Source organism: Nonomuraea sp. NPDC049758 (genome assembly GCF_040674635.1).
Classification (GTDB): Bacteria; Actinomycetota; Actinomycetes; order Streptosporangiales; family Streptosporangiaceae; genus Nonomuraea.
In genome coordinates this window covers 116,565-229,449 of the sequence record NZ_JBFAMZ010000012.1, presented here as the reverse complement: position 1 = coordinate 229,449, position 112,885 = coordinate 116,565, and the positions used below count along the sequence as shown (strand labels likewise).

At 73.8% G+C, this 112,885-nt stretch carries 101 protein-coding genes (1 of these 101 running past the window's edge); 41 read left to right on the top strand and 60 right to left on the bottom strand.

From position 1 onward, the window contains the following. Positions 1–166: the beginning of an acetate kinase gene (locus AB0J46_RS29930; protein WP_364337571.1), read on the bottom strand. Its footprint begins 1,013 nt before the window's first position; the window shows 166 of its 1,179 coding nt (coding positions 1–166); it begins with the start codon at positions 164–166; the stop codon falls past the left edge of the window. Then, a complete protein-coding gene (locus AB0J46_RS29925; RefSeq protein ID WP_364337570.1) occupies positions 142–2,445 on the bottom strand; it encodes a phosphoketolase family protein in 2,304 nt (767 codons plus the stop codon). The genes AB0J46_RS29930 and AB0J46_RS29925 overlap by 25 nt, the downstream gene beginning before the upstream one ends. A 62-nt stretch (positions 2,446–2,507) precedes the next feature. Between AB0J46_RS29925 and AB0J46_RS29920 the strand changes: the two genes are divergently transcribed. From AB0J46_RS29920 to AB0J46_RS29895, 6 genes are all read left to right on the top strand, one after another. Further along, positions 2,508–4,214: an IlvD/Edd family dehydratase gene (locus AB0J46_RS29920; RefSeq protein ID WP_364337569.1), complete on the top strand. Its 1,707-nt coding sequence runs from the start codon at positions 2,508–2,510 to the stop codon at positions 4,212–4,214. Positions 4,215–4,350: 136 nt separating this feature from the next. Next, entirely contained in the window at positions 4,351–5,982 is a 1,632-nt protein-coding gene (gene pgi / locus AB0J46_RS29915) for a glucose-6-phosphate isomerase (RefSeq protein WP_364337568.1), read from the top strand. A 2-nt stretch (positions 5,983–5,984) separates the two neighbouring features. Further along, positions 5,985–7,352, top strand: a complete 1,368-nt coding sequence (gene zwf / locus AB0J46_RS29910; RefSeq protein WP_364337567.1) for a glucose-6-phosphate dehydrogenase — start codon at positions 5,985–5,987, stop codon at positions 7,350–7,352. 27 nt (positions 7,353–7,379) lie between these two features. Next, positions 7,380–7,736, top strand: coding sequence for a spore germination protein GerW family protein (locus AB0J46_RS29905; protein ID WP_352351116.1), 357 nt, complete (start codon positions 7,380–7,382; stop codon positions 7,734–7,736). A gap of 19 nt (positions 7,737–7,755) precedes the next feature. After that, positions 7,756–8,292 carry a hypothetical protein gene (locus AB0J46_RS29900; protein WP_364337566.1) on the top strand — a complete coding sequence of 179 codons (537 nt, stop codon included), beginning with the start codon at positions 7,756–7,758 and terminating at the stop codon, positions 8,290–8,292. Next, positions 8,289–8,927, top strand: coding sequence for a LysE family translocator (locus AB0J46_RS29895; RefSeq protein ID WP_364337565.1), 639 nt, complete (start codon positions 8,289–8,291; stop codon positions 8,925–8,927). The genes AB0J46_RS29900 and AB0J46_RS29895 overlap by 4 nt, the downstream gene beginning before the upstream one ends. 80 nt (positions 8,928–9,007) lie before the next feature. Here the strand turns inward: AB0J46_RS29895 and AB0J46_RS29890 are convergent, their stop codons facing one another. The 4 genes from AB0J46_RS29890 to AB0J46_RS29875 all read right to left on the bottom strand — a co-directional run bounded on the left by AB0J46_RS29890 (position 9,008) and on the right by AB0J46_RS29875 (position 14,005). After that, a complete protein-coding gene (locus tag AB0J46_RS29890) occupies positions 9,008–9,730 on the bottom strand; it encodes a VIT1/CCC1 transporter family protein (RefSeq protein WP_358010508.1) in 723 nt (240 codons plus the stop codon). A 201-nt stretch (positions 9,731–9,931) separates the two neighbouring features. After that, on the bottom strand, positions 9,932–10,642 hold the full coding sequence (locus tag AB0J46_RS29885; protein WP_364337563.1) for a hypothetical protein: 711 nt from the start codon (positions 10,640–10,642) through the stop codon (positions 9,932–9,934). A 156-nt stretch (positions 10,643–10,798) separates the two neighbouring features. After that, on the bottom strand, positions 10,799–13,402 hold the full coding sequence (gene pulA / locus AB0J46_RS29880; RefSeq protein ID WP_364337561.1) for a pullulanase-type alpha-1,6-glucosidase: 2,604 nt from the start codon (positions 13,400–13,402) through the stop codon (positions 10,799–10,801). Between the two features lie 27 nt (positions 13,403–13,429). Beyond that, positions 13,430–14,005, bottom strand: coding sequence for a DUF2690 domain-containing protein (locus AB0J46_RS29875; RefSeq protein ID WP_364337559.1), 576 nt, complete (start codon positions 14,003–14,005; stop codon positions 13,430–13,432). A gap of 176 nt (positions 14,006–14,181) precedes the next feature. On the opposite strand from AB0J46_RS29875, the gene AB0J46_RS29870 reads away from it, so the two are divergent. Next, positions 14,182–16,431: a hypothetical protein gene (locus AB0J46_RS29870; RefSeq protein WP_364337557.1), complete on the top strand. Its 2,250-nt coding sequence runs from the start codon at positions 14,182–14,184 to the stop codon at positions 16,429–16,431. On the opposite strand, the gene AB0J46_RS29865 is transcribed toward AB0J46_RS29870, so the two are convergent. Then, on the bottom strand, positions 16,391–17,584 hold the full coding sequence (locus AB0J46_RS29865) for a cytochrome P450 (RefSeq protein ID WP_364337555.1): 1,194 nt from the start codon (positions 17,582–17,584) through the stop codon (positions 16,391–16,393). The two genes, AB0J46_RS29870 and AB0J46_RS29865, sit on opposite strands and share 41 nt — an antisense overlap. Before the next feature lie 105 nt (positions 17,585–17,689). On the opposite strand from AB0J46_RS29865, the gene AB0J46_RS29860 reads away from it, so the two are divergent. The 3 genes from AB0J46_RS29860 (at position 17,690) to AB0J46_RS29850 (ending at position 24,582) form a co-directional block, all read left to right on the top strand. Beyond that, the gene (locus AB0J46_RS29860; RefSeq protein ID WP_364337553.1) at positions 17,690–21,094 is read left to right on the top strand and encodes a phosphodiester glycosidase family protein; all 3,405 of its coding nucleotides are present in this window, start codon (positions 17,690–17,692) and stop codon (positions 21,092–21,094) included. Positions 21,095–21,280: 186 nt separating this feature from the next. Continuing rightward, positions 21,281–23,458 (top strand): glycogen debranching N-terminal domain-containing protein, encoded by a 2,178-nt coding sequence (locus AB0J46_RS29855; protein ID WP_364337551.1) that lies wholly within the window; start codon positions 21,281–21,283, stop codon positions 23,456–23,458. Between the two features lie 29 nt (positions 23,459–23,487). Then, the gene (locus AB0J46_RS29850; RefSeq protein WP_364337549.1) at positions 23,488–24,582 is read left to right on the top strand and encodes a glycosyltransferase family 4 protein; all 1,095 of its coding nucleotides are present in this window, start codon (positions 23,488–23,490) and stop codon (positions 24,580–24,582) included. A gap of 9 nt (positions 24,583–24,591) precedes the next feature. Here the strand turns inward: AB0J46_RS29850 and AB0J46_RS29845 are convergent, their stop codons facing one another. From AB0J46_RS29845 to AB0J46_RS29825, 5 genes are read right to left on the bottom strand one after another with little or no spacing between them, the layout of a single operon-like run. Next, a complete protein-coding gene (locus AB0J46_RS29845; RefSeq protein ID WP_364337547.1) occupies positions 24,592–25,866 on the bottom strand; it encodes an ABC transporter substrate-binding protein in 1,275 nt (424 codons plus the stop codon). After that, positions 25,856–26,959, bottom strand: a complete 1,104-nt coding sequence (locus AB0J46_RS29840; protein WP_364337545.1) for a branched-chain amino acid ABC transporter permease — start codon at positions 26,957–26,959, stop codon at positions 25,856–25,858. The genes AB0J46_RS29845 and AB0J46_RS29840 overlap by 11 nt, the downstream gene beginning before the upstream one ends. Continuing rightward, positions 26,952–27,842 carry a branched-chain amino acid ABC transporter permease gene (locus tag AB0J46_RS29835; RefSeq protein WP_364337543.1) on the bottom strand — a complete coding sequence of 297 codons (891 nt, stop codon included), beginning with the start codon at positions 27,840–27,842 and terminating at the stop codon, positions 26,952–26,954. Before AB0J46_RS29835 ends, AB0J46_RS29840 begins: the two co-directional genes overlap by 8 nt. Then, entirely contained in the window at positions 27,839–28,609 is a 771-nt protein-coding gene (locus AB0J46_RS29830; RefSeq protein ID WP_364337541.1) for an ABC transporter ATP-binding protein, read from the bottom strand. The genes AB0J46_RS29835 and AB0J46_RS29830 overlap by 4 nt, the downstream gene beginning before the upstream one ends. A gap of 23 nt (positions 28,610–28,632) precedes the next feature. Next, on the bottom strand, positions 28,633–29,409 hold the full coding sequence (locus AB0J46_RS29825) for an ABC transporter ATP-binding protein (protein ID WP_364337539.1): 777 nt from the start codon (positions 29,407–29,409) through the stop codon (positions 28,633–28,635). 188 nt (positions 29,410–29,597) lie between these two features. On the opposite strand from AB0J46_RS29825, the gene AB0J46_RS29820 reads away from it, so the two are divergent. Together AB0J46_RS29820 and AB0J46_RS29815 are read left to right on the top strand one after the other, a co-directional pair. Further along, positions 29,598–30,800: a helix-turn-helix domain-containing protein gene (locus AB0J46_RS29820; RefSeq protein ID WP_364337537.1), complete on the top strand. Its 1,203-nt coding sequence runs from the start codon at positions 29,598–29,600 to the stop codon at positions 30,798–30,800. A gap of 296 nt (positions 30,801–31,096) precedes the next feature. Further along, a complete protein-coding gene (locus AB0J46_RS29815) occupies positions 31,097–32,017 on the top strand; it encodes a TNT domain-containing protein (RefSeq protein ID WP_364337535.1) in 921 nt (306 codons plus the stop codon). Between the two features lie 46 nt (positions 32,018–32,063). On the opposite strand, the gene AB0J46_RS29810 is transcribed toward AB0J46_RS29815, so the two are convergent. The 5 genes from AB0J46_RS29810 to AB0J46_RS29790 form a co-directional block, all read right to left on the bottom strand. Then, positions 32,064–33,731 carry an aromatic amino acid ammonia-lyase gene (locus AB0J46_RS29810; protein WP_364337533.1) on the bottom strand — a complete coding sequence of 556 codons (1,668 nt, stop codon included), beginning with the start codon at positions 33,729–33,731 and terminating at the stop codon, positions 32,064–32,066. 131 nt (positions 33,732–33,862) lie between these two features. Continuing rightward, positions 33,863–34,648 (bottom strand): ABC transporter ATP-binding protein, encoded by a 786-nt coding sequence (locus AB0J46_RS29805; protein WP_364337531.1) that lies wholly within the window; start codon positions 34,646–34,648, stop codon positions 33,863–33,865. Beyond that, complete coding sequence (locus AB0J46_RS29800) at positions 34,638–35,750, bottom strand: iron ABC transporter permease (RefSeq protein WP_364337529.1); 1,113 nt, start codon at positions 35,748–35,750, stop codon at positions 34,638–34,640. Before AB0J46_RS29800 ends, AB0J46_RS29805 begins: the two co-directional genes overlap by 11 nt. Then, positions 35,743–36,852, bottom strand: a complete 1,110-nt coding sequence (locus tag AB0J46_RS29795; protein WP_364337527.1) for an ABC transporter substrate-binding protein — start codon at positions 36,850–36,852, stop codon at positions 35,743–35,745. Before AB0J46_RS29795 ends, AB0J46_RS29800 begins: the two co-directional genes overlap by 8 nt. A gap of 136 nt (positions 36,853–36,988) precedes the next feature. After that, entirely contained in the window at positions 36,989–37,588 is a 600-nt protein-coding gene (locus tag AB0J46_RS29790) for a hypothetical protein (protein WP_364337525.1), read from the bottom strand. 261 nt (positions 37,589–37,849) lie between these two features. Between AB0J46_RS29790 and AB0J46_RS29785 the strand changes: the two genes are divergently transcribed. Further along, on the top strand, positions 37,850–38,458 hold the full coding sequence (locus AB0J46_RS29785; RefSeq protein ID WP_364337523.1) for a hypothetical protein: 609 nt from the start codon (positions 37,850–37,852) through the stop codon (positions 38,456–38,458). 10 nt (positions 38,459–38,468) lie between these two features. On the opposite strand, the gene AB0J46_RS29780 is transcribed toward AB0J46_RS29785, so the two are convergent. Next, a complete protein-coding gene (locus tag AB0J46_RS29780; protein ID WP_364337521.1) occupies positions 38,469–40,193 on the bottom strand; it encodes a phosphatidylglycerol lysyltransferase domain-containing protein in 1,725 nt (574 codons plus the stop codon). A gap of 77 nt (positions 40,194–40,270) precedes the next feature. Between AB0J46_RS29780 and AB0J46_RS29775 the strand changes: the two genes are divergently transcribed. The 5 genes from AB0J46_RS29775 (at position 40,271) to AB0J46_RS29755 (ending at position 47,152) form a co-directional block, all read left to right on the top strand. Then, positions 40,271–41,359, top strand: a complete 1,089-nt coding sequence (locus AB0J46_RS29775) for an alpha/beta hydrolase-fold protein (protein WP_364337519.1) — start codon at positions 40,271–40,273, stop codon at positions 41,357–41,359. Between the two features lie 62 nt (positions 41,360–41,421). Further along, positions 41,422–42,606, top strand: coding sequence for an amidohydrolase family protein (locus AB0J46_RS29770; protein ID WP_364337517.1), 1,185 nt, complete (start codon positions 41,422–41,424; stop codon positions 42,604–42,606). Next, entirely contained in the window at positions 42,603–43,865 is a 1,263-nt protein-coding gene (locus tag AB0J46_RS29765; RefSeq protein ID WP_364337515.1) for a M20 family metallopeptidase, read from the top strand. Before AB0J46_RS29770 ends, AB0J46_RS29765 begins: the two co-directional genes overlap by 4 nt. A 109-nt stretch (positions 43,866–43,974) precedes the next feature. Next, a complete protein-coding gene (locus tag AB0J46_RS29760) occupies positions 43,975–46,764 on the top strand; it encodes a glycoside hydrolase family 2 TIM barrel-domain containing protein (RefSeq protein WP_364337513.1) in 2,790 nt (929 codons plus the stop codon). A 1-nt stretch (position 46,765) separates the two neighbouring features. Then, on the top strand, positions 46,766–47,152 hold the full coding sequence (locus AB0J46_RS29755) for a hypothetical protein (RefSeq protein WP_364337511.1): 387 nt from the start codon (positions 46,766–46,768) through the stop codon (positions 47,150–47,152). A gap of 201 nt (positions 47,153–47,353) precedes the next feature. Here the strand turns inward: AB0J46_RS29755 and menC are convergent, their stop codons facing one another. The 10 genes from menC to AB0J46_RS29705 form a co-directional block, all read right to left on the bottom strand. Further along, on the bottom strand, positions 47,354–48,454 hold the full coding sequence (gene menC / locus AB0J46_RS29750; protein ID WP_364337509.1) for an o-succinylbenzoate synthase: 1,101 nt from the start codon (positions 48,452–48,454) through the stop codon (positions 47,354–47,356). A gap of 130 nt (positions 48,455–48,584) precedes the next feature. Continuing rightward, on the bottom strand, positions 48,585–49,139 hold the full coding sequence (locus AB0J46_RS29745) for an acyclic terpene utilization AtuA family protein (RefSeq protein WP_364337507.1): 555 nt from the start codon (positions 49,137–49,139) through the stop codon (positions 48,585–48,587). A gap of 70 nt (positions 49,140–49,209) precedes the next feature. After that, a complete protein-coding gene (locus AB0J46_RS29740) occupies positions 49,210–50,787 on the bottom strand; it encodes a Na+/H+ antiporter (protein ID WP_364337505.1) in 1,578 nt (525 codons plus the stop codon). A gap of 46 nt (positions 50,788–50,833) precedes the next feature. After that, positions 50,834–51,874 carry a M24 family metallopeptidase gene (locus AB0J46_RS29735; RefSeq protein ID WP_364337504.1) on the bottom strand — a complete coding sequence of 347 codons (1,041 nt, stop codon included), beginning with the start codon at positions 51,872–51,874 and terminating at the stop codon, positions 50,834–50,836. Continuing rightward, positions 51,871–52,773 carry an ABC transporter ATP-binding protein gene (locus tag AB0J46_RS29730; protein WP_364337502.1) on the bottom strand — a complete coding sequence of 301 codons (903 nt, stop codon included), beginning with the start codon at positions 52,771–52,773 and terminating at the stop codon, positions 51,871–51,873. Before AB0J46_RS29730 ends, AB0J46_RS29735 begins: the two co-directional genes overlap by 4 nt. After that, positions 52,773–53,555, bottom strand: coding sequence for an ABC transporter ATP-binding protein (locus AB0J46_RS29725; protein WP_364337500.1), 783 nt, complete (start codon positions 53,553–53,555; stop codon positions 52,773–52,775). Before AB0J46_RS29725 ends, AB0J46_RS29730 begins: the two co-directional genes overlap by 1 nt. Beyond that, entirely contained in the window at positions 53,552–54,412 is an 861-nt protein-coding gene (locus tag AB0J46_RS29720) for an ABC transporter permease (RefSeq protein ID WP_364337498.1), read from the bottom strand. The genes AB0J46_RS29725 and AB0J46_RS29720 overlap by 4 nt, the downstream gene beginning before the upstream one ends. Continuing rightward, positions 54,409–55,527: an ABC transporter permease gene (locus AB0J46_RS29715; protein ID WP_364337496.1), complete on the bottom strand. Its 1,119-nt coding sequence runs from the start codon at positions 55,525–55,527 to the stop codon at positions 54,409–54,411. The genes AB0J46_RS29720 and AB0J46_RS29715 overlap by 4 nt, the downstream gene beginning before the upstream one ends. Before the next feature lie 12 nt (positions 55,528–55,539). Next, complete coding sequence (locus AB0J46_RS29710; RefSeq protein ID WP_364337494.1) at positions 55,540–57,120, bottom strand: ABC transporter substrate-binding protein; 1,581 nt, start codon at positions 57,118–57,120, stop codon at positions 55,540–55,542. Between the two features lie 63 nt (positions 57,121–57,183). Then, positions 57,184–57,312, bottom strand: coding sequence for a hypothetical protein (locus tag AB0J46_RS29705; protein WP_352351038.1), 129 nt, complete (start codon positions 57,310–57,312; stop codon positions 57,184–57,186). On the opposite strand from AB0J46_RS29705, the gene AB0J46_RS29700 reads away from it, so the two are divergent. After that, on the top strand, positions 57,313–57,864 hold the full coding sequence (locus AB0J46_RS29700; RefSeq protein ID WP_352351036.1) for an Lrp/AsnC family transcriptional regulator: 552 nt from the start codon (positions 57,313–57,315) through the stop codon (positions 57,862–57,864). It begins immediately after the preceding gene. 209 nt (positions 57,865–58,073) lie between these two features. Here AB0J46_RS29700 and AB0J46_RS29695 read toward each other — a convergent pair whose 3' ends face one another. Then, positions 58,074–58,424: a hypothetical protein gene (locus tag AB0J46_RS29695; RefSeq protein WP_358286353.1), complete on the bottom strand. Its 351-nt coding sequence runs from the start codon at positions 58,422–58,424 to the stop codon at positions 58,074–58,076. 269 nt (positions 58,425–58,693) lie between these two features. Between AB0J46_RS29695 and AB0J46_RS29690 the strand changes: the two genes are divergently transcribed. From AB0J46_RS29690 to AB0J46_RS29675, 4 genes are all read left to right on the top strand, one after another. Further along, on the top strand, positions 58,694–59,461 hold the full coding sequence (locus AB0J46_RS29690) for a hypothetical protein (RefSeq protein ID WP_364337492.1): 768 nt from the start codon (positions 58,694–58,696) through the stop codon (positions 59,459–59,461). A 2-nt stretch (positions 59,462–59,463) separates the two neighbouring features. Then, the gene (locus AB0J46_RS29685) at positions 59,464–60,234 is read left to right on the top strand and encodes a hypothetical protein (protein WP_364337490.1); all 771 of its coding nucleotides are present in this window, start codon (positions 59,464–59,466) and stop codon (positions 60,232–60,234) included. A gap of 70 nt (positions 60,235–60,304) precedes the next feature. Further along, positions 60,305–61,096, top strand: coding sequence for an aminoglycoside phosphotransferase family protein (locus tag AB0J46_RS29680; protein ID WP_364337488.1), 792 nt, complete (start codon positions 60,305–60,307; stop codon positions 61,094–61,096). A gap of 91 nt (positions 61,097–61,187) precedes the next feature. Beyond that, the gene (locus AB0J46_RS29675; protein WP_364337486.1) at positions 61,188–62,252 is read left to right on the top strand and encodes an NAD(P)-binding domain-containing protein; all 1,065 of its coding nucleotides are present in this window, start codon (positions 61,188–61,190) and stop codon (positions 62,250–62,252) included. 175 nt (positions 62,253–62,427) lie between these two features. Here AB0J46_RS29675 and AB0J46_RS29670 read toward each other — a convergent pair whose 3' ends face one another. Beyond that, positions 62,428–63,066 carry a GNAT family N-acetyltransferase gene (locus AB0J46_RS29670; RefSeq protein WP_364337484.1) on the bottom strand — a complete coding sequence of 213 codons (639 nt, stop codon included), beginning with the start codon at positions 63,064–63,066 and terminating at the stop codon, positions 62,428–62,430. Positions 63,067–63,202: 136 nt separating this feature from the next. Between AB0J46_RS29670 and AB0J46_RS29665 the strand changes: the two genes are divergently transcribed. Next, a complete protein-coding gene (locus tag AB0J46_RS29665) occupies positions 63,203–64,933 on the top strand; it encodes a protein kinase (protein ID WP_364337482.1) in 1,731 nt (576 codons plus the stop codon). Positions 64,934–65,044: 111 nt separating this feature from the next. Further along, entirely contained in the window at positions 65,045–66,040 is a 996-nt protein-coding gene (locus AB0J46_RS29660) for a hypothetical protein (RefSeq protein WP_364337480.1), read from the top strand. On the opposite strand, the gene AB0J46_RS29655 is transcribed toward AB0J46_RS29660, so the two are convergent. The 3 genes from AB0J46_RS29655 to AB0J46_RS29645 form a co-directional block, all read right to left on the bottom strand. Beyond that, positions 66,037–66,954 carry a pirin family protein gene (locus AB0J46_RS29655; protein WP_364337662.1) on the bottom strand — a complete coding sequence of 306 codons (918 nt, stop codon included), beginning with the start codon at positions 66,952–66,954 and terminating at the stop codon, positions 66,037–66,039. The genes AB0J46_RS29660 and AB0J46_RS29655 overlap by 4 nt on opposite strands. 272 nt (positions 66,955–67,226) lie before the next feature. Then, the gene (locus AB0J46_RS29650; protein WP_364337478.1) at positions 67,227–68,348 is read right to left on the bottom strand and encodes an MBL fold metallo-hydrolase; all 1,122 of its coding nucleotides are present in this window, start codon (positions 68,346–68,348) and stop codon (positions 67,227–67,229) included. An 87-nt stretch (positions 68,349–68,435) separates the two neighbouring features. Continuing rightward, positions 68,436–69,224 carry an SDR family NAD(P)-dependent oxidoreductase gene (locus tag AB0J46_RS29645; RefSeq protein WP_364337477.1) on the bottom strand — a complete coding sequence of 263 codons (789 nt, stop codon included), beginning with the start codon at positions 69,222–69,224 and terminating at the stop codon, positions 68,436–68,438. Between the two features lie 105 nt (positions 69,225–69,329). On the opposite strand from AB0J46_RS29645, the gene AB0J46_RS29640 reads away from it, so the two are divergent. Next, on the top strand, positions 69,330–69,986 hold the full coding sequence (locus AB0J46_RS29640) for a helix-turn-helix domain-containing protein (RefSeq protein WP_364337475.1): 657 nt from the start codon (positions 69,330–69,332) through the stop codon (positions 69,984–69,986). Positions 69,987–70,019: 33 nt separating this feature from the next. Here AB0J46_RS29640 and AB0J46_RS29635 read toward each other — a convergent pair whose 3' ends face one another. The 4 genes from AB0J46_RS29635 to AB0J46_RS29620 all read right to left on the bottom strand — a co-directional run bounded on the left by AB0J46_RS29635 (position 70,020) and on the right by AB0J46_RS29620 (position 74,060). Then, positions 70,020–70,748 (bottom strand): DUF3152 domain-containing protein, encoded by a 729-nt coding sequence (locus AB0J46_RS29635; RefSeq protein WP_364337473.1) that lies wholly within the window; start codon positions 70,746–70,748, stop codon positions 70,020–70,022. A gap of 425 nt (positions 70,749–71,173) precedes the next feature. Continuing rightward, entirely contained in the window at positions 71,174–72,586 is a 1,413-nt protein-coding gene (locus AB0J46_RS29630; protein ID WP_364337471.1) for an FAD-dependent oxidoreductase, read from the bottom strand. 150 nt (positions 72,587–72,736) lie between these two features. Further along, positions 72,737–73,165: a type II toxin-antitoxin system PemK/MazF family toxin gene (locus AB0J46_RS29625; protein ID WP_364337470.1), complete on the bottom strand. Its 429-nt coding sequence runs from the start codon at positions 73,163–73,165 to the stop codon at positions 72,737–72,739. After that, positions 73,158–74,060 carry a helix-turn-helix domain-containing protein gene (locus AB0J46_RS29620; RefSeq protein ID WP_364337468.1) on the bottom strand — a complete coding sequence of 301 codons (903 nt, stop codon included), beginning with the start codon at positions 74,058–74,060 and terminating at the stop codon, positions 73,158–73,160. The genes AB0J46_RS29625 and AB0J46_RS29620 overlap by 8 nt, the downstream gene beginning before the upstream one ends. Positions 74,061–74,725: 665 nt before the next feature. Between AB0J46_RS29620 and AB0J46_RS29615 the strand changes: the two genes are divergently transcribed. Next, on the top strand, positions 74,726–75,076 hold the full coding sequence (locus AB0J46_RS29615; protein WP_364337466.1) for a VOC family protein: 351 nt from the start codon (positions 74,726–74,728) through the stop codon (positions 75,074–75,076). A 26-nt stretch (positions 75,077–75,102) separates the two neighbouring features. Here the strand turns inward: AB0J46_RS29615 and AB0J46_RS29610 are convergent, their stop codons facing one another. Beyond that, complete coding sequence (locus AB0J46_RS29610; protein ID WP_364337464.1) at positions 75,103–76,179, bottom strand: epoxide hydrolase family protein; 1,077 nt, start codon at positions 76,177–76,179, stop codon at positions 75,103–75,105. Positions 76,180–76,229: 50 nt separating this feature from the next. Here AB0J46_RS29610 and AB0J46_RS29605 point away from each other — a divergent pair, with 50 nt between their 5' ends. Next, complete coding sequence (locus AB0J46_RS29605) at positions 76,230–77,174, top strand: YafY family protein (protein WP_364337462.1); 945 nt, start codon at positions 76,230–76,232, stop codon at positions 77,172–77,174. Between the two features lie 7 nt (positions 77,175–77,181). Then, on the top strand, positions 77,182–77,955 hold the full coding sequence (locus AB0J46_RS29600; RefSeq protein ID WP_364337460.1) for a thioesterase family protein: 774 nt from the start codon (positions 77,182–77,184) through the stop codon (positions 77,953–77,955). A gap of 24 nt (positions 77,956–77,979) precedes the next feature. Here AB0J46_RS29600 and gndA read toward each other — a convergent pair whose 3' ends face one another. Together gndA and AB0J46_RS29590 are read right to left on the bottom strand one after the other, a co-directional pair. Beyond that, complete coding sequence (gene gndA, locus AB0J46_RS29595; protein ID WP_364337458.1) at positions 77,980–79,404, bottom strand: NADP-dependent phosphogluconate dehydrogenase; 1,425 nt, start codon at positions 79,402–79,404, stop codon at positions 77,980–77,982. Positions 79,405–79,473: 69 nt separating this feature from the next. Beyond that, complete coding sequence (locus AB0J46_RS29590; RefSeq protein ID WP_364337661.1) at positions 79,474–80,166, bottom strand: HAD family hydrolase; 693 nt, start codon at positions 80,164–80,166, stop codon at positions 79,474–79,476. 24 nt (positions 80,167–80,190) lie between these two features. Here AB0J46_RS29590 and AB0J46_RS29585 point away from each other — a divergent pair, with 24 nt between their 5' ends. Both AB0J46_RS29585 and AB0J46_RS29580 read left to right on the top strand, forming a co-directional pair. Continuing rightward, positions 80,191–80,835 (top strand): SDR family oxidoreductase, encoded by a 645-nt coding sequence (locus AB0J46_RS29585; RefSeq protein WP_364337456.1) that lies wholly within the window; start codon positions 80,191–80,193, stop codon positions 80,833–80,835. Between the two features lie 81 nt (positions 80,836–80,916). Further along, a complete protein-coding gene (locus tag AB0J46_RS29580; protein WP_364337455.1) occupies positions 80,917–83,421 on the top strand; it encodes an ATP-dependent Clp protease ATP-binding subunit in 2,505 nt (834 codons plus the stop codon). Between the two features lie 4 nt (positions 83,422–83,425). Here the strand turns inward: AB0J46_RS29580 and ptsP are convergent, their stop codons facing one another. From ptsP to AB0J46_RS29540, 8 genes are read right to left on the bottom strand one after another with little or no spacing between them, the layout of a single operon-like run. Beyond that, positions 83,426–85,027, bottom strand: a complete 1,602-nt coding sequence (gene ptsP, locus AB0J46_RS29575; RefSeq protein WP_364337453.1) for a phosphoenolpyruvate--protein phosphotransferase — start codon at positions 85,025–85,027, stop codon at positions 83,426–83,428. After that, positions 85,020–85,364 carry an HPr family phosphocarrier protein gene (locus AB0J46_RS29570; protein ID WP_364337451.1) on the bottom strand — a complete coding sequence of 115 codons (345 nt, stop codon included), beginning with the start codon at positions 85,362–85,364 and terminating at the stop codon, positions 85,020–85,022. The genes ptsP and AB0J46_RS29570 overlap by 8 nt, the downstream gene beginning before the upstream one ends. A 12-nt stretch (positions 85,365–85,376) precedes the next feature. Further along, positions 85,377–86,381, bottom strand: coding sequence for a zinc-dependent dehydrogenase (locus AB0J46_RS29565; protein ID WP_364337449.1), 1,005 nt, complete (start codon positions 86,379–86,381; stop codon positions 85,377–85,379). Continuing rightward, the gene (locus AB0J46_RS29560; protein WP_358011434.1) at positions 86,378–86,803 is read right to left on the bottom strand and encodes a PTS sugar transporter subunit IIA; all 426 of its coding nucleotides are present in this window, start codon (positions 86,801–86,803) and stop codon (positions 86,378–86,380) included. The genes AB0J46_RS29565 and AB0J46_RS29560 overlap by 4 nt, the downstream gene beginning before the upstream one ends. After that, a complete protein-coding gene (locus AB0J46_RS29555; RefSeq protein WP_358286402.1) occupies positions 86,796–87,104 on the bottom strand; it encodes a PTS lactose transporter subunit IIB in 309 nt (102 codons plus the stop codon). Before AB0J46_RS29555 ends, AB0J46_RS29560 begins: the two co-directional genes overlap by 8 nt. Before the next feature lie 3 nt (positions 87,105–87,107). Continuing rightward, complete coding sequence (mtlA, locus tag AB0J46_RS29550) at positions 87,108–88,328, bottom strand: mannitol-specific PTS transporter subunit IIC (RefSeq protein ID WP_364337446.1); 1,221 nt, start codon at positions 88,326–88,328, stop codon at positions 87,108–87,110. Positions 88,329–88,360: 32 nt separating this feature from the next. Then, positions 88,361–89,344, bottom strand: coding sequence for a 1-phosphofructokinase (gene pfkB, locus AB0J46_RS29545; protein WP_364337444.1), 984 nt, complete (start codon positions 89,342–89,344; stop codon positions 88,361–88,363). After that, complete coding sequence (locus tag AB0J46_RS29540; RefSeq protein ID WP_352350975.1) at positions 89,341–90,102, bottom strand: DeoR/GlpR family DNA-binding transcription regulator; 762 nt, start codon at positions 90,100–90,102, stop codon at positions 89,341–89,343. The genes pfkB and AB0J46_RS29540 overlap by 4 nt, the downstream gene beginning before the upstream one ends. Before the next feature lie 108 nt (positions 90,103–90,210). Between AB0J46_RS29540 and AB0J46_RS29535 the strand changes: the two genes are divergently transcribed. Next, a complete protein-coding gene (locus tag AB0J46_RS29535; protein WP_364337660.1) occupies positions 90,211–91,065 on the top strand; it encodes a hypothetical protein in 855 nt (284 codons plus the stop codon). Between the two features lie 15 nt (positions 91,066–91,080). Here the strand turns inward: AB0J46_RS29535 and AB0J46_RS29530 are convergent, their stop codons facing one another. The 5 genes from AB0J46_RS29530 to def all read right to left on the bottom strand — a co-directional run bounded on the left by AB0J46_RS29530 (position 91,081) and on the right by def (position 94,588). Next, complete coding sequence (locus AB0J46_RS29530; protein WP_352350971.1) at positions 91,081–91,431, bottom strand: MmcQ/YjbR family DNA-binding protein; 351 nt, start codon at positions 91,429–91,431, stop codon at positions 91,081–91,083. A 9-nt stretch (positions 91,432–91,440) separates the two neighbouring features. Further along, the gene (locus AB0J46_RS29525; protein WP_364337441.1) at positions 91,441–91,857 is read right to left on the bottom strand and encodes a CBS domain-containing protein; all 417 of its coding nucleotides are present in this window, start codon (positions 91,855–91,857) and stop codon (positions 91,441–91,443) included. A gap of 131 nt (positions 91,858–91,988) precedes the next feature. Continuing rightward, the gene (locus AB0J46_RS29520) at positions 91,989–93,401 is read right to left on the bottom strand and encodes an aminotransferase class V-fold PLP-dependent enzyme (protein WP_364337439.1); all 1,413 of its coding nucleotides are present in this window, start codon (positions 93,399–93,401) and stop codon (positions 91,989–91,991) included. Beyond that, complete coding sequence (locus tag AB0J46_RS29515) at positions 93,394–94,014, bottom strand: XRE family transcriptional regulator (RefSeq protein ID WP_364337438.1); 621 nt, start codon at positions 94,012–94,014, stop codon at positions 93,394–93,396. The genes AB0J46_RS29520 and AB0J46_RS29515 overlap by 8 nt, the downstream gene beginning before the upstream one ends. 7 nt (positions 94,015–94,021) lie before the next feature. Further along, a complete protein-coding gene (gene def, locus AB0J46_RS29510; protein WP_364337436.1) occupies positions 94,022–94,588 on the bottom strand; it encodes a peptide deformylase in 567 nt (188 codons plus the stop codon). 124 nt (positions 94,589–94,712) lie between these two features. Between def and AB0J46_RS29505 the strand changes: the two genes are divergently transcribed. Next, entirely contained in the window at positions 94,713–95,507 is a 795-nt protein-coding gene (locus AB0J46_RS29505) for a methyltransferase domain-containing protein (RefSeq protein ID WP_364337434.1), read from the top strand. Between the two features lie 52 nt (positions 95,508–95,559). On the opposite strand, the gene AB0J46_RS29500 is transcribed toward AB0J46_RS29505, so the two are convergent. Both AB0J46_RS29500 and AB0J46_RS29495 read right to left on the bottom strand, forming a co-directional pair. Beyond that, positions 95,560–96,075, bottom strand: coding sequence for a hypothetical protein (locus AB0J46_RS29500; RefSeq protein WP_364337432.1), 516 nt, complete (start codon positions 96,073–96,075; stop codon positions 95,560–95,562). Between the two features lie 86 nt (positions 96,076–96,161). Further along, the gene (locus AB0J46_RS29495; RefSeq protein WP_364337430.1) at positions 96,162–97,187 is read right to left on the bottom strand and encodes a hypothetical protein; all 1,026 of its coding nucleotides are present in this window, start codon (positions 97,185–97,187) and stop codon (positions 96,162–96,164) included. 253 nt (positions 97,188–97,440) lie between these two features. Between AB0J46_RS29495 and AB0J46_RS29490 the strand changes: the two genes are divergently transcribed. After that, positions 97,441–98,376, top strand: coding sequence for a GNAT family N-acetyltransferase (locus tag AB0J46_RS29490; protein ID WP_364337428.1), 936 nt, complete (start codon positions 97,441–97,443; stop codon positions 98,374–98,376). 33 nt (positions 98,377–98,409) lie between these two features. Here the strand turns inward: AB0J46_RS29490 and AB0J46_RS29485 are convergent, their stop codons facing one another. Further along, positions 98,410–99,189: a nucleotidyltransferase domain-containing protein gene (locus AB0J46_RS29485; protein WP_364337426.1), complete on the bottom strand. Its 780-nt coding sequence runs from the start codon at positions 99,187–99,189 to the stop codon at positions 98,410–98,412. Continuing rightward, positions 99,186–99,824 carry a nucleotidyltransferase domain-containing protein gene (locus AB0J46_RS29480; protein ID WP_364337424.1) on the bottom strand — a complete coding sequence of 213 codons (639 nt, stop codon included), beginning with the start codon at positions 99,822–99,824 and terminating at the stop codon, positions 99,186–99,188. Before AB0J46_RS29480 ends, AB0J46_RS29485 begins: the two co-directional genes overlap by 4 nt. Positions 99,825–99,881: 57 nt before the next feature. Between AB0J46_RS29480 and AB0J46_RS29475 the strand changes: the two genes are divergently transcribed. Further along, complete coding sequence (locus AB0J46_RS29475; RefSeq protein ID WP_364337422.1) at positions 99,882–101,747, top strand: propionyl-CoA synthetase; 1,866 nt, start codon at positions 99,882–99,884, stop codon at positions 101,745–101,747. Between the two features lie 76 nt (positions 101,748–101,823). Beyond that, entirely contained in the window at positions 101,824–104,640 is a 2,817-nt protein-coding gene (locus AB0J46_RS29470) for a hypothetical protein (protein ID WP_364337420.1), read from the top strand. A 66-nt stretch (positions 104,641–104,706) separates the two neighbouring features. On the opposite strand, the gene AB0J46_RS29465 is transcribed toward AB0J46_RS29470, so the two are convergent. Continuing rightward, positions 104,707–105,846 (bottom strand): HAMP domain-containing sensor histidine kinase, encoded by a 1,140-nt coding sequence (locus AB0J46_RS29465; RefSeq protein ID WP_364337418.1) that lies wholly within the window; start codon positions 105,844–105,846, stop codon positions 104,707–104,709. Then, entirely contained in the window at positions 105,843–106,499 is a 657-nt protein-coding gene (locus tag AB0J46_RS29460) for a response regulator transcription factor (RefSeq protein WP_352325242.1), read from the bottom strand. Before AB0J46_RS29460 ends, AB0J46_RS29465 begins: the two co-directional genes overlap by 4 nt. Before the next feature lie 155 nt (positions 106,500–106,654). Here AB0J46_RS29460 and AB0J46_RS29455 point away from each other — a divergent pair, with 155 nt between their 5' ends. From AB0J46_RS29455 to AB0J46_RS29445, 3 genes are all read left to right on the top strand, one after another. Further along, a complete protein-coding gene (locus AB0J46_RS29455) occupies positions 106,655–108,145 on the top strand; it encodes a phospholipid carrier-dependent glycosyltransferase (protein ID WP_364337415.1) in 1,491 nt (496 codons plus the stop codon). A 49-nt stretch (positions 108,146–108,194) separates the two neighbouring features. After that, on the top strand, positions 108,195–109,082 hold the full coding sequence (locus AB0J46_RS29450; protein ID WP_364337412.1) for a hypothetical protein: 888 nt from the start codon (positions 108,195–108,197) through the stop codon (positions 109,080–109,082). A gap of 61 nt (positions 109,083–109,143) precedes the next feature. Then, a complete protein-coding gene (locus AB0J46_RS29445) occupies positions 109,144–110,043 on the top strand; it encodes a hypothetical protein (RefSeq protein WP_358286439.1) in 900 nt (299 codons plus the stop codon). Here AB0J46_RS29445 and AB0J46_RS29440 read toward each other — a convergent pair. Next, positions 110,013–111,266, bottom strand: coding sequence for a UDP-N-acetylglucosamine--N-acetylmuramyl-(pentapeptide) pyrophosphoryl-undecaprenol N-acetylglucosamine transferase (locus AB0J46_RS29440; protein ID WP_364337410.1), 1,254 nt, complete (start codon positions 111,264–111,266; stop codon positions 110,013–110,015). The genes AB0J46_RS29445 and AB0J46_RS29440 overlap by 31 nt on opposite strands. Before the next feature lie 99 nt (positions 111,267–111,365). Here AB0J46_RS29440 and AB0J46_RS29435 point away from each other — a divergent pair, with 99 nt between their 5' ends. Next, on the top strand, positions 111,366–112,325 hold the full coding sequence (locus AB0J46_RS29435; protein ID WP_364337408.1) for a Ppx/GppA phosphatase family protein: 960 nt from the start codon (positions 111,366–111,368) through the stop codon (positions 112,323–112,325). Positions 112,326–112,383: 58 nt separating this feature from the next. Next, the gene (locus AB0J46_RS29430; RefSeq protein ID WP_364337406.1) at positions 112,384–112,761 is read left to right on the top strand and encodes a hypothetical protein; all 378 of its coding nucleotides are present in this window, start codon (positions 112,384–112,386) and stop codon (positions 112,759–112,761) included. Positions 112,762–112,885 lie beyond the last annotated feature (124 nt).

Below are 112,885 nucleotides of genomic sequence, written 5' to 3'. Positions count from 1 at the left end.
CCCGCACGTACGGCGGCCCGCCGTCCGCGTGGTGCGTCAGCCGCCCGCGCTCCTCGCCGATGCGCTCCACCAGCCCGCGCGCCGGCCGCTCGCGGGTGCGCACGTCCACCAGCTCGTACTTGATGGAGGAGGAGCCGGTGTTCAGGACGAGTATTCGGCCGGCCATGTCCACGACCTGATCTCCGCCGGGTCCTCGCCGTGCTCCCTGGTGTACGCGCGCGCCCGCAGCCGCGCGTCGCTCATCCGCTGACGCAGGTGCGCGGCCTTGGAGCCGAGCCCCGGCACCCGGTCGATGACGTCGATGACCAGGTGGTAGCGGTCGATGTCGTTGAGCATGGCCATGTCGAACGGCGTGGTCGTGGTGCCCTCCTCCTTGTAACCCCGCACGTGCATGTTGGCGTGCCCGGTGCGGCGGTAGGCGAGCTGGTGGATGAGCGAGGGGTAGCCGTGGAAGTTGAAGATGATCGGCCGGTCCACGGTGAACAGCGTGTCGAACTCGGCGTCCGGCATGCCGTGCGGATGCTCCGAGCGTGGTTGTAGCCGCATCAGGTCCACCACGTTGACGACGCGCACCTTCAGCTCGGGCAGGTGCTCGCGCAGCAGCGCCGCGGCGGCCAGCGTCTCCTGGGTCGGCACGTCGCCCGCGCAGGCCAGCACCACGTCCGGCTCGCTGCCCTGGTCGGTGGAGGCCCACGGCAGGATGCCCAGGCCGCGCGTGTTGTGCGCGATCGCCTCCTCCATGGTGAACAGGTCCAGCACCGGCTGCTTGCCCGCCACGATCACGTTGACGTAGTCGCGCGAGCGCAGGCAGTGGTCGGCCACCGACAGCAGGGTGTTGGCGTCCGGCGGCAGGTAGACCCGCACCACCGACGCCTTCTTGTTGACCACCACGTCCAGGAAGCCGGGGTCCTGGTGGCTGAAGCCGTTGTGGTCCTGCCGCCACACGTGCGACGACAGCAGGTACGTCAGCGACGCCACCGGCCGCCGCCACGGGATCTTCTGCGACGACTCCAGCCATTTGGCGTGCTGGTTGAACATGGCGTCGATGATGTGGATGAACGCCTCGTAGCAGTTGAACAGGCCGTGCCGGCCGGTCAGCAGGTAACCCTCCAGCCAGCCCTGGCACAGGTGCTCGCTCAGCACCTCCATCACCCGGCCGCCCGGCGCCAGGTTCTCGTCCGTGGGCAGCAGCTCGGCCTCCCACGCCCGGTCGGTGACCTCGAACACGTCCTGCAGCCGGTTGGAGGCGGTCTCGTCGGGGCCCAGCAGCCGGAAGTTGCGCGGGTTGCCGGCGATCACGTCCCGCAGCAACCCGCCGAGCACCCGCGTCGGCTCGGTCAGCTGGGCGGCCGGGGACTTGACCTCGACCGCGTGCCGGCGGAAGTCCGGCAGCCGCAACGGCTGCAGCAGCTCGCCGCCGTTGGCGTGCGGGTTGGCGCTCATCCGCAGCGGCCCCCGCGGCACCGTCGCCAGCACCTCCTCGACCGGCCTGCCGTCGGAGCCGAACAGCTCCTGCGGCCGGTACGAGCGCATCCACTCCTCCAGCATCGCCAGGTGCGCCGGGTTCTCCCGGACCCCGGCCAGCGGCACCTGGTGGGCCCGCCAGGTGCCCTCGACCGGCTTGCCGTCCACCTCGCGCGGGCCGGTCCAGCCCTTCGGCGTGCGCAGCACGATCATCGGCAGCCGCCGGTCCTGGCCGTCCTTGTACTCGGCCAGCTCGTCGAAGACCGTGTCGAGGGTGGCGGCCATCTCCTCGTGCGAGGGGCCGACCAGGTGGGGGCGGTAGCCGTAGCCCTCCATGAGCTTGAACAGGTCCTGCTCGGGGATGCGGGCGAGCACGGTGGGGTTGGCGATCTTGTAGCCGTTCAGGTGCAGGATCGGCAGGACGACGCCGTCGCGCCGGGGGTTGAGGAACTTGTTGGAGTGCCAGCTCGCGGCCAGCGGGCCGGTCTCGGCCTCGCCGTCGCCGATGACGCAGGCGACCACCAGCCCAGGGTTGTCGAACGCGGCGCCGTAGGCGTGGGCGAGGGAGTAGCCCAGCTCGCCGCCCTCGTGGATGGAGCCGGGGGTCTCGGGCGCGACGTGGCTGGGGATGCCGCCGGGGAAGGAGAACTGCCGGAACAGCCGCCGCATGCCCTCGGCGTCCTGCGAGACGTCCGGATAGCGCTCGGTGTAGGAGCCCTCCAGCCAGGCGTGCGCGACGGCGGCGGGCCCGCCGTGGCCGGGACCGGCGATGTAGATCATGTCCTGGTCGCGCTCGGAGATCACCCGGTTGAGGTGGGCGAAGCAGAAGTTCAGCCCGGGGGTGGTGCCCCAATGGCCGAGCAGGCGCGGCTTGATGTGCTCGGGGCGCAGCGGCTCGGTCAGCAGCGGGTTGTCCAGCAGGTAGATCTGCCCGACGGACAGGTAGTTGGCCGCCCGCCAGTACGCGTCTATGTGGTCCATGCCCTTGCCCATTCCTCCGCAGGCGGTGCTGAATCCCCGGGCTGCCGATAATGTGCCGTCACATGGCGCTGCGCAGTTCCCTCTGGTACTCCGGTGACGACAGGAACTCCTACATCCACCGGGCCTGGATGCGCCGCGGCCTGCCGCGCGAGGCGTTCGAGGGCGAGCGGCCGCACATCGCGATCGCCAACAGCGCCTCCGACCTCGCGCCCTGCAACTCCCATCTCGACGACGTCGCCCGCAGCGTCATGAACGGCGTGTGGGCGGCCGGGGGCGTGCCGCTCGACCTGCCCGTCCTGTCGCTGGGCGAGACGAACGTGCGCCCGACCGCCATGCTCTGGCGCAACCTGGCCGCGATGGCCGCCGAGGAGCTGCTGCGGGCCAACCCGATCGACGGCGTGGTGCTGCTCGGCGGCTGCGACAAGACCGTTCCCGCGCTGCTCATGGCCGCCGCCTCGGTCGACCTGCCGGCGCTCGTCGTGCCCGGCGGGCCCATGCTGACCGGGCACTTCCGCGGCGTGCCGCTCGGCTGCGGCACCGACGTGTGGCGGCTCAGCGAGGAGGTGCGGGCCGGCACGCTCTCCCGCGAGGCGTTCCTCGCCTCCGAGTCGTCCATGATCCGCAGCCGCGGCCACTGCAACACGATGGGCACCGCCTCCACCATGGCCTGCATGGCCGAGGCGCTCGGCATGACGCTGCCCGGCACGGCCGGCACCCCGGCCCCCGACAGCCGCCTGCTGGAACGCGCGCACGACAGCGGCCGGCTGGCCGTCGAGCTGGTACGCGCGGGCCGCCGCCCCAGCCACGTCATGACCAGGGCCTCCTTCCTCAACGCCATCGTGACGCTGGCTGCGATCGGCGGCTCGACCAACGCGGTCGTGCACCTGCTGGCCATCGCCGGGCGGCTCGGCGTCGAGCTGAGCCTCGACGACTTCGACCGGGCCGGCTCGGGCGTGCCGCTGCTGGCCGACCTCCAGCCCGCCGGCCGCCACCTGATGGACGACCTGTTCCGGGCGGGCGGCCTGACCGCCCTGCTGCGGGAGGTCGAGGACCTGCTCGACCCCGCGGCGATCACCGTCACCGGCAGGCCGCTGGTCGAGCACCTGGCCGGCGCCGAGATCTGGGACGACACCGTGATCCGGCGGCGCTCCGACCCGCTGCTGCCCGACGCGGGCATCGCCGTGCTGCGCGGCAACCTCGCGCCCGACGGCGCCGTGATCAAGCCCGCGGCCGCCTCGCCGGAGCTGCTGCGCCACCGCGGCAGGGCGATCGTCTTCGACGGCGTCGAGGACGCCCGCGCCCGGCTCGACTCGCCCGGCCTCGACGTGGACGAGACCTCGGTGCTGGTGCTGCGCGGCTGCGGCCCCAGGGGCTACCCGGGCATGCCGGAGGTCGGCAACCTGCCGCTGCCGCGCAAGCTGCTGGCCAGGGGCGTGCGCGACATGGTGCGGGTCAGCGACGCCCGGATGAGCGGCACCGCGTACGGCACGGTCGTCCTGCACGCCTCGCCGGAGGCGGCGGCCGGCGGCCCGCTGTCGCGGGTGCGCACCGGCGACCCGATCGTGCTCGACGTGGCCGCCAGGAGGCTGGACGTGGACGTCCCGGAGGCCGAGCTGGCCGCCAGGGAGCCGGTCATGACCGGCCACGCCCGGCCGGCCCGCGGCTGGGAGCGCCTGTACGTCGACCACGTCACCCAGGCGCACTTGGGCGCCGACCTCGACTTCCTGACGGGCTCCTCCGGCGACGCCCCCGGCCGGGAGTCCCATTGAGAGCAAAGAGTGCCCGGCGCCGTGCGCGGAATCTTCCCCGTGGGGTACGGGGTTCCCTGACGGGAGCCCGGCTCAGCGGATCTCCCGGGAGTGCGGGACGATGTGATCAGGTTTGACGACGCAAGAGGAGGAAGCGGTGAACGGCGACATCAGCCAGAGCCAGGAGTGGGCGGCTCTGGGCAAGCATCACGAGGAGCTGGCGGGAAAGCAGCTTCGTGAGCTGTTCGCGGAGGACCCGGGCAGGGCCGGGCGGATGACGGTGAGCGCCGGGGACCTCTACCTCGACTACGCCAAGCACCGCGCCACCCAGGAGACGATCGACCTGCTGGTGGCCCTGGCCGAGCGGGCGGGCGTGCGCGAGCGCATCGCCGCGATGTTCGGCGGCGAGCACATCAACGTGAGCGAGGACCGCGCCGTCCTGCACGTCGCGCTGCGCATGCGGGAGAACGCCAAGCTGGTCGTCGACGGCCAGGACGTCGTGGCCGACGTGCACGCGGTGCTGGACAAGATGAGCGCCTTCGCCGACCGCGTCAGGTCCAAGGAGTGGAAGGGCGCCACCGGGCAGCCGATCAGGACCGTGGTCAACATCGGCATCGGCGGCTCCGACCTCGGCCCGGCCATGGCCTACGAGGCGCTGCGCGACTACGTGGACGCCGGCGTCGAGGCCAGGTTCGTCTCCAACATCGACCCCGCCGACATCCTGGGCAACCTGCGCGACCTCGACCCGGCCACCACGCTGTTCGTGGTCGCCTCCAAGACCTTCACCACGCTGGAGACGCTGACCAACGCCAGGGTGGCCCGGTCCTGGCTGGTCGGCGCGCTGGGCGAGGACGCGGTCGCCAAGCACTTCGTGGCCGTCTCCACCAACGCCGAGAAGGTCGCCGAGTTCGGCATCGACACCGACAACATGTTCGGCTTCTGGGACTGGGTGGGCGGCCGCTACTCCTACGACGGCGCCATCGGCCTGTCGCTGATGATCGCCGTCGGGCCGGACCGGTTCCGCGAGATGCTGTCCGGCTTCCACAGCATGGACCAGCACTTCCGCACCGCGCCGTTCAACGCCAACATGCCGGTCCTGATGGCCCTGCTCGGCATCTGGTACACCGACTTCTTCGGCGCCGAGACCCGCGCCGTGCTGCCCTACAGCCAGCGGCTGCACCGCTTCCCGGCCTACCTCCAGCAGCTCACCATGGAGTCCAACGGCAAGTCGGTGCGCGCCGACGGCAGCCCGGTGACCGTCCCGACCGGCGAGATCTTCTGGGGCGAGCCGGGCACCAACGGCCAGCACGCCTTCTACCAGCTCCTGCACCAGGGCACCCGGCTCGTCCCGGCCGACTTCATCGGCTTCGCCGAGCCGTTCGAGGACCGCGAGGGCATGCACGACCAGCTCACCGCCAACCTGCTCGCCCAGACCAGCGCGCTGGCCTTCGGCAAGACCGCCGAGGAGATCGCGGGCGAGGGCACGCCGCCGGAGATCGTGCCGCACAAGGTGATGCCGGGCAACCGGCCCACCTCGACGATCCTGGCGACCAAGCTCACGCCGTCCACGCTGGGCCAGCTCGTCGCGCTCTACGAGCACATCGTGTTCGTCGAGGGCACGATCTGGGGCGTCGACTCCTTCGACCAGTGGGGCGTCGAGCTGGGCAAGAAGATGGCGCTCGACGTGGCGCCCGCGCTCACCTCCGACGAGCCGCCGCAGACCTTCCCCGACTCCTCGACCGAACAACTCGTGCGCAGATACCGCGAGCTGCGCGGAAGGCGGGCCTAGAGATGGGGCGGGCGGGCGCGCTGGTCCTGTTCGGCGTCACGGGCGACCTCGCGCGCAAGATGCTGCTCCCCGCGCTCTACCACCTGACCGCCGACGGCAGGCTCGACCTGCCGATCATCGGCGTCGCCAAGACCGACATGGACCTCGACGCGCTGCGCGAGCACGCCCGCGAGGCGTGCGGCGGCGTCCAGGACGCGGCGTTCGAGAAGCTGGCCGGCAATCTGCGGCTGGTGGCGGGCGACTACCGCGACCCCGAGACGTTCGCGAAGCTGCGGCAGGAGGCCGAGGGCAAGGGGTTCCTCGTCCACTACCTGGCGGTGCCGCCCGCGCTGTTCTCCGTCGTCGCCGAGGGGCTGGCCGGCGCCGGACTCAACCACGAGGCCAGGCTCGTGGTGGAGAAGCCGTTCGGCCACGACCTCGACTCCGCGCGCAGGCTCAACGACGAGCTGCTGAAGTACTTCGACGAGGACCACCTGCGGCGGGTCGACCACTTCCTGGGCAAGGAGCCGGTCGAGGACCTCATGGTGTTCCGGTTCGCCAACATGCTGCTCGAACCGCTGTGGAACCGGAACTACGTGCGCAGCGTGCAGATCACCATGGCCGAGGACTTCGACGTCGCCGACCGCGGCGGCTTCTACGACGCCAACGGCACGGTCCGCGACGTGGTCCAGAACCACCTGCTGCAACTGCTGGCCATCCTGGCGATGGACCCGCCGCCGTCCATGGACGCCCGCGCCCAGCTCGACGAGAAGTGGCGGGTGCTGCGCGCCGTCCAGGCCGTCGACCCGGCCCACGTCGTGCGCGGCCGGTACGACGGCTACCTCGACACCCCCGGCGTCCGGCCCGGCTCCACCACCGAGACGTTCGTCGCCATGCGGCTCTACATCGACAGCTGGCGGTGGGCGGGCGTGCCCTGGTGCATCCGTTCGGGCAAGGCGCTGCCCACCACCGACCTGGAGATCGTGGCCGAGCTGCGCAAGCCGCCGGTGACGATGTTCCGCGGCGGTGACGTGCCGCCGGCGCCCAACCTCATCAGGTTCCGGCTGCAGCCCGACGCCGGGGTGACCTTCGACGTGCTGGCCAAGGAGCCGGGCCGGCAGCGGACGATCCCGGTGCCGGTGAGCGTCGACTTCACCAAGGTGCTCGGGCCGATGGAGGCCGCCTACGAGCGCATCCTGACCGACGCCGTCAGCGGCGACCCGCGGCGGTTCGCCCGGTTCGACCTGGTGGAGGAGTCGTGGCGGATCGTGGGCCGGCTGCTCGACCTGCCCGACCAGCCGTTGCCGTACGAGAAGGGCACCTGGGGGCCCGAACCGGCGGAGAAGATCCCGCCGGGCGGCTGGCACGAGATCTCCACCACGTTCGACTAGCGGCCGATCCGGGTGAACGATGGGCCCATGGACATCAAGGAGCTGTTGGAGCAGTCGAAGGACGCCGTCACCGTCAGGCGCGTGTTCGGTGAGCCGATCCACCACGGCGACGTCCTGGTCATCCCCGTCGCCCGGGTCGCCCAGGGCGGCGGGGCCGGTCAGGGGCAGGGCCGGGACGAGAAGGGGGAGGAGCTCGGCAGCGGCGGCGGTGGCGGCTTCGGCTACAGCGCCACCCCCGCCGGGGTGTTCGTCATCAAGGACGGCGACGTGCAGTGGCGTCCGGCCGTCGACGTCAACCGGATCGTGCTCGGCGGCCAGATCGTCGGCCTCGCCCTGGTGCTGACGATCCGGACCATCTTCAAGAAGTGGCGTCACAGGAAGTAACGGGGGCACATCATCTGACGTGCTCATCGATCTGCTCGACGCGGGGCTGCCCGGCCACGAGGCGCTGCTGCCCGGCTCCAACCTGCCGGTGCGGGTCGCCCCGCTGGGCGGCGGCACGTCGCTGGTCCGCTTCCCGCCCCGGTGGAGCCGTCCCGGCCGCGGCCACTACCTGGCGGGGGAGGAGTTCGTGCTGCTGGAGGGCGAGCTGCGGGTGTCGGGGGTGGCGTACCTGCCGGGGGAGCACGCCTGGCTGCCCGCCGGCGCCCTGCGTCACTCCGGCGCGGCGCCGGCGGGGGCGCTGGTCTGCACGTTCTTCGACGGCGAGCCCACCTGGGTGTCCAGCGACCTGGACGAGCCCGACGGGCCCAGCCTGCGCACCCCGCTGGTGAGCGTCGTCGTCCCCGAAGGCGGGCTGCCGCTCACGTCGCACTCCGTGCTGCTGGACACGCCCGTCCCGCTCGACCATCCGGCTGAGATGATCACGGTGCCGAGCTGGACGTGGGAGCTGTCCACCTTGATCCCCGAGGGCCGGGTCCTCGTAAGGTGGACGCCATGATGACCTCTTTGACACAGTTCGTGGGCTTCGGCGCTTTGGTGCTGCTCGGGGCGATGTCGCCCGGCCCCGATTTCGCGGTCGTGGTGCGCCGCTCGGCGCTGTCCGGCCGCGGGCACGGCATGGCGGCGGCGGCCGGGATCGCCGTGGGCGTGGCCGTCTGGGTGATGGCCGCCGGCACCGGCGTGGCCGCGCTGCTGGCGGCCTCGGCCACGGCCTTCACCGTGGTCAAGATCGTCGGCGCCCTCTACCTGCTCTACCTGGGGTTCAAGGCGCTGCGCGCGGCCCTGCGCAAGGGCGGCGCGCTCGACCTCGGCCTGCCCGCCCCCGCCGACCGCGGCCCGTGGGCGGCCTTCGCCGAAGGGCTGCTGACCAACGTGCTCAACCCCAAGGCCGCGCTGTTCTTCGTGGCCCTGGTGCCGCACTTCGTGAGCGAGGGGGCCGCGTTCGGCGACACGCTGCTGCTGTCGGCGGTCGCGCTGGCCGGCACGATGGTCTGGTTCCTCACGGTGGCGAACGTGGTGAGCACGCTGCGCCGGGTGTTCGCCCGGCCCGGCGTGCGCAAGGCCGTGGACGGGCTGACCGGCGCCGCGCTCATCGGCCTCGGCGTCAACCTGGCCGTCGCCGGCCGCCCTTGACCGGCCCCTCGACGGCCCGGCCATGAACAGTGCGCGGCCACGTCGGGAGACGGCGCGGCCATGAGCGGTGCGCGGCCGCGTCAGGAGACGGCGACGCCGAGCAGGTGTCCGAGGCCGAAGGTGACGGCGGCGGCGCCCGCGCCCAGCCCGAGCTGGCGCAGGCCGCCCAGCCACCACGGCCGCGCGGTCATCACCGCCACCGCCGCGCCGAACCCGAACAGCGCCACCATGCTCAGCGCCAGCGCCAGGAACAGCCCCGACGCCCCGAACAGGAACGGCGCCAGCGGCACCAGCGCCCCCGCGGCGAAGGCGAGGAACGACGAGCCGGCCGCCAGGTAGGGCGAGGGCAGGTCGTCGGGGTCGACGCCCAGCTCCTCGCGCACGTGCACGCGCAACGCCTGCTCCGGATCGGCCGACAGCCCCTCGGCGACCCGGCGGGCGAGGTCGGCGTCCAGGCCGCGCGACCGGTAGAGGGCGGCCAGCTCGGCCCGCTCGCCGTCGGGGTTGCGGGCCAGCTCGCGCCGCTCCACGGCGATCTCGGCCCGCATCAGCTCGGTCTGGGAGCGCACCGACGTGTATTCGCCCGCCGCCATCGAACAGGCCCCCGCGACCAGGCCGGCGAACCCGGCGAGCACCGCGCCGCGCCCGGCGCCCGCGGCGCCCACGACGCCGGCGATGAGCGCCACGTTGGAGACCAGGCCGTCCATCGCCCCGAACACCGCCGGGCGCAACCAGCCGCCGGTGACGTCACGGTGGCTGTGGTGCTTCTCAGGAGAGTAGGGCCGGGCAAGCTCAATCGTCATGACAATCCTCCCCTTATTGGCAGTTCGTCACGGAATCTAGGCCCTTCCGGCATGATCCGCAACGAAGGAGAGGCTAGCCTGATCTGCGGTTTTCCCCCTGCGTCACCGACCGTGCACGCGCGACCACGCGCCCGGGGACGGGAAACGCGAACGTCCCCCCGGAGCCCGCGGCGCGCGGGAGCCGGAGGGACGCGGACGGGGTCAGGCGTGCGCCGGGCTGGCGGGAGCCGGCTCAGCGGGACCGGGCTGAGCGGGATCGGGCTGAGCGGCACCGGACCGGGCGGCCCTCGGGCCGTTGACGATCGCGTCGCAGTCGGCGATCGCGTCCTCCAGCAGCCTGCGCAGCAGCGCGTCGGGGTCCTTGATGCACGCCTGGACGATGCCGACCACGGCGAGCTGCACCGCGTTGGGCGCCGCGTACCGGCGGAAGCCCTTCTCGGTGATCTTGGCGGCCCGGCTGAAGCGCCTGGCCTGCTCGGCCGCGTGCGGCACCTGCTCCATCGCCCTGCGGCTCAGCTCGCTCAGCCGGCCGGACGGCGCGCCGTCGAGCCTGGCCAGCATCTCCTCGGCCGCCAGCACCGACACCGCGAGCGCGAGCTGGCGCTCGGCGGCGGCGACGGGCAGGGCCGTGGTCGCGCAGCGCAGCGCGATGTGCGCGTCGATCCGCAGGTCGTCGCCGGCCAGCCCGATGATGGACGGCACGAGCCCGACCAGCTGAGCGCGGCTCTCGTCGCCGGTGTTGTCGTTGACCAGGCGGGCGAGCGCGGCCAGCAGCGGATGGGTGCAGGCCGGGTGGTCGCTCCACCGCTCGCCGGCCAGGTAGGACGCCAGTTCCATGAAACAGGCGCCGCGCTTCGGGTTGCGATGCCTGCCGCGGGACAGGACCGGCATGTGATCAAGGTGATTGTCCACGGGGTGCTCCATGCTCCACGCGATCGCCGTCCAGCCAGTTTGCGCTGTCGGGCGCGTCAAAGCCAGTGATCGGGCATCTTCCACAGGAATGGTTCCCTCAGGCGATGCGATCATTCCTCAACCGCTATTCATGGTTATGGCACCAAAGAATTTAATTTATGAGGAATTTTCGGCATTTATCGCGAAAACGGCGGCCGTACGGGCCGGAACTGTCAGCGTGCCGGCCGCCGGGTCGTAGGACGACCGCCTGACCACCTCGTCCGCCGACGCGGCCTGCACCGGGTGCAGCGCCACCCGGCGGCCCGGCGGCACCCCCGGCGCCCGCGTGCAGGGCGACGGGGTGGGGTTGAGCACCACGACCACCGCGTCCCAGCGCGGGTCCAGCCCCGCGGTGTCCACCCGCATCACGATCACGCCCTCGCCGCCGGCCGGGAACGACAGCCGCCGCCGCACCTCCTCCGCCGTGCCCAGCGCGAACGCCGGGGTCGAGGCCCTGATCCGCAGCAGCTCCCCGAACGCCGCCCGCGCCGCCCCGATCGCCGCGCAGCCCGGACGCAGGGCCGGGTCGGCCAGCAGCGGCCGGGCGTACGGCCAGGCCGCCTCGTTGTCCGCCCGCGGCGGCAGGCCCGCGCCGAACCCGTTGCCCGCCGAGCAGTCCCACAGCAGCCGGTTGAACCAGTCGCCGGAGTCGTAGGAGTTGCGGTCGAGCGACTTCGAGCGCAGCCGCTCGCTGCCCGCGTGCACGAACGCCGCCCCCTGCCCCAGCAGCACCGTGGCCAGCGACAGCACCTGCATGCGCACCCGGTCGGCCATCGGCGTGCCCGCGGGCAGCTTGTAGGCCAGCGCGTCGAACAGCGTCTCGTTGTCGTGCGCGTCCACGTACGACACGACGTCGTCCGGCCGGGCGGCGTAACCGGCGGCGGCGCCGTTGTGGCCGACCTGCGAGCCCGCGCGGCCCGAGGGCAGCACGTAGTCGCGCAGGCCGCCGGTCAGGCCCAGCATGACCAGCTCGGTGCAGTGGCGCAGGCGCTCGCGCTGCTGCTCCGCCGAGCCGTTGGCGGGCGCGCCGTTGGGCGCGCCGGCCAGGCCCGAGCCGTACCCCTGCACGCGCGGGTCGCCGTCGAACGGGCCGCCGCCGCGCACCGCGTCCCGCAGCCGGTCGTCGAACGTGCCGATGCCGGTGCCGGCCATGTTGGCCTGCGTGGCCTGCTCGAACCTGGCGTCGCCGGCCACCTCGCCGAAGCTCCAGCCCTCGCCGTACAGGATGATCGCGCGGCCGTCCACGCCGTCGCGCTCGGGGGTGAGCGCGTCGAGCGCGGCGCGCACGGCCAGGATGTTGGCCTTCGGGTGGTGGCCCATGAGGTCGAAGCGGAAGCCGTCCACCTTGTACTGCCTGGCCCAGGTGCGCACCGAGTCGACCACCAGCCGGCCCATCATGGCGTGCTCGGGCGCGGTGTTGGCGCAGCAGGTGGAGGTGGCCAGGGAGCCGTCCTCCAGCAGGCGGTGGTAGTAGCCGGGCACGATCGGGTCCAGCACGTCCGCCGAGTGGGTGTGGTTGTAGACCACGTCCATGACCACGCGCAGCCCGGCCTCGTTCAGCGCGGCGACCATGGCGCGGAACTCCCTGATCCGCTCGTCCGGGTCGGTCGCGTACGAGCCTTCCGGGACGGTGTAGTGCAGCGGGTCGTAGCCCCAGTTGAAGGAGTCGCGGTCCGCGGTGAGCGCCACGATCTCCTGCTGCCGTTCGGAGTCGGGCGGCAGGGCGGCGAGGTCGCAGCCGGGCTCGGTCCGGTCCGACCGGCGCTCGGGGATCGTGGCCACGTCGAACACCGGCAGCAGGTGCACGTGGGTGAGCCCGTCCGCGGCCAGCGCGCGCAGCTCGCGCATGCCGTCGCCGTCGTGGCCGAAGGCCGCGTACGTGCCGCGCAGCTCCTCGGGCACGGTGGCGTCGGAGGCGGAGAAGTCGCGTACGTGCAGCTCGTAGATGACCGCGCGGTCCAGCGGGACCGGGGCGGGCTTGGCCAGCCGGTCCCAGCCGGGCGGCTTGAACGCGGGGTCGTCCAGGCTCACCAGCCTGCTGCGCACCCCGTCGGGCGCGGTGGCCAGGCTGTAGGGGTCGGTGACCTCGTTCGTGACGACGCCTCCCGCGGCGGGGGAGTAGACGGTAACGCGGTAGGTGTAGTCCTTGCCGTACCAGGTGGGCAGGCCGCGGATCGACCACACGCCGGTCTCCTCGTCCAGCCGCATCGCGTGCCGGCGGCCGCCGAGCGCCAGCTCCACCCGCCGTGCGGTGGGGGCCCAGAGCGCCAGCCGGGGCAGCAGCCGTCCGGACGGCCCGAGGCCGGCGCGCACGGCCCCGGCGTAGACGTCGTCGAGCACGCCCGGGATCTGCACGCCGGTCGCCGCGGCCACCGCGCCCGAGCCGTCTCGGGCCACGGCCACCACCTGGCCGCGCAGGGCCTCCTTCACCAGCCCGGCGTCCTCGGGGCGCAGCTTGAGCGCGGTGCCGCCGGCCAGGTGCGGCCACGCCCGCCGCCGCACGTCGTCCAGCGCGCCCGGCGTGAGCGGGACGGTCACGGCATGGCCGGTCAGTCGGCCGTCGTGGCAGGCGATGCCGCCGGCCGGGGCACAGGCCAGCGCGTGCGTCAGCGACGGATCCACCGTCCAGACGACCGTCTCCCTGTCGATCCAGTGGGCCCGCGCCTCGCCGTCGCCGATCGCGGTCACGTAGATCATGGTGCCCGCACGGCGGCGGCCCATGCGAGGACGCCGCGCCGGGCGCAGGCCCTAGCTCTCGGTGACGTCGGTCCCGTCGGGCATCAGCATGGCCGTGCAGGCGTATTCGGCGTCCGCCCGGCCGTGGCCGCCGAAGGAGCACGCCTTGGCGGCGACGTTCCCTCCCGGGCTGAAGGCCATCGGCGACTCCAGCCATCCCCGGGTGCGCTCGCCTGCCGCGAAGAAGCGGGTCGCGTCCTTTCTGTCGGGCTCTGTCCAGGGCTGGAGATAGAAGACGTCGTTCTGCGGCTGCGCCCGTGCCCACAGGGTCCGGCAGGTGCGGCTCCAGCGCAGCTCCAGGATCATCCTCCCGGCGGCGACCGTCCGCACGGCGGTGCCGCCCGGCACGGTGACCGCGTCCTTGTCGCAGCCGGTGACGCTCGCGTCCTTCTTGTCGCAGTTCTCGCGGCTCGGGGTCGCGGCGCAGCCCTGGCGTTCCTTGGCGGCCTCCTGGTAGGCGACCGTGCCGACGAAGGTCACCACCGCCGCCAGCACCGCCGCGAGCACCGCGAACCAGCCGTTGATCCGCGCGGAGCGGATCTGGTCGTTCGGTCCCGGTGGATGCCGCTGCGGCAGCGCCGTCGTCATGATGCCTCGCTTCAGTGCGCTTGCTTCAGCTGTACGCCCGGCAAGCCCCCGATGTGCGGAAATGCGGCTTTCCCCACAGGGCTCTGGCCGCCAGGAGAGGGCCGGAGAACACGCCTCCATTTTCGTGACCGTGTCATTACTTTGCGTAATCGGTGACTTTGCGTGATCCTGGGCTCATGGACGGATTCCTGGACCCCACCTGCGGAGGCATGACCGAACTACGTGTGCACGGCGTCTCCGGCACCCCGCCGGCGAGCATCCTCAACCATCCCCACCCCCGCCAGATCGCCGGCGACGCCACCACCGGCTTCTACCGCCGCTGGTGGCCCGGCGGCCGGCCCGACGGCGAGCAGGACGACGTGCCCGGCGTCCGCCACCGCGAGGCCTACGCCTGGGGCGGCCTCACCTCGGGCGGCAGGACCATCGCCCTCTGGCTGCTCCTGCTGCCCTTCTCCCTGGCCAACCTGTCCTACTTCATGCTCCCCAGACCTCCGGCCGGCGCCCGCCTGCGGCACGTGGCCGAGGCGGCGCAGCGGCTGTTCGCGCTGCTGCTCACCGGCACTCTCGTGGGCGCGGTCACCCGGGCGAGCGTCGACCTCGTCGGCTGGCAGTGCACCGCGGCCGGCCGGGCCTGCGCCCGCGAGAGCGCGCCGGCCTCGGTCCACTGGATGAGCGAGTTGTGGGGCGCCGACCCTTCGCGGCGGCTGGCGGTCGCCGCGCTGGCGCCGTTCGCGGTGGTCGTGCTGCTGTGGTGGCTGGCGCGGCGCACCTGGGAGCGCGACGAGCAGACCGGCATCCCGCACGACGGCGGCTCGCGTCCCGGGCCGTTGCTGGCCCGGCCGCGGTTGTGGCACGGCGGCGCGCCCGTGTGGCGGTTGCGGGCCGTGCACGTCGCCTTCGCGCTGGGGTCGATCGGCCTGGCGGTGTCGGCGCCGTTCGTGGGCGACCCGCGGGGGCTGGCGCTGACGGCCGCCAACGCCGCCGTCCAGGTGGCCGCCGCGGTGCTGGCGGCGCTGCCCGGCATCGCCAGGCGGCTGGCCCCCGGCGAGGCGGTGCCGCCCTGGCTCACCGGCGCGTGCCGGGCGCTGCGGGTGGCCGGGCCGCTGGCCTTCGTGGCCACGATCGCCGCCGCCCTTACCGGGATGTCGCCCGCGCTGCCGGGGCGGCAGCTGCCCGGCATCGGCGTTGGAGCGTTCCAGTTCGCGCTGACTGTCGGGCTCGGGCTGTTCATCCTGGTGGCGACGTTCGTCCTGGCGCGCATGGACCGGCCGGCCGAGACCGGCGACCCGATCGAGCGGCGGGCGATGTGCGGCATGGCGGCCTGGTTCACGCTGATGGTGGCGGCCGGCAGCGCCAACGTGCTCGCCCTCGGCCTGCTGTTCTGGACCGCCACGTTCTTCGGCGTGCCCGCCTCGGTCGCCGAACCGGGGCCGATCGACCGCAGGCTCTACCTCGACGACCCGGTCTGGTGGACGGCCGCGCTCGTGCCGCTGCTGGTGCTCGGGTTCGTCGCCGTGGCGGCCGAGCTGTGGCTGGCCCGCGGGTCGGCCGCCGCCGCGCTCACCCCGAAGCTGACCCCCTACTACGGCGCCTACGACCGTGACGTGGCCGGCAAGTGGGCGCTGGCCGCCCTCACCGACCGCGCCGGGCTCGTGCTGGCCGTGCTCACCGGCATCGGCGTGACCGGTTCCGGCGCGGTGACCGTGATCTACCGGTTCCACCTGTTCGCCCCGGTGGGCGGGCTGGCCGGGCTGCTGGCCTCGATCGGGAGCTGGGCCATGACGGCGATCGTCGTGGGCCTGGTCCTGCTGGGCCGGCGCACGTACAGCGACACGCGGCTGCGCCGCACGGTCGGCATCCTGTGGGACGTCTCGACCTTCTGGCCCAGGGCCATCCACCCGCTGGCGCCGCCCTGCTACACCGAGCGGGTGATCCCCGAGCTGCTCGCCCGGGTCAAGACCCTGACCAGGACCGCCGACGACGAGGTGGTGCTGTCCGGCCACAGCCAGGGCAGCGTGCTCACCGCCGCGCTCGTCCTCCAGGTACGGCCCGAGCTGCGGCCCCGCGTCCGGCTGCTCACCCACGGCTCGCCGCTGCGCCGCCTGTACGCCGCCTTCTTCCCCGCCTACTTCGGCACCCCCGGCCTGTCGGCGATGCGCGACGCCGTCCGCTGGACGAACCTGTACCGGCTGAGCGACCCCATCGGGGGGCCGGTCTTCCGCCGGGTCGACCCGTTCGGGCCGCGTCCGGCGGGCGAGGGGGAGCAGACCGTCGACCGGTTCTGCTGGGACCCGCTCCAGCCCGGGCCGGGCGAGCCGCTGCCCGAGGCGCGCTGGCACTCCGACTACTGGCTCGACCCGGCCTACGAGGAGACCCTGGCCCGGCTCACCAGGTCAGATGGAGTTCCTCGGGCGCGCGGTGGATGAGCGTGGCGGTCATCACGACGTCCTCGCGGGCCAGCCGGAGGCCGGGCAGCTCGGCCACCAGCAGCTCCAGCGTCACCCGGAGCTGCTCGCGGGCCAGGAACGCGCCGGGGCAGCCGTGCACGCCGTGGCCGAACGCCAGATGGCGGGCGCGCGGCCGGGTGATGTCGAAGACGTCGGGCCGCTCGTGCACCGCCTCGTCGCGGCCGGCCGAGGCGAAGGAGACGAAGATTGCCGAGCCCTCGTCCAAGGGCGTGCCGGCCAGGGTGAGCGGCCTGGTGACGCGGCGGCGGAAGCCCTGGACGGGCGCCTCGTACCGGGCGGCCTCCTCGATCGCGGCCGGGATCAGCTCGGCCGGGCTCGCGCACAGCAGCTCCCACTGGCGGCGGTCGCGCAGCAGGCGGTGCACGACCGAGCCGAGCAGCGCGGTCGTGGTGAGATGTCCGGCGAGCATGACGTTCTCGACGTTGGAGGCGATCTCGTCGCGCTGGGCGGCCGTCGGCTCGCCGGGGCCGGGCGCCAGGCCGCGCACCACCTCGCCGGTCAGGTCGCCGGATTCGCCTGAACGGGCGGCGTGGGCGGCCAGCAGCCGCCGCAGCGCGGCCACGTCGCGGGCGGCGGCGATCTGCTCGTCCTCGGGCATCGGGGTGAACAGCAGGTCCTCGGCCCGGAAGCCGCCCCTGATCGCGGTGGGCACGTCGGCCGGGTCCAGGCCCAGCAGGTGGCCGATCACGGCGGCGGGCAGCGGCCTGGCGTAACGGGACATCCACTCGCCCCCGCCCGCCTCGGCGAACGCGGTGACCAGGTCGGCGGCCGTGGCGGTGACGAACGGCAGGGCGGCGGCCACCCGGGCGGGCGACAGGCCGCGGGCGAGCGGCCTGCGGTAGCGCCGGTGCGCCTCGCCGTCGGTGCTCAGCACCACGGGCGCGCCGCCGGGCACCCCGGCCAGCTCGGCGAAGGCCCGCGGGCTCGGCATCACGTCAGGCTGCAGAGCGCCCCGGGAGGAGAAGTCGTCCGGCCTGGACAGCACCTCGCGCACGTCGTCGTGCCGGGCCACCAGCCAGGCGTCCAGCTCCTCGACGAAGGTGAGCCCGGGGGCGGCGCGGGCGCGGGCGTAGAGCGGGTACGGGTCGCGGTAGAGCGCCTGTCGATCCACGCGTCCCATCGTCCGGCCTGGTCCGGGACGCCACAAGATCTGAAATTTTCTTTTAGTTCACTCCGAAGTCTTGAAACTTATATCCACGAACGATTGAGTTCGGTCGTGCAGACCCTCCGTTTCCTGGCCGCCGCCGCGCTCGTGTTAGGGCCGGTGGCCCTGAGCGCGCCCGCGCAGGCCGACCCCGCCCCGCCCGCCGAGGACGCGCTGAAGGCGTCCTCCTACCCGCCGCCCTCCACGCTGATCAGCCAGGCCACCGCCGGGCAGCCCCGGCTGGAGACGGCCAAGAGGACTCGGCCGGTCGCGCCGGGCCTCTCGCTGACCTCGTTCGACACCTATGACGCGCTGGGCTGGCTGCGCGCCGACGCGCTGACCGCCGACCTCGGCGGCAAGGGCGGGCCCAGGGCCGACTACGTCTTCTCCGGCGAGGTGACCAAGACCGAGCCGCTGTCCGGCCCCGCGGGGCGCTCCCGCGCGGTGGCGGCGGTCAACGGCGACTTCTTCGACATCAACAACTCCGGCGCCGCCCAGGGCATCGGCGTGCAGGACGGCACGCTGGTCCAGTCGCCGGCCGCCGGGCACGACAACGCGGTCGCCGTCACCGGCGACGGCGTCGGGCGGGTGCTCAAGATGTACTTCGAGGGCACCGCCACGCCCTCCGGCGGTGCGCCGATCGCGCTCACCCAGTTCAACCAGATGGTCCAGAACGGCGGCGTCGGCCTGTTCACGCCGCTGTGGGGCTCCTACAGCCGGGCCCGCGCCGTCGAGGGCGCCGCCACGGTCGCCGAGGTCGTGCTGGTGGACGGCGTGGTCACCGAGGTGCGCAACGCCGCCGGCACCGGGCCCATCCCGGCCGGCACCACGATCCTGCTCGGCCGGGACGTCGGCGCCGCCGCCCTGTCGGCCCTGAAGGCCGGCGACCGCGTGGACGTGAAGTACCAGCCGAAGGCGTCGGACGGCGCCGCCGTCAAGGCGGCCGTCGGCGGCAACTACGTCCTGGTCAAGGACGGCGTCGTGCAGAACAGCACCGACCCGGCCGCGCACCCGCGCACCGCCGTGGGCTTCTCCGCCGACGGCAGGAAGATGTACCTGCTGACCGTGGACGGCCGCCAGGCCGACAGCCGCGGCGTCACGCTCAACGAGCTGGCCGCCATGATGGTGGACCTGGGCGCGGCCAACGCGCTCAACCTCGACGGCGGCGGCTCCTCCACCCTGCTGGCGCGCGAGCCCGGCTCGGCCGAGGTGCAGGTGGAGAACAGCCCCTCCGACGGCGGCGAGCGCCACGTGCCCAACGGCCTGGCGCTGTACGCGCCCGAGGGCAGCGGCAAGCTCAAGGGCTTCTGGCTGGAGACCGCGAGCGACCCGGCCAAGGCGCCCGGCGTCGGCCCAGTCGCGGGCGGCCGCCCCGACCGCGTCTTCCCCGGCCTCACCAGGCGGCTGACCGCCGCCGGCTACGACGAGACGTACGGCCCCGCGGGCGGCACGCCGTCCTGGCGGGCCAACCCGGCCGTGCACGGCGTGATCAGGAACGGCAGGTTCCACGCCCTGGTGCCCGGCCAGACCACGGTCACCGCCGCGCGCGGCGGCGCCAAGGGCACGATCGGCCTGACCGTGCTCCAGCCGCTGCAGCGGCTCGGCGCCACGGCCGACCGGCTCGGCATCTCGGGCGCCGACGGCAGCGCCGCCTTCGGCGTCGTCGGCTACGACCACAACGGCAACTCCGCGCCCATCGAGCCGGACGACCTCACGCTCGACTACGACCGGAACCTGTTCGAGGTCACCCCGGCCGAGCACGGGTACTTCACCGTCAAGGCCCGGCAGGCCACCGGCTCCGGGCTGATCACCGCCAAGGTCGGCAAGATCACCACGGCCGTGCCGGTGACGGTCGGCTTCGAGTCCAAGCCGGTCGCCGACTTCGAGGACGCGGCCAAGTGGACCTTCGCCGCCGCCCGCGCCACCGGCTCGCTGTCGGCCGCGCCGGGCCAGAGCGGCGGCGGGCTCAAGCTGTCCTACGACTTCACCACCTCGACCGCCACCCGGGCCGCGTACGCCAGTCCGCCGCAGCAGATCGTGGTGGACGGGCAGCCGCAGGCGTTCGGGCTGTGGATCAACTCCACCGGCAAGGGGGAGTGGCCCAGCCTGGAGTTCTACGACGCGCTCGGCCAGTCGCAGATCCTGCGCGGGCCGTACATGACGTGGACCGGCTGGCAGTACGTCGAGTTCCCGGTGCCCGCCGGGGTCAACTACCCGCTCAAGCTCCGGCGCTTCTACGTGGCCGAGACCAGGGCCGACGCCAAGTACAGCAACGACATCCTGATCGACGGCCTGGTGGCCAAGGTGCCGCCGTCGATCACCGCGCCCGCCGTGCCCAAGATCGCCGACCCCGTGGTCAGGGCGGACGTGGCCAAGGCGCCCTGGCGGTTCGCGGTCATGTCGGACGCCCAGTTCGTGGCCAGGAATCCCGACAGCGACATCGTCAGGAACGCCCGCCGCACGCTCAAGGAGATCAAGGCCGCCAAGCCCGACTTCCTGCTGATCAACGGCGACCTGGTGGACGAGGCGTCGCCGGAGGACTTCGCGCTGGCGAAGAAGATCCTCGACGAGGAGCTGGGAGGAGAGCTGAAATATCACTACATCCCCGGCAACCATGAGGTCATGGGCGGCAAGATCGACAACTTCAAGGCCGTCTTCGGCGACACGTACGGCACCTTCGACCACAAGGGCACCCGCTTCGTCACCCTGGACACCTCCCGCCTGAACCTGCGCGGCGGCGGCTACGACCAGGTCGCGATGCTCCGCTCCGAGCTCGACAAGGCGGCCAAGGACGCCTCCGTCGGGTCGGTCGCCGTGCTGTTCCACGTGCCGCCGCGCGACCCCACGCCGGGCAAGGGCAGCCAGCTCGGCGACCGGAAGGAGGCCGCGCTGGTCGAGGGCTGGCTGGCCGGCTTCCAGCGCGACACCGGCAAGGGCGCGGCCTTCATCGGCGGCCACGTGGGCACGTTCAACGCCTCGCGCGTGGACGCGGTGCCGTACTTCATCAACGGCAACTCCGGCAAGAACCCGGCCACCGCCCCCGAGGACGGCGGCTTCACCGGCTGGTCGCTGTGGGGCGTGGACCCCGTGACGCCCGCCGAGGCCGAGCACGTACGGCGCAACTGGTTCACCGACGCGCCCACCTGGATCGGCGCGCAGGTGCGGCCGCACGTGGACGAGCTGACGCTGACCGCGCCCGCGACCGTCGCCGTCGGCGCGCCCGCGCCGGTCACGGCGGCGATCCGGCAGGACGACCGGGCCGTCCCGGCCGCCTACCCGGTCTCGGTCACCTGGTCCGGCTCGCCCAACCTGCACGTCGGCACCCGCCAGACGGCCAAGCCGTGGCACGTGGCGGTGCTCGACCCGGGCGCCGGCACGATCACGGCCCTGCGGGCGGGCCAGGTGACGGTCGCGGTCACCGTCAGCGGGGTCACCCGCCAGGCGACCGTGGCGCTCACCGCCAAGGCCGCCGCCTGAGGCCCCCGGCCGGGGAGGAACCACCCTCCCCGGCCGAAACCCTCCCATATACCGAAATATCGGGATGAAGGGTTAAGAATCTAGGCAGTCATGGGATTTCCCCTTCTTCCTCCGGATAGCACTCCTGACGTGCGGGGACCTGCCCCCGCAAGGCGCGGGACCGGGGGAAGGACTGGGGGTTCGTCGGTGAACGCATGGACCTTCGAGGGACAACCCGGCGCGCTGGGCGACACGGTCACGCTCGTGGAGGGCGGCTCGTTCTGCGTGTGCCAGCACGGCGGCGACATCGTCCCCGGCGGCGCGCAGGGCGTCTACCACGCCGACACCCGCCTGCTGTCCCGCTGGATGCTGCGCGTGGACGACCATCCCGTCGAGCCGCTGCAGGTCATCATGGGCGAGCCGTACCACGCCACCTTCCTCGGCAAGGCCCGGCCACGTCCCGGATGGGCGGAGAGCACGCTGCTCGTGGTGCGCGACCGGTACGTCGGCGGCGGGCTGCGCGAGGACCTCACGCTGCGCAACATGTCCGAGGAGGCCGCGGGCTGCGTCGTGTGCGTGCAGGCCGGCGCCGACCTGGCCGACCTGTTCGAGGTGAAGTCCGAACGCAGCTGGCCCGCCGAGGACGTCGAGATGAACCCCGGCGAACGCGGCATCGAGGTCTACTCGCCCAGCCGCGCCCGCGGCGCCAGGATCGCCGTCGAACCGCCCGGCACGCCGGTCGTCACCGCGCCGGGCCTGCTCACCTTCGACGTCGTGGTGCCCGCCCGCGGCGAATGGCACGTCACCGTGCTGGTGACGCCGGTCCACGAGGGCGAGGAGTCCTCGGCCCGGTTCCCGGTCGCCCATCCCCCCCACCACGCCGAGCCGGCCCGCCGCCTGGCCGAGTGGACCGCCAGCACCCCCGTCCTGGAGAGCACGAACGCCGCTCTCGTCGAGGCCCTGACCCGCTCCCGCGAGGACCTGGGCAGCCTGCGCCTGTTCGACCGCGACCATCCCGACGAGCCGCCCGCGATCGCCGCCGGCGCGCCCTGGTTCATGACGCTGTTCGGCCGCGACTCGCTGCTGACCTCCTGGATGGCGCTGCCGCTGGACCAGACGCTCGCCCTCGGCACCTTGCGCCGGCTGGCCCGGCTCCAGGGCACCAAGGTCGACGCCCTGTCGGAGGAGGAGCCCGGCAAGATCATGCACGAGCTGCGCTTCGGCGTCCAGGACGGCTCCTCGCCGTACGGCGGGCGGGCGTACTACGGCTCGGTGGACGCCACCCCGCTGTTCGTCATGCTGCTCGGCGAGGTGCGCCGCTGGGGCGTGCACCCCGAGGCGGTCGAGGAGCTGCTGCCGCACGCCGACGCCGCCCTGGCCTGGATCGAGGAGTACGCCAGCCGCGACGGCTTCGTCTGGTACCAGCGCAAGACCGACCGCGGCCTGGTCAACCAGGGCTGGAAGGACTCCTTCGACGGCGTCAACTTCGCCGACGGCACCATCGCCCGCCCGCCGATCGCCCTGGCCGAGGTGCAGGGCTACGTCTACGCCGCCTACCTCGCCCGCGCCCACTTCGCCTGCCAGCAGGGCGACGAGGCGGCCGAGCGGCGCTACGTGCAGCGGGCGCGGGCGATCAGGGAGGCGTTCAACGAGCGGTTCTGGCTGCCCGGCCCCGGCTACTACGCCATGGGCCTGGACGGGCGCGGCCGGCCCATCGACGGCCTCGGCTCCAACATGGGCCACTGCCTGTGGGCCGGCATCGCCGACGAGGACAAGGCCCAGCAGGTGGCCCGCCACCTGCTCTCGCCGGAGATGTTCACCGGGTTCGGGGTGCGCACGCTGGCCTCGTCCATGGGGGCCTACAACCCGATGAGCTACCACAACGGCTCGGTGTGGCCGCACGACAGCGCGATCATCGCCGCCGGGCTGATGCGCTACGGCCACGTCGAGGAGGCCCAGCGCATCGCCGTCGGGCTGCTGGAGGCCGCGCACGCCTTCGGGGGGCGGCTGCCGGAGCTGTTCTGCGGGTTCGGCAAGGAGGAGTACGGGCGGCCGGTGCCGTACCCGACGTCGTGCTCGCCGCAGGCGTGGGCCGCCGCCGCGCCCATCCAGCTCCTGCGCACGCTGCTGCGGCTGGACCCGTGGGTGCCGTACGGGAAGCTGTGGCTGGTCCCGGCGCTGCCCGAGGGGTTCGGGGAGGTGACGATCAAGGGCATGCCGGTGGGCGACTCCAGGGTCGGCATCCGCGTCAGGGGCGAGGACGGCACGCCGCTGGTGTCCGGCCTGCCCGACGGCGTCGAGCTGGTCACCGAACCGCGCTGCCCGATCAGCGGTGCCTGCCGCTCGGGCCCCGCCCGCAGGGCGCACGGCCTGCCGGCGTTGTGACGACCGGACCGACACGGGGAGGTGCTGGAATGACGACGGAAGCCGAGGACGACTGGGAAGGCGCGCTGCGCATCGTGATGGTCGCTCCGCCCTGGGAGGAGGTGCCGCCGCGGGCCTACGGCGGGATCGAGCAGATGCTCGCCGACCTGATCACGGGCCTGTCCGCCCGCGGCCACGAGGTGACGCTGATCGGCGCGGGCAGCACGGGTCTCCCGGCCAAGTTCCTGGTCACCTACCCCGAGGCGCCCTCGGAGCGGATCGGCGAGGGGCTGCCCGAGGTGCTGCACGCCGCCCAGGCCTGGCGGGCGCTGGAAGGGCTGCCCGCCGACATCGTGCACGACCATTCGCTGGCCGGGCCGCTCACCGCCCTCGGCCGGGCGACGCCGACCGTGGTCACCTGCCACGGCGATGCCGGCGGCGAGCTGGGCGAGGTGTACCGGGCGCTCGGCGAGCACGTCAACCTGATCGCCGTCTCCGACGCCCAGCGCGCCGATGCCCCGGACCTCAACTGGATCGCCACCGTGCACAACGCGCTCGACACGGCCTCCTTCCCCTTCCGGGAGGACAAGGAGGACTGGGTGCTGTGGCTGGGCCGCTTCAGCCACAGCAAGGGCACGCACCTGGCCATCGACGCCGCCCGCGCCGCGGGCCGCCGCATCGTGCTGGCCGGCAAGCTCACCGAGCCGTGCGAGCACGTCTACTTCGACGAGCACGTACGGCCGCGGCTCGGCCCCGGCGTCACCTACCTGGGCGAGGCCGACGCCGGGCGCAAGCGCGAGCTGCTGGCCGCCGCGCGCTGCATGGTCTTCCCCATCCAGTGGGAGGAGCCGTTCGGCATGGTGGTGATCGAGGCCATGGCCTGCGGCACGCCCGTCGTCGCCATCGGCCGGGGCGCGGTGCCGGAGATCGTGGTGGACGGCGTGACGGGGTTCGTCCTGCGGGAGCCGGCCGAGCTGCCCGCGGCGATCGAGGCGGCCGGGCGGCTCGACCCGCGGGCCTGCCGCGCCCACGTCGAGCGGCACTTCGGCGTGAGCGCGATGGCCGCGGCCTACGAGGCGGTCTACCGCCGCATGCTGGCCGCCCCCCGCCCGGCGGGGCTCACCGGCGAGCCCGCCGGGCGGTGAGCCCGCCGGTCAGCCGGCCGCCGGCACGGTGTACTTCCCGGCCAGCTCCGACACCGCCGCCTCCTTGAGGATGACGGCGCCGCCCACCGCCTGCTTGTCGGGCTTGACCACGTAGGAGGCGCGCGAGGCGGGCCGGTCGAAGAGGCTGAAGTCCATCGGCGTGCCGCCCAGCCCGGCCTCCCACGACTTCTGCGACCGATGGGCCGCGACGATGCCCGCCCGGCTGAGGTCCTTGGCCTGGCACGCCTTGCGCAGCGCGTCGCCGACGATGATCGCCGCGGTCCAGCCGGCCGCCACGCCGCTGTCCAGGGGCTGGCCGGCGTACTTGGCCTGGTAGTCGGCGATGAGCTTGGCGTAGGCGGGCAGCGGCGCGCTGATCGGGGCGCCCGCGGTCACGTAGAAGAAGTCCTTCAGCAGCGCCGGCGCGGCCGGGGTGGCCAGGAGCTGCGGGCTGTAGGCCGAGTTGCTGCCGACGAACGGCACGTCCATCCCGGCGGCCAGGGCCACGCCGACCAGCGAGGCCGCCTGGCGCGGGCCGACCGAGACCAGCACGGCCCGCACGCCCGCCTTCTTGAACGCCGCGACCTGCGCGGTCATGTCCTGGTCGGTCGCCTTGATCTTCTGCTCGACCAGCGTGAGCCCCAGCTCGCCGGCGGCGTACTTGGAGCCGGCGAGGGCGCTCTCGCCGTAGTCGCCCTCGAAGTACAGGTGGCCGATCCGGTCGCCGGCCTTGACGCCCTTCTCCTTCACCAGGAAGTCGACGGCGTTGATCATGTCCACGTCGTAGGTGGTGCCGGTGACCTGGATGGCCTCGCTGCCGAGCAGGCCGGTGGCCCACGCCATGGGCAGGGTGAGGATCTTGTCCGCGGTGATCCGGTCCTTGAGCGCGGTGACCATCGGCGAGCCGATGAACTGCGGGATCGCGGCCGTCTTCGGCGCGACCTCGGCGTAGGCGGCCATCGCCTTCTGCGCGTCGTAACCGTGGTCGCGGACGATGGTCTCGATCTTCCTGCCGCAGACGCCGCCGCTCTGGTTGACCTGCTCGAAGTAGAGCTGCTGCGCCTGGGTGAGGCTCTTGCCCAGCGAGGCGTACGGGCCGGTCAGGTCGGTGAGCAGGCTGAGCGTGATCGTGCCGGCGGTGACGCCGGGGCCGGTCCTGACGCCGTCGCCACCGGCGGGGGCGGTCGCCTGGCCGCCGCCGGTGGCCTTGCCGCTGGCGCAGGCGGTGGCCGCCAGCCCCAGCGCCAGCAGCGCGGCCAGGACGGCCGTGCGGTTACGGGACATGTGAGCTCCTGGTCTTCGGGGACGGATCCGGTGACGGTGAAGCGGACGGGCGGCGTCCCGGCGACCGGCGGCGCAGGGCGCGCGGCAGGCCGAGCAGGCCGCCCGGGAGGAAGAGGACGACGGCGACGACGGCGGCGCCGTACAGGATGCGGGCGGCCTCGGCGGGGGACAGGCCGCCGCCGGAGCCGGACGGCGACACCAGGGGGATGGCGTCGCCGTAACGGGTCAGCAGCTGCGGCAGCAGGGAGACGAAGACGGCGCCGAGCACCGCGCCGCCCACCGAGCCCAGGCCGCCGATGACGATCATCGCGAGGTAGTCGAGGGAGAGCAGCATGCCGAAGTAGTCGGGCACGGTCCGCCGGAAGACCAGGGCCAGCAGCACGCCGGCCAGGCCGCCGTACATGGACGACAACACGAAGACGCCGGCCCGGTAGCGGGTGACGGGCACGCCCATCACCCCGGCCGCGATCTCGTGGTCGCGGATCGTGTTCAGCGCCCTGCCGGGCCGCCCGCGCAGCACGCCGCGGGCGAACAGCGCCGCTGCCAGCAGCGCCAGGCCGCCCAGGAACCACAGCCGCTCCAGCGCGCCGAACGGCACGTCCATGACGACCAGCTCAGGCCCGTCGGCGAAGGCGAACCCGAAGACCTCCATCGCCGGCACGGCGCGCCCGTTGAACCCGCCGGTGACCGGCCCGGCGTTGAACAGCAGATGCTGCCCGCCGAAGATCAGCGCCAGCGTGGCGATGCCCAGGTAGGCGCCCTTGAGCCGGCCCGCGATCGGGCTGAACAGCCCGCCCGCGACCCCGGCCAGCGCCACCGCCAGCACGGCGGCCACCGGCGTCGGCAGGCCCAGGCCGCCCAGCGTCGCGGTGGGCTCGGCGGCCAGGTAGACGTAGGCGTAGGCGCCGACGGCCAGGAAGAACGCGTGGCCCATGGACAGCTGCCCGGTCGCCCCGGTCAGCAGGTTGACGCCGATCGCGCCGACCGCGGCCGCCATCGCGAACAGGCCCGCCTGCAGCCAGAACCCCTCCAGGTAGAACGGCACGGCGACGAAGACAGCCACGGCCACCACCGACCCGACGGTTCTAGACACGGGCCCGCTCCCGCGTCCCGAACAGCCCGGCGGGCCGCAGCAGCAGCACGACGACCATGACGAGGAACGGCGCCACGTCGCCGATCCCGCGGCCGAGGAAGGCCAGGTCGTTCTGGTAGCCGGTGGTCAGGGCCTCGGTGACGCCGACGATCAGGCCGCCGGCCAGCGCGCCCGTGGTGGAGTCCAGGCCGCCGAGTATCGCGGCGGGGAAGGCCTTCAGCGCGGCCAGCGAGGAGCCGCGGTCCAGGCCGGGCGTGGGGAAGACGCACAGGAACAGCGCGGCCACCGCGGCCAGCGCCCCGGCCACGGCCCACGCGCTGACCGAGACCCGGCCCAGCCGCACGCCCATGAGCGCGGCCGTCTCGGGGTCCTCGGCGGTGGCCCGCATCGCCACCCCCCATCCGGTGTACTTGAACGCCAGCAGGAACGCCGCGATCAGCGCCCCGGCCACGACCAGCGCGACGACCCGGGTCTCGGCGACCGTGACCGGCCCGAGGCGCAGCACCCGCGAGCCCCACGGGTCGCCCATGGCCAGCACCTCGGTGCCGATCCGCCGGGTGAGCTCGGTGGTCAGCACGATGTCCACGCCGATGGTGACGATGGCCAGCACGCTGTGCGACCCGGCCTTCGAGCGGCGGATGACCAGGAACTCCACCAGCGCCCCGACGACCGCCGCCGCCGCGACCCCGGCCAGCAGCGCGGGCCAGAAGCCGAGATACGGGTGCAGCCGCGCCACCACGTACCCGCCGGCCAGCAGCAGTGAGGCGTGCGCGAAGTTCACCACCTCGGTCGCCTTGAAGATGACGACGAAGCCCAGCGCGATCAGCGCGTAGACGGCCCCCAGCGAGACCCCGTTGACGAGCAGCTCCACAAAAATGATCACTCCGCCTCCTCCACGCCCAGGTACGCGCCGATGACCGCCGGGTCGTTCTGCACCTCGGCGGGCGGCCCGTCGGCGATGCGGCGGCCGAAGTCCAGCACGGTCACCCGGTCGGCCAGCCGCATGACCATGCCCATGTCGTGCTCGACCAGCAGGACGGAGACGCCCAGGCTCTCCCGTACCGACCTGATCAGCCCGGCCATCTCCAGCCGCTCGCCGCCGTTCATCCCGGCGACCGGCTCGTCCAGCAGCAGCAGGCGTGGCTCCATGGCCAGGGCCCTGGCCAGCTCGACCCGCTTCTGCACGCCGTACGGAAGCAGCCCGACCGGCGTGTCCAGCACCGCGGCGAGCCCGGCGAAGGCCGCGATCTCGGCGACCCTGGCGGCGTGGGCGCGCTGCTCGCGGCGCGCGCCGGGCAGGCCGAGCCCGGCGGCGACGAACCCGGCCCGGGTGAGCCGGTGGCGGCCCAGCAGCAGGTTGTCCCGCACCGGCTGGTGCGGGGAGAGCGCGATGTTCTGGAACGTGCGGGCGACGCCGAGCGCGGCGATCCGGTGCGGGCGCAGCGCGGTCAGCTCGCTCGCGCCGAACCGGACGCTGCCCGAGGCGGCCCGGCAGACGCCGGACAGCACGTTGAAGCAGGTGGACTTGCCCGCGCCGTTGGGGCCGATGAGCGCGTGCACGGTGCCGGGGGCGACCGTGAAGCCGACGCCGTCCAGCGCCGTCAGGCCGGCGAAGCGGACGGTCACGTCGCGCACCTCCAGAGCGGGCATACCATCCGGTTGGTATGTCGGGGTCACGCGGACCACCTCGACAATCCGGCCCTCGCCTGCGGGGCCGGGGTTCCGTCGTCCACGCCCAGGTAGCGGCGGCGCACCTCGTCACCGGCGGCCAGCTCGGCCGCGGGCCCGGCCAGCGCGACCGCGCCGACCTCCAGCACGTACGCGTGGGAGGCCAGCGACAGGGCCGTGGCGACGTTCTGCTCGACGAGCAGGATCGAGGTGCCGGCGGCGTTGATCGCCCTGATCGTGGCGGCGATCGTGGCGGCCGCCCGCGGGGCCAGGCCGAGCGTCGGCTCGTCCAGCAGCAGCACCGACGGCTCGGCCATCAGCGCCCGGCCGATGGCCAGCATCTGCTGCTCGCCGCCCGACAGCAGCCCGGCGCGCTGGTGCGCGCGCTCGGCCAGGACCGGGAACAGCTCGCGCACCCGCCGCCCGGCCCGGACGGCGGCCGCGCGCGGCGTGCCCAGGCCGCCGGCTCGCAGGTTCTCCTCCACCGTCATGCGGGCGAACACGCGGCGGCCCTCGGGCACGTGCGTGACGCCGCGCCGCACCACGGCCGCGGCCGGCTGCCCGTCCACCCGCGCCCCGGCCACGCTGACGCCGCCCGCGGCGATCCGGCCCCGGTGGAACCGGAGCGTTCCCGAGACCGCCCGCAGCAACGTCGTCTTCCCGGCGCCGTTCGCGCCCAGCACGGCCACCACCGCCCCGGACGGCACGCTCAGTGACACGCCGTCCAGCGCCCGGACGGGACCGTAGTCCACCACGAGACCGTCCACGCTCAGCTCGGCCATTCGTCTTCCTCACAGGACCCCATGGCGGCCCACCCAAACCGGCGGGCGGGGCCGCCGTCCAGATGCGGCGGCGAAGTCGGGCTCGCTGCCCACCGCGGCCGGGGGCCCGTTGTGCAGCCGCACAACGCGAGGTCACAAAACGCTACAGAGCCTTGTTCTGGAATGGCGGCCGGTGGCAGCCTCGGGGAATGCGTCCCCCTACGGTCGTGGACGAGGACGTCCGCCAGACGTTACGCACCGCAGCCAGGGCACTGCTCGAACGCCTGCCCGAACTGACCGGCGAGCTGGTCGCCAGGACGCGCGGCGGCGACGACGTCTACAGCGCCTGCGTCCCCTACGACGAGCACTGGAAGAGCACCCTCGAAGGGGTGCGCCTGGGCCTGACCGCGATCCTGCAGGAGCCGTCCGAACGGCGCGACCTGGTCTTCACCCGGTCGATGGCCCAGCGCAGGGCCGAGCAGGGCCTTCCGCTGGAGTCGCTGCTGCGCATGTACCGCCTGGCCGGCCAGGTGACCTGGTCGGCGATCGTGGACCACATGGAACGCGAGCGCCCCGACCGCCTCGACGTCCTGGTCCGCGCCGCCAGCCACGTCTGGCACGCGATCGACCGGCAGTCGCTGGTGGCCTGCGACGTCTACGGCCGGCGCGAGCAGGAGATCCTCGGCCGCAGCAAGGAACGCGTCAACGCGCTGCTGGACGCCCTGCTCGACGGCACCGCCGACGCGGGGGTGGTGCGCGCCGCCGCCGACTCGCTCGGCCTGCCCGAACGCGCCCGCTACGCCGTCGTCACCGTGCGCTTCCCCGGCGGACGCCACCACGACGACGTCCGGCTGCCCGCGTCTCTGGGCGCGCTGCGGCTGCTGTGGCGCATGCGCACCGGCCACGAGGTCGCCGTCGTCGCGCTCGGCCGGGCCACCCTGGACGACTTGTGCCAGGAGCTGAGCCTCATCGTCAGCGGCGTGGCCGGCGTCAGCCCCGTCGTCACCGGCCTGGACGAGCTGGGCACCGCGCACGAGCTGGCCTCCCTCGCCATGCGCACCTGCGCCGACGGCGGCCCCGAGATCGCCCGCCTGGACGAGCGCGTGCCGGCCGTGCTGATGATCAGCCGGCCCGGCGTCACCGGCCACCTCGTCGAAGGCGCGCTCGGCCGGCTGCTCGCCCTCGACCCGGCCGACCGCGACACGCTGCTGACCACCCTGGAGACCTGGCTCGCCTGCGACGGCTCGGCCGCCAGGGCCGCCGGCCGGCTGTTCTGCCACCGCAACACGATCATCAACCGGGTCCGCCGGATCGAGCAGCTCACCGGCCGCTCGCTCACCCGCCCGCGGGACATCGTGGACCTCGCGCTGGCCCTGGACGCGGTCCGCCTGCTGCCCCCGCCCGCCAGGTGAGCCCTCGCGGCGGTTGATCGGCCCGGCACAGCGAGACGCGCAAAGCGTCGCATTCTCGGATATTTCAACCCTTAGCGAGAATGGCCGTTTTCGTGGCTGCACTCTTTGCTGTTCTCTTGTCATGCCGGAGAGGCGATATGGGCGACCGGCGGGAATGTAGCTGTCGATCACCGCATTCGACACCCGGCTGCATACGAGCGGGCATTGCCGAGGAATATCCGGACGTCGCGTCCATGCCGCCGAATCGCTTGTGATCGCTCTTCATTCGCTTCTTCTGCACGATCCACGGGAATGTCATGCGAATTAACCGACGAAGCGTCGTCCTGGTCGCCGCGATGTGCCTGGCGGCCGACCCCATGGGGGGCGTGCCCGCGCACGCCGACAGCACATTCCGGCAGACCGCCCCGCTCGTCCGGCCGGCGCCGCCTGCCGGCACGGCCGAACCCGAGAAGGAGGCCGGCGGGCTGGTCTGCGGGCCGCCGTACGTGACCGGCGACCCGGACCTCGGGCCGACGATCCTGCCCCGCACCGGCTACCTCGGCGCCCTTCTGCGTGACTACGTGCCGCTGGGCGGTCTCACCCCGCAGCACTTCCTCTCGCGCTACTGGGACTACGCCGCCAACAATTACCGTTTCCCGCCCGACTCCGGTTTCGGCCGCTCCGGCAATTACCCCAACGGAAGGCTGCTGCTCAAGACGACGTTTCTGCAGATCGGCATGCGGCTCGACCGTTTCGGCGGTTACGGGGGAGCGTTCCTGTCGCCGCTGGGCGACCAGTTCACCCAGCGTGCGCTGCCGCCGCGCAACCTGAACACCAATCCGCAGGATCCGCAGCATCTGTGCAATTATCACGCGTTCCGGGTGCTCAAGTCGTTCCGCGTCGAGGTGGGCCCGGCGGCGCCCGCGTTCGAGCAGTCGGGCGGCGGCACGCAGTACCACGTGCTCAGCAGGTACATCCCGGAGGCTCCGCAGACCAGTGAAGAGGTTCCGGTGAGCTGGCTGCTGGCGAACGGATACCTGGAGGAGATCGAACCGGTCCTGGTGACCGTCAGGACCGACGGCGACACGGCGACCCGCGACACCGGGGCCTCCGACACCGGGGCCTCCGACACCGGGGCCCGCGACACCGCCGCCCGCGACGTGATCAACGGCGGCACGTACGTCACGGCCGGCAAGCCCGCCCCGATGCTGCGGCCATCCAGGTCCGGGCGGCCCTAGGCGCGCGACCGCGGCGGCCTGCGCACCCCCTACCCGTTCCGGGACGTCACCGGGCGGGGTACGGCGTCAGGCCGCCCGCGTGCACCAGCGAGATCGTCCGCTCCAGGTCGGGGGTCAGGTAACGGTCGTCGCCCAGCGGCGCGACGTGTCGCCTGAGCTCGTCGTGCAGGGCGCGGGTCGCCGTCCCGAGCGGCAGGCCGGCCATCTTCGCCGCGATCAGGTCGATGCCCTGCGCCGCCATCAGGTACTGCACCGCCAGCACGATCTCCAGACGGTCGAGGTTCGCGTGCAGGTCGCGGGCCGAGGCCATGGCCATCGTGTTGTGGTCCTCCTGGCCGTCCTTGACCGGACGCGACAACGTGCCCGCCGGATGGGCCCTGACCTGCATCTCGGGGACCACCGCCGCGGCCACCGACTGCGCCTGCACCATCCCGGAGTTCAGGCCGACGCTCCCGCCGGCCAGGTTCGCCGGCAGGCCGTAGCTCCAGCGGGGCGACAGCAGGCGTCCGGACAACTCCTGCGACAGGACGCCGAGGTCGGTGATCTCGGCGTTCAGGCTGTCGGCGAGGTGGCCCATGATCGAGCCGTCCCAGTTGCCGCCCATCACGAACTCGTAGCCGGGGCCGCGCTCGCGCCGGAAGACCAGCGGGTTGGAGGTCGAGGAGTTGGCCTCGCGCGCCAGCGTCCGCCGGGTGGCGGCGAGCACCTGCCGCAGCCCGGCCATGATGTGCGGGGCCGCGCGCACCGAGACCGCGTCCTGCACGCGCGGGGTGTAGTTGGTCGGGTCGAGCCGCCTGCGGCCCTCCTCGGTCATCCAGCCCGAACCCGCGACCATGGTCCGCAGCCGCGCCGCGACCGCGTCCTCCTCCGGGATGTGCCGCTCGCGGTGCGTCCGCGCGTCCAGCGAGCCGCGCTCGGCCCTGGTGGCCTCCATGAACAGGGCGAAGGCGCCCTCCGCCTGGTCGGCGAGCACCGTGGCCCGGTGCACGGCGTGCATCAGCGTGGCGGCCAGCACCGTGCTGCCGCTGACGATGGGCAGCGCCTCCCCGGCCTCGAAGGTGAAGCTCGCGGGCAGCCCGGCCCGCGGCAACATCCGCGAGGCCGGCCCGGTCTCGCCCCGGTAGTGCACCGGCGCGTCCTCGCCCAGCGCGGCCAGCCCGGCCGCCGCCTGCGGCTGCAGGTCGCCGGTGCCGAGCGAGCCGATCTGCGGCATCACCGGCACGACCCCGGCGTTCACCAGGGACAGCAGCCGCTGCGGCACCTCGGGCCGGACACCCATCTTCCCCCTGGCCATCTGGTTGGCCTTGAGGACCAGGGCCAGCCTGACCACGTCGTCGGGGAACGCCGGGCCGACGCCCGCCGCGTGCGAGCGCAGCACGTTGCGCTGGAACTGCTCGGCCTCCTCCGGCGAGAGCGGGCGGTCCTTCAGCGGGCCGAGCGCCTGGTTCCAGCCGTACACCCGCTGGCCGCTCAGGGCCGCCAGCGCCCCCGCCCGCGACTGCGCCATGCGGGCCCGCGCGGCCTCCGACACCCGCGCGAGCACGGGACGGCCGGCCAGGATCGCGAAGGCGTCCCGCAGCGCGAACCGGCCGCCGTCCAGCACCAGGTCCAGCACCGGCGCCGCGACCGGGGGCGCCACCGGGAGAGGGGCCGGGACGGCGACGGCCCGCTCCGGCACGCACACCGCCGCGAGCAGGCCGACACCGGCGGCCATTCGTCCTACTTTGCTGATCGACACGGTCCCCCGGCCCCTTCTCCACGAAGATCCACTCCGCTCCGTTTATAACCGGCCGGACGGACGGCGCCGGGCACGGCTCCGCACCGGGGGACGAGTGCTGACCCGCCCTAGGGCAGGCGCTTACCTCCCGCCCTGGAGGCCACCGCGACGTGCGGCCGCCCGGTGATCGGATGCGGCCCCACATGCGCCAGGACGCCGAAGACCTCCTCGATGAAGGCCGGGGTCAGCACCTCCAGGGGCGGCCCCTGCCCGGCGACCCGGCCCTCGCGCAGCACGACGATCCGGTCGGCGTAGGCGGCGGCCTGGTCCAGGTCGTGCAGGGCGGCCAGCAGCGTCAGGCCGAGGGAGCGGATCAGGTCCAGCAGCAGGAGCTGGGACCCGACGTCCAGGTGGTTGCCCGGCTCGTCCAGGATCAGCAGCGGCGCCTCCTGGGCCAGCGCGCGGGCCAGCAGCACGCGCTGCCGCTCGCCGCCGGACAGCGTGGTCATCAGCCGGTCGGCCGCCCAGTCCATGCCGACCCGGTCCAGGGCCGTGGCGACCGCCGCCCGGTCGCCCGCGCTCTCCCGGTCCAGCGCCCGCTTGTGGCTGTGCCGCCCGGCCGCGACGACCTCGGCCACGGAGAACCCCTCGCCGGCCGGGTTGTGCTGCGGCAGGACCGCCCGCCGCCGCGCGGCGTGCCGGGGCCGCATCCGCCACAGGTCGTCGCCGTCCAGCCGGACGACGCCGCCCGACGGGCGCAGCGACCGGTAGACCGTGCGCAGCAGCGTGGACTTGCCGCTGCCGTTCGGCCCGACCAGCGCCACGAACTCGCCGGGCCCGGCGCTCAGCGTGACGTCGGTGACGATGGGCCGCGCGTCGATGCTCGCGCTGACGCCCGCCAGGTCAAGCCGCATCGCCGCCGCCTCCCGCCCGCCGCCTGCGCAGCAGCCACAGGAAGAACGGCACGCCGAGCCCCGTGGTGAAGATGCCCACCGGCAGCTCGTTCGGCCGGTCGGCGATCCGCGCCGCCAGGTCGACCAGCACCAGGAACACCGCGCCGGCCAGCAGCGAGACCGGCAGCACCCGGCGGTGGTCGGCCCCGACCACGAACCGGACCATGTGCGGGACCATCAGCCCGATGAACCCGATGCCGCCGACCACGCTGACCACCGTCGCCGTCAGCAGCGACCCGGCCGCCAGCAGCCCGATCCGCAGCGCCGCGACCGGCACGCCGATCGTGACCGCGGACTCCTCGCCGGCCAGCAGCGCGTTGAGCGCCCGCGCCTGCGAGGACAGCCAGGCCACGCAGCACACGACGAGCAGCGCGGGCACGCCCAGATCGGCCCACGACGCCCCGGCGACGCTGCCCATCAGCCAGAACATCATGCCCTGCAGCTCGGTCGGGTTGAGCTGGAGCTGCACGAACGTGGTGGCCGCCGAGCACAGGTAGCCGACGGCCACGCCGGTCAGCACCAGCCACGAGTCCAGCAGCCTGCCGGAACGCTGGGACAGGACGTACACCACCAGCGCCGACAGCAGCGCGGCGGCGAAGGCGGCCCCCGTGACGCCGAGCGCGCCGGTCAGCCCGGCCAGCGCGCCGCCCCCGAGCGCGGGCACCAGCACGGCCCCCAGCGACGCCGCCGACGACACACCCAGCACGTACGGGTCGGCGAGCGGGTTGCGGACCAGCGCCTGCAACGCGACCCCCGCCACCGACAACGCGGCCCCGGCCAGCGCGGCCAGCAGCGCCCGGGGCGTGCGGATCTCCCACACGACCTGCGCGAGCAGCGGATCGGCCTGCTCGCCCCGCCCGGTCAGGTACGCCCACACCACCCCCCACACCTGGTCCGGCGGCAGGTTCACCGACCCGGCGGAGATGCCGATCACCAGGGCCACGACCAGCGCGGCCCCGAGCCCGGCCAGCAGGAACCCGGTCGCCCGCCCGGACACCGCGTGCGGCCGCCGCGGCGGGACGGGGACGGCGCTGCGCGGCGGCGCGGTCAGCGTGTCAGCCACCGGGATGCACCACCTTGGAGATCTTCTCCACGGCCCAGGCGTTCAGCGGCCCGAGATAGACGCCGTCGGAGACGACCGTGTAGCTCCTGGACCTGGCCGCGGCCCAGTGGGGGTAGGCGGCGAACAGCTTCGCCGCCGCCTCCTCGCCCTTCTCCTCCGGCGTGAACAGCCCGACGACCAGCACGTCCACCTGGGCGGTGGCGAGCTGCTCGCGGTTGAGGGTGCGCGTCATGTCGGCGGTCTGGCCGGCGAAGGCGTTGACCCCGCCGGCCGCCCTGATGACGTCGTCGTAGATGCCGCCGGTCATCACGGCGGGCAGGCCGTTGGCGTTCATCATGGCCATGCCGGGATAGGCGATCAGCACCTTCCTGGGCGGCAGCGCCGCGACGCGGGCCCGTACCGACTCCACCCGCGCCCGCAGCCGTCCGATCAGGTCGAACGCCTTGCGCTGCACGTCGAACACCCGCCCGAGCAGGCTGAGGAACTCCAGCGAGGAGTTGATCGACTGGTTGCGGTAGGCGCGCTTCTCCTGCTCGGTGGCCTCCGGCTTGCCCATCGCGCAGTTGACCGGGTTGACCAGCGAGGTGATGCCGGCCGCGGCGAGCTGCTCGCGGGTGGCGAAGCCGCGGGCGGGGTCGAACCCGCCCGACCAGGTGGAGACCACCAGGTCCGGCTTGAGCTTGAGCACCTGCTCGGCGGGCACGTCGAAGTTCTTGTTCATGGTCAGCCCGCCGGTCGGCAGCGCCTTGATGCGGGCCGTCATGGACGGGTCGTCGGACACGCCGTAGCTCTGGGCGTTGGCCAGGATGCTGCGCTCCAGGCCGAGCAGCAGGAAGCTCTCCACCTCGCCGACGCTGGTGCCGTTCAGGATCAGGACGCGCTGCGGCGGGCGGCGGAAGGTGACCCGCGTGCCGCAGTTGTCGATGGTGAGGGGGTAGACGGTCCGGCCGGCGGACGCGGGCGCGGCGGTGGCGGGCCCGGTGGCGGGCTCGGTGGCCGCCTCTGTGGCCGCCTCGCCGCCGGTCGCCGCGGGCGTGCCGCAGGCGGCGGCCAGCAGCACGAGCGCGACCGCCGAGGCCCGGCGGGTACGGGAAGGTCTCATGGGTGATGTCCTCTGAGTCGAGTCCGGAGGCGCGCACGCCGGACCGGCCCCACGGCGGGGGGCGGGCACGGCGGCGAGCCGGGATTGTCGTCGGAGGAACCGCGGCGGACGGGCGCGCGAAGGACCGCGGGCGCGCCTAGGCGGGCAGGCCCACGACCGTCGGACGGACCGGCCGTCGCGGCTCCGGTCCACCCGCGGGCGGCCCCCGCAGCACCAGCACGTGCCGCAGGAACAGCCGCACGCGCGCCGTGACGTCGTCGCGCCCGCCCACCGGTGTGCGCGCCGGCGCGGCCCAGCCGGCCACGACGAGGAACAGCACCAGCAGCGGGCGCAGCACCCACCCGGCCAGCTCGCGGACCAGGGCGCACAGCCCCGACTCCACCCAGCGCAGCCAGACCGACGTCAGCAGCACGCTCGCCGCGTGCACGAGCAGCATCCCGAACCCCGGGGCGCCCGTGTCGTGCGCGTGGACCACGCTGGCGGGGGCGGCCACGGGTGCGGGATGGTCGCAGCTCAGGGAGAGCAGCAGGTGCAGGACGATCTGCGAGGCGCCCGTCGCGGGCACGATGGCGGGCAGCGTGCGCTCACGCCCGGTCAGCGCCAGGGCCGGCGCGAGGACCAGCAGGAACCCCGCCAGCAGCGCCCCGGGGTCGAAGCAGCCGCCGCCCGCCAGGTGGGCGAGCGCGGCCAGCGCGGCACACGTGCCGGCGAAGCTCGCCGCACGCAGCCACCGCACCAACGACCATGGACCCATCGAGGCCAGATCCTCCCACACGCCCGGCTCGCCCGCTCCGCACGGGGTGCGCGGGGCGGGCGCCGGGCTGGGGGCGGGCTGGGGGGCGGGGGGAGGCGGGGTGGGCGCGGGCTGGGGGCGGGGTGCTCATCGGTGGGGTGTGCGGCGTGGCCGGGGCGGCGTACGCTCCGGTTGTGACCCTCCGGTTGACTGCTCCGCCGCCTGACGACCGCTCGACGACGAGGGCTCCGTGAGGAGCCGCACATGACCGGCCTCGGCCCGCGCGCGGTCCTCGTCCCCGACCTGGGCGAAGACCTGGCCCGCGCGGTGGGCGAGCTGGAGAGGCTGCTGCTGGTGCTGCGCGCCGCCGAGTCCGTGGGCTCGCCGCTGCCCGGCCCGCTGGCCGGCGGGATCGCGCTGACCGCGCTGCGCCGGCTCTGGCGCGCGATCGGCCCCACGCAGGGCAGGCGCGCCGCCGCCGCCCGCCTGGCCGGTCGCCTGTACGCCCCCGGCGGCCAGGTCGAGCACGTGCCGCTGCGCCTGGTCGACGTCGACCCGCTCGACGTGGCCACCCTGTCGGCCGCCGCGGTGGCGCTCGGCCTCGGCGCGGTCGGCAAGGGCGTGGTCCGCCAGGCCCTCGACGCCGTGTGCACCGGCCTGCCCGCCACCGAGCTGGTGTCGTCCGCCGCCCGTTTCACCGGGCTGCTCGACCTGGCCGACACCGCCGACTCCATCGTCCTGCGCGAACGGCTGGCCGCCGCCGGGCCGGGCGCCGACGTCGTCCTGACGCCGGAGGCCGAGCGCGCCTACCAGGCCACCGCCGGCCGCCTCAACACCATGTGGCCCGCCACCGGCACCGCCGCCTCCCCGTGACCCGCGTGGTTCACGGGGTCTGGGGAGCGGCGGCGGCGCGGTCGTGGGTGAAGGGCCGGGGGAGGCGCAGGCGGCCGCGCAGCGGCAGGCCCGACGGGATGAACGCCTCGGCCTGGAGCGCCGCGACGCCGATCCTGGGCAGGTCGCGGGCGTTCGGGTAGACGACGAAGCGCGGCTCCCAGATCGGCCGGAACTTGGCGTTGAACCGGTACAGCGACTCGATCTGGAACCAGTGCGACAGGAAGACCAGCACCGACCGCCAGGCCCGCAGCACGGGCCCCGCGCCGAGCCGGTCGCCGCGGGCCAGCGTCGAGCGGAACATCGCGAAGTTGAGCGACACCTGCGTGATCCCCAGCGACGGCGCGGCCTGCAGCGTCTCGGCGATCAGCAGCTCGTTCAGGCCCGGGTCGGCGTCGCGGTCGCGGCGCATCAGGTCCAGCGAGACGCCCCGGGTTCCCCACGGCACGAAGTGCAGCACGGCCTTGAGGTCGCCGTCCCGGCAGGCGGTGGCCACCAGGCACTCGGCGTCGGCGGGGTCGCCGAACCGGCCGAGCGCCATCGAGTAGCCGCGCTCGGTCTGGGTGCCGCGCCACAGCCCGGCGGCCCGGCGGATGCGTTCCTTCTCCTCCTCGGGCACGTCACGGGCGCGGCGCACCCGGCAGACGTACCCGGCGCGGCGGGTGCGGTTGACCATCTGCCGCACGTTGCGCATCGCGCGGCCCTCCAGCGTGAAGCCGTCGACCTCGACGATCGCCTCGTCGCCGATCTCCAGCGCGGACAGCCCCGCGACCTTCGTCCACACCTCGCCGCCCGTCTCGCCGCAGCCGATGACGGCGGGCACCCAGGCGTGCCGCCGCGCCTCGGCCATGAACGCGGCGATCGCGGCCGGCCACGCCTCGCGGTCGCCGATCGGGTCGCCGCTGGCCAGCATCACGCCGGAGACGACCCGGTAGGCCACGGCCGCCTTGCCCGACGGCGAGAAGATCACGCTCTTGTCCCGGCGCAGCGCGAAGTAGCCGAGCGAGTCGCGCTCGCCGTGGACGTCCAGCAGGGCGCGCAGACGGCGCTCGTCGTCGGCGGTCAGCTCGGCGGCCGGCCGTTCCGGGCGCAGCGCCAGGTAGAGCGTCGTCACGGCGGTCAGCGCGCCCAGCGCGACGAGGGAGAAGTAGACCAGGTCGGAGACGCGTTCCACGGTGAACGTGACCGGCCCCTCGATGCCCGCCAGCCCCAGCGCCACGTGCTCCAGCCGCTCGGCCACGCCCGGACGGCCCGCCAGCGCGCCCGGCCGGACGCTCACGATCAGGTAGCCGAGCGCCAGGTCGATCGCGCCGAGCACGAGCAGGTTCCACAACGCCCGCCAGCGCGAGCGCGGGTCGGGCAGCGCCGTGAACTCCCGCCTTCCGGCCACCAGCACGGCCAGCAGCACGACGCTGATCGCGGCGGTCACCGGCCGCAGGTGCAGCACGCCCATGACGGCGCTCACCGGCAGCAGCACCACCACCGCCCGCCAGGCCCGCACCTTCCCCCGGCGCAGCGCGTGCGCGATCATCACCAGCATGATGCCGACCACCAGCGACGTCGCCCGTGCCACGGTCGTCACCGTCCCGGGCAGCAGATCCGACCACTGGCCCATCCGCGTGTGCTCCAGCCGCGGCGCCACGGCCTTGGCGATGTCCAGCAGGCCGATGACCAGCGACGCGTAACCCGCCAGCGCGGGGATCCAAGGACGCTTCACAAATCCGATTGAAGCCCCTGCCGGTTAATCTCGCCGTTAACCACGCGCTTACGCCGGCCGGGATATTCCTGCTGTTCATGGGACTGACCTCGATCGCGCTGCTGGTGACCACCGCGGTGCTCGCGTTGGCCGGGCTCGCGGCCACCGTCTGGGTGTGGCCGCGGCTGGCCGGGCGGGGCCTGCCGCCGGTGCTGGGCCGGGCCGGCCTGCTGGCGGGCTGCCAGGCGCTCACGGTGGCGGCGCTCGCGCTGCTGGTGAACTACTACTTCGGCTTCTACGCCTCCTGGGCCGACCTGCTCGGCGCCGACACCGGCGCCGCCCAGATCACCGTCGCCGGGGCCGCGGCCGGGCTGCGGGTGCTGGACAGCCGGGCGGTGCCGGGCGGGCGGATCGAGGAGGTCGTCCTGCCGGGCGCGACCACGCGCCTGAGCGAGGAGGCGTACGTGTTCCTGCCCTCGGCCTACTTCAAGGACCCTCGGCGCAGGTTCCCCGCGATCCTCGCCCTGACCGGCTACCCCGGCGACCCGCGCAACCTCATGACCCGCCTCGACCTGCCCGGACGGCTGGCCCACGCCATCGCCCTGCACCAGGTCGAGCCGGCCGTCCTGGTCATGATGCGGCCGAGCGTGGTGCTGCCGCGCGACACCGAGTGCGTGGACGTGCCGGGCGGCCCGCAGGCGCTGACGTACTTCGCCACCGACGTCCGGCAGGCCGTGACCGCGCACTACCGGACGGTGGCCGGCCGCGACTCCTGGGGCGTGCTCGGCGGCTCGACCGGCGGCTACTGCGCCCTGAAGCTGGCGATGAGCCGCCCTGACGCGTTCTCCGCAGCCGTCTCCCTGTCGGGCTACTACAAGACGATCGTGGACGGCACCACCGGCGACCTGTTCCACGGCGACAAGGCGCTCGCCGACCGCAACGACCTGATGTGGCGCCTGGCCCGGCTGCCCGCGCCGCCCGTGGCCGTGCTCGTCACCAGCAGCAGGAAGGGCGAGGCCGACTACCTGCCGACCGAGCGCTTCCTGAGCGCCGTCAAACCGCCCATGCGGGCCTCGTCGCTGATCCTGCCCAGCGGCGGCCACAACTTCAACACCTGGAACCGGGAGCTGCCGCAGGCGCTGCCGTGGCTGGTCCAGCAGCTCGCCGTGCCCGCCGCGGCCCCCTGATCGGGGCACCGGATCGGGGCGGGGGGGTTCGTCCGCGCGCCCACGGGGGAGTAGATCTCTCCGTGACCGACGTGTACGCCACCGCCGCAGACCTCGACCTCGCCCCGGCCGGGTTCGTCCGAGCCATCGAGGAGCTGCCGCTGGTCGACCACCACGTCCACGGCGTGGTGCCGCGCGACCTGTCGCGCACCGCGTTCGAGGAGCTGATCACCGAGTCCGACCGGCCGGTGCCGGAGTGGATGACGCAGTTCGACTCCCAGACGGGGTACGCCATCCTGCGCCACTGCGCGCCCGTCCTCGGCCTGGAACCGCACTGCACCCCGGAGGAGTACCTGGCCAGGAGGGCCCGGCTGGGCGCCGAAGAGGTGAACCGGCTGCTGCTGGGCGCCGCGAACGTGGCCCACTACCTGGTCGAGACCGGCTACCGGGGCGAGGAACTGGTGGGCCCGTCCGGCATGGCCGAGCTCACCGGCGCGCCCGCCGACGAGGTGGTGCGGCTGGAGACGGTGGCCGAGCAGGTCGCGGCCGGCGGCTGCGACGCGTCCTCGTTCGCCGACGCGTTCGCGCGGGAGCTGTGGGAGCGCACCGGCGGCGCGCGCGGGCTCAAGAGCGTCGCCGCCTACCGCCACGGCCTCGACCTCGACCCCGAGCCGCCGAGCCGGGCCGAGGTCACCGAGGCGGCCGGGCGCTGGCTCGGGTCCGGCGGCGGTAAGCTGACGGAGCCGGTGCTGCTGCGGCACGTGATCTGGGCCGGGATCGAGCGAGGGTTGCCGATCCAGTTCCACACCGGCCTCGGCGATCCCGACCTCGACCTGCGCCGGGCCGATCCGCTGCTGCTGCGCGGCCTCGTCGAGCGCGCGGAGCCGACCGGGGTGCCGCTGGTGCTGCTGCACTGCTACCCCTTCCAGCGGCACGCGGGATTTCTCGCGCAGGCCTATCCCAACGTCTACTTCGACGTGGGGCTCGGCGTGACCTACACCGGGGCCCGCAGCGTGGCGCTGGTGGCCGAGAGCCTGGAGCTGGCGCCGTTCGCCAAGATCATGTTCTCGTCCGACGGGTGGGGACCGGCCGAGCTGCACCACCTCGGCGCGGTGTTGTGGCGGCGGGCGATGGCGCGGGTGCTCGGCCGGCTCGTGCTGGACGGCGAGTGGTCGGCCGGGCAGGCGATGCGGGTGGCGGCGATGGTCGGGGCGGACAACGCGCGACGCGTCTACGGACTGGGAACACGGGAGGAGAGCACGGGGTGAACGACTTCGGGGGCCGTACGATCAACAGGCCCGTCGACGGAGCCGTCATCGGGACCGGCGGCGTGGAGCACGCCGCCTACGCGGCGCTGCGCGAGGGCCTGCTGCGGGAGCTGCCCGCGGCGCAGGCGCTGCGCCGCCAGGTGCACGCGGAGCCCTGCCTGTCAGGGCAGGAGGGCCCGACGCGGGACCGGCTGCTCGACGCGCTGCCCGCCGGGGAGGTCGAGCACGTCGCCGGCACGGGCGCGGTCCTGCGCATCGGCGGTCCTGGCCCGGCGGTCGGCGTACGCGGCGAGCTCGACGCCCTGCCGCTGACCGAGCGCACCGGCGTCGAGTGGGCCGCCCCCGAGGGCGCGATGCACGCCTGCGGCCACGACGTGCACATGGCGGCCGTGGTCGCCCTGGCCAGGACCCTCGACCGGCTCGGCGCCGACCCGCCCCTGCTGGTCGTGCTGCAACCGCGCGAGGAGGGCTTCCCCTCCGGCGCCTCCGACGTCGTGGGGTCGGGCGCGCTGCACCGCCACAAGGTCGGCGCCATGATCGGCGCGCACGTGCAGCCCCTGCTGGCGGAGGGCACGGTCGCCTCCGTGCCGGGCGCGGTCAACGCCTCCTCCGACGAGTTCAGGGTGGTCGTCAGGGGAGCGGAGGGCCACGCCGCCTACCCCCACCTCACCAGGGACCCGGTGGTGGCCATGGCGCAGGTCATCGTCACCGCCCAGCAGGTCGTCAGCCGGGTCGCCGACCCGATGACGCCCACCGTGGTCACCTTCGGCACGGTCAACGCCGGCACCGCGCCCAACGCCGTCCCGGGCGAGGCCGTGGCCAGGGGGACGCTCCGGGCGATGTCCGAGAACTGGCGCCAGGAGCTGCACGAACGTTTCACCCAGGTGGTCGAGGACGTCGCCAGGGCGTGCGGCTGCGTGGCCGAGGTGACGATCCTGCCGGGCGAGCCGGTGCTGGTCAACGACACCGGGCTGGCCGTGCGCGCCGGCGGGCTGCTGCGCGGCCACGGCTGGACCGTGGACGGCGGGCTGCGCTCGTGCGGGGCCGACGACTTCTCCCACTACGCCTCGGTGGCGCCGTCGCTCATGATGTTCGTCGGCGTGGACACCGCCGCCGGCCTGCACACCCCCGAGTTCCTGCCCGGCGACGCGGCCGTGGGCGCGGTGGCCGAGAGCCTGCTGGCCGGCTACCTCGCGGCTGCCTCCGCGCTGCCCGGCCCGGCCGGCGCGAACGGGATCCTGTTCTCCAGGAACGCCTGAGCCTCGGCCCTGCCGGCGCCATTCCTCCAACAACCACGGCAGGGAAGTCCAAGCACCCCAGACGGGGCATCGCTGACGGAACCACCATCAACCCCTACTGTCGGAAGGGATGGATCTCGAAACCTTCGCCCCCGGTTCGGGCCGTCTCGAACCCCGCGCGGCACTCCGCTCCGACGCCCCCGCCCTCGACCTCGGCGGCCTGTGGCGCTTCCGCCTCTCACCCGTGGCCGACGTGCCCGACGACTTCGCCCGGCCCGGCTTCGACGACTCCGCCTGGGACGAGCTGCCGGTGCCGGCCCACTGGCCCCTGCACGGCCACGGCGCCCCCGCCTACACCAACGTCTCCTACCCCTTCCCCGTGGACCCGCCGCACGTCCCGGACGAGAACCCGACCGGCGACTACCGGCGCGCCTTCGACCTGCCGGACGGCTGGCGCGGCGGCAGGCTGCGCTTCGAAGGCGTCGACTCCTTCGCCAGGGTCTGGCTGAACGGCCACGAGCTGGGCTTCTCCACCGGCAGCAGGCTGCCCGTCGAGTTCGACGCCGGGCCGTGGCTGCGTCCGGGACGCAACGTGCTGGCCGTGCGCGTGCACCAGTGGTCGGCCGCCAGCTACCTGGAGGACCAGGACATGTGGTGGCTGCCCGGCATCTTCCGGGACGTCACCCTCACCCGGTCGGCCGCCGACGTGTTCGTGCACGCCGCCCACGACGGCCGGCTGTCCTTCGAGGCCGCCGAGGGCCTGCTGAGCATCCCCGAGCTCGGCGTGCGCGACCTGGCGCCCGGCGTCGAGATCACCGTCGAGGCCGAGCCGTGGACGGCCGAGACGCCCCGCCTGTACGAGGCCGTCCTCACCACCCCGCACGAGACCGTACGGCTGCGCGTCGGCTTCCGCACCGTCTCCGTCGAGGACGGCGTGCTCCTGGCCAACGGCCGCCCGCTGCTGCTCAAGGGCGTCAACCGGCACGAGTTCCATCCGGACCACGGCCGCGCGGTCCCGTACGAGACCATGCGCGAGGACGTGCTGCTCATGAAGCGGCACAACGTCAACGCCGTCAGGACCAGCCACTACCCGCCGCACCCCCGCTTCCTGGACCTGTGCGACGAGCTGGGCCTGTGGGTCGTCGACGAATGCGACCTGGAGACGCACGGCTTCGGCCAGGTCGGCTGGCGGCGCAACCCCACCGACGACCCGCGCTGGGCCGAGGCCCTGCTCGATCGCATGCGCCGCATGGTCGAACGGGACAAGAACCACCCCAGCGTCATCATGTGGTCGCTCGGCAACGAGGCGGGCGTCGGCCGCAACCTCGCCGTCATGGCCGGCTGGACGCGCGAGCGCGACCCGTCCAGGCCGCTGCACTACGAGGGCGACTGGTCGTGCGCCCACACCGACGTCTACTCGCGCATGTACGCCACCCACGCCGAGGTCGAGGCCATCGGCCGCGGCGCGGAGGACCCGCTCGACGACCCCGCCCTGGACGCGCGGCGGCGCGCGATGCCGTTCCTGCAGTGCGAGTACGCCCACGCCATGGGCAACGGGCCCGGCGGCCTGGCCGAGTACCAGGAGCTGTTCGAACGGTTCCCGAGGCTGGCCGGCGGGTTCGTGTGGGAGTGGATCGACCACGGCCTGACCGATCCCCGCCACGAGTACGCCTACGGCGGCGACTACGGCGAATCCGTCCATGACGGGAACTTCGTCATCGACGGCCTGGTGTTCCCCGACCGCACGCCCTCGCCCGGCCTGCTGGACCTGAAGAAGGTCTTCGAGCCGGTGCGGTTCGAGTTCGGCGACGGCGTCGTGCGGGTGGTCAACCGGCACGACTTCCGCGATCTGGCCCACCTCGCCTTCGAGGCCGTCGTCGAGGACGACGGGCTCCCCGTCGCGCGGTTCCCGCTGGCGGTGCCGCCGTCCGGCGGCGAGGTGAAGCTGCCCGCCCTGCCGCCGCCGGACGGCGCCGGGGAGCGCTGGCTCACCGTCCGCGCCACCCTGACCGGCGACCAGCCGTGGGCCCCCGCGGGCCACGAGCTCGCCTGGTCCCAGACCCGCCTGCCGAGCCCCGCCCTTCCGGCCGCCGCCGGTACGGACGTCCGGCCGGAGACGTCCGGCGGGCGGCTGAGGCTGGGCGGCGGCGAGTTCGACCCGCGCACCGGCCGCCTGCTGCGCCTGTTCGGCCTCGACGTCGAAGGGCCACGCCTCGACCTGTACCGCGCCCCCACCGACAACGACCGCTACGGCGGGCTGGACCGGAAGTGGCGGCAGCTCGGGCTGCATCGCCTCACCCACCGCGTCGCCGGGATCGAGACGGGCGACGGCATCACCGTGCGCACCAGGGTCGCCCCCGCCGCCACCGACCTCGGCATGCGCGTCACCTGGACGTGGACCGCCACGTCCGGCTCGCTCAACCTGTCCGTGGACGTCGAGCCGGAGGGCGAGTGGCCCGCGCCGATCCCGCGGCTGGGCGTGCACCTGCTGCTGCCCGGCGAGCTCGGCCACGTCACGTGGTTCGGCCGGGGGCCGGGGGAGGCGTACCCGGACACCGGGATGGCCGCCCGCGTCGGCCGCTGGCACGCCACGATCGACGACCTCCAGACGCCGTACGTCCACCCCCAGGAGAACGGGCACCGGGCCGACGTGCGGTGGGCCGGGCTCGGCGGGACCGGGCCGGGCGGGTTCAGGGTCCACGGCGACCCGGTGTTCGGCCTGACCGCCCGCCGGTGGAGCACCGCCGAGCTGGCGGCCGCCCGGCACCGCCCCGACCTGGTGCCCGGCGACCACGTCCACCTCCACCTGGACCTCGCCCACCAGGGCATCGGCACCGCCACCTGCGGCCCCGGCGCCCTGCCCCGCCACGACCTGCACCCGGCCGCCGCGACGCTCCGCCTCCGGTTCACCCCGGCCTGACGTGCGCGAAAGGAGGCCGGGATCCACCCGTACGGCGGTTCCCGGCCTCCGCCCGTCAGGCGGGTGTCGTCAGGACGGTTCCCGCGCCGACCGTGAGGCCGCCCTCGCGGACGGCGAAGCCGAGACCGGCCTCGGCGGCGAACGTTTCCCAGGACTGAGCATCAAACGGCTCCTCCCCTGCCCGTGCGGGACCGGGCTGGAGGCCGACTTCCGCGCGCTCGAAGCGCTGCTGGTCAAGTACGACCCGAAGCGGGCCTGGGGAGGTCTCTCGCGTACGACGACCCCCGAGGGGCTGACGCTCTGTCTCTGCGCCGAGCACAGCCGCGCCTACCGCGGCTCGGTGAAGGTGGACCTCGACGAACAGCAGATCATGGGCGACAACCCGTAGGAGACTCGTGAACGGCGGGCATGGACGTCGTCATCGCCTGGCTCCCGGTGCTCCTGGCGGCGTCACCGCAGGCACGACCCTCGCCCTCGCGCTCCACGGCGTGAGCCACCTCGCCGGCCCCGGCCTGGCGGCCGAGCTCGGCCGCAGGGCACCGGCCGGGGTCCCGCGACCCCGGCCGGGCCGCCCTCCAGGACGGGCGCCCTACAGCGGGATCCACTCCGTGGCCGTCGTGACCTCCTCCAGCACGGACGGGATCGGCTCGACGCCGAGCCCCGGGCCCGCCGGGACCTCAAGATGGCCGTCCACCAGCTCGAACGGCTCGGTCACGTCGGTCGCGAAGTAGCGGCGCGACCCCGAGGTGTCGCCCGGCAGCGTGAACCCGGGCAGCGCCGCGAGCGCCACGTTGGCGGCCCGGCCGAGACCGGTCTCCAGCATGCCGCCGCACCACACAGCGATGCCGTTGGCCCGGCACAGGTCGTGGATGCGCCGCGCCTCCAGGTAGCCGCCGATGCGGCCCGGCTTGATGTTGATGATCGAGCAGGAGCCGAGCGCGATGGCGGCCGCCGCGTGCTCGGCCGACTCGATGGACTCGTCCAGGCAGATCGGGGTGCGCAACTGGCGGGCCAGCCGGGCGTGCTGGACGAGGTCGTCGTTGGCCAGCGGCTGCTCGATCAGCAGCAGGTCGAACGCGTCGAGCCGGGCCAGCCGGCGGGCGTCGGCCAGCGAGTACGCCGCGTTCGCGTCCACCTGGAGCAGCAGGTCGTCGCCGAAGCGCTCGCGCACCGCGCGCACCGGCTCGACGTCCCAGCCGGGCTCGATCTTCAGCTTGATGCGGACGTACCCCTCCTCGACGTAGCCCGCCACGGCGTCGAGGAGCTGCGGGATCGAGTCCATGATGCCCACCGACACCCCGCACGGCACCCGGTCGCGGGCCGCGCCCAGGAAATGGCCGAACGACTCGCCGGAGGCCCGCAGCTGCGCGTCCAGCACGGCGGTCTCCAGCGCGGCCTTGGCCATGCGGTGGCCCTTGATCGGTTCGAGCGCGCGGCCGACGCCGTACGCGTCCAGGGTCGTCGGCAGGGAGGGCAGCAGGAACCGGCGGATCACCTCGGCGGCGCCGTCGACGTACTCGCTGGAGTAGAGGGGCTCGGACATGGCCACGCACTCGCCCCACCCCTCGGCGTCGGGGGTCACCACCCGGACCAGCAGGACGTCCCGGGCCGTCTCAGTGCCGAACGACGTGCGGAACGGCGCCACCAACGGCATCGCGATCCGGCGCAGCTCTACTCCTGTGATCTTCACACTCTCTCCAACTCGGTCGGCGCGCAGGTGCTCCCTGGCGACCGTACGACATGCGGTGACGTCAGGGGTTCGTGCCAGGCGACCAAAGGCCGGCGGTTCTTCGTCGCCGAGGCCCATAGCCAGGACGGCCTCAGACGACGAGGCCGGGGGTACGGGCGATCCGGATCCGGCACGGCGTGTCCTGGCTGAGCCGCACCGCCTCCAGCGGCACCGTCACCTCCGGCGTGCGGTACCGGCCGCCGGAGAACGCCGCCGCCAGGCGGGCCCGTACCGACTCGGCCGGCATCTGCCCGTCGATGGAGCTGGTGCCGTCGCGCCCGATCTCCGCCACGCACGCGCCCGGCTGCGTGGCCAGCGCCAGACCGGCGACCGTCGCCCCGGCCAGGGCGGACACGTCGCGCCTGGTCCAGCCGTAGTGCCACATGCCGGCCGCCACCACGGGCGCGGCCGGGCAGGCGGGCTCGGTGATCACCACGTCGAGCCCCTGGAGCAGCGCGGCGGCGATCTGTTCGGCGCCCCTGAGCGCCCCGGACCCGATCCGCAGGCCGGGCAGCTCGGGCAGCGGGCCGCCGAGGGTGTAGATCAGCTTGATGCCGGTGGTGAAGGGGCCCGGACCGCTGTCGTGCCAGCCACAGGCCACGACGCCGACCGACGGGGCGGCGCCCAGCGTGCCGATCCGCAGCATAAGGAAATGACTACCCTCTGCGGCCCCCGATCACACACCGTCAACCCTCTGGGCGGCGGATCCGGGCTGGTCAGCGCATGCTCCGGGCGTCGAGGGCGCGCAGCACCCGGGAGACCACCTGGGGGTCGGCCCGCGGGTCGCGGCGGGCGTCCAGCACCGCCTGCCGGGCGGCCGACATCATCTCCTCCTGCACCCGCCGCACCAGCCGGGCCCGCCGCGCCCGCTGCTCGAACGCCTCCCGCCGCTCGTCGTCGGCGGCCTCGGGGCTGATCCGCAGCCCGAGGTCCATCATGCGCCGGCCGAGCAGCTCGACCACCTCCTCGGGCAGGTCCTCGGCCTCGTCGATCTCCCGCAGCCGCCGCTTGGCCGCGTGGGCGGCCCGGATCGCCAGGCGCTTCTCCAGGTCGCGCTCGGCCGCCGTGTCGGCCTTGACGCCGAGCCGCGCCACCAGCCACGGCAGCGTCAGCCCCTGCACCACCAGCGTCACCAGGATGACCGCGAACGCGATGAACACGATCACCGGCCGCTGCGGGAACGGCCGCCCGTCGTGGATCCGCAGCGGGATGGCCAGCGCCAGCGCCACGGACGCCACGCCGCGCATGCCCGCCCACCACATGACGACGGTCTCGCGCCAGCTCATCGGCACCTCGGTGTCCTCGCGCCGTCCCTTCTTGGCCAGCCACGCGGCCGGCAGCAGCCACAGCAGCCGCACGACCACGACGACGCCCACCACGGCGGCGCTCCACCACAGCACCTCGCCGAACCGCCCGTGGACCGTGCCGAACACCGTGTGCAGCTCCAGCCCGATCAGCCCGAACGCGATCCCGGTCACCAGCGTGTCCACGACCTGCCAGAACGTGGACGAGGCGAACCTGCCGAACACGTCGTCGGCGTCCCACATGCGGTCGCTGAGGTAGAAGGCGGTGGTCAGCACGGCCAGCACGCCGGACCCGCGCAGCTCGTCGGCCACCGCGTAGCTCACGAACGGCACCACCAGCGACAGGCCCACCTGCAGCGTCGCGTCGCCCAGCAGCGCCATCAGCTTCCCGGCCGCCCAGCCCAGCGCGAACCCCGCCGCCACGGCCACCACGGCCGACAACACGAACTCGCCCAGCGCCCCCGGCCAGGAGAACACGCCGGTGACCACCGCCGCGACCGCCACGTGGTAGAGCACGATCGCGGTCACGTCGTTGAACAGGCCCTCGCCCTCCAGCAGCGACACCATGCGGCGCGGCAGGCCCAGCCGCCCGGCCACCGCCGTGGCCGCCACCGGGTCGGGCGGCGCGACCAGCGCGCCCAGCGCCACCGCCGCCGCCAGCGGCAGGCCGGGGACGAGCGCGTGCGCCGTGGCCGCCACGGCCGCCGTCGTCACGAACACCAGCGCCACCGCGAGCAGGAAGATCGGCTGCCAGTTCGCCGCGAACTGCCGCCAGGACGTACGCCGCGCCGCCGCGTACAACAACGGCGGCAGCAGCAGCGGCAGCACGATGGCCGGCGGGATGTCCACGTTCGGCACGAACGGCAGCACCGCCAGCAGGATGCCCAGCAGCGTCATCAGCACCGGCGCGGGCAGCCCCAGCCGCTCACCCAGCGGAACCGTGACCAGCGCGCCCAGCAGCACCAGCATGAGCAGCACGAACTGGTCCACGACGCCCCCCGGTGATCGTCGTCACCCAGCGTAAGCGCAGGCCGCCTCAGCGGTCGAGGACGTGCAGCGTGTGCGGCCGCGTGCCCAGCGGCACCGGCTCGGCGGCCGTGCAGGCCACCACGTCGGCCACCCGGGCGCCGAACAGGTCGGGCACGTAGATGGCCGGTTCCAGGCAGACCGTCATTCCCGGGGCGAACACCGCGTCCTCGCCGGCCCGCGGCCCCTCGTCGTGGCCGAGGCCCACGCCGCGGCCCACGTGCGGGGCGGCGAAGCGGCCGTACCCGCTGGCGTCGATGACCTCGTGCACCGTCCTGGCCAGCTCCGCGAACGGGACCGACGGCCGCAGCGCCGCCAGCGCCGCGCGGTGGGCGGCCAGCACCACCGAGTACATCGCCTCGTAGTCCTCCGGCGGCTCGGCGACGGCGAACACCCGGCCCGCCTCGGCGCAGTAGCCGTCCCAGCGGCCGCACACCGACACCAGCAGCGCGTCGCCCGGGTTGATCACGCGCCCGCCGGGCACGTGCTCGGGCCGCGCGGTGTGCTCGCCCGCCGACACGCGCAGCGAGATCACCTCCTCGCAGCCCGACTCCAGGGCCAGCAGCCGCAGCCGGCGCGCCATCGCCCGCTCGGTCGCGCCGAACCAGGCCAGCTCGGCCGCCTGCGCCAGCACCGCCTCCGCCGCCCCGACCGCCCGGCCGAGCGCGGCCAGCTCGGCCGGGTCCTTGCGCAGCCGCAACGGCGCCAGCACCGCGGAGGCGGGCACCAGCTCGGCGGCGATCGCCAGCCGGAACAGCTCGCTCGCCCGCATCTCCGGGTCGACCCCGACCCGGCGCGCGGTGGCGGGCACCAGTCCCGCCGGGTCGCGGGTCTCGACGATCGCGTCGGCCGTCACCACGAGGAACACGCCCGGCCCGGCGCCGCCGTCCGGCGAGCCGTCCTCCGGCTCGGCGCCCTCAGGGAAGGTGGTTTCGGGGGAGGCGCTCAGGAACCGGAAGTCGGGCGAAGGCCGCAACACCAGCACGTCGATGCCCTCCTGGGCCATCGCCCGCCGCACGGCCGCCACCCGCGCGGCGTGCCGCCGGCTCACGCCGGCTCGTGCAGCCAGCAGGCGACCGGCCCGAAGTCCGGCTCCTTCTCGCGGCACACCTCCATCACCAGCGGGCAACGCGGGTTGAACCGGCACCCGCCCGGCGGGTTCGCCGGATCGGGCACGTCCCCGGCCAGCTCGGCGGGCAGCACGCCCATGCCGTCCGGCTTGGGGATGGCCCCCAGCAACGCCCTGGTGTACGGATGTTTCGGGTCGTCCCACACCTCGGCCGTCTCGCCCACCTCGACGATCTTGCCGAGGTACATGACGGCGATCCGGTCGGCGATCAGCCGCACCACCGACAGGTCGTGGCTGATGAACAGCAGCCCGGCCCCGGAGTCCACCGCGAGGTCGCGCATCAGCCGGGCCACCTGGGCCTGGGCGGAGGCGTCCAGCGCGGAGATCGGCTCGTCGCCGATGAGCAGCCGCGGCCGGGCCGCCAGCGCCCTGGCGATCGCGATGCGCTGCCGCTGGCCGCCGGAGAACTCGTGGGGGTGCCGTCCGGCGAACTCGCGCGGCAGGCCCACCCGCTCCAGCAGGTCGGCCGGGTCGGTACGGGTGTCGCCCGCGGTGCGCAGGCCGTCGGCGATCTGGTCGCCCACCCGGCGCCGCGGGTTCAGCGACGCGTACGGGTCCTGGAACACCATCTGGATGCCCGTGAGCTTCCTGCGCCGCAGGCCGAGCGGCGTGACCTGCTGCCCCTCGAACGCGATCGACCCGTGGGTGACCGGGTTCAGCCCGCAGACCGCCCGCGCCAGGGTGGACTTGCCGCACCCCGACTCGCCGACCAGGCCCACGACCTCGCCCGCCCGCACGGTCAGGCTGGCCCCCGCCACCGCCCGCACCACCGGACGCCCGGGGGAGCGGTGCTCGACGACCAGGTCCTCGATGTCCAGCATCAGCCCTCCACGTCCGAAGCAGAATCAGGCAGCGAGTCCAGCAGCGCGCGGGTGTAGGGGTGCTCGGGGTCGCGCAGCACCCGCCCGCGCGGCCCGGTCTCCACGACCAGGCCGTCCTTCATCACGCTCACCTCGTCCGCGACCGCCGACATGACGCCCAGGTCGTGCGTGACCAGCAGCACGGCCAGGCCCAGCTCGTCGCAGAGCCCGCGCAGCAGCCGCAGCACGCCCGCCTGCACGGTCACGTCCAGCGCCGTGGTCGGCTCGTCGGCGATCAGCACCTTGGGCGAGCAGGCCAGCGCGACGGCGATCGCGATGCGCTGGCGCATGCCGCCGGAGAACTGGTGCGGGAAGCGCCCGTACGCCTCCTCGGCGCCCGGGATGCGTACCTTGCCCAGCAGCTCGACCGCCCGCGCCTTCGCCTCGGCCTTGCCCAGGCCCAGGTGGTGGCGCATGTGCTCGGTGAGCTGCCGGCCGATCGTGAGCATCGGGTGCAGGCTGGTCGCCGGGTCCTGGAAGACCATGGCGACCTCGCCGCCGCGCACCCGGTTGAGCTCCTTGGGCGGCAGCGTGAGCAGGTCCCGCTCGCCGAGCCCGATCCGGCCCGAGACGCGCGCGCCGTGCGGCAGCAGCCCCAGCACGGCCAGGCCCGTCATCGTCTTGCCCGAGCCGCTCTCGCCGGCCAGGCCGTGCACGCGCCCGGCGGCCAGCTTCAGGTCGACGCCGCGCAGGATCTCCTTGCCGTGGATCGACACCTTCAGGCCGGTGATGTCCAGCGTCACAACGCACGCTCCTTGATCGCGCGGGCCGTCCGCGGGTCGAGCGCGTCCCGCAGCGTATCGCCGAGGAAGTTGAACGCCAGCACCACGGTCAGGATCGCCAGGCCGGGGAACGTCGCCACCCACCAGCTGTCGAAGACCTCCACGCCGGAGGCCACCATCGCGCCCCACTCGGGGGACGGCGGCTTGGCGCCCAGGCCCAGGAACGACAGGCCGGACAGCAGCAGCAGCGCCGTGCCGATGTCGAGCGTGGCCAGCACCAGGATCGGGCCGGTCACGTTCGGCAGCACGTCCACCCGCAGCGAGCGCCACACCGAGAAGCCCAGCAGCCGCCCGCTCAGCACGAACTCCCGCTCGCGCACGCCCAGCACCAGCCCGCGGGTGACGCGGGCGTAGGCGGGCCAGGCCACCACCAGCACGGCCAGCACGGCGTTGCCCAGGCTCGCGCCCAGCGCCGCGGCCACCACCATGGCCAGGATCACGGTCGGGAACGCGAACACCAGGTCCGCGATCCGCATGATCGTCTCGCCGACCCACTTGCCGAAGTACCCGGCGCACGCCCCCAGCAGGCCGCCGACCAGCACCGACAGCACGACCAGCAGCAACGTCAGCGGGATCGACACCCGCGCGCCGTACATGACGCGGCTCAGGATGTCGCGTCCGAGCTGGTCGGTGCCGAACCAGTGGCCGGGCCCCGGGGGCGCCAGCCGCGGCAGCTCCTGGGCCAGCGGGTCGTGCGGCGCCAGCCACGGCGCGGCCAGCGCGATCACCAGCCAGGCCACGGCCAGGACGGCGCCCGCGACGGCCAGCGGCTGCCGCCACGCCTCGGGCAGCCTGCCCAGCAGACCCTTGCCTCTCATTGCAGCCTCACTCGGGGATCGATGACGCCGTACAGCACGTCCACGATCAGGTTGATGACCAGGTAGACCACGCCCACGACCAGGCCGACGCCCATCACGGCGGGCAGGTCGAGGCTGGTGGCGCTCTTGTAGGCGTACTGGCCGACGCCGGGCCAGGCGAAGATCGCCTCGACCAGGACGGTGCCGGACAGCAGGCTGCCGAAGGCCAGACCGGCCACGGTGATGATCGGGACCAGCGCCGAACGCAGCACGTACCTGAACAGGATCACCCGCCCCGGCAGCCCCTTCGCGCGGGCCGCCCGGACGTAGTCCTGGCCCAGCACCTCCAGCACCGCCGAACGGGTGAAGCGGGTCAGCAGGCCGATCGTGTACAGCGCCAGCACCAGCGCGGGCGTGATCAGGTGGCCGACGGCGGAGGTGAAGATGTCCCACCGGCCCGCCAGCAGCGCGTCGATCGTCTGCAGCCCGGTCACCGCCGGCGCCGAGCCGAGCGCGGCGTCCACGCGACCGCTGCCCGGCGTGATCTGCAACCGGAAGAAGAACACGTAGAACGCCACCAGCGCCAGCCAGAACGTCGGCACCGAGATGCCGATCAGGCTGACCAGCCGCAGCACGTGGTCGGACAGCCGGTCCCTGCGCAGCGCGGCGACCACGCCGAAGGCCACGCCCAGCACCAGCGAGATCAGGATCGCCGCGCCCGCCAGCTCCAGCGTCGCCGGGACGAACTCGGCCAGGTCCTGGCTGACCGGGCGGTGGCTCTGCTGGCTCATGCCCAGGTCCCCCTGGACCAGACCCTGCAGATAGATCCCGTACTGCTGCCACAGCGGCTTGTCCAGGCCGTGCTCGGACCGCCACTGCGCCACGATGGCCGGGTCGCCCAGCGCCCGCTGGCCCAGGTTGGCGGCCACGGGGTCGCCGGGCACCAGGTTCGTCAGCAGGAACGTGACGAGCGTGATGCCCCAGGCCAGCAGCACGGCGATGAGGATGCGCCGGATGAGGAAGCGCGCCAGCGGGTGCACGCCCCGCCGCCGCCGCGTGCCCGCGGCGGCCGCCTCGACCGGGGAGCCGGCGCCGGGGCGCGGCGGCGAGCCCGCCGCGCCCGGGTTGTCGGACACCTGACGGTCTCCTTACTTCGCGCCGAGGTCGGCGACGTCCACGGTCCAGACCGGGTGGTACTCCAGGCCCGTCACGGACGCGGCCGACACGATGTTCTGGCTCGGCTGGATCAGCGGCACGAACGGGCCGGAGGCGTTGAGCTTGGTCTGCAGGTCGGCGTAGGCCGTCTTGCGGGCCTCGTCGCCGATCGCGGTCGCGGCCTTGTCAGCGGACGCCTCGATCTCCTTGGCCGCGCCTTCCTTCCAGCCGGCCCGCAGGCCCACGGTCTTGCCGGGGGCGAAGGCCAGGTAGTCGCTCGGGTCCGGGTAGTCGGGGCCCCAGTACCACAGGCCCATCTCCTCCTTGCCGTTGCGGTAGTTGTCCAGCGCGGTCGTCACCGGCGCGGGCTGGAGGTCCACCGTGATGCCGACCTCCTTGAGGTTGGCCTGGATGCGCTCGGCCAGCGGCTGGAACGACAGGCCGTTGACGGTCAGCTCGCTCGGGAACTCCAGCTTGACGGTCGGGTTCGACACGCCGCTGGCCGCCAGGGCCGCCTTGGCGCCCTCGACGTCCCGCTTGGGGGCCTGCTCCGGCGGCAGCGCGCCGAGCAGCTGCGACGGGATCACGCCCGGCGCCTGCGTCGAGCCCTCGCCGGCCAGCTCCAGCAGGCCCGCGTAGTCGACGCCCTTGCGCACGGCCTCGACGAACTTGGCGTTCGGCGTGGTCTTGCTGACGCCCGAGTCCTGGTTGGCCAGCAGGAAGATGACGTTCGCCGAGGCGGTCTTCTTCACCTGCAGGGTGGAGGGCATGTTGGTGACCTGGTCACCGGACAGGTTCAGCGCCACCTGGCTGTCGCCGCGCTGCACGTTGAGCTTCTGCGTGGCGGCCTCGACGTTGCGGATGACGACCTTGTCGTAGGCCGGCTTGGTGCCGTAGTACTTCGGGTTCGCCTTGAGCGTGACCTGGCTGCTCACGTTGAACGACTCGATCGTGTACGGCCCTGACCCCGCCGAGGAGGCGTTCAGGTACTGCTCGGCCTTGTCCTGGGCGTCGGCCGTCGCGCCGTGCTCCTTGGCGACCTTGCTGTTGAGGATGCCCAGCGCCGGGTTCGGCAGGATGTAGGGCAGCGCCGGGTTCGGCGCCTTCGACGTCAGCGTGATCGTCGAGTCGTCGGTCTTGGCCACCTCGACGCCGTCCAGCAGGAACGACGGGGTGCCCTTCATGTCACGCACGCGGTTGAGCGAGAACACCACGTCGTCGGCGGTGATCGGCGAGCCGTCGGCGAAGGTGGGGCCCTTCTTGAGCTTGAGCGTCAGCGTCTTGCCGTCCTCGCTCAGCTCGTAAGACTCGGCCAGCGCCGGGACCGGCTTGGTCACGTCGGAACCGTCGAAGGTCAGCAGCGTCTCGTAGACGGCCTTGCCGACGATGAGCCCGGTCGGCTCGTAGGTGCGGCCGGGGTCGGCCGTCTTGAGGTCGAACGACGTGTCGATGACGAGCGTCTTCCCACCGCCACCGGAGGCCGCCGGGGTCTGCGAGGTGCCGCCGCTTCCGCAGGCGGCGAGGGCGAGCGCACCGGCGAGCAGCACTGCCGCCGTCTGCGAGCGGGTCGCCATGGGGTCCTCCAAATTGGACGTTCGGGAGAAGGATGTCGAGGATTGTCCGGCAGAACGTCCAGGTCATGTGCGGTCCGCGAGACGGATATAAATGGTCGAGGTGTAATGATGAGTGATATTTCCAGAAATGGTGCCAGCGGCAGCGGTCAGCCTGGACGGATCGGCATCGGTCTCGAACTGGACGACGTCCACATGAAGATCCTTGAGGTCCTGCGCGAGAACGGCAGGATCTCGGTCGCCGCGCTGGCCGAACGGGTGGGCATCTCCCGCGCGAACGCCTACACGCGCTTCGAGGCGCTGCGCGCCGACGGCGCGATCAAGCGCTTCACCGCGGAGATCGACCACGTGCGCGCCGGGCTCGGCATCACCGCGCTGATCTTCGTGACCGTGCGCCAGCAGATGTGGAAGCAGTTCAGGGCCGAACTGGCCCGGATGCCCGAGGTCGAGTACTGCGCGATCACCACCGGCCAGCACGACGCCATGATCCAGGTACGGGTCTCCGACGTGGCCGCCGTGCACGCCATGGTGACCGACCGCCTGGCCAACATCCCGGCGGTCAAGGCCACCGAAACCGTGTTCATCCTGGACGAAGTGCTCAGGCGGCCGTACGTGCTGCCGTCCGACCGGGACGCCTCCCGTCCCGCGCGGCGGACACCCCAGGAGACGCAAGGGGACGTGCCGCTCGGCATGATGCGCTTCGTCGGCGCGGCCGAGGGGCGCGCCGCCCTCCGCAAGGACGGCTAGCCACCGCTCTGCGCAAGGACGGTTAGCCACTTCCCTCCGCCAGGACGGTCGGGCGTCGCCCTCCGCGAGGAGGGCTGGGCGTCGCCCCCTGGACCGAGAGCGGCCGGGCCCGCCGGGCAGCCGGGCAGCCGGGTGGCCGGGTTGCCGGTGCGTTGCCCGCTCCCGGCCGATCGGTCCCCCGGCCTTCCGGCTTGCCGTCGGAGGGCCGGTCAGGAGGCCGGGACCTCGGCGCACACGCTGACGTGCAGCGTGTCGTCGCCGTCGAACCGGAACTCCTCGACCAGGCGCAGCAGCCCGTCCTCGCCCTGCTCGACGCGGCTGCTGCTCTGACCGCCCGCCTTGCCGCCCGCCTTGAGCGCATGGGCGTAGGAGATGGAGACGTCGGCGCCGTCGCGCGTCCCGACGAAGCGGCCGTGGGTCACGGTGTCGCCCGTGTAGCTGCCCCACACCACGCCGTCGGCCTCCCAGTACAGGAACTCCGTCGGGCTGTCGGGGTCCACCGCGCTCGCCGTCGAGCTCACCATCACGAATTTACGGCCGTTGAGATTCACGCCGTCCATAGTCACCATTTTTCTGGATCATCACCGACCGGCTGGACGTTTGGTCAGAACACCCGGTCATGATCAACGATCCGTCCAGCGGTGGCGCCGCCCCGGACCCCTGCGCGAGCAGGTTCTCGACCTCCCCGGTGCCACTCGGTGCCGCCCGGCGCCGCTCCCTCGGCGGCCGACACGCTTGCCGCGACTTTACTTGCCGGTAGCTGACACCAGCGTTGCATAGTGTGATAGTCATGTAACACTGTGTATTCGAGAAGGTTTGGGAGATCTTCATGCTGGCGTACACGCTCTCGATCGTGGCGGCCGTGGGCGTGGTGGCGCTCACCGCGCTGGTGTTCCGGCTCACGAAGAAGGGCAGCGAGGACGCCGAGCCCGACGGGGTCTCGGCCGGTCACGCCGGGTCGATGTTGTCGGCCCTGTTCCTGCTGGTGTTCGCGATCGCGATCATCGTGCCGTGGACCACAGCCGACGCCGCCCGCCAGAACGCCCAGGCCGAGAGCCAGGCCGCGATCGACGCCTACTGGGCCGCGGCCGACCTCCCGGGCACCGCTCAGCAGACGGTCCGCACCGCGCTGCGCGACTACGTCACCTTCGTGGTCAGAGACGAGTGGCCGCTGATGGCCGAGGGCCGGATGGACCCGGTCGGCGCCGCCAGGCTCGACGCCATGCGCAGCCGCGTGAGCGCCGTCGACGCCAAGACCGACGACGACAAGGACGCCCGCGACGCCGTGCTCGAACGCGTCGCCGCGATCGCCGCCGCCCGTTCCCAGCGTTCGATGGACGCCGCCGCCACCCCGCCCCAGGGGCTGCTGTTCCTGACCGTGCTCACCGGCCTGCTGGTCGTCGTCTTCCCCTACCTGGCCGGCGCGCGGCCACGCGGCCTGGCGTTCCTGCCGCTGCTCGCGATGGCCGCGATGCTCGGCTTCGGCACCTATCTGACCTGGGACATCGCCCACGCCTTCGCCGGGCCGCTGGCGGTCGGGCCGCAGGCGTTCCAGGGCGCGTTGCAGGAGTTCTCCCGCATCGCCGGGGGAATGTGACCGTGGGCGTCAGGCGTGCGCCGCTGCTGCTGGCCGCCGCTCTGCTCGCCGCGAGCGCGGCCGGCCCGGCGGCGGCCGACCTGCAATCCCCGGCGCCCGGCACCGTGCGCGTGCGTCCGTCGCAGCTCCCGAGCCCGGGGATCACGATCCACGGCGGGCGGGGGCGCGACGGCCGCACCGGGCCGGTGGTGTCGGTGCCGGGCGCCCAGATCTGGGACGACCCGGGGCCGGTGGTGTCGGTGCCAGGCGCCCAGATCTGGGACGATCCGGAGCCGCGGGTGTCGGTCCCGGGTGCGCAGATCTGGGACGCCCCGAAGCCCCGGGCGTCGGTGTCGACGCGGCCCGGCGGGCGGGCGCCGCGGACCGGCGTCCCCGTGCCGCGCGTGTCGATCGGCCCCGGCTCGGTGTGCGTGTACGGGCCGAGCGGCAGCGTCGAGGTGGGCGACTGCCACGTCCGCCCGTCCCCGCCTCCGCCGCCTCGCTCGTCGCCGCGGCCGACACCGCGTCCCACGCCGCCATCCACTCCGCCGCGCACGCCGAGGCCGGTGCATCACCCCACGCCCCGGCCGGTGCGCGTGGCGCCTCCGGTGCGGGTGCCCGTCCAGGAGGTCACGCCGACGCCCAAGCCCACCCCGGCGGTCGCGGTGCACAAGCGGGTCAAGCAGTTCCAGGCGCCGCCGCGGCGCAAGAACCCGCTCGGCACGGTCCTGGTCATGGTGGTCCTGGTGACGGCGATCGCCTCCACGACCGCGGTCGCGTTCAGGGCCCGCTGACGCCTCCCGGCGGGGGCTGGGCGGCTCGACGGCGGCGGCCGGTGCGCGCCGGGATGCGAGGATGGCGGACGTGTCCGAGCATGACGAGGAACTGCTGAGCGGGGGCGGTGTCAACCAGGTGGTGCGGGTCGGCGCCACCGTGCGCCGCCCGACCGGCCCGTGGACGCCGGCCGTGCACGCGCTGCTCGCCCACCTTGCCGCTCGCGGCTTCACGGGCGCGCCGGCCGGGCACGGGATCGACATCCAGGGCCGGGAGGTGATCGACTTCGTCCCCGGCGAGGTGCCTGGTCATCCGTTGCCCGACTACGCCCGTTCTGACCAGGCCCTCGGCGACGTCGCCCGGCTGCTGCGCCGCTACCACGACGCCACCGAAGGTTTCTCGGCCGCCGGGGCTGCCTGGTACTTCCCGCCACGGGAACCCGCCGAGGTCATCTGCCATGGGGACGTCGCGCCGTACAACTGCGTGTTCCGCGACGGGCGGCCGGTGGCCCTGATCGACTTCGACACCGCCCATCCGGGGCCGCGGGTGTGGGACGTCGCCTACGCCGCCTACCGGTTCGTCCCGCTGGGCGATCCCCGCCACGACGGGGCCGATCCGGTGGGGGAGCAGGCACGCAGGCTGCGGCTGTTCGCCGACGCCTATGGGCTGGCCGAAGGTGACCGTCCGGTGCTGCCCGTCACCGCCGCCGATCGGCTGGCGCACCTCGTACGGCACATGCGCGACCGCGCGGCGGCGGGGGACCGGGCCTTCGCCGCGCACATCGCCCGCGGCGACGACGTGTTGTACGGCGCCGACCGCGAGCACGTCCTGCGCCACCGCGCCCTGTTCGCCACGGCGCTGACAGAGCCGCCCCCCGCCTGATCCGGTCGGGCGCCGCCGCCGTACCGACCGGGCGTCGCCACAGGAACAGCCGATGGGAAGAGCGGGCGGGTGTGCGGGGTTGCAGTCGACCGTGGAGACGACCGAGGTTGTGGTGATCGGGGCCGGGCAGGCGGGGCTGTCCAGCGCGTACTTCCTGCGGCGGTTCGGGATCGGGACGATCGTGCTCGACGCGGCCGCGGGGCCCGGGGGCGCGTGGCGGCACCGGTCGCCGTCGCTGACCATGGACAAGGTGCACGGCATCTTCGACCTGCCCGGCGTGCCGGACGGGGTGGCGGCGGCCGGTGACCGGCCCGCGGCGGAGGTCGTCCCGGAGTACTACGGCGACTACGAGCGGCGGGTGGGGCTTGAGGTCCTGCGGCCGGTCAAGGTGACGGCCGTCCGGGAGGGGGAGGACGGGCGGCTGGTCGTGGCGGCGGACGCGGGGGAGTGGGCGGTCAAGGCCGTGGTCAACGCGACCGGCACCTGGACCCGTCCGTACTGGCCGTACTACCCGGGGGCCGGCGACTTCCTGGGCGAGCAGCTGCACTACGCGGGTTATCGCGGGCCGGCGGCGTTCGCCGGTCGGCGGGTGGTCGTGGTCGGGGGCGGGGCCTCGGCGATGCACGTGTTGTCGGAGGTGGCCGGGGTCGCCGCCGGCACCGTCTGGGTCACCCGGCGTCCGCCCGTCTTCAGGGGCGACGACTTCGGCGAGGACGCCCGGCGCGAGGCCGTCGCCCTGGTGGAGGCGCGGGTGCGGGACGGGTTGCCGCCGCAGAGCGTGGTCAGCGTCACCGGGCTCGGCTACAGCGTCGTCGTGCGGGAGGCGATGGCGAAGGGGGCGCTGGAGCGGCTGCCGATGTTCCGCCGCCTCACCCCGTACGGCGTGGAGTGGGCGGACGGGCGGCAGACCGCGGCGGACGTCGTCGTGTGGGCCACCGGCTTCCGGTCGGCGCTCGACCACCTCGCGCCGCTGCGTCTGCGGGAGCCGGGCGGTGGCATCAAGGTGGACGGGACGCGGGTCGTCCGGGAGCCGCGGCTGCAACTCGTCGGCTACGGGCCCTCGGCCAGCACGGTCGGCGCCAACCGCGCGGGCCGCACCGCCGCCCGCAACATCCGCGCCCTCCTGACCCCACGCCCAGCCGTCCCAGCCGCCTGATCCGCGCCAAGCCCTTCCCGCGGCCTGACCTCGCGCCCGGCGCTTCGGGCCGCCTGACCTCCGCCCGGCGATCCCGGCCGCCTGGCCGCGCGCCAGGGCCTGATCTCGTGTCCGGTGCTTCGGGCCGCCTGGCCTTGCATGCTGTCCTTGCTTCGCGCGCGGCTTGGCGCAGGGGTCAGTTCTCGGCGACGCCGAAGGCGGTCCAGCCGAGGTCGGGGAAGCCTGCCGCCTTGGCGACGGCGGCCGAGGCGGTGTTGCTGACCGCGTGCATGTACGTCGGCGCCGCCCCCTCGTCCAGCACCCGCCGCGCCGCCTGCGCCACCAGCCGTCTGGCCAGGCCGCGCCCGCGGGCCTCGGGCGCGGTCACCACCGACAGTTCCCGGCCGAACCGGTCGTGCCGCTTGATGCCCACCCCGGCCAGGTGCTCGCCGGTCTCGGGGTCCACGGCCACCAGCACCTCGCCGCCGAACACGCGCAGCCATCCGGGGACGGCGTCGTCCGTCGCCGGGACCCACTCGCCGGCGTCGGGCAGGGGCGTGGGCTCGGTGGTCCATCGGAAGACGGCGTCGAACCAGCCGCGATCCCCATATCCGATCAGCTCGGGGATCTCCCGGAGCGTCCGCGCGGCGCGCACCCGGGCGACGTGCTCGGGCGGCACCGACAACATCGCCCCCTCCGGGGTGCCGACGCCGACGGCCGGGTGCACGCGGCCGTCCCAGGCGGGCAGCGTACGCAGCGGCGAGCCCGTGACGTCGAGGTTTCCCGTGGGCGGCCAGGCCCCGAGCCATTCGCGCAGATGATCGGTGAGAGCCACGGACCTACTATAGGAAGTAGGAAAAATACCGATTGCGACAGGGGGTCGGTTACTCCCGCGAAGGGACTCGACACGGCGTGTTACCTTCGGCTAGCGTCCTGACATAAGGATCTTTATCCGGTCAGGAGGGCCCGACATGGCTGTTCCCGGTTACACGGAGATCCGGGAACTCGGTCACGGAGGAACCGGCCGCGTCGTGCTCGCCGTCCGCGACTCCGACGGCTTACCGGTCGCGATCAAGCACCTGTCCGAGGCCCTGCGCGCGGACGGCGAGTTCGCCGCCCGGTTCCGCGCCGAGGCCGGGGTCATCGGCGAGATCGACAGCCCCCACACCGTCCGCCTGCTGGACTACGTCGAGGCCGGGGGCACGTCCGCGATCGTGATGGAGCTGGTCGACGGCGTCACGCTGCGCCGCCTGATCGCCGCCGAGGGCGGCACCGGCGTGGAGGCCGCGCTCACCCTGCTGAAGGGGGCTCTGCTCGGCCTCGCCGAGGCGCACCGGCGCGGGGTGGCGCACCGAGACTTCAAGCCCGAGAACGTCATCGTCACCCCGGACGGCGACAGCAAGCTGGTCGACTTCGGCGTCGCGGCCCGGTTCGGCGAGACCGGCGCCCTGGCCGGCACCCCCGCCTACATGTCCCCCGAGCAGTGGGAGGACGCACCGGCCGGCCCGGCCTGCGACGTGTACGCCGCCGCCCTGGTGTTCTACGAATGTCTCACCGGCCGCCGCCCGTTCACCGCCGCGAACCTGGCCGCCCTGGCCTTCCAGCACCAGCACATGCCGCCCCCGCTGGAGCACGTGGACGGACGCCTGCGCGGGCTCGTCGAACACGGCCTGGCCAAGGACCCCGCCCACCGGCCCGCCTCGGCCGAGGCGTTCCTGGCCGAGCTGGAGGAGGTGGCGCGCGGGACGTACGGCGCGGGGTGGGAGCTGCGCGGGCGGTCCGGCCTGGCCGTGCTGGCGATGCCGTTCGCCGCGCTGCTGCCGTCGGCCGGGACCGGCGGGGGGATGGGCGAGGGCCTCGGCGGAGGGATCATCGGGAGGAGCGGTGCGGAGAACGGCGTCGCGACGGGGACCAGCGTGGTGCGCAGTTCGCTGGGGCCGCCGGCCAAGCTGGGGGTGACCGGCGGGCTGGTGCTGGCGACGGCGGCGGCGGTGGCGTCGACGTTCGTGATCTGGAGCGGCTCGCCCTCGCCCGACAGCGGCGTCGCGATGCCGCCGGAGTCCGCGGAGAGCTCGTTCGCGACGCCGCCCGTCTCGCCGGATCCGGAGCTGCCCGTGCCGAGCGGGTCAGGGACGGTCTCCCCGCCTGTGACGGCCACCGCCGGGGCCAGCGGGCAGCCGACTGTGCCGGCCATGCCGACTGTGCGCGGCGGGCCGACCGCGGGGCCCCCGTCGTCCGAGCCGCCCGCCACGAGGGCCCCGAACAGCCGGCCGCCGAGGCCGACCAGCGGGCCGTCGGAGCCGGGGCCGCCGGAGTCCGAGCCGCCGAAGTCCGGGGCGCCTTCGGGGCCGCCGAAGTCGGAGCCGGGTTCGGGGCCGCCCACGCGGTCGTCGCCGACGTCCACCCGGCAGTCCGCCACCGGCGGCCCGGTTCCCAAGCCGCCCGCCACGAGCGCCCCCGCCCCGGAGCCCTCCGCCAAGCCGCCCGCCAAGAGCCACGAACCGCTCCTGTCCGTCTCGGTCGGGTTGTCGCTCGGCGGCTCGCTGCTCGGCGGTGGCGGGGGCGGGCTGCTGGACGCCGACCTCGACGTCGGGTTGGGCTCCAGCCTGCTCGGCATGCTCGTGGTGCCGGGATCGGCCCTGCTCGGAGGTCGCATCGCGGTCAGACGCGCACGAAAATCCCGCAGTCAGGAAAAGTCATGAGTTGCGGGGAATGATGCTTGATCCCCTACTATCAGCGTCGGAAAGAGGGCGTCCCGGACTCTGATTAGCTCCTGACCGGAACCTGCCCTGCGGCTCAGGCAAAGGAGGACAGTGGCGGTCGCCTCCTCCGCCGTGGGCCACGTGGCGCGGGCCGTGGTCGCCGTACTCGTCGGGCTGACGCTGACGGCGGGCAACGCCTCAGCCGGGCGCGCGGCCCCCAAACCCTCGGTGAAGCAGCTCAAGAAGGAGCTGGCCGCGCTGAGCAAGGAGTCGGACCGGCTCATCGAGGAGTACTACAACAGCCGCCGCGCCCAGCAGCAGGCCGAGAAGACGGAGAAGAGCGCGCGCGAGCGGCTGGCCGCCGCCCAGGAGATCTACGACCGGGAGTCCCTCCAGCTCAGGACGCTGGCCGTGGCCCAGTACATCGGCGGCGAACCCAACCAGATCGCCCTGTTCACCGGCAGCCAGAACCCGGACGCGCTGCTGAGCCGCCTGGCGCTGAGCCGTCACCTCATCGACGTCCAGGACGCCCGGCTGCGCGGCTACGCCAAGGTCAGGGACGAGCGCCGCAAGGCCGAGCAGGAGGCCGCCGCCCGCGCCGAGGAGCTCGGCACCGCGGTGGCCGACCTGGAGGGGCGCAAGAAGAAGGCCGAGAAGCTGATCGAGAAGATCAGGGACCGGATCGACAAGCTCTACACGGCCCCGGGCGTGCGCCGCCCGGACGGCACGTGGGTGCCGCAGCTTCCGGACGGCTCCGAGAACATCACGCCCCGCATGCGCCTGGTCAAGACGCTGATCAAGGAACGGTTCGCGGTGCCGTACGGGATCGGCTGCTACCGGACGATCCAGGACGGCGGCGAGCACCCGCTCGGCCGCGCCTGTGACTTCATGCTCAGCCATGGCGGCGCGATGCCGTCGGCGGCCGAGGTCAAGCGCGGCTACGAGATCGCCGACTGGGCCATCAAGAACTCCCGGCGCCTCGGAATCATGTACATCATCTACCGCCAGCGCATCTGGCACGCCAGGACGGGCACCTGGCGGACGATGTCCAACCGCGGCGGCACGACGGCCAACCACTTCGACCATCCGCACATCTCGGTCTACTAACGCGTCTCGGGACGTACCCGTCCGCGCGGCTTCAGGCGGATGGAGGGCAGCGCCGGGGCGGGCAGCGGCTCGCCGTCGAAGCCCTCGACCGCGCCGAAGCCCTCGCCCTCCGCCCACTCCTTCCGGAAGGCGGCGATCTCCTCGTGGGAGCGCCCCACGAAGTTCCACCACATGACGATCTCCTCGCCGAACGGCTCGCCGCCGATCAGCAGCACCCGCCCGCGGCCCGACAGCCGCAACGTGCCGGGGCCCGGCGGCAGGTAGCGCAGCGCTCCCGGCACGGCCTGCTCGACCTCGCCGTCGAGCAGCAGCAGCCCGTGCTCGAAGGAGGGGTCGAGCGGCACCTCGCCCGTGCCGTCGACCGTCACCTCGGCGCCCACCAGCGGGGTGTAGGTGGTCGCGGGCGAGGTCACGCCGCCGAGCGTGCCCATGATCACGGTGGCGTCGAAGCCGGGGCCGGACAACACGGGCAGGGTGGCGTGGTGCTCGAAGCCGGGAGCTGTGCGCCGGTGGGTCTCCGGCAGGGCCACCCAGAGCTGCACGCCGTGCAGCGTCGTGCCGGGCGACTCCTCCGAGTGGGAGATGCCGCGCCCGGCCGTCATCAGGTTGAGCCGGCCGGGACGCACCCGGCTCAGGCTGCCGACGCTGTCGCGGTGGAGCACCTGGCCCGCGAGCAGCCACGTCACCGTCTGCAGGCCGGTGTGCGGGTGGGGCGGCACGCGCATCAGCGCCGGCTCGGGGCCGTAGGCGTCGACGAAGCACCAGGCGCCGATCATCCGCCGGTGCACGCCGGGCAGCGTCCTGCTCACCCGCATCGCGCGCGGGCCGCCCAGCGGCACCTCGCGTCCGGTCAGCACCTCGCTCCGGTCGCCGCCGTCGGCGGCGCAGCGGAGTTCGCGGGGGTCACGTTCCATGTTGCTCACCCCACGACTGTAGGGGGCCGTACGGCCTCCCACAGTCGGCGTCACCCGGACGGGACGGCCATCCCAGGGTCTCCTGCCAGCTGTCCACGGGCGGGGCGGCTGGCCCAGGGTCTCCTGCCAGTCGTCCACGGATGGGACGGCTGGCCCAGGGTCTCCTGCCAGTCGTCCACGGATGGGACGGCTGGCCCAGGGTCTCCCATCAGTCGTCCACGGATGGGACGGCTGGCCCAGGGTCTCCCACCAGCCGTCCACCGATGGGACGGCTATCCCAGGGTCTCCCACCAGCCGTCCACGGACGGGGCGGCGGTGACGTCGACGCCCTCGCCCGGCCGGGGCACCACGATCTCGACGTCGCGTGCCTTCGCCTCACGCCACAGGCGGTCCACCGGCTCGGCCCACGGGTGCAGTGCAAGCGTGAACGTCGCCCAGTGGACCGGCAGCAGCAGCTTGCCGCCGAGGTCGAGGTGGGCGTTGACGGCCTCCTCCGGGTTCATGTGGATGTCGGGCCAGGCCGGGCTGTAGGCGCCGATCGGCATCAACGTCAGGTCGAACGGCCCGTGCGCGGCCCCGATGCCCCGGTAGCCCTGGAAGTATCCCGAGTCGCCGGCGTAGAAGACCCGCTTGCTCGGACCGGCCACCACCCACGAGCCCCACAGGGTGTCGTTCCTGGTGAAGGCCCGCCCCGAGAAGTGCCGGGCGGCGGTGGCGACGAAGCGCAGGCCCGCCACCTCGGCTTCCTCGTCCCAGTCGAGCTCGATGATCCGGTACAGCGGCACGCCCCACCGCTCCAGGTGCGCCCCGATGCCCAGCGGGACCAGGAACGGCGCCTTCTGGGTGCGCGTGAGCGAGCGTACGGTGGCCATGTCAAGGTGGTCGTAGTGGTCGTGCGAGATCGCGATCGCGTCGACCTGCGGCAGGTCGCCGATGTCCACCGGCAGCGGGTGGTGCCGCTTGGGGCCGACGAGCTGGGACGGCGACACCCGGTTGCTCCACACCGGGTCGAACAGCACCCGCCTGCCCTCGATCTCCACCAGCGTGGAGGCGTGGCCGTACCAGACCGCGCGCAGGCCGTCGGCGGGCGGCGGGCCGGACGGCGGCAGGCGCAGCGGGATGGGACCGGCGGGATGCCGCTGCTCCTTGTTCCTGGCCAGCTCGGCCAGCAGGCCCACCGGGGGCGTGGTCATCAGGGCGGTCGGCTCGGACATGGGGTTGACGAACGTGTCGCCCCTGAACTGCGGCGAGCGCCGCATCCTGCTCACCCGGTCCGGCCCCGACGTCAAAGGCCGCACGCCCAGCTCGGCCGGTATCCCGCGCAACGCCCACCCGGCCGCGGCGGCGAGCGCGCCGCCCGCGAGGATCCGCCGTGCGGTCCGCATTCCTGCCATTGCCCACACTCCCCTGGAGATGATGTCCATCCCGCCCAACCGGGCGGGATTCCCCGGTGTTCCCGTTCTACGATATATCGCGATAGTTCATACCGTCTTGATCGCTCCGCCGTCGATGACGTAGTCGGCGCCGTTCACGCTCCCGGCGTGCGGCGAGGCCAGGTACGTCACCAAGGAGGCGACTTCTTCCGGTTCGACGAACCTACCGGTCGTCATCCCGGTGACCGACGGCAGCCCCGCGAGCAACTGCTCGTGCTCCATGCCGAGCGAGGCCGCCAGGGCGGCGCCGTACCCGTCGGGGGCCTCCCACATCGAGGTGCGCGAGGCGCCGGGGGAGATGGTGGCGACCCGCACGCCACGCGGGCCGAACTCCTCGGCCAAAGCCTTGCCGAACGCCGTCAGCGCGGCCTTGGCGGTGGTGTACACGACCGGCCCCATGTGTGGCACGCGGGCGCCGTTGGACGAGATGTTGATCACAGTGCCGCCCCGCCGCAACAGGCTGGGCATCGCGGCCCTGGTGGCCCGCACGGCGCTGAGGAAGTTCAGATCGTACGACTGGCGCCAGGCGTCGTCGTCGAAGCCAAGGAAGCCGTTGAGCTGCCCCTGGCCGCCGTCGCCGCCGCCCACGTTGTTGACCAGGAGGTCGATCTCGTCAAGCTCGGCCAGCGCGTGTTCGACCAGCTCGGCCGGGCCCGCCGCGGTGGACAGGTCGGCCGTCACGGTGATCGCGCCGGTGTGCTCCAGCTCGGGGGAGATCGTGCGGGCCGCGGCCACGACCCGCATGCCCTCGGCTGTCAGCGCCTCGACGATCGCCAGCCCCAGCCCCCTGCTCGCCCCGGTGACGACGGCGGTCTTGCCGGTGAGTCGCATGTCCATGTGAATCGCCCTTCTTGCGTCAGCGGTGATGCGATCACTCTAGAACTTGCAACAGTGATGACGCAACTTCGAATTGAAGAGGTACCGTCCTGTACCCTCTGAGGTGTGAGTGGGACGACACGGGCCCTGCGGTCCGACGCTGAGCGGACCGTCCGGACGATCCTGGAGGCGGCCGAACGGGTGCTCAGCAGGAATCCGGCGGCCAGCATGGAGCAGATCGCCGAGGCGGCCGGGGTGGCGCGCACGACCGTCCACCGGCGCTTCGCCTCCAGGGAGTCGCTGGTGGAGGCGATGACCGAGTGGGCCACCCGGCAGTTCGCCGCCGCCGTGGACGCCGCGCGTCCCGAGCAGGCGCCGCCGCTGGTCGCGCTCTACCAGGTGACGGCGAACGTGCTGCGGGTGAAGATCGACTGGGGGTTCGCGATGAGCCGCGGGCCGTCGGCGGGGGCCGAGGTGGCACGGGTGCACTCCGAGGTCGAGGCCAGGTGCGACCGGCTGTTCCAGCAGGCGCGGGCGGCCGGGGTGCTGCGGGAGGACGTGGAGCCGGATTGGGCCCGCCGGGTCTACTACGCCCTGATCCACGAGGCGGCGCAGAGCCGCGACGGCGAGCCGGAGGCGCTGGCGGGGCGGCTGGTGGACACCTTGCTGCGCGGCGTGGGCCCAGGCGCCGGACTTCCCTCCAGTCCGCTTGCCGCCCCGAGCCCTCCTGCCGCGCCCGCCCCCGCGAGTCCTCCTCCCGCCTCCGCGAGCCCTTCCGAGTAGGAGGTTCGCGGCTTCCGGGGGCCCGGCCATCCGTCAGGGGTTGCGGGCGAGGGCGTCGCGGCGCTCGTCCGGGCGGCGTTCCGGGTGGGGCCACGGGTTGGGACGGCAGCGGCCCAGCGACTTCGACTGCTGGACCATCACCGGAGCCGGCAGGCCGGGGCCGGGGCAGGCGCGGTGGCCGTGTCCCAGGCTGTGGCCGACCTCGTGGCTGATGAGGTAGTCGCGGTAGGCGGCCAGGTCGCCCTCGTACTGCGGGACGCCGTCGGCCCAGCGGAGCGCGTTGATGACCGAGCGCGTCCCGTTCCAGCACGACAACGTGCCGCCGGTGCGCAACGGCAGGCACTCGCGGACGGTCAGTCCCGGGCTGGACAGCGCCACCCGCACCCGTACCGGGCCGTGGTCGACGCGCTGGAAGCGGGCCCATCCGCGCGGGTCGTTGAGGGTGCGGTGCACGGCGGCCGCGAACACGGTCCCGTCGATCGGCAGGCCGCGTTCGACCTCCACCAGGTACCGCACCACCTCGCCCTCTCCGTCTCGGGCGGGCGCGCCGCCGGGCACCACGGCGTACGAGCCGGAGGCGGCGTAGGGGACCTTGATGTGCTCGGCGGGAAGGGGGATGGGCACGGGGATCGAGGGGCGCGGCGGAGGGGGGACGGCGGGAACGGCCCGTTCTGTGGGGCGCTCGGGCCCTTCCGGTCGTTCCGGGGCGGAGGCGCATCCGGCGGCCAGCAGCAGGACGATCAGCAGCGCGAACAGCGGCAACGCGGCCTCCCCACGAGATCACGGTGGGGAGAAATCCACCATATCCGCGCAGTGCCGTCTGGATCATGCCGGGGTCTGACTAACGCCTACTTACCGCTAAGACCCGCCATCCGGACGCGGCATGGCCTCCGCAGGCCGCCCTTGTTCTCGTCTGGCCCGATGTCTGGACGCGGCACGGCCCGCTCTCGTCCTGGTTTGGCCGGTCATCCGGACGCGGCACGGCTCCGCTCTCGTCGTGGGTCGGCCTGCCGTTCGGACGGGAGTGGCTCGTGCTGGGTCGGCCCGCTGTCTGGAGGCGGCAGGCCTGCGCCGGCCTGCCGTCCGGGTGCGGCGTCGTCCCGCTGGAACGCTCTTGGGCGGCGGCCGATGGACGCCTTACTTCCGCGCGGGACGTTCGCCCGGTTGGGCCCCGGCCCGGCCGGTGGTCAGGCGGTGCGGGGGGCGTAGGGGGTGAGGTCGATGGGGGGTTGTTCGTCGAGGGCCAGCTTGGCGACGAGTTCGCCGGTGAACGGGCCCGCCGTCAGCCCGTACGCGCTCAGCCCCGTCGCCACGACGACCCTCGGCGTGAGCCGCCCGATGAGCGCGGGGCCGGGGGCGTTGACCGGCCGCAGGCCGACCCTCGTCTCGGACACCGTCGCCCCGAACAGGCCGGGCGCCACCCGCAACCCCGCTGCGATCACCTCTTCGAGGCCGCCCATCGTTACCCGGGGCGCGAACCCGACGTCCTCCACGGTCGCGCCGATCACCACCCGCGAGCCGGGGAACCCCAGCAGGTACGGTCCGCTCCTGGGCAGCACGATGGGCCAGAAGGCGGTGTCCACGCCGTCGAGCGTGGCGTGCAGGATCTGCCCGCGCCGGGGGAACACCGGCAGTTCCACCCCGAGCGGACGGCACACCTCGCCCGTCCACGCCCCGGCCGTCACGATCACGACGTCCGCCTCCAGCGGGACGCCCTCGCCGGCGGGCACGCGTTCGGCCGCGGAAAGGGCGACGGGTTCGGCCGGTGGGACCGGGACGATCGGCTCCACCACGGGCGGGACGGGCTCGGAGGCCGGGGCGGGGCCTCCGGGGGACCCGTCCGGAGGGCCGCCGAAGGGGGCGTCGCCCGCAGCGCCGACCGGTCCCTCGGCGGACGCCTCAAGAGGGCTCTCGGTCAGGTCGCCGGTGGCGGACGGGTAGTCCGGCGCGAGCGGAGCGGCCTGGCGCCAGGAGGTGGTCCGGCCGCTCACCGCGCCGGCCCCCGGCCCCGGCTGGGCCCACTGCGGCCCGTTCCCCGCCGGGATGTCCTCGTCGGCGGCGTGCAGGCGCACCTGCCCGTCGGAGGTGAGGACGGCGCTGCCGTGCAGCACCTCGGCGCCCCGGGCGACGGCGGCACGCAGCAGCGCGTCGCGTACGGCGCTGCCGTCCACCCGGGCGGCGCCCGGCACGAGGAGCGCGCTGAGGTCGTCGGACAGCGGCGGGAACAGGTCGGACGGCGTCAGCACGTCGGTGACCTCGCCCATCTCGGGCGCGTCGGCGTAGCGGCGGCGCAGCAGGGCCCGCACCGGTTCGAGATCGACCGGGTCCTCGGCCACCAGCAGGGCCCCGACCTTGGCATAGCCGATGTCCTCGCCCAGGGCCTCGACCAGCCTCGGGTAGTGGCGGGCACCCTCGCTGGTCAGCCAGTACCAGGAGTCGTCCTCCGGATGGTCCACCCAGGGGCACACGATGCCCGCGCCCGCCTGGGTCGCCTGGCCCTGGGAGCCGCGGTCCACCACGGTCACGGCCACGCCGCGGCCGCTCAGGTAGTAGGCCGCGCTCGCCCCGACGATCCCGCTGCCGATCACCACAACACGCATGCACCCATGATCGCAGGCACGGGCGATCTCGGACGATGACCGGATCGTGCGCTTACCATCCGGATACTCCCTCACGCCCATCCCCGGGGGCTACAGGACTGCCCACCGCTGCGGGAGCGGACCGGTGCGGGGAGGATCGAGCCGTACGTGTCAGGCCACGCCCCACCCGTGTGTCTGCATGAGGACGGAGGCCACCCGGGCGAACCGGTCGCCGTCGAGCACCGCGCCCTCGCGGCGGATGTCGCCCTCGTCCAGCACGAAGACCCGGTCGAGCCGCAGGTACGACACCCGTCCGTCGCGGCCCCACGCGCCGACCTCCAGCCAGTCGGAGCCGTCGTCGCCCTTGCTCGACAACATCATGCCGAGAAGCCTGCGCCCGGTACGGCCCACGACCAGCAACGGCCGGTCCTTGCCCCGCGACGGATCCTCCTCGTACGGCACCCACGCCCACACGATCTCCCCCGGATCGGCCAGGCCGTCGAGGTCGGGGGAGTAGGCCAGAGTGACGGGAGCGTTGAGCGAGTGGACCTCGCGTACGACGCCCCGGGCGGGCCGGGGGTCCTCACCTGCATCATGCATTGGGGGAGCTTACGGCGGCAGGCGACCCGAAATCCACCCGCCCGAGGGGCGCGGGGGAGGCCAGCAGGCGGCGCAGGACCGTCGGGGTGTGGCCGACGTGGCGGCGGATCGTACGGGTCAGGTGGGCCTGGTCGGCGAACCCGAGGTCGGCGGCGAGCGCGGCCAGGCCGGTCTCGCCGCTCTCCAGCCGGTCGAGCGCCCGGCTCACGCGCACCCGGTTGCGGTAGTGGGTCAGCGAGACGCCCAGCTCGCGGGTGAAGGCCCGGCTGAGCCGGTAGGGGGAGACGGCCAGCAACTCCGCCAGCGGCAACAGCCCGGCGGCCGCCGGATGGTCGGCCGAGATCGCCTCGCGGGCGGCGTCGGCGATGGCCGCGGTGGAGCGGGCGGGGGACGGGGCTGGCCGGCGCGTCGCGGCCGCCCCGTCTGCGGCGGCCGGGGTGGCGGGCCCGGCCAGTTGGGTGAGGGTGGCGCCGGTCAGCGACAGCAGGGATTCGACCAGGGCGAAGTCGGGGTCTCCCGCGCGGGCGGTGGCCAGCAGGCGGCGGTGCGCGAGCTCGAGGCGGGCGTCGACGTAGACCGTGGAGCGGGCGAGGCGGGTGGCGTCGCCCGCGAGCGTGCGCCAGAGGGCGGGGGACAGGGACAGCGAGGTGCAGACGTCGCCGCCCGCCGGGTGGGCGAAGCGTTCCTCCTCGCCGGGGGAGCCGAGGTAGGCCATCGTCGGGTCGACGGCGGCCTGGCGGCCGTCGGCCATGCGGCGGAACGCGCCGCGGTGGACCAGCACCATGCGGTGGGCCCGGCTCACATCGGGACGGGACCAGCCGCGGTGGTCGTCGACGCAGGTCACCAGGTCGAGGGTGAAGCCCTTCCCACGGGCCAGCGGCTTGGAGGATCGCACCCGCCGAACGCTACGCCCCACCACCGACAATCTCCCCGCCAGGGCGCGGGACCTTCGGCACCCCCTTCGGCCCCCAGGGGGTACAGCGTCGGCGGAGGGGGGCAGGGGCGGTGAGGTGCGCGGCGGAGGCGTGGCGGTGTGCAGCGGGCGTAGGGCAGGGGCGCCGCGAGGAGTGGGCCGTAGTCGATGGGGCCGTGGGGCGGGAGTGCCGGTGGGGCGGGCGGCGGGCGTAAGGCGGTGGTGCCTGGCGAGGGTTGCGGGGGCCGTGCGGCCAGGGTCGTGCGGCGGGAGCGGTGGCGAGGAGTCGGGGGCGTATGCGACGAGGCCGTGGGACGGGAGTGCCGGTGGGGTGCGTGGCGGGCGTAAGGCGGTGGTGCCCGGCGAGGGTTGCGGACGGCGTGCGGCGGTGGGGTGGAGGTGTGCAGGAGCGGCGTGGGTGGGGGTGTGCGGCGGGGGGCAACCCGTGTGAGGTGGAGGCGTGTGGCTGCGGGGTGGTGGCCAGGCCGGGCGGCGGAGGCGTGTGGCGGCGGGGTGAGGTGTGCGGTGGTGTGTGGCGGAGGGCCGTGTGGGGTGGCGGCGGGGTGCCGCTGAGAGGGCGGTGGTGGGGGCGGGTGGGGTGCAAGGATGTTCAAGACCTCCGGGGGGTCACCGGCAAGGGTGGGGGCATGACAACAGTGATTTCCTCCATAGTTTTCGACTGCGCCGACCCCGTCGCCTTGGCGGGCTTCTATGCCAAGGCGACCGGGTGGCAGGTCGGCGACTCCGACCCCGACTACGCCACCGTCACCGGCGGTCCCGTGCCGCTGGCCTTTCAGCGGATCGACGGCTACCAGGGGCCGGGCTGGCCCAACGACGGCAAGCACGTGCACCTCGACCTCACCGTCCCCGACGTCGAGGAGGCCAGGCGGGCGCTGGTCGCCCTGGGCGCCACCCTGCCCGGCCACCAGCCGGGCGGCGACGACTGGACGGTGCTGCTCGACCCCGAGGGCCACCCGTTCTGCGTGATGCCCGGCTAGAGCTCGGCCAAGAACGAAGTGCCTGGCTAGAGCTCGGCGAAGAACGAGCTGACGTCCTCGGCCAGCAGGTCGGGGGCCTGCAGGGCGGCGTAGTGGCCGCCGCGCGCCGGCTCCGACCAGCGCACCACGTTGTGGGAGCGCTCGGCGTAGCGGCGGACCGTGCTGTCGCCGGGGAAGACGGCCACGGCCGTCGGCGTCCTGCCGGGCTCGGCGGGCGGCGCCCAGTCGCCGCCGCTCTCCCGGTACAGGCGCGCGGAGGAGCCGGCGGTGCCGGTCAGCCAGGTGATGGTGACGTTGGTCAGGACGTCGTCGGGGGCGACCCCGCCGGCGTCCTGGCCCCAGCTCGCGAACGCGTCCAGGTGCCAGGCGAGCTGGCCGGCCGGCGAGTCGGCCAGGGCGTAGGCGAGGGTCTGCGGCCTGGTGCCCTGGACGGCGGCGTACCCGGAGAACTCGCGGTGCCAGCGCTCGATCCGCCGCGCGCGCTCGGTCTCGGCCTCGGTCAGCCCGGACAGGTCGTCGGAGACGAACGCCGTCAGCGCGTTCAGATGCACGCCCGCCACCCGCTCGGGCGCCATCCGGGCCAGGGCGGGCGAGACGAGCGAGCCGAAGTCGCCGCCCTGGAGGCCGTACCGGTCGTAGCCGAGGCGGTCCATGAGCTCGATCCAGGCGGCGGCGACCCGGCGCACGCCCCAGCCGGTCTCGGTGGTGGGGCCGGAGAAGGCGAACCCGGGCACGGACGGGATGACGAGGTGGAAGTCACGGCTGAGCGCCTCGGCCACGCGGGAGAAGTCGGCGAACGTGCTCGGCCAGCCGTGCGTCAGCAGCAGCGGCAGCGCGCCGGGACGCGGCGAGCGCACGTGGGCGAAGTGCACGCGCTGGCCGTCGATCTCGGTCGTGTACTGCGGCAGTTCGTTGAGCCGCGCCTCGTGCGCCCGCCAGTCGTAGCCGTCCAGCCAGTACGCGGCCAGCTCGCGCACGGCCTCGGGCGGCACGCCGTAGGACCAGCCGACCCCCTCCAGGGCGTCCGGCCAGCGCGTACGGTCCAGCCGCGCCCGCAGGTCGTCGATCGCGGACTGCGGGATGTCGATGACAAATCGGTTCATGCCGCCCACGCTAGGCAGCATTGCGGCCAGGATCAGGCCACAATGGTCCCGTGCTCGACACCTCGGCGCGGCTCCTGCGCCTGCTCTCCCTCCTGCAGACCCGGCGCGAGTGGCCCGGCGCGGAGCTGTCGCAGCGGCTCGGCGTGGCCCCGCGCACGCTGCGCCGCGACATCGACCGGCTGCGCAGCCTCGGCTACCCGGTCGGCTCCACCCCGGGAGTGGCCGGCGGTTACCGGCTCGGCCCAGGCGCGGAGCTGCCGCCGCTGCTGCTCGATGACGAGGAGGCCGTGGCCGTCGCGGTCGGCCTGCGCACGGCCGCCGGCGGCACGGTGACCGGCATCGAGGAGACCTCGCTGCGCGCCCTGGCCAAGCTCGAACAGGTGCTGCCCGCCCGCCTGCGGCAGCGCGTCAACGCCCTGCAGACGCACACCGTGCGCGTCGGCGGGCAGGGCCCGACGGTCGACCCCGAGCTGCTGACCCGCATCACCGCCGCCTGCCGCGACCGCGAGCAGCTGCGCTTCGACTACACCGACCACGAGGGCGCCGCCACGCTGCGGCGGGCCGAGCCGCACAGCCTGGTCAGCAAGGGCAGCCGCTGGTACCTGGTCGGCTGGGACGTCGACCGCCACGACTGGCGCACGTACCGGGCCGACCGGATCGAGGTGCGCACGCCCAACGGCCCGCGCTTCGCCCCGCGCGAGCCGCCGGAGGCCGACGTCGCCGCGTGGGTGCGGCACCGGCTCGGCCACCAGATGTGGCCGATCCAGGCCCGCTTCCTGATCCACGCCCCGGCCGGACGGCTGGCCGGCCGCATCGGCGGCGAGGTCGAGCCGGTGGACGAGACCACCTGCCTGCTCACCATGCGCGGCGACGACCTGCACCTGATGGCCGTGGCCGTGGCCTTCCTCGACCTCGACTTCGAGGTGCTCGAACCGGCCGAGCTGAAGGAACGTCTGCACGCCCTGGGACGGCGGCTGCTCTCGTCCAGAATATGATTCGGTGATGGCCACGTCAGCGTTCTTCACGCGCAAGGAGGGCGAGTTCGTGCCCGCCCCGCACGCGCGCAGCCCCTGGTCCCCCGACATGCTCCACGGCCGGCTGCTCGGCGGCCTGGCGGCGAGCGCCCTGGAGGAGCGGCACGGCGAGCCCGGCCTGCACTTCGCCAGGCTCACCGTCGACCTGTTCCGCAACAGCCCCATGCTGCCGGTCACGGTGGAGACCACCCTGGTCAGGGACGGACGGCGGATCCGGGTCGCCGACGCCGTGCTCTCCACCGGACAGGGCGTGATCGGCCGGGCCTCGGCCGTGCTGCTCCGGCAGGGCGAGCAGCCCGGCGGCCGGCTGCCGCACACGCCCGCCTGGGACGAGCCGCCGCCCGCCGGCGACCCGGCCGAGGGGCAGGGCTGGAAGCCGCCGTTCGACCTGTGGCAGCTGACCGAGTGGGGGCAGGGCGGGCGCGACCGGGTGTGGCTGCGGGAGACCCACCCGCTGGTGGACGACGAGCCGCTGACGCCGCTCACCCGCGCCGCCCTGGCCGCCGACTTCGCCAGCCCGCTGGCCAACGTCGGCTCGGCGGGCGTCAGCTTCATCAACGCCGACTACACGCTGACGCTCGCCCGGCTGCCCGAGGGCGAGCTGATCGGCGTCGAGGCCACCGGCCACCTCAGCGCCGGCGGCGTCGCGACCGGCCAGGTCACCCTGCACGACACGGCCGGGCCGATCGGGTTCTGCGTGGTCACGGCGGTGGCCAACCCGGTCGCCCTGACCGGCGGCTGACCGTCCGCCGAGCCCCGGGGGCGGTCAGGCGGGGTGCTCGTCGCGGTCGCCCGACCAGTCGGTGTGGAAGGCGCCCTCCCGGTCCACCCGGTGGTAGGTGTGCGCGCCGAAGTAGTCGCGCAGCCCCTGCACCAGCGCGGCCGGCAGGCGGTCGCGGCGCAGCCCGTCGTAGTAGGCCAGCGCGGAGGAGAAGCCCGGCGTCGGCACGCCGATCCGCACGGCCGTGGTCACCACGCGCCGCCACGCGTCCTGCGCGGCGTTCAGCGCGGCGGCGAAGGTAGGGTCGGCCAGCAGCGTCGGAAGCTGCCGGTCGGCGTCGTAGGCGGCGCGGATGCGGTCGAGGAACTTGGCCCTGATGATGCAGCCGCCGCGCCAGATGGTGGCCATGGCGCCCGGGTCGACGTCCCAGCCGTACTCCTTGGAGGCGGCGGCGATCTGGTCGAAGCCCTGCGCGTAGGCGACGATCTTGGACGCGTACAGGGCCTGGCGCACGTCCTCGATCAGCTCGCGGCCGCCGACGCCGGACAGCTGCGGGCCCTCCAGCGACGCGGCGGCGGCGCGCTGCTCCGGGTGGCCCGACAACGCGCGGGCGAAGACCGCCTCGGCGATGCCGGTCACCGGCACGCCCAGGTCGAGCGCGCTCTGCACGGTCCAGCGGCCGGTGCCCTTCTGCTCGGCCTGGTCCACCACGACGTCCACGAACGGCTTGCCCGTGGCCGCGTCGACCTGCTCCAGCACCTCGGCGGTGATCTCGATCAGGTACGAGTCCAGGTCGCCCCGGTTCCACTCCCTGAACACCTCGGCCAGCTCGGCCGGCGTCGCCCCCAGGGCCTGGCGCAGCAGGTCGTAGGACTCGGCGATGAGCTGCATGTCCGAGTACTCGATGCCGTTGTGCACCATCTTCACGAAGTGCCCGGCGCCGTCGGGACCGACGTGCACCGCGCACGGCACCCCGTCCACCTTGGCGGAGATGTCCTGCAGGATCGGGCCCAGCGCCTCCCACGACTCCTTCGAGCCGCCCGGCATGATGCTCGGGCCGAGCAGCGCGCCCTCCTCACCGCCGGAGATGCCGGTGCCGACGAAATGGATGCCGCGCTCGCGCAGCGCCGCCTCACGCCGCCGGGTGTCCTGGAAATGCGCGTTGCCACCGTCGACGATCATGTCGCCCGGCTCCATCAGCTCGGCGAGCTGGTCGATCACCGCGTCGGTGCCGGGACCCGCCTTCACCATGATGATCGCCCGGCGCGGCCGCTTCAGCGACGCCACGAAGGCGGCCAGCTCCTCGGCCGGCACGAACGTGCCCTCCCCGCCGAACTCCCTGACCAGCTGCTGGGTGCGGGCCGTCGTGCGGTTGTGCACGGCGACGGCGTACCCGTGCCTGGCCAGGTTCCTGGCCAGGTTGCGCCCCATGGTGGCCAGGCCGGTGACGCCGATGTCTGCCAAGTCCATCTTCAATGCTCCTCTGTGGGGGATACGCACGATCAAGCTGGGAGGTTCGGCGAGATATTCCCCCCTCGCTCAGGACGGGGAGCGCACGCCGAGCTCGTCCAACCTGTCGAGCATGTCCGCCGGATCGGCGTACACGCGGAAGGCCCCGGCACGTTCGAGCTCGTCCCTGCCATATCCACCGGACAGCAGCCCGATGCCGAGCGCGCCCGCCCGGCGGGCGGCCAGCAGATCCCAGACGCTGTCGCCCACCACCATCGCATGCAGCGGGTCCACCTGGACGAGCGCCGCACCGGCCAGGAACAGATCCGGGTCCGGCTTGGCCCGCCGCACCTGGTCGCGGGTGACCATCGGGGTGTCCTCCGGCAGGCCCAGCATGCCCAGCGCGAGCCGGGCCGTACGGGCGTAGCCGCTGGTCGCGATGGCCCACGGCACACCGCGCGCGGTCAGCTCGCCGAGCAGCTCGGCCGCCCCGGGCAGCGGCTTGACCGAGTCCACCTGCTGCTCGTACGCCTCGGCGTGGTGCACCTGGAGCTGGTCGATCTGCTCCTGGGTCAGCTTCAGGCCGGTCTCGCGCAGCAGCGCGCTGACGAACAGGCCGCCGCTCATGCCGATGCGCCGGTGGATGCGCCACACCGACAGGTCGATCCCCATCCCGGACAGCGCCTGCCGCCAGGCGACGACGTGCTGGTAGACGCTGTCGATCAGGGTGCCGTCCAGGTCGAACAGGAACGCGGGCGTGGGGGCCTGCGGGAAGTCGTTCATGACGTCCATGACACCATGGGAGGCATGCGGATCATCATCGCGGGTGGGCACGGCAAGATCGCGCTGCGGCTGGCCGAGCGGCTCAGGTCCGGCGCGGTCGGCCTGGTGCGCAACCCCGCGCACGTGGCCGACGTCGAGGCCACCGGGGCCGAGGCCGTGCTGTGCGACCTGGAGCAGGCCACCGCCGACGAGGTGGCGGAGATCCTGCGCGACGCCGACGCCGTGATCTTCGCGGCCGGCGCCGGCCCGGGCAGCGGCGCGGCCCGCAAGGACACCGTCGACCGGGCCGCGTCCGTCCTGATGGCCGACGCCGCCGAGCGGGCGGGCGTGCGGCGGTTCATCCAGATCTCCTCCATGGGCGCGGGCCGCCCGCCCGCGCCGGGCAGCGACGCGGTCTGGGCCGCCTACATCGAGGCCAAGACCGCCGCCGAGGACGACCTGCGCGCCCGCGACGGCCTGGCCTGGACGATCCTGCGCCCCGGCCGCCTGACCGACGAGCCCGGCACGGGCCTGGTCCGGCTGGCCCCCGAGGTGCCGCCCGGCTCGGTGCCGCGCGACGACGTGGCCGCCGTCGTCATGGCGCTGCTGGAGAACCCGGGCACCGCGCATCGCACGCTGGAGCTCGTCTCGGGCGACACCCCCGTGATCGACCTCATAGCCACCGAGTAATACGTCCCCTTTGCCGATTGCTGGCTATGACCTGCGGGTTCTTCGGCTAGATGTCCCCCTGATGCACTAGGGGGAGATCAAATGTCCGACATGCCGTTCAGGTCGTTCTTCGGGGGAGATCCGTTCAGGGGGTTCGAGGAGCTCACCGGGCGGGTGTTCGGCGGGATGGAAGGCTGGCCGCCGTCGCGTCCCAGCGTGCAGCGGGTCGACGTGGGCAAGCTGCTCAGCGCCTCGGCCAGGGAGGTCCTCAGCCGGGCCCTGGAGGTCGCCGGGCAGCGCGGCGCCCAGGACATGGACGTCCTGGACGTCCTCGACGCGCTGACCGAGTCCGACGCCACCCGCCCGCTGATGCAGGCGGCGGGCGTCGACCTCGGCAGGCTGCGCGACCGCATCGACGCCCTGGCCGGACCCGGCACCGGCGCCGAGCCGCCCACCACGCTCACCCCGGCGGCCAAACGCGCCATCCTGGACGCCCAGCGCATCTCCCGCGCCCTCCAGTCCTCCTACATCGGCCCCGAGCACCTGCTGCTCGCCGTGGCCGCCAACCCCGACTCCGGCGCCGCCCGCCTGCTCCAGGAGCACGGCGTCTCGGCCAACGAGCTGCAGCAGGCCATCATGTCCGGCGCGTCCCGCCAGCAGCACGGCGACGGGCGGCAGCCCACCGGCACCCCCGCGCTCGACGAGTACGGCCGCGACCTGACCGAGGAGGCCAGGCAGGGCAGGATCGACCCGGTCGTCGGCCGCGAGGACGAGATCGAGCAGGCCATCGAGGTGCTCTCGCGGCGCACCAAGAACAACCCGTGCCTGATCGGCGAGCCCGGCGTCGGCAAGACCGCCATCGTCGAGGGCATCGCCCAGCGCATCGTCAACGGCAGCGTGCCCGACACGCTCAAGGACCGCCGCGTCGTCGCGCTCGACCTGACCGGCATGGTCGCCGGGTCGAAGTACCGGGGCGAGTTCGAGGAGCGCATCAAGAAGGTCATCGACGAGGTGCGCGCGCACGCCGACGAGACCATCGTCTTCATCGACGAGGTGCACACCCTGGTCGGCGCCGGCTCGGCCGAGGGCGGCATGGACGCGGCCAACATCCTCAAGCCCGCCCTGGCCCGCGGCGAGCTGCACGTCATCGCCGCCACCACCATCGACGAGTACCGCAAGAACATCGAGAAGGACGCCGCGCTCGAACGCCGCTTCCAGCCCATCCTGGTCAGCGAGCCCACCGTCGAGCAGACGGTCGAGATCCTGGCCGGGCTGCGCGACGCCTACGAGGCCCACCACCAGGTCCGCATCACCGACGAGGCCCTGGACGCCGCCGCCAACCTCTCGGCCCGCTACATCTCCGACCGTTTCCTGCCCGACAAGGCCATCGACCTGATGGACCAGGCCTCGGCCCGGGTCCGGCTGCGCTCGCGCACCCCCGCCAGCGACGTGCGCGAGCTGGAGGAACGCCTGGAGTCGCTGCGCCGCGACAAGGACCAGGCGGTCACCTCCGACGACTTCGACCGGGCCAAGGAGCTCACCGTCCAGATCGACAAGCTCCGTCCCGAGCTGGACCGCGCCCGGCAGGGCCACGACACCGTCCCGCAGGTCATGGTGGAGGACATCGCCGAGGTCGTCTCCCGGCGTACCGGCATTCCGGTCACCCAGCTCACCGAGCAGGAGCGCGAGCGGCTGATGCGGCTGGAGGAGCACCTGCACGAGCGGGTCATCGGCCAGGACGAGGCCGTGACGGCCATCGCCGAGGCGGTACGCAGGGCCAGGGCGGGACTGTCGGACCCCAACCGGCCCATCGGCAGCTTCCTGTTCCTCGGCCCGACCGGCGTCGGCAAGACCGAGCTGGCCAGGGCGCTGGCCGCCGCGCTGTTCGGCGGCGAGGACCACATGGTGCGCATCGACATGAGCGAGTTCCAGGAGCGGCACACCGTCTCCCGCCTGATCGGCGCGCCCCCCGGGTACGTCGGCTACGAGGAGGCCGGCCAGCTCACCGAGGCCGTCCGCCGCCGCCCGCACGGCGTCGTCCTGCTCGACGAGATCGAGAAGGCCCACCCCGACGTCATGAACATCCTGCTCCAGATGCTCGACGACGGCCGCCTGACCGACGGCCAGGGCCGCACGGTCGACTTCACCAACACCATCGTCATCATGACCAGCAACATCGGCGCCCAGCTCATCCTGGACGCCGAGGGCGACACCCCGCGCCTGCAGGACGAGCTCATGGACCTGCTGCGCCACTCCCTGCGCCCCGAGCTGCTCAACCGCATCGACGAGGTGATCGTCTTCAAGCGGCTGGAACGCGAGCAGCTGCGCCAGATCGTGGACCTGCTGCTGGAGCGAACCCGGCAGCGGCTGCGCGGCCAGGACGTCACCCTGGAGGTCACCGACGAGGCCAAGGACTGGCTGGCCCGGCGCGGCTACCAGCCCGAGTTCGGCGCCCGCCCGCTGCGCCGGACCGTGCAGCGGGAACTGGACAACCGCCTGTCCACGATGCTGCTGACCGGCGAGGTGGGCGAGGGCGGCAAGGTCACCGTGGACGTCGAGGACGACCGGCTCCGGCTCAGGGCCCACAACCCCGAGCCGGTCGGCTGACCGGTCAGCGCCACGGCAGGCGGGCGCGCTCCCGGCACTCCTCCAGGGTGAGGGCCGCCAGCGCCTCGCGGACGACGGGCACGCACACCGGGGCCATCGACAGGCTGGACACCCCGAGCCCCACCAGCAGCGGCGCGACCGCCGGGTCGCCGGCGGCCTCGCCGCACACCCCGACCGGCTTGCCCGCCCGCAGCCCGGCCTCGGCGCACATGCCGACCAGCCGCAGCAGGGCGGGCTGGGCCGGGTCGAGCAGGTCGGACAGGCCGGGATGCTGCCGGTCGGCGGCGAAGGTGTACTGGGCCAGGTCGTTGGTGCCGACGCTGAGGAAGTCCACCTCGGCCAGCAGCTCGTCGGCCTGGAGGGCGGCGGCGGGCACCTCGACCATCACGCCCGCGCGGGCCAGGCCGTGGGCGCGGACGCGGCGGGCGAAGTCGGCGGCCTCGCGCGCGGTGGTCACCATCGGGGCCATCACCCGCACGTCGGCGCCCGTGGCGCGGGCGGCCTCGGCGATGGCGTCGAGCTGGGCGTCCAGGACGCCGGGCAGCACCCGGTCGACGCGCAGGCCGCGCACGCCCAGCGCCGGGTTGGGCTCGGCCGGCAGGCCGAGGAAGGGCAGCGGCTTGTCGGTGCCGGCGTCGAGCGTGCGCACGGTCACCGGCCCGCCCGTGGCGAACACCTCCGCGAACACCTCCGCGTACGCGGCGACCTGCTCCTGGTGGGACGGCGGCCGCCTGCGGTCGAGGAACAGGAACTCGGTGCGGAACAGGCCCACGCCCTCCGCCCCCGGCCGCAGGTCCGCGGCCGAGCCGATGTTGTGCAGCAGCCTCACCGGGTGGCCGTCGGCCGTCCTGCCGGGCCCGGTGCTGGCCGCCAGCCGCTCGCGGTCGCGCCGGTCGGACTCCCGTACGCGGTCGGCCTCCTCGCCGGTGAGGCCGACCGTGACCTCGCCGGTGACGCCGTCCACGCCGACCACCGTCCCGTCGGGGACGTCCGTGACGCCCGCGCAGGCCACCACGGCGGGCAGGCCGCGGCCGCGGGCCAGGATCGCGGTGTGGCTGGTGGGCCCGCCGCGCTCGGTGACCAGCGCCAGCACCCGCGGGCCCAGGCCGACGGTGTCGGCGGGCGACAGGTCCGCGGCCACCAGCACGAACGGATGGCCGGGGTCGGGCACGCCCGGCATGGGCAGGCCCAGGGCGGCGGCCACCGCGCGGGACCTGAGGTCGTCGAGGTCGGCGGCCCGTTCGGCGAGGTAGCCGCCGAGTGCGGCCAGGGCCTTCTGGTGCGCGGAGAAGGCGGCGTCCAGGGCGTGGGGGGCGTCCAGGCCGTCGTCGCGCACGTGGGCCTCGGCCTGCTCGCGCAGCTCCGGGTCGGCGGCCATCATGGCCAGCGCCTCCAGGATCTCGGCCCCTTCGGCGCCGGCGTGGGCGGCGCGGCGTTCGAGGTCGGCGGCGAGGGCGTCGAGGGCCTTCGCGGCGGCGGCCGTCTCGGCGCCGGGGTCGGTGACCCGGCGGGGGGCGGGCAGCACGGGCGGGGCCGCCATCCGCACCACGGGCCCGGCGGTGCGGCCCTGGCTGACCCCCACCCCCTTCAGCGTCGCCTCAGCCATCGAGCGCCTCACCGGCCCCGGTCGCCGCCCCGGTCGCAGCTTCAGCCGCCGCTACAGCGGCGCCGGGCGCGGGGACGGCGTCGAGGTCGCGGGACAGCAGGGCGGCCAGCGCGTCGAGCGCCTCCTCGGCCCCCGTGCCCTCGGCCTCCAGCGTCACCACCGTGCCCTGCACCGCGCCCAGCGACAACACCCCCAGCATGCTGCCGGCCGGCACCGACTTCTCGCCGAGCCGCACCCGCACCGGCACCCCGAGCCGGGCCGCCTCCCGCACGAACACCTTCGCCGGACGCGCGTGCAGGCCGCCGGCGCAGGCCACGGCCACCGTTCGACTCGCCATCGCCAACCTCCTTCAGGGTTCTATCGTCACCTTGATCGCCTTGCCCGTGCTGACGAGGTCGATCCCGTCGAGCACCCGGGGCAGCGGCAGCCGGTGGGTGATCAGGTCGGACACCACGACGGCGCCCTCGGCCACCAGGCGCAGGGCCTCGGCGTTGTGCGCGGGGCTGGAGCCGTTCGCGCCCACGATGGTCAGCTCCCGGTAGTGGACCAGGTTGGCGTCGAGCGCGATGACCGGGTCGTCCTTCGGCAGCCCGCCGAAGAAGCTCACGCGCCCCTGCCGGGCGGCCATCCGGACCGCCTGCTCCTGGGCCGCGCCGGAGGCCGCCGCGGTGATCACGACGTCGGCGCCGCGGCCGCCGGTCAGCTTGAGCACCTGCCCGACGGCGTCGGAGTCGATCACCGCGTCGGGACGCACCAGCTCGGCCGCCATCGCCAGCCGGTCGGCGTTGACGTCCACCAGGAAGACCCGGGACGCGCCGCGCGCCCGCGCCAGCCGTACGTGCAGGCAGCCGATCGGGCCCGCGCCCATCACCACGACGTCGTCGCCCGGGCCCACCCCGGCCAGTGACTGGCCGTTGAGCACGCAGGCCAGCGGCTCGGCCACCGACGCCTCGGCGAACCCGACGCCGTCCGGAACCTGGTTGACGCCGTTCACCGCCAGCACCTTGGCCGGGACGACCACGTACTCGGCGAAGCCGCCGTCGTAGTGGTAGCCCATCGACTCCTGGCGCGGGCAGACGGTCACGCGGCCCCGGCGGCACTCCGCGCACGTCCCGCACGGGATGGCGGCGATCACCTGCACCCGCGCCCCGGTGCCCACGACCTCGCCGGCGATCTCGTGGCCCATCACGCGCGGCGGCCTGATGTGGTGGTGGCCGTACCGGAAGATCTTGGCGTCGGTGCCGCAGGTCGAGCAGTTGCGCACCCGGATCTTCAGCTCGCCCGGCCCGGCCTGCGGCTCCGGTGCGTCCTCGATCCTGATGTCGCCCGGGGCGTGGAACCTGGCTACCTTCACGTCAGCTCCTTCAGCACCTGGCCCGGCTCCGTCGCCTCGCGCAACGCCCTGGCCCGGTCGGGGTCGAGCAGGATCTCGGCCAGCGCCGCCAGCAGCGGCACGTGCCCGTCGCCGGCGGCGGCGATGCCCACGCACAACGTGACGCGCTCGCCGTCCCAGTCGATCCCGCCGGGGAAGCGCACGACGCAGATCGCGTCGCGCGTGACGTCCCGCTTGGAGGCGGCCGTGCCGTGCGGGACGGCCACCCCCTCGCCGACGTAGGTGGAGATCGTGCGCTCGCGTTCCAGCATCGCCTCGACGTACGGCTCCGCGACCGCCCCCACCTCCACCAGGACCCGCCCGCACCGGCGGACGGCCTCCTCCCGCGAGGCCGCGCTCTCGTGCAGCAGGATCGCCCGCGCGTCGAGCAGGTCCTCACGCATCGACGGCGCCGCCGTTCCTGATGGTGTTCACCAGCGCGGTCACCGCCGGGTCGCCGAGGAAGACCTGGAAGGACACCAGAGCCTTGCCCGGGGCGGCGGCCCTGGCCCGGGCGGCCAGCCCGGAGTGGCACACGACGACGTCGGCGTCGGCGGGGATGGAGTTGACCGGGGTGTGCTCGACGGTGACGCCGCTCTCCTTGAGCTGCTTGCGGAGCTGGGAGGCGAGCATGACGCTGCTGCCCATGCCCGCGTCGCAGGCCACGACGATCTTGTGGATGTCCTTGCTGTCGATGCCGGCCACGGCTCACGCCTCCTTGCTGACGGGTTCGGTCCTGACGGGTCGGGTGCTCGCGGGCTCGGTGCTCATGGGTTCGGTGCTCATGGGTTCGGGGCTCGTGGGCTCGGTGCCGGCGGGGTCGGGCGCCGGCGGGTCCGCTACGGCGTCCTGCGGGCCGGGGACGTCCGGCGCCGGGTCCTTCTCGCCCCGGCCGAAGCCCAGCAGCACGGCGGCGACGGCGAACGACACGGCCGTGGCCACCGCGATCCCGGCGATCGAGCCGAGCCAGCCGCCGCGCGGCGTCACCGCGAGGTAGGCGAAGATGCTGCCGGGGGAGGGCGTGGCGACCAGCCCCGCGCCGGTGATCATGAAGGTGAACACGCCGGCCGCGCCGCCCGCGATGACGGCCAGGATGAGCCGCGGCTTCATCAGCACGTACGGGAAGTAGATCTCGTGGATGCCGCCGAAGAAGTGGATGATCATCGCGGCGGGCGTGCTCGGCCGCAGCGGACGCGGCCCGAACAGCAGGTACGCCACCAGCAGCCCGAGCCCAGGGCCGGGGTTCGACTCCAGCATGAACAGGATCGACTTGCCCTGCCGCACCGCCTCGGCCACCCCCAGTGGCCCCAGCACGCCGTGGTTGACCGCGTTGTTCAGGAACAGCACCTTGGCCGGCTCGATCAGCACCGAGGCCACCGGCAGCAGGTTGTTGGTGATCAGCCACTCGACCGCCTGGCCCGCCGCGTCGGTGACCACCCGGACGACCGGCCCGATGCCCAGCACCCCGGCCACGGCCATCGCGGCGCCCACGATGCCGGCGGTGAAGTTGTCCACCAGCATCTCGAACCCGGCCCGGGTCCGCTGCTCAGTGAACTTGTCAACATATTTCAGGATCACGGCGGCGAGCGGGCCGACGATCATCGCGCCCAGGAACATCGGGATGTCCGAGCCCACGACCACGCCCATCGCCGCCACCGCGCCGACGACCGCGCCGCGCTGCCCGTGGACCATGCGGCCGCCGGTGTAGGCGATGAGGATCGGCAGCAGGGCCTTGATGACCGGGTCGACCAGCGCGGCGAGCTCCTTGTCCGGCAGCCAGCCGGTGGGGATGAACAGCGCGGTGATCAGGCCCCAGGCGATGAACGCGCCGATGTTCGGCATGATCATTCCGGCCAGATGGCCGCCTAGACGCTGGATGGTGGCCTTGACTCCGGTGCCGTAGACCAGAGGGGTGTAACTGTCGGCCATGGACGTGCTCCTTCGGGGGGATGAGCAGTGGATCAGCCGTGCGGTGAGGGGGCGACCGGCTCCGGGACGGGCGGCGCGTGCGGGACGGTGAGCGGGCGGGCCGGGTCGGGGGCTCCCGTGCGCACCCCTGCGCGGTCGATGTCGGCGGGGCCGGGCATCCTGCTGCCGGGCAGCCGGACCGCCGCCGCGCCCCAGGCCAGCGCCTCGGCCAGGGCGGGGACACCATGCCCGCCCGCGGCCAGGAACCCGGCCAGCATGGCGTCGCCGGCGCCGACGGAGCTGCGCGGCCCGGTGACCGCGGCCTCGCCGTACCAGACGCCGTCGTCCTGCACGAGGACGGCGCCGTCGGCCCCGAGGCTGGCCAGCACCGTGCGGGCGCCCGCGGCGCGCAGCCCGGCCGCCGCCTCGACGACGTCGCCGACCCGGCACAACGGCCGGCCGGTCACCGCGGCCAGCTCGTCGAGGTTGGGCTTGACCAGCGCCGGACCGGCCTCCAGCGCACGGGCGAGAGCCGGGCCGCTGGTGTCCACGGCGACGCGCAGGCCCGCGGCGGCGAAGCGGCGGCACAGCCGGGCGTAGACGTCGGCGGGCACCCCGGGCGGCAGGCTGCCCGAGGCCACCACCCAGTCCGCCTCCCGCGCCGCGGCCAGCACGGTCTCGGCGATCGTGTCCAGCTCGGCCGCCGACAACGCGGGCCCCGGCTCGTTGATCTTGGTCACGGTGCCGTCGGGCTCGGCGAGCGTGACGTTGGACCGGGTCGTGCCCGCCACGGGGACGGTGACCATGTCCAGGCCCTCGGCGGCCAGCAGGCGGACGAGCTGCGCGCCCTCGTCCCCGGCGAAGGGCAGCACGGCGCGGGCGGCGACGCCGTTGGCCAGCAGCGCCCGCGAGACGTTGACGCCCTTGCCGCCCGGGTCGAGCCGGGCCCGCGCGGCCCGGATCACCGCGCCCCTGGCCAGGGCGGCGATCTCGATCGTGCGGTCGAGGCTCGGGTTGAGCGTCAACGTGAGGATCACGCGCGGATCACCTCCGGCCCGGCCGCGGCGACGTCGGCGGCCAGCGCCGGGTCGATCCCGGCGTCGGTGATCACCACGTCGATCTCGCCCAGCTCGGCGAACGTGGCCAGGTAGGTGTTGCCGAACTTGGTGTGGTCGGCCAGCAGCACGCTGCGCTGCGCGGCCCGGACCATGGCCCGCTTGATCGCCGCCTCGGCCGGGTCGGGCGTGGTCAGGCCCCGGGCGGGCGAGCAGCCGTTGGCGCCCATGAACGCGACGTCGACGTTGAGGTGGGCCAGCGGGCGCAGGGCCCAGTCGTCGACCGTGGCCAGCGTCTTGCCGCGCAGCCGCCCGCCCAGCACGATCACCTGGAGGTTGGCCCGCGAGGCCAGGACGGTGGCCAGCGGCGGCGAGTTGACGATCACGGTGAGCTCGCGGTCGGCGGGCAGCGCCTGGACCAGGCGGCCGGTGGTGGTGCCGGCGTCGATGATGACCGAGCCGTCCTCGGGCAGCTCGGCCAGGGCCGCCTTGGCGATGCGCTCCTTCTCCGCGGTCATCACCTCGTCGCGGGCGGCCAGCGCGGGCTCGAACCCCAGGCGTTCCACGGGGATCGCGCCGCCGTGCACCCGGCGCAGCACGCCCGCCCGCTCCAGCGCGGTCAGGTCGCGGCGGATCGTCTCGGTGGTCACGTCGAGCTCGGCGGCCAGCCGCACCACGTCGACGCGGCCCGCGTCCCGCGCTCTGCGGAGGATCTCCTGCTGCCGCTCCTCGGCGTACATGATGTTGGTTCACCGCCGTTTCTGGTTGGTTTCTCCTGTGTTTATACCCGCTTTCGTTGGACGGTCAAGGGCTGGACGACACAATCTGGTAGTTATAGGCGGGTGCGAATGAAGCCCCTGGCCGCCGCGGCGGCGGTCGTCCCCGTCGTCGCCCTGGCCACGCCCGCCCACGCCGCCGTCGCCCGCCCGATCCAGGTGCCCCCGGGCACCACGGCGGCCTGGGTGGTGTTCGACAGGAAGGCGGGCAAGATCGTCGCCGTCCGGAACGCCCACCGCAAGTTCCGCTCGGCCTCGGTCGTCAAGATCCTCATCGCGATCGACTACCTGGAGCGGCGCAAGAGCGTGCCCCCGGCCGACGCCCGGCTGCTGAAGATCATGCTGCGCTCCAGCGACGACGACGCCGCCTCGGCGTTCTGGGACCGCGACGGCAAGGGGCAGATCATCGTCCGGACCGCCCGCCGGCTCGGCCTGTCCGACACCACCCCGCCGCCCGCGTCCAAGCCCGGCTTCTGGGGCTACACCTCGCTCAGCGCGTACGACGTCGTCCGCACCTACCGCTACCTGCTCGACACCGCCGACGCCCGGGTGCGCGACCTCATCCTCGGCCACCTGCGCGCCTCCACGCCGTGCGGCACCGACGGCTTCGACCAGACCTTCGGCATCCCGCGCGCGGTGCCGAGGCCGTGGGCGGTCAAGCAGGGCTGGTCGGGGTTCGGCGCGACGCCGCCCGGCAAGTGCGACCCCAAGGCCCTGGCCGCGCCCGTCTCGTGGATCGCGCAGCGCGCGACCGGCTCGGGCGTGCCCGACTACGGCCGGCCCGTGCTGCACACGACGGGCCTGGCCGGCGTCGGCGACCGCCTGGTCATGGCGGTGCTCACCGCCCACCCGGCGGGCAGCGCGTGGAGCGGCTCGGTCAAACGCGTCACCGACCTGACCGCGGCCCTCTATCGCTCGGTGTCGTAGCCGCGGCGGAACGGGTCAGGGGCCGGTCTGGAGTTGCTGTTCCAGGCGGACCTTCTTGGGGACGCACATGCGCCACGCCTCCAGCACCAGCTCCCGCATCTCCGCCGCGTCGAGGGCGTCCATGCGGGCGACCACCCAGTTGAAGCGCAGATCGGACTCGCCGGGCATGAGGAACTTGTCCGGCTCGGCCGCCACCAGGGCCTCGCGTTCCTCCTTCGGGAACCCGAAGCCCATCAGCGTCTCGTCCCGCGAGAACGCCACGTAGACGATCTTTCCGACGCGGAACTTGACGCGGTCCCGGATCAGGTGCTCGGACGAGCGCGGAAGGGTGCGCGCGAAGCGCCGGACGTCCTCGACGGTGATCACACGGCCACGTTAGCGGTTGCTCTCCGCGGACGAGATGTCGGCGAGCGCGGAGTCGGGGTCGCGCTCCACCGCCAGGTCGCCCAGGCTCACGATGCCGACGGGACGGCCGTCCTCGACGACCGGAAGGCGGCGGACGGCGTGCGAGCGCATGATCTGCACGGCCTGGTCGATGCTCGTGTCGGGCCCGACCGCCTCGACCGACGGGCTGCACGCCTCCCTGACCGGCGTCTCAGGCCCCCGCTCGGCGGCCACCACCCGGATCGTGATGTCCCGGTCGGTGACGATGCCCTTCATCCGCCCGTTCTCGTTGACGATCACCGCGCCCGCGTCGTTGTCGCGCATGAGCGCCGCGGCGGCCGACACCGGCTGGTCGCACTCGACCGTCGCCGGGTGGGAAGTCATCACGTCTGCCACGGTCTCTGCCATGGGATCCTCCTGATTGCTCACGTCCCGGCCGCTTACTACCCGGGCCGGGGGAGAGCTCACAGGGCTTTGTCGGATCCCGGCGTCCGGCCATGCGTGTCCGGTACGTCCGTGGAGAAGCCCTTTACCGGGCCTCAGAGCGTCTTCGCCGCCAGGCGGATCTCCTCCAGCAGGATCGCCAGGTCGTCCTCGGTGGTGCCGGGATGCAGGAAGCAGGCCCGCAGCGCGTCCCGGCCGCCCAGGCGGGTGCCGGTGAGGAAGGCGTTGCCGCGCGCCTGGACCGCGCCCGGCAGGGCCCGGTTGAGCGCGTCGAGCCCGCCTGGCCCGGCCGTGGCGGGCGTGTGGCGGAAGGCCGTGATGGAGGTGGCGACCGGCGCGAGCAGCTCGAAGTCCGGGGCCTGCTCGACCATGGCGGCCAGCGTGCGCGCCAGGCCGCCGGTGTGCTCGACCAGGCGCGTGACGCCCTCCCTGCCCAGGTACGACAGCGTCGCCCAGGTCTTCAGCGCCCGGAACGGACGGGTCTGCTCGGGCCCGTACTCGGCGAACCAGCCCAGGTCGTCGGCGTTGTCGTCGATCAGGTACGACGGCACCAGGCTGAAGGCGGCCCGCGCGGCGGCCGGGTCGCGCAGCAGTGCGCAGCCGCAGCCGACCGGGACGCCGAGCCACTTGTGCGGGTCGAGGGCCAGCGAGTCGGCCCGGTCCAGCCCCGCGTAGGCGGGCGCCGAGCGCGCGTCGAGCACGCCGAGCGCGCCGTAGGCGCCGTCCACGTGGAACCAGAGCCCGTGCTCGGCGGCCACGTCGGCGATGGCGTCGAGCGGATCGACCGCGCCGGAGTTGACAGTGCCCGCGCTGCCCGCCACGCAGAACGGCCGCAGGCCTGCCGCCAGGTCGTCGGCGATCATCGTGCGCAGCGCGCCGACGTCCATGCGGAAGGAGGCGTCCACCGGCACCTTGCGGACGTTCCGGGCGCCGAGGCCGAGCAGCTGGGCCGCCTTGTGCAGGCAGCTGTGGCCCTCCTCGGTGACGTACATGATCATGGGCGGGCGGCCGTGCAGGCCCTCCTCGCGGGCGTCCCAGCCGTCGGCGAGCGCGGCGTGCTGCCGGGCCGTGGCCAGGCAGACGATCGTGGCCATCGACGCGCCGCTGGTCAGCAGGCCGCCGCCGGGCGGGTGCGGGAAGCCGACCAGCTCGGCCAGCCAGCGCACCGCCGTACGCTCCAGCAGCGGGCCCGCGTGGTCGCCGCCCGCGCAGCTCGGGTTGAGCGCGGCGGCCAGCGGCTCGACGAGCACGCCGGCGGGGGAGGGCGGCGAGTTCACCCAGCCGAAGAAGCGCGGGTGCCCGTTGCCCATCGGGTACGGCAGCACATGGGCGCTCACGTCGTCGAGCAGCGCGTCGAGCGGACGCCCGGCGTCGGGCAGCGGCAGCTCGCCCAGCCAGGCGCGCTCGGCGGCGGGCACCGGCCGCCACACCGGCCCGGCCGGGACGCCCTCCAGATGGGCGGCCGCGATCTCGGCCGCCCTGACGCCGGCGCGGCGCAGCTCATCCATGCGGGGATTCCCTCCAGGTCTCGTGGTGGCCGCCGCCACTCAGCTCCATGGCCAGGTAGAAGACGCAGTCGGCGGTCCCGTCGTTGGCGAAGGCGTGGCGGTGGTCGCCGGGGTAGGCGGCCGAGTCGCCGGCCGCCAGCTCGTACGGCCGGTCGTCGATCGTCAGGCGCAGCGTGCCGCGTTCGACGGCCAGGTACTCGCGCGAGCCCCGGGCGTGCGGGGCGAACTCGCCCGCGTCCACGCCGGGGCCGATCGTGGTCCGCATGAACTCGAACTCCACGTCGGCCAGCACCGGCGACAACACCCGCCGTTCCCAGCCCGACGGGTCGCGCAGCACCCGCTGCCGGTCGTGCCGCAGCACCCGCACGTCCTCGCGCGCCGGTTCGTCGAGCAGCCGGGAGATCGACGTGCCGAGGGCCGTGGCCAGCCGGTCGAGCACCAGCACGGTCGGCGACTTCGCGCCGCGCTCGACGTCGGAGACCATGCTCCGGCTGATGCCGCTCAGCTCGGCCAGACGCTCGACGGACAACCCGCGCCCGCGCCGCTCGGCGCGGATGCGCCCGCCCAGCTCGGCCAGGGACAGCCCACTGGACAGGACGCCTTCACCTTGCATTCCTCCACTATAGCGGAGAAATATCCTCTTTAGCGTCCTTGGTCTGCTCGTAGGCTGCCAACACCTGCTTGCGGCGTTTGGCCGGCAGGCGGTCGATGTACAGGTAGCCGTCGAGGTGGTCGGTCTCGTGCTGGAGGCAGCGGGCCAGCAGGCCGGTGCCCTCGACCGTGACCGGCCGCCCCTCGGCGTCGAAGCCGTGGACGGTGGCGTGGTCGGGCCGGGGGAGCGGGGCGAACTGGCCGGGCACCGACAGACAGCCCTCGTCGTCGGGGTCGAGGCGGCGCTCGCCGAGGCCGGGCAGCTCCAGGGCCGGGTTGACCACGACGCCCTTGTGGCCGACGCCCTCGGCGTCGGGGCAGTCGTAGACGAACACGCGCAGCGGCACGCCGATCTGGTTGGCGGCCAGGCCCACGCCCTCGGCCGCGTACATGCTCGCGAACATGTCGTCGACCAGTGCGGCCAGCTCGCCGTCGAACCGGGTGACCGGCTCGCACGGATTGTGCAGCACCGGATCGCCCACGTGCACGATCGGCCGGACCTCTCCCACGACCACGCCTTCCTTTTGCCAGGACATTGCCGCGACCAGTCTATGAGCGACGCCGGACGCCCGACGCCGTCTCACATAGAAAGACGCGTTCTCTCGATAGATGAGACTCGCGCTAGGGTCGGAGCACACATCGTCGTGAAGGAGTCTTTCGATGGACGCCGTCTACACCCACGGGCACCACGAGTCCGTCCTGCGCTCGCACCGGTGGCGCACGGCGGAGAACTCGGCCGCGTACCTGCTGCCGCACCTGCGGCCCGCGATGAAGGTCCTCGACGTGGGCAGCGGGCCCGGCACGATCACCGCGGACCTGGCCGCGCGGGTGGCCCACGTGACGGCGTCGGAGGTGACCGAGGACGCGCTGGCGCTGGCCAGGGCCGAGATCGGCGCGCGCGGGCTGGGCAACGTGGACTTCGCCGTCGCCGACGCGCACGCGCTCGACTTCCCCGACGACAGCTTCTGCCTGGTCCACGCCCACCAGGTGCTCCAGCACGTGGGCGACCCGGTGCGGGCGCTGCGCGAGATGCGCCGGGTGACCAAGCCCGGCGGGTACGTCGCGGCCAGGGACAGCGACTACTCGGCCTTCGCCTGGTACCCGCGCCTGCCCGCGCTGGACGACTGGATGGCCCTCTACCAGCGCCTCGCCCGCGCGAACGGCGGCGAGCCGGACGCCGGGCGGCGCCTGCTGTCCTGGGCCCGCGCCGCCGGCTTCCAGGAGGTCACCGCCACCTCCTCCACCTGGTGCTTCGCCACCCCCGAGGACCGCGCGTGGTGGGGCGGCATGTGGGCCGACCGCGTCCGGCGGTCGGCGCTGGCCGAGCAGGCGCTCGCCACGGGTGCGGCCACCGCGTCCGACCTGGAGCGCATGGCCGCCGGCTGGCTGGAGTGGGCCGCCGCCGACGACGCCTGGCTCTCCGTCCTGCACGGCGAGATCCTCTGCCGCCCCTGACCCGCCGGGCGGGTGACGGGCTGCTCCTGATCTGCCGGGCGGGGGGTGCGCCTCAGAGGCCGAGGGTGCGGGTGCGCTGCCACTGGGGGTCGCGGTAGAGCACCTGGTCGGTGCCCAGCAGCTCGTCGGGAGCCGACAGCATGGCGATCTCGCCCGCCGCCTGGAGCTGGAGCAGCAGGTCGCGCACCCGCGGTCCCACCGGCAGCCGCCCGGCGGGCAGCCCGAACCCGGCCCGCACCGTGTCGGCGATCTCCGACAGGTGGAACGGCCCGTCGAGCCCCGCCACGATGCCGCGCACGACGGTCATCGTGATCAGCTCCTCGGCCTCGGTGTGGGCGAGCTGCCAGGTGATCTGCTCCTTGCGGCCCCCGGTCGCCGCGCAGACCGTGCACCCGCGCGTCAGGTCGGGGGCCAGCTGCTCCACCGCCGAGCCGAGACAGGCCGAGCACCGGCCGTTCTCGGCGGCGTGCAGCTCGGCCGCCATCCGCCCGGCCAGCACCGCGCCGCAGTCGCAGCCGAAGCCGTCGCCCAGGATGCCGCTCTGCGGGGAGATCGTATGCTTCGTCATCAAGCCGACTTTACCGGCCCCGCCCGCCGCGCCCGCGTCCCCGCAGCCGCGCCCCGCAGTCCCGTGCCTCCCGCGGCCGTGTCCCGTCAGGTGCGGATGTCGGCGAGGCCGCGCAGGCGGCGCAGGGCCTTGCGGGCCGCGGCCGTGACGCGCTCGTCCGGGTGGTGGTCGATGACGACCCGCAGCACCCGTCCCGTCCACGGGTGGTCGCCGAAGGCGAGGATCGCGATCGTGCCCGCCTGCTCCTCCGCGTCCATCCCCATGGCGATCGAGTCGATCACCTCGCCCGCCTCTCCGCCGCCGAACTCCAGCAGCGCCGCCGCCATGTCCACCAGCACCCAGGCGATCTCGTCGGGGGTGGGCCGCCGTTCCTCGCGGCCCGTCCTGGCCGCGACCACCGCGCCCAGCCGGGGCTCCTCCAGCAGCCCGCGCAGCGCCCGGCGGCCCTCCTCGCCGAGGCTCGACTCCAGCAGCTCCACGCCGACCGCCCGGCTCAGCGGGCTCACCCCGGCCAGCGCCCCGGCGATCTCGGCGGCGGCCCGCTCGCGGTCGCGGCCGGCCAGCCAGCCCGCCAGCTCCTCGCTCCGCTCGGCCTCGGGGTAGGAGCGCAGGCCGTGCAGCAGCGTGGCGGCGTCGGCGCCGGCCAGCGTCCCCATGACGGGGATCTCCTGCCCGGCGGTCTCGGCGATGATCAGCCGCGCCACCCACAGCCCGAGCCAGCTCAGCGTGTACGGCTCCGCCTGCCGCACCAGCCCCAGGTCGGTCAGCGCCTGGGGCACCCGCCCGGCGACCGGCTCCCTGGACAGGAACATGCGGATGAGCTCCAGCAGCAGCCGCTCGTCGGCGGCCAGCCGCGCCCGGCACACCCGCGCCCACGCCTCCAGCACCCGCGCGTCGCCGGCACGCTCGTCACCCTGGTCGTCCCCCTGCTTTTCTCCTCGCTCGGTCTGCGGGGCGTCGGGCAGGGCGGTCTGCGGGGCGTCGGGCAGGGCGAGCAGGGCCTTCAGCTCGCCCGCGAGCGGCGCGGCGCGGACCGCGGAGGCCAGGGTGGCGGCGTCGGGGAGCCGGATCGGCGGTTGCAGCGGCAGCGTGTCGTCGTCGTAGGACCTCACGGAGCCCATCCTGTCCTCATCCCTGTCCTCATCGTCGGCCGGATCGGAATCGTCCCGCCGGATCGCGAAACGCCGGAAACTGGACGCGGTCCAGCGTACTCACGTCGTCCTCCGGCCACGAGGGGAAGATCACGTCCGGGAAAACGGCGAGCGGGCCACGGCAAGCTGGACTAGAGTGCTGCGAAATGTCGGGAGAAGGGAGGCACTGAGATGTTTGGCAGTGTAAGTGTGATTTTCATTTCTCGGAGGAACTGTGCTTTTCCGTCCCGCGGCCGAGGCTGACCTCGACCGCCTGCTCGGCTGTGTCGTCGACGAATCCATCAGCTGGGCCCATCCCGACCGGCTGCTCTCCTTCCTGGAGAGCCGCAACTACCGCTACGACCGCATCTGGCTCGCCGAGGAGAACGGCGAGATCCTGGCCCGCGCCGTCTGGTGGGGCTTCGCCGGCGAGGAGCGACCGCTCGCCCTCGACTGCGTCTACGTCCACCCCTCGGTCGAGGACCGTGTGGAGCTGGCCGCCGAGCTGCTGAGCCACGCGCACGCCGCGTTCGGCCGGACGCCGGAGTACCACGTCTTCGTCTCCAACGGCTGGCGCGAGGACCCGAAGGCGTCGGCGGCCATCGCCTGGCGCTGGGAGGCCGCCGGCCGCGCCGGGCTGACCGAGGAGCTGGAACGCCTGCGCTACGCCTGGACGCCCGGCTCACCCGTGCCCGAGCCGTCCGACCGGCTGGTCTTCCGCGGCGATGACGACGACGAGATGTTCGTGGACGCCTTCCGCCAGGTCGCCGAGGGCACCCTCGACTTCCACACCCGCCAGGCCCTGATGACCACGGACCCCGTGGAGCAGGCCCGCGAGGACGTCCGCGACAACCGCTCGATGCGGGGCGAGCGGTCCTGGTGGCGGCTGGCCTACGACAAGAGCGGCGACCTGGTCGGCGTCGCGCTGCCCTCCGCCAACGACGCCGGGCCCGTGGTCGGCTACCTCGGCGTGGTGCCCGCGCACCGCGGCCGCGGCTACGTCGACGAGCTGCTCGGCGAGATCACCCGCTTCCACGCCGAGCGCGGCGTGCCGGGCATCATGGCCGACACCGACGCGGGCAACGTCCCGATGGCGCGGGCGTTCGAACGCGCCGGGTACGAGAACGTCTCGGTCCGGCTCGTCCTGTCGGCCGACCCCGGCGCCGCCTGAACCCCTGTCCCGCCCCTGACCGGCCGCACCCCGTCAGGGGCGGGACGCCAGGCGCGCCCGCACGGCCAGGTCGTGCAGGGCGTCGTCCGAGGTGGCCCGCTCGGGCAGCGCCGAGCCCTCGCGCGCCGCCTCCAGCGCGGCCGTCATCCGCGCCACGTCCTCGGCCACGCCCGCCACCTGCGGCGCCGCGCCGTGCTCGGCCTCCCGCTTGGCCGCCACCAGCTCCGGCAGGTACGGCGGCCCGTACGGCAGCAGCCGCGTCAGATCGGCCTCCAGCTCCCCGGTGCGCATGAGGTGGATGCCCGTCGCCAGCACGCGGAAGGTGTACAGCAGCGGCTTCAGCTCGCCCGTACGCCCGAACAACCGCCACTGCGTACGCGCGAACCCCAGGTAGTGGTGGGCGTGGTGCCGCGTCACGCACCCGGCCGCCAGCGCCACCAGCTCCTCGTGCACCGGCGAGGACGTCACCACCAGCGGCGACAGGAGCTGTTCGAGCACGTAACCGTTGCGGCCGAGCAGCAGGCGGCAGAACTTGACCAGGTCGTGCGTGACCAGGTCCACCTCGACGCCCTCGCGCGTCCACGTCCGGTCCAGCGTCTGCGGCCCGGTGCGCAGCCCGGCCACCTCCTCGACCGGCAGCACGTGCACGCCACGCAGGTCCACGTCGGAGTCCACGGACGGGAACCCGTACAGATGGGCGCCGCTCACCGTGGCGAACGCCACCGGGTACGGCTGCTCGCCGGGGATCTCAGGCAGCCACGACGGCAGCCCGGACGGCAGCCCGGACGGCAGCCCGGACGGCAGCGTGTTCACAGGTGCTCCTTCCGCACGCCCACCAGGAAGTCCTCCACACGTTCGCGGCCCGGCCGCTCCGGCAGGACGCAGGGCGCGGCGGCCAGCTCCGCCGCCAGCGCGGCCCGCCAGGCGTCCACCTCGGCCCACGGGACCTCGCCGCGCCGGACCGCCAGCAGCCGTTCGCGGTGCGCCCCGACATCCACCAGCGGCTCGCCGTGCCGCATCAGGTGCAGGCCGCTGAGCAGCAGCCGCAGCATGTGCATGGCCTGCTTCCACTTGGGCGCCGCCGGGTCGAGCCGCCGGAACTGGTCGACGGCGTACCCGGCGAACGTCTGCCGCGCCCGCCGCGACACGAACGCCCCGCGCAGCTCGCGCAGCCGCCGCCCGGCCGGGGTCTCCACCTCCACGATCGGCGACCACAGGCACTCCAGCACCGTCGGGTTGGCCTCCAGCGCCAGCAGGCAGAAGCGCTCCACCTCCCACGAGAACTGCTCGGGCAGCGGCCCGTCGCGGTGCGTGGGCGGCTTGGACAGCCGCCAGAAGTCCGCGGTGGGGGCCACGAACACGCCGCGCCGGTCGGTGTCGGACGCCGCGGTCTCCAGCCCGTACGCCCGCGAGCCCGTCACGACGGACAGGATGAGATCGTCATTCATCCGGACACCCTCCCACGGGGCTTGCGTTCGGGGGCCGGCGGCTGGTCTGATCGAAAAATGGGCGGCTATGACGAGGCTTACCGGCGGAGCATCCAGCGCCCGGCGGAGTTCTGGGCGCAGGCGGCGCGCGACATCGACTGGGACGTCGCGCCCGCCGTCGTCAGCGACGGGAACAGGTGGTTCCCCGACGGACGGCTCAACACCTGCCACAACGCGCTCGACCGGCACGTCGCGGCCGGCCGCGGCGAGCAGTCGGCGCTGATCTACGACAGCCCGGTCACCGGCTCCGTCCGCACGATCACCTACGCCGAGCTGCTCGACGAGGTGGCGCGGACGGCGGGCATGCTGAAGGCGCTCGGCGTGACGGCCGGCGACACCGTCGTGATCTACATGCCGATGGTGCCCGAGGCGGTCGTCGCGATGCTGGCCTGCGCGCGGCTCGGCGCGGTGCACTCGGTGGTGTTCGGCGGCTTCGCGGCCAGGGAGCTGGCCCTGCGCATCGAGCACGCCGAGCCCAAGGTGGTGCTCTCGGCCTCCTGCGGCATCGAGACGGCCCGGGTCGTGGCCTACAAGCCGCTGCTCGACGCCGCCCTCGACCAGGCCGCCCACCGGCCCGCCCACTGCGTGATCCTGCAGCGCCCGCAGGGTCCGGCCGAGCTGACGCCCGGCCGCGACCTCGACTGGCACGAGTCCGTGCGCGCCGCCGAGCCCGCCGGGTGCGTCAGCGTGGCCGCCACCGACCCGCTCTACGTGCTCTACACCTCCGGCACCACCGGCCTGCCCAAGGGTGTGGTGCGCGACAACGGCGGCCACGCGGTCGCCCTGCGCTGGAGCATGACCAACGTCTACGGCGCCGCCCCCGGCGAGGTCTTCTGGGCCGCCTCCGACGTCGGCTGGGTCGTCGGCCACTCCTACATCGTCTACGCGCCGCTGCTGACCGGCTGCACGACCGTGCTGTACGAGGGCAAGCCCGTCGGCACGCCCGACCCCGGCGCGTTCTGGCGGGTGACCGCCCAGCACGGCGTGCGCACGCTGTTCACCGCGCCCACCGCGATCAGGGCCATCAAGAAGGAAGATCCCACCGGCATTTTCGCGAAAAAATGGGACCTGTCCGGGCTGCGGCATCTCTTCCTCGCCGGTGAGCGCCTCGACCCCGACACCTACCACTGGGCGAGCGGCCTGCTCGGCGTCCCCGTCATCGACCACTGGTGGCAGACCGAGACCGGCTGGCCCGTCGCGGCCAACTGCGTCGGCATCGAGACCCTGCCGATCAAGCCGGGCTCGCCGACGAAACCCGTCCCCGGCTACGACGTCCGCGTCCTCGACGCCGACGGCCGCGAGTGCCCGCCCGGGGTGGAGGGCGCGGTCACCGTCCGGCTGCCGCTGCCGCCCGGCTGCCTGCCCACCCTCTACCGCGACGAAGAGCGCTTCCAGGCCTCCTACCTGTCCCGCTACCCCGGCCACTACCTGACCGGCGACGGCGGCCACATCGACGCCGACGGCTACCTCTACGTCATGGGCCGCATCGACGACGTGATCAACGTGGCCGGCCACCGCCTGTCCACGGGCGCGATGGAGGAGGTGATCGCCGCCCATCCCGACGTCGCCGAGTGCGCGGTGATCGGGGTCGCCGACGCGCTGAAGGGGCAGCTCCCGGTCGGGTTCGTGGTGCTCAAGTCCGGCTCCGACCGCGACCCGGCCGACGTCGAGCGCGAGCTGACCGCCCTGGTGCGCGAACGCGTCGGGCCGGTCGCCGCCTTCCGCCGGGCCGTGGTGGTCGCCCGGCTGCCCAAGACGCGCTCGGGCAAGATCCTGCGCGCCACGATGCGCGACATCGCCGACGGCCGGCCGTACGCCACGCCGTCCACCATCGAGGACCCCGGCGTGCTGCCGGAGATCGCCGACGCGGTGAAAGGCCCATAGCGGAGCGGGCGTCCGGGCAGCGCCGGGGGCGCCTCCCGGCGCATGATGGGACCTCCCGGTCCCGGAGAGAAGGCTGATGATCGAGACCCCGAGTTACGCCGACGCCCTGAGGGTGCTCGGCTGCAAGGAGGGCAGGCTCGTCAAGGTGGTCGGCTTCGCCGCGGCCGCCGCCCGCACGGGGTGGGCGCTGGCCGGGGGCGGGCTGCTCACCATGGGCCTGGCCGACCTGCGTTCCGACGTCGTGCGCTACGGCGAGGAGGTCATCCGCAGGATGCCCGAGCTGAAGGGCGGCGTGGACCGTTACACCCGCACCCAGCGCCTGGCCGCCGCGCACGCCGTGATCGTCGTCGCGTCCTGGTTCGAGGCGCTGGGGGAGGCCAAGCTGCCCTTCACCCTGGAGCAGCTCGACCGGGCCGACAAGATCTCGCACGGCGTGCCCACCCCCGAGCGCTTCGCCCGCCTGGTGGCCGGTCTGCTCATGGAACGCCTGCCCACCCCCGAGCCGCACGTGCCCTTCGCCGAGACCCGCCAGGCCGTCGAACGCGCCCACCTGCGCATGTCGGAGGCGATGGCCGGGTTCGTCGGCGGCCTCAGCGTGTGGGACGAGCTGCCCGTCGACGACCAGCTCCTGTTACCCCGGATGCTGGCCGAGGGCCCGCCCGCGCACGCCCTGCGCATCTACGACGAGGACTTCCGCTCGCTGTCCCTGGACAGCCACGAGTTCGGCGTGCGCAGCCTGGTCACCGACCGCCAGACGCCGGGCACCGGCCTGTCGCGGGTGGCCTGGCTGCTGGCCGAGCTGGCCCCGCCGCGGGTCGGCGACCGTCCCATGATCCACCGGGTCAGGATGGCGGCGAACGCGCTCGACCGTCCCCTGCTGGCCGCCGGCAGGCTTCCCGAGGACGTCTCGCTCCCGCTGCTCGGCGAGGGCTACCTCAGCCCGCGCTGCCGGGTCGCCGAGCTGACCCGCGAGTCCGACCCCTCCTCCGTCGGCTGGTGGCGGGACCAGCGCCTGCTGCCCGACGCCGAGGCGTTCCTCGTCGGCCACCTCACCTCGCTGCGCGCCACCCAGGCGCCCCTGCTGGTGCTCGGCGAGCCCGGCGCGGGCAAGTCCAAGCTGACCGAGGTGCTCGGCGCCCGCCTGGCCAGGTCGGAGTTCCTGCCCATCAGGGTGGAGCTGCCGCGCGTCTCGCCGCGCGCGCCGGTCGCCGAGCAGATCGAGCAGGCCGTCGCCGCCGTGCTGGAGGAGGAGGTCGCCTACGCCGACCTGGTCGCCGCGGGCGACGGCGCGCTGCCGGTGATCCTGCTCGACGGCTTCGACGAGCTGCTGCAGGGCGGCGTCAACCGCTACGACTACCTCGGGCACCTGCAGGAGTTCCAGCGCCGCGAGGCCGCGCTGGGACGGCCCGTCGTGGTGATCGTGACCAGCCGGACCGTGGTGGCCGACCGCATCAGGTTCCCCGACGGGCTGCTGGCGCTGCAGCTCCAGCCGTTCGAGGACGACCAGGTGCGCCAGTGGCTCGACATCTGGGACCAGGCCAACCGCGCCCTGCTGGCCCGGCGCGACCTGAAGCCCCTGCCCGCGGCGACCGCGCTGGCCCAGGGCGAGATGGCCCGGCAGCCGCTGCTCCTGCTGCTGCTCGCGCTCTACGACGCCGGCGGCAACGCCCTGCAGCGCGAGCACCGCCCGATCGGCCGCGCCCGCCTGTACGAGGTGCTGCTGCGCGACTTCACCGAGCGCGAGACCGCCACCCCGCAGCGGGTGGTGATCGACAGCGAGCTCGTCCTGCTCGGCACGGTCGCCCTGTCCATGCTCGCCCGCGGCCGGCAGGTCATCACCGAGGAGGACCTCGCCCGCGACCTGCCCGCGCTGTGCGAAGGCGGCGAGGACGAGCCCGACGAGCCGCGTCCGCCCGTCGACTGGGCCCGCCGGGCCACCGAGCGCTTCTTCTTCATCCGCCGCGACGGTCACTCCTTCCTCCACTCCACCTTCGGCGAGTTCCTGACGGCCTGGCTGACCGTGTACGCGCTGCGCGACCTCGACCGGCGCCGCCGCCTGGCCGGGGACGAGCCGCTGGCCCTGGTCCAGAGCGTGGACGACGACCTGCTGTACGCGGTCACGTCGTTCTCCTGCCTGGCCGAGCGCGGCCCGACGGTCGGGTTCATCCTGGAGCTGCTGGACGAGGTGCCGGCGGCCGTCCGTGCCCGGTGCGTGACCCACCTGGCCGGGCTGCTGCGCCGGTCCCTGTACGAGCGCCGCCGCCGCTGCTTCACCGGCTTCGAGCCGGTACGCCATCCCGTCACCCGCCGCCTGGCCGCCTACTCGGCCAATCTGGCCCTGCTCATCGTGGCCGCCTCGCCGGAGCCCGTGCCCGTCTCGCAGCTCCTGGGCGGGCCCGACCCGCTGGGCCGCTGGGCGTCCTTCAGCCACCTGTGGAAGGGCCAGCTCGGGCACGAGGGCTGGACGGGCCTGGTCAACGCGTTGTCGGCGCACCGCGTCGCCGGGCGGGGCCAGGAGGAGGTGATCCTCGGCGGCGCCGAGGGCACCGCCATGGGTGACGCGATCGTCGCCGCCGCCACCGGTCACGCGCCCCGCCACCGCAGGCTGCTCGACCTGCTGATGCTGGCCGTGGGGGAGGGGCGCGCGCTGCGCTTCCACGACCGGGTGGCCGTCCTGCGGGAGCTGGTGGAGACGGCGGCCGTGCGGTCCCCGGCGGTGCACCGGGCGCTGGGCGCGTTGTGGCGCGCGGACGGCGCCGACCACGCCGAGCTGCGCCCGCTGCTCGGCCTGGTGCTGGCCGACCCGACCGAGCGCGTGGCGACCTGGGAGCAACTGGTCAAGGCGGGCGTGCCGGAGGAGGAACTCTGGCAGATCCGCCAGGGCGGCGACTGATCCACCGGCGGCGGCGCGCCGGATGTCAGGGCCCGGACCGGTCCACCGGCGGCCCGGTGAGGGCCGTCAGGGCGCGGACCGGTCCACGGGCAGCTCCACGGTGATCGTCAGGCCGCCCTCGTCGCGCGGCCTGGCGGTGACCGTGCCCTCGTGGGCCTCGGCGATGACCCGCACGATCGACAGGCCGAGCCCGCTGCCCCGCTCCGAGCGCAGCCGGTCGCCGTGCAGCCGCCGGAACGGCTGGAAGATCGTCTCGATCTCGTACGGCGGCACGTGCAGCCCGGTGTTGGCCACCACCAGCTCGACCTGCTCGGCCCGCCGCCGCGTCGTCACCCACACCTCGCCCTTGGGCTGGTTGTGCCGGATCGCGTTCTCCACCAGGTTCTGCACCAGCCGCTCGACCAGCACCGCCTCGCCCGTCGTCGGCGCCGAGTCGAGCAGCCGGTGGATCGTCACGTCCCGCTCGGCCGCCTCGTCGCCGGCCTGGTCGAGCACGTGCTCGGCGACGTCGGTCAGGTCGAAGGGCCGCCGGTCCAGCACCGCCTGCTCGCCCTCGGCCAAAGCCAGCAGGCCGTCGATGAGGCGTTCGTGCCGGGCGTTGACCAGCAGCAGCGACTCGCCGAGCCGCTTGACGTCGTCGGTGGCGTCGGGGCGGCGAACGGCGACGTCCACCAGGGTGCGGTTGATCGTCAGCGGGGTGCGCAGCTCGTGCGAGGCGTTGGCGACGAACCGGCGCTGCCCGTCGAACGAGCGGGCCAGCCGGCCGAGCATGGTGTCGTAGATCTCGGTGAGCTCCTTGACCTCGTCGCGCGGGCCCTCGTAGGCGATGCGCTCGGTCAGGTCGTGGCTCTGGGCGACCCGGCGGGCGGTCTCGGTCACCGCCTTGACCGGCCGCAGCACCCAGCCCGCCGCCCGCCAGCCGACCCCGAACGCCCCGGCCGTGGCGGCCAGCACGATGAGCCCGCCCACCGTGCGCACGCCGCTCAGCGTCTCGCGCTGGTAGGCCGCGCGCACCCGCATCGCGTTGCGGTAGGCGGACTGGTAGGAGTCGCCGTAGGAGTACTCCCGGGGGAAGTCGGGCCTGATCAGGTCCGCCCGGAACTCCAGCTGCGACCGGACGACGAAGTACACCCCGGTCACCGTCAGGGCGCCGAGGAAGAGGAACACCCCGGCGCAGGCCAGGGCGAAACGCATGCGCACGGTCATGGGATGCGGTACCCCGATCCGGGGACGGTCTCGATCACCTGCGGCTCGCCGAGCTTCTTGCGCAGCTTCATCATCGTGGTCCGCACGGTGTTGGTGAACGGGTCGATGTGCTCGTCCCAGACCTTCTCCAGCAGGTCCTCGGCCGAGACCACCGCGCCCTGGGCGCGCAGCAGCTCGGCCAGCACGCCGAACTCCTTGCGGGCCAGCGGGACGTACACGCCGTCGCGGAAAACCTGCCGGTGCGCCCAGTCCAGCCGCACACCCGCCCGCTCCAGCATCGGCGGGTCGGCCCGGCGGGCGCGCCGCCCGAGCGCGTGCACCCGCGCCACCAGCTCCTCGAACGCGAACGGCTTGGGCAGATAGTCGTCGGCCCCCAGCGACAGCCCCGACACCCGCGAGCGCACGTCGCCGGACGCCGTCAGCATGAGCACCCTGACCAGCCGGTCCTGCTCCACCACCGTCCGGCACACCTCGTCGCCGTGCACCCCCGGCAGGTCCCTGTCGAGGATGAGCACGTCGTAGTCGTGCACGCCGAGCCGTTCCAGCGCCGCCTCCCCGTCATAGGCGACGTCCACGGCGAGCGCCTCGCCCCGTAACCCCTCGGCGATCGAGTCGGCGAGCATGCGCTCGTCCTCGGCGATCAAAACCCGCACTTGTAGCCCCCAAGAAGATCATAAATGCCGCAAGTCTGGACCAGACCGCATAACGCGGGCGTAACCAGTTCCGGTGACGCTCAGGTTATCGGCGTCCCGCTGGACTGCCTCCCCTACGACCGGGACCGGCCCGGTCGGCTACGGGGGAGAAGGTCATGGCAGCCACCCTGGCCGGGACGCGTCCGCTCGCGCCCGCCGCGCGCCGCCCGCGCGGCCACGGGCTGTTCGCCTGCGTGCTGGCGCCGGCCGCCGCGCTGCGCGTACTGGTCATGCTCGGGTACGACACGGCGCAGCTCTACTGGTACGACTCCTTCACGTACCTGGACACCGCCGTGCACCTGCGGCCCCAGGCGGCCTTCCACCCCGCCGGGTACTCCTGGTTCCTGTGGGCCCTGCGGCCCTTCCACAGCGTGGAGCTGGTCGCCGGGCTGCAGCACGCCATGGGCCTGGGGATCGGGGTGATGATCTACGCGTTGCTGCGCCGCCGTTCGCTGCCCGGCTGGGGGGCCGCCCTGGCGACCGTGCCGGTGCTGTTCGACCCGTCCTTCCTCCGGCTGGAGCACGCCGTGCTGTCGGACCTCCAGGTCATCTTCCTGATCACCGCCGCGCTGGTGGTCCTGATGTGGCGGCACGCCCCCTCGGCCGCGCCGCGCGGCCGGCCCGGGGTGCCGTCGGCGCGGGCCGCGGCGGTGGCGGGGCTGCTGCTCGCGCTGGCCGGGCTGACCAGGACGGCCGCCGTGCCGCTGCTCGCCCTGGCGGCCGGCTGGCTGGTGCTGCGCCGCGCGCCCTGGCGACGGGTGGCCGCGCTGGTGCTGGCCGGCGCCCTGCCGCTGGCGGCCTACGCCGGCTGGTACGCCCAGCACCACGGCCGTTTCGCCCTCAGCGGCTCCGACGGCGTCGCCCTGTGGGCCAGGACCATGACCTTCGCCGACTGCTCGGTCATCAAGCCGCCGCCCGCCGAGGCCCCGCTCTGCCCGAACGGCACCGTCGCCGACGCCGCCTCGGAGTACGTCTGGGCCCCCGGCGCCTCGCTCAACCGGCTCCCGGGCGACCGGTTCGCCCACAACGACCTGGCCAGGTCGTTCGCCCTGCGCGCCATCGCCGCCCAGCCGCTGGACTACCTGCGCGAGGTGGCCCGCGACACCTCGCTCGCCTTCACCTGGTCGCCGGTGCCCCACCCCCGGCGGATGAACCCGTCCACCACCTTCCCCCGCGGCTCCTGGCCGCTGCCCGAGCAGCAGGCCCTCGTCGCGAAGGTGCGCTCGGAGTACGACCCCGGCATCCACGGCATGAGCTCCGTCGAGCCGTACGCCTCGATCCTGGCCGCCTACCCCTACCCCTGGTTCCTGCACGGCACGGTCTTCGGCGTGCTGCTCCTGGCCGGCGGCCTCGGCTCGGCCGGACGCCGGCGCGCCGCCCTGCTGCCGTGGGCGACGGCGGCCTTCCTGCTGCTGGCCCCGGTGGCCGCCCTCGACTTCGACCACCGGTACGTCCTGCCCGCCATCCCCTTCGCCTGCGTGTCCGCCGCTCTGGCCGTCGCGGGGGCAGTGACGGGACCAGCGACGGGAAGAGCGACGGGGGCGCGGACCAGGCGGTTTCCGGGCCTGACCTTTCGGAGGCTGACATCCTTGCGAAAAAATACGTAATATCCACTGCATCGCGAGCGTTGGGGGCGCCAAGGTGCCGGGACAGAGCGTGGGTGTGGTCGTCGATCCGGAGGTTCCTCCGGAGGTCGCGGGGATGCTGCGGGCCAACGCTGCGCTGCTGTCCAGGATCCGGTCGGGCTGGGTGCCGCCGGCCGACGCGCGTCCGGGGCGGTTCAGGAGCGTCTCCAGCGTCGCCCTGCTGGCCGCCACGCCCGGGGTGGTCGCGCTCATGGCCGTGCTGCTGGCCCTGTCCCACCCGGCCGCCGGGTTCACGTTATTGGGCACGTTCGTCTTCATCGTCCTGGTCAAGATCGCGTCGATCAGCGAGCTGCCCGAGCACGACGTGTCGCGCGACCGCGAGGTGTACGAGCGGGCCCGTCCGTACCGGGACCGCTACCTGCTGCCCGAGGACTTCGACCGGGACGCCGCGGACGTGCTGACCAGGGCACAGCGGGCCATCGGTTCGGTGCTGCGCTCGCACGTCAACGCCGAGGGACTGCTCGACGGGGCCCGCAACGCGCTCATGCTGCCCGCCCAGGAGTGGGAGATCGCCCGCCTGCTGGCCAAGCTGTCGGCCTTACGCGCCGAGCACGCCGCCCTGGTGTCCAGGGGCGTCGCCCCCGAGGTGGCCGCCGTGATCGAGCCACTGGACAGGGCCCTGGCCACCAGCGAGGCCGCCATGATCGCCCGCGTCGAGGCCCTGGAACGTTACGCCGGGCACGTCGCCGAGGCCGAACGCGCCTACCACGCCCGCGGCCAGATCGAGGAGCTGCGCGCCCGCCTGCCGCGCTACGAGGAGCTGCTGGCCGAGACCGGCGCCGACGCGCTGGCCGTCCCGGAGATCGACCGGCTCGCCGAGGACGCCGACCACCTGGAGCAGGTGTTGCGGCGCAGCGTGCGGTCGGCCCACGAGGCGTTCCGGTACCTGGAGAGCTGACATGCCGGTGGCCGGGCGGAACCGCCCTCGCAGGAGGTGAATCCCCATCCGATCCGACATCATGGCCGACGTCATCGTCGATCCCGGCGTGCCGCCGGCCGACGCGCGGCTGCTCAGGGACAACCGGCGGCTGCTGCTCAGGACGCGCAGGGGCTGGGTCCCGGACGGCCCCGGCCTGCCCGCCGCGCCGTACTGGCGGCTCGGCGCGGTCTGCGGGGCGACCGTCTGCCTCGGCCTGCTGCTGGGCGCCGGAGGGCTCGGCCGCTCCCTGGGGCCGCTGTTGCTCGTGCTCCTCGCCATCCCGCTGATGATCGTGACGTTCGTCCGCACCGAGACGCCGGAGGGCGAGGAGGCCGAGCACGAACGGCGGGTGCACGCCCAGGCCGTCCGGCACGAGGGCCGGTACGTGCTCCTCGACGACCTCGACGAGTCCTCCCGCAGGCTGCTGCGCCGGGCCCAGCGGGCGGTCGCCACGGTCTCGCAGTCGCGGGTCAACCTCGAAGGGCTGCTGGACGACGTGCGCAACGCGGTGATGCTGCCCGCCCAGGAGTGGGAGATCGCCCGCCTGCTGGCCAAGCTGTCCGGCCTGCGCGCCCGGCACCGGCAGACCCTGTCGGGGGAGAGCGCGCCCGAGGTCGCGGCCGTGGCCGAACCCCTCACCAGGGCGCTGGACAGCAGCGAGCAGGCCGTCGTGGCCCGGGTGGAGGCGCTGGAGCGGTACGCCGCCAACGTGGCCGAGGCCGAACGCGCCTACCGGGCCCGGCAGCAGATCGCCGAGCTGCGCGCGCGGCTGCACGAGTACGAGGAGCTCGTCGCCGAGACCGGCGCGGGCGACGGCGCGATGGACGAGCTGACCCGCCTGACCGAGGACGCCGACCGCCTGGACCAGGCGCTGAGGCGGAGCGTCAGCTCCGCCCACGAGGCCTTCCGCTACCTGGAGCCGGGCCCCCCGGAACCCTGACCGCCCTGGACTCCGAAGCCCTGCCCGCTCTGGTCCCCGAAGCCCTGACCGCCCTGACCGGCCTGACCGCCGTGGCCGTGTGGGGCGGGGGAGCCGCCGCCGTGGGCGGCCTCCAGGAGCAGGTCGCACAGGGCGTCGGCGGCGTCGAGGCGGCCCAGCTTGCCCGCCGCCTGCCCCATCGCCGCGCGCAGCCCGGGATCGGCCAGCATCGGCATCAGCTCGGCCAGCAGCTGCTCGGCCGTCGGCCGCGGCTCCAGCAGCGCCCGCGCGGCCCCCGCCGAGACCAGGTAGCCGGCGTTCTTGCGCTGCTCGTCGCCCCCGGTCGGGATCAGCGGGATCAGCAGCGACGGCTTGCCGATCGCGGTCAGCTCCGACACCGTGCCCGCGCCGCTGCGCGAGATCACCACGTCGGCCGCGGCGAACAGGTCGGGCAGCTCGGTCCCCACGTACGGCACCGGGTGGTACCGGTCGGCCAGGCCGGGCGGCACCTCGACCGCCCGCATCTGGTCGATCCAGGCCGGCCCGCACTGGTGGACGACCTGCGCGTGCGGCAACAACCGCGGCAGGATCTCGGCGATCAGCGTGTTGATCTGCTTGCTGCCCTGCGCCCCGCCGGTCACGTAGATCAGCGGCACCTCGAACGTCAGCCCGAACAGGTCGTAGGCCGCCGCCCGGTTGCCCTGCAGCAGCTCCGGCCGCACCGGGTTGCCGGTCACCACGGCCTTCGCCCGCGCCGACGGCGGCAGGTACTCCAGCGACGACTCGTGCGACAGCGCGATCCGGGTCGCCAGCCGGGCCAGGATGCGGTTGGCCAGGCCCACCACGGTCGTCTGCTCGTGCATGACCAGCGGGCGGCGGATCAGCTTGGCAGCCACGCCGATCGGCACCGCCACGTACCCGCCGGTGGACAGCACCACGTCGGGCAGGTAGCGGGCGGCGTGCCCCACCGCCTGGAACACCCCGACCGGGATGCGGAACACGTCGGCGATGTTGGTGCCGAGCTCCTTGAGGTTCGGACGGCGGCGCAGCTTGCCCGTGGTGATCGCCTTGAACGGGATGCCGTGCTCGGCCGTGATCCGGGCCTCCAGGCCGTTCTCCGTGCCCACCCACAGCACGTCGTGCGGCACCTGACGTCGCTGGACGGCCGACAGGGTCGTCAGGGCCGGATAGGTGTGACCGCCGGTGCCGCCGCCGGTGATCAGCAGTCGCAGGGTTCGTGACATGCGATCAGACTATGGCCGCGCGGCGGAAGCCCGTGTGCCCGGCTCGGCCGGGGCGGTGCCGGCTTCGCCCGAAAAGCCGCAGACCGGTAGCGTTTTCCCATGCGACTAGGCGTGCTGGACATCGGCTCGAACACCGTCCATTTACTCGTCGTCGACGCCCACCGGGGCGCGCGGCCCATGCCCGCCTACTCCCACAAGGAAGAGCTGCGCCTGACCCAGTACCTCGGCGCGGACAACCGGCTCGCGCCCGAGGGCATCGAACGGCTCGGCGCGTTCGTCGAGGAGGCGGTGCGCCTGGCCGAGGACAAGGGGGTGGAGGACCTGCTCGCCTTCGCCACCTCGGCCGTGCGCGAGTCGGCCAACGGCGAGCAGGTGCTCGCCGAGATCGACAAGCGCTGCGGCGTGCACATCGCGGTGCTGTCCGGGCGCGACGAGGCCCGGCTGACGTTCCTCGCGGTGCGCCGGTGGTTCGGGTGGTCGTCCGGGCGGCTGCTGGCCTTCGACATCGGCGGCGGCTCGCTGGAGATCGCCGCCGGGGTGGACGAGGAGCCCGACGTCGCGGTGTCGCTGCCGCTCGGCGCCGGGCGGCTGACCCGCGACTGGTTCACCGGCGACCCGCCCTCCGCCGAGGAGGTGCGCAAGCTGCGCAAGCACGTCCGTACGGAGATCGCCCGCACGGTCGGCGACGTGGCCAGGTACGGCGAGCCCGACCGCGCCGTGGCCACCTCCAAGACCTTCAAGCAGCTCGCCAGGATCGCCGGCGCGCCGGCCTCCAACGAGGGCCCGTACGTCTCGCGCGCGCTCTCCCGCGCCGACATGGCCTCCTGGGCGGCCCGGCTGACCGGCATGAGCTCCGCCGAGCGGGCCGAGCTGTCCGGGGTGTCCGAGGGCCGGGCCGCGCAACTGGCCGCCGGGGCGCTGGTGGCCGACGCGGCCATGGACCTGTTCGAGGTGGAGCGGCTGGAGGTGTGCCCGTGGGCGCTGCGCGAGGGCGTGATACTGCGCCGGCTCGACCTCCTGCCCGGACGGCTGGACCAGTCCACCGGGATTGCCGAGTAAGGCCGATATATCCCAAAAAATTGGCATAATTCGCTGGTGAGCGGGCACTTTTTGCCCAATGTTGACAGTCCTCGGTACGATCGGCTCCCTGGTGATCGTCTTCGTCCTCATCGTCCTGGCCGTCCTGGTCATCGCGGTGGTCGCGATACTGGCGATGGGCGCGCTGGCCGGAACGATGGTCGACTGGCACACGTTGTGGCGGCGGCTGACCCGCCGAGGGGCACGGTTGACGCTGAAACTCAGCGCCCCCGAGGCGCCCGCGCGGCTGCGGGCGAAGCTGAGCGGCGGCACGCCCCTGGTGAGCCGCCGTCTCCGGCTCGCGCCCGTGATCCGCGGGGGCGACCGGCGTCCCGACGTGAGCCGTCCCGGCCGGAGCGCCCGCGTACGCAGGCCCTCCGGCCTCACCACGACCGCCGTCTCCGGCAACGAACAGTGAGGAACGAGCAGTGAAAGGGCCGGGGGGGCCGCCTGCGCGGCGCCGGGGGCCGCGCTGGGGCGCGGCACCACCCTGCTGGAGGACACCGCCCACGCCGCCGGGGCGGCGCGCACCGCAGACGGGG

Excerpts from the sequence above, each read along its gene's own strand:
- AB0J46_RS29925 (WP_364337570.1), bottom strand. The coding sequence starts at position 2,445 with ATGGACCACATAGACGCGTACTGGCGGGCGGCCAACTACCTGTCCGTC.
- AB0J46_RS29920 (WP_364337569.1), top strand. The coding sequence starts at position 2,508 with ATGGCGCTGCGCAGTTCCCTCTGGTACTCCGGTGACGACAGGAACTCC.
- zwf (WP_364337567.1), top strand. The coding sequence starts at position 5,985 with ATGGGGCGGGCGGGCGCGCTGGTCCTGTTCGGCGTCACGGGCGACCTC.
- AB0J46_RS29905 (WP_352351116.1), top strand. The coding sequence starts at position 7,380 with ATGGACATCAAGGAGCTGTTGGAGCAGTCGAAGGACGCCGTCACCGTC.
- AB0J46_RS29895 (WP_364337565.1), top strand. The coding sequence starts at position 8,289 with ATGATGACCTCTTTGACACAGTTCGTGGGCTTCGGCGCTTTGGTGCTG.
- AB0J46_RS29890 (WP_358010508.1), bottom strand. The coding sequence starts at position 9,730 with ATGACGATTGAGCTTGCCCGGCCCTACTCTCCTGAGAAGCACCACAGC.
- pulA (WP_364337561.1), bottom strand. The coding sequence starts at position 13,402 with ATGGGCCGCCGCCGTGCGGGCACCATGATCTACGTGACCGCGATCGGC.
- AB0J46_RS29875 (WP_364337559.1), bottom strand. The coding sequence starts at position 14,005 with ATGACGACGGCGCTGCCGCAGCGGCATCCACCGGGACCGAACGACCAG.
- AB0J46_RS29870 (WP_364337557.1), top strand. The coding sequence starts at position 14,182 with ATGGACGGATTCCTGGACCCCACCTGCGGAGGCATGACCGAACTACGT.
- AB0J46_RS29850 (WP_364337549.1), top strand. The coding sequence starts at position 23,488 with ATGACGACGGAAGCCGAGGACGACTGGGAAGGCGCGCTGCGCATCGTG.
- AB0J46_RS29845 (WP_364337547.1), bottom strand. The coding sequence starts at position 25,866 with ATGTCCCGTAACCGCACGGCCGTCCTGGCCGCGCTGCTGGCGCTGGGG.
- AB0J46_RS29830 (WP_364337541.1), bottom strand. The coding sequence starts at position 28,609 with ATGCCCGCTCTGGAGGTGCGCGACGTGACCGTCCGCTTCGCCGGCCTG.
- AB0J46_RS29825 (WP_364337539.1), bottom strand. The coding sequence starts at position 29,409 with ATGGCCGAGCTGAGCGTGGACGGTCTCGTGGTGGACTACGGTCCCGTC.
- AB0J46_RS29820 (WP_364337537.1), top strand. The coding sequence starts at position 29,598 with ATGCGTCCCCCTACGGTCGTGGACGAGGACGTCCGCCAGACGTTACGC.
- AB0J46_RS29815 (WP_364337535.1), top strand. The coding sequence starts at position 31,097 with ATGCGAATTAACCGACGAAGCGTCGTCCTGGTCGCCGCGATGTGCCTG.
- AB0J46_RS29810 (WP_364337533.1), bottom strand. The coding sequence starts at position 33,731 with ATGGCCGCCGGTGTCGGCCTGCTCGCGGCGGTGTGCGTGCCGGAGCGG.
- AB0J46_RS29805 (WP_364337531.1), bottom strand. The coding sequence starts at position 34,648 with ATGCGGCTTGACCTGGCGGGCGTCAGCGCGAGCATCGACGCGCGGCCC.
- AB0J46_RS29795 (WP_364337527.1), bottom strand. The coding sequence starts at position 36,852 with ATGAGACCTTCCCGTACCCGCCGGGCCTCGGCGGTCGCGCTCGTGCTG.
- AB0J46_RS29785 (WP_364337523.1), top strand. The coding sequence starts at position 37,850 with ATGACCGGCCTCGGCCCGCGCGCGGTCCTCGTCCCCGACCTGGGCGAA.
- AB0J46_RS29775 (WP_364337519.1), top strand. The coding sequence starts at position 40,271 with ATGGGACTGACCTCGATCGCGCTGCTGGTGACCACCGCGGTGCTCGCG.
- AB0J46_RS29760 (WP_364337513.1), top strand. The coding sequence starts at position 43,975 with ATGGATCTCGAAACCTTCGCCCCCGGTTCGGGCCGTCTCGAACCCCGC.
- AB0J46_RS29745 (WP_364337507.1), bottom strand. The coding sequence starts at position 49,139 with ATGCTGCGGATCGGCACGCTGGGCGCCGCCCCGTCGGTCGGCGTCGTG.
- AB0J46_RS29730 (WP_364337502.1), bottom strand. The coding sequence starts at position 52,773 with ATGCTGGACATCGAGGACCTGGTCGTCGAGCACCGCTCCCCCGGGCGT.
- AB0J46_RS29720 (WP_364337498.1), bottom strand. The coding sequence starts at position 54,412 with ATGAGAGGCAAGGGTCTGCTGGGCAGGCTGCCCGAGGCGTGGCGGCAG.
- AB0J46_RS29710 (WP_364337494.1), bottom strand. The coding sequence starts at position 57,120 with ATGGCGACCCGCTCGCAGACGGCGGCAGTGCTGCTCGCCGGTGCGCTC.
- AB0J46_RS29700 (WP_352351036.1), top strand. The coding sequence starts at position 57,313 with ATGAAGATCCTTGAGGTCCTGCGCGAGAACGGCAGGATCTCGGTCGCC.
- AB0J46_RS29695 (WP_358286353.1), bottom strand. The coding sequence starts at position 58,424 with ATGGACGGCGTGAATCTCAACGGCCGTAAATTCGTGATGGTGAGCTCG.
- AB0J46_RS29690 (WP_364337492.1), top strand. The coding sequence starts at position 58,694 with ATGCTGGCGTACACGCTCTCGATCGTGGCGGCCGTGGGCGTGGTGGCG.
- AB0J46_RS29665 (WP_364337482.1), top strand. The coding sequence starts at position 63,203 with ATGGCTGTTCCCGGTTACACGGAGATCCGGGAACTCGGTCACGGAGGA.
- AB0J46_RS29655 (WP_364337662.1), bottom strand. The coding sequence starts at position 66,954 with ATGGAACGTGACCCCCGCGAACTCCGCTGCGCCGCCGACGGCGGCGAC.
- AB0J46_RS29650 (WP_364337478.1), bottom strand. The coding sequence starts at position 68,348 with ATGGCAGGAATGCGGACCGCACGGCGGATCCTCGCGGGCGGCGCGCTC.
- AB0J46_RS29645 (WP_364337477.1), bottom strand. The coding sequence starts at position 69,224 with ATGGACATGCGACTCACCGGCAAGACCGCCGTCGTCACCGGGGCGAGC.
- AB0J46_RS29630 (WP_364337471.1), bottom strand. The coding sequence starts at position 72,586 with ATGCGTGTTGTGGTGATCGGCAGCGGGATCGTCGGGGCGAGCGCGGCC.
- AB0J46_RS29625 (WP_364337470.1), bottom strand. The coding sequence starts at position 73,165 with ATGCATGATGCAGGTGAGGACCCCCGGCCCGCCCGGGGCGTCGTACGC.
- AB0J46_RS29615 (WP_364337466.1), top strand. The coding sequence starts at position 74,726 with ATGACAACAGTGATTTCCTCCATAGTTTTCGACTGCGCCGACCCCGTC.
- AB0J46_RS29610 (WP_364337464.1), bottom strand. The coding sequence starts at position 76,179 with ATGAACCGATTTGTCATCGACATCCCGCAGTCCGCGATCGACGACCTG.
- AB0J46_RS29600 (WP_364337460.1), top strand. The coding sequence starts at position 77,182 with ATGGCCACGTCAGCGTTCTTCACGCGCAAGGAGGGCGAGTTCGTGCCC.
- gndA (WP_364337458.1), bottom strand. The coding sequence starts at position 79,404 with ATGGACTTGGCAGACATCGGCGTCACCGGCCTGGCCACCATGGGGCGC.
- AB0J46_RS29590 (WP_364337661.1), bottom strand. The coding sequence starts at position 80,166 with ATGAACGACTTCCCGCAGGCCCCCACGCCCGCGTTCCTGTTCGACCTG.
- AB0J46_RS29585 (WP_364337456.1), top strand. The coding sequence starts at position 80,191 with ATGCGGATCATCATCGCGGGTGGGCACGGCAAGATCGCGCTGCGGCTG.
- AB0J46_RS29580 (WP_364337455.1), top strand. The coding sequence starts at position 80,917 with ATGTCCGACATGCCGTTCAGGTCGTTCTTCGGGGGAGATCCGTTCAGG.
- ptsP (WP_364337453.1), bottom strand. The coding sequence starts at position 85,027 with ATGGCTGAGGCGACGCTGAAGGGGGTGGGGGTCAGCCAGGGCCGCACC.
- AB0J46_RS29570 (WP_364337451.1), bottom strand. The coding sequence starts at position 85,364 with ATGGCGAGTCGAACGGTGGCCGTGGCCTGCGCCGGCGGCCTGCACGCG.
- AB0J46_RS29560 (WP_358011434.1), bottom strand. The coding sequence starts at position 86,803 with ATGCGTGAGGACCTGCTCGACGCGCGGGCGATCCTGCTGCACGAGAGC.
- mtlA (WP_364337446.1), bottom strand. The coding sequence starts at position 88,328 with ATGGCCGACAGTTACACCCCTCTGGTCTACGGCACCGGAGTCAAGGCC.
- AB0J46_RS29540 (WP_352350975.1), bottom strand. The coding sequence starts at position 90,102 with ATGTACGCCGAGGAGCGGCAGCAGGAGATCCTCCGCAGAGCGCGGGAC.
- AB0J46_RS29535 (WP_364337660.1), top strand. The coding sequence starts at position 90,211 with ATGAAGCCCCTGGCCGCCGCGGCGGCGGTCGTCCCCGTCGTCGCCCTG.
- AB0J46_RS29525 (WP_364337441.1), bottom strand. The coding sequence starts at position 91,857 with ATGGCAGAGACCGTGGCAGACGTGATGACTTCCCACCCGGCGACGGTC.
- AB0J46_RS29520 (WP_364337439.1), bottom strand. The coding sequence starts at position 93,401 with ATGGATGAGCTGCGCCGCGCCGGCGTCAGGGCGGCCGAGATCGCGGCC.
- AB0J46_RS29515 (WP_364337438.1), bottom strand. The coding sequence starts at position 94,014 with ATGCAAGGTGAAGGCGTCCTGTCCAGTGGGCTGTCCCTGGCCGAGCTG.
- def (WP_364337436.1), bottom strand. The coding sequence starts at position 94,588 with ATGTCCTGGCAAAAGGAAGGCGTGGTCGTGGGAGAGGTCCGGCCGATC.
- AB0J46_RS29505 (WP_364337434.1), top strand. The coding sequence starts at position 94,713 with ATGGACGCCGTCTACACCCACGGGCACCACGAGTCCGTCCTGCGCTCG.
- AB0J46_RS29500 (WP_364337432.1), bottom strand. The coding sequence starts at position 96,075 with ATGACGAAGCATACGATCTCCCCGCAGAGCGGCATCCTGGGCGACGGC.
- AB0J46_RS29480 (WP_364337424.1), bottom strand. The coding sequence starts at position 99,824 with ATGAATGACGATCTCATCCTGTCCGTCGTGACGGGCTCGCGGGCGTAC.
- AB0J46_RS29475 (WP_364337422.1), top strand. The coding sequence starts at position 99,882 with ATGGGCGGCTATGACGAGGCTTACCGGCGGAGCATCCAGCGCCCGGCG.
- AB0J46_RS29470 (WP_364337420.1), top strand. The coding sequence starts at position 101,824 with ATGATCGAGACCCCGAGTTACGCCGACGCCCTGAGGGTGCTCGGCTGC.
- AB0J46_RS29465 (WP_364337418.1), bottom strand. The coding sequence starts at position 105,846 with ATGACCGTGCGCATGCGTTTCGCCCTGGCCTGCGCCGGGGTGTTCCTC.
- AB0J46_RS29455 (WP_364337415.1), top strand. The coding sequence starts at position 106,655 with ATGGCAGCCACCCTGGCCGGGACGCGTCCGCTCGCGCCCGCCGCGCGC.
- AB0J46_RS29445 (WP_358286439.1), top strand. The coding sequence starts at position 109,144 with ATGGCCGACGTCATCGTCGATCCCGGCGTGCCGCCGGCCGACGCGCGG.
- AB0J46_RS29440 (WP_364337410.1), bottom strand. The coding sequence starts at position 111,266 with ATGTCACGAACCCTGCGACTGCTGATCACCGGCGGCGGCACCGGCGGT.
- AB0J46_RS29435 (WP_364337408.1), top strand. The coding sequence starts at position 111,366 with ATGCGACTAGGCGTGCTGGACATCGGCTCGAACACCGTCCATTTACTC.
- AB0J46_RS29430 (WP_364337406.1), top strand. The coding sequence starts at position 112,384 with ATGTTGACAGTCCTCGGTACGATCGGCTCCCTGGTGATCGTCTTCGTC.